The organism is Streptomyces sp. NPDC028928, from assembly GCF_055564915.1.
The window spans coordinates 258,417-347,280 of record NZ_JBVHVI010000006.1; the positions used below are offsets into that span (position 1 = coordinate 258,417).

Genomic DNA, 88,864 nt, shown 5'->3' on the forward strand with positions numbered 1-88,864 from the left:
GGTCTCTCTATACCTCTGTATAAGAGCTCCCTCTGCGTCTGTCTGGCGGGGGTTTGGTTTGTGGTGGTGGTGCCTGTGCTGCTGGCTCTCCCCCCCCCCCCCCCCCCCCCCGGCCGTCTGGTTCCTAGTCCGTCCCGCTCGCCAGCCGGGACTCCGCCGCGGCCAGGATCTCGGTGACCCGGAGGCCGAACCCGGCGTCGCAGGAGTGCGGGCGGCCCGTGCGGGCGGCCCGCGCCAGCGCGTCCGCGGCCCGGGTGAGCGCGGGGACCGCTCCCTCGGAGCTGCCCGGCAGGACCGTCACGCCCGCCTCGCCGCGCAGCTCCACATCGGCCCCGGCCGCCGCCGGCGGGGCCGTCAGGCTGAGCGTGAGGGTGCTCGACGCGCCGGTTGCGTGGTCGAGCACCAGGTGCACGGTGTCCGCCGGACCGTGTGCCGCCGCGACGACGTGCCGTACGTCGCCGAGCACCGGGAGCAGTACCGACAGGGCGTGCGGGCCGACGTCCCACAGCGCGCCCTTCTCCCGCCGCCACGGCGAGCCGGCGAACGGGCTGTCGGTGGTGAACACCGCCCCCAGCCACTGGGCCCGCGCCGTGAACCAGCCCGCCACGGCGGCCTGCTCCTCGATCCAGGCGTCCGGCTCCTTCTGGAAGCGGGCGGTGAAGAACACCACCGACGCCACCCCGGCCCGCTCCACCGCCTCCGCGACGGCCCGCCCGTCCTCGACCGACACCGCCAGCGGCTTGTCCAGCAGCAGATGCCGGCCCGCCCGGGCCGCCCGCACCGCCATCCCGGCCTGCACGGACGGGGGCAGGGCCACCGCCACCGCGTCCACGTCGGCCAGCAGCGCGTCCACGTCGGCGTACGCGGCGACGCCGTACTGCTCCGCCAGCTCGGTGGCCGCCCCCGGCCGGCGCCCCCACACCCCCGCGAACTCCAGGCCGGTGTGCCCGGCGAGGGCGGGTGCGTACGCCGCCCGTGCCCAGGGGCCCGTTCCCAGCAGTCCGATGCGCATGTCGCGTTCCCTTCTCCGAGCCGATCCCCGCACCCTCAAGATGCTGCGCTCCGGTCGCCCTCCGCACACCTGCGGCCCGCATCCCCCCGCCCGGCGAGCCAGTTGGCGATGGTGGCGGCGATCGGCTGGCCGGTGTCCATCTCCACGAAGCCGAACTGACCGGACTGGTTGCACTCAAGGAACCACCAGATCCCGTCGGCGTCCTCCGCGAAGTCGAAGGCGCCGTACGCCAGTTCCGCGCCGGCCATGTAACGCAGGACGCCCTCGGCGACACGCGGCGGCACGTCCGCGGGCAGCCAGGGGGAGACCGACGGGGCGAACCGGACGTCCACGTCGTCCGGATGGGCGTCCGGGTCGGCGGGTTTGCGCGCGGCCAGCAGCGTGTCGCCGACGACGGTCAGCCGGATGTCGGCGCGTTTGGCGATCCGCCGTTGCAGCAGGGTCGGGCCGAAGGCCACCGCGGTGAAGTCGGCGTCCGGTGCCACCCGGCTGGTCGGCACCGCCCGGGGCGGCTCCTGCGGATGCGCCCCGGAGACCGGTTTGACCACCAGGTCAGGGAAGCGTTCCGCGAACTCCCGCGCCGCCTGCGGGAACGTCGTGATGAGGGTGGCCGGCACCGGGAGGCCGCTGCGCTGGGCCAGATGCAGCTGCCAGGGCTTGTGCCGGGCCCGGCGCGCGGCGTCCGGATGGTTCATCCAGCGGGCGTCGCTGCACCGCAGCATGCCGTACAGCGCCTGCGACGACTCCTCGGTCAGCCAGGCGGACGGCTGGGCGGCGCGGGCGGCCGGGGCTCCCGGCCTGCGCACCCAGACGGAGCGCAGGCCGTTCATGCTCACCAGGCGCCCGCCGACGGACAGATGTCCATGGCGGGCGCCGTGTACGTACTCGCCCGACAGCGCCACCCCGTTGGTCAGATCGGCGGGATCGAGCCGGACGACGGGCACCCCGGCCTCGCCCAGCCGGAGGACCACCATGTCCGCCGTCACGTCCTCTTCACTGGTCAGGATGAGCACGGTCATCTCTCGACGTCCGCGGTTCAGTCGTCGAAGTGCGTCTTGGAACCGGCGGTCGACGTCGTGGTTCCGAGGGCTCTCAGGGTCGCGTGGTCGGTGGCGGCGATCCGCCCGTCCGGGAGGACGTTCAACTGCAGTCCGGAGTCGTACGCGTACGGAGCGGTGACCTCCAACTGCACTGCGGGCCGCGCGTAGTTGAGGGTGAACGGTTGCATGGTCTCTCCCTGATTAGGCTTTCACGTCCTTATACGAGTCGAACGGGTGATTGGTTTCCTTACGCTGAGTGAGCACGGCCGGAGGGGTTGCTTCCGGGGTCATCGGGCGAGCGCGCTGCGCGCAGCCGCCAGCGCCTGTTCCGCGTACCCCCGGCCGAACAGCACCGCGTGCACCAGCAGCGGGAAGAGCTGGTGTATTCCGACCCGGTCCCGCCAGCCGTCGGCCAGTGGTGCCGCCTCCCGGTAGCCGGCGAGCACCCGGTCCAGGTGGGGGCAGCCGAACAGCTGGAGCATCGCCAGGTCGGTCTCCCGGTGCCCGCCGTGCGCGGCCGGGTCGATGAGACGGACCTCACCGTCGGCGCCCCACAGCACGTTGCCGTTCCACAGGTCGCCGTGCAGCCGGGCGGGCGGCTCGGCCGGACCCGCCAGCTCCGGCAGCCGGGCGCAGACCCGCTCGAACACCTCCGCCTCGCCGGGCAGCAGCGTGCCGCGGTCGACCGCGCCGCGCACATAGGGCAGGACGCGGTGCTCGGCGTACCAGCCGGGCCAGTCGGTGCCCGGTGTGTTCCGCATGGGGGCGAGGCCGATGTAGGCGTCCTGCGGGCCGTCGGGCGGCGGCGCCCCGAAGTGGGGTGCGCCGGCCGCGTGCAGTGCGGCGAGAGCCTGGCCGAAACGCGTCGCCGCCGCGGGGTCGGGGGACCCGGTCGGCACCCGTTCGGTCACCATCCAGTGCTCGTCGTGCCCGAGCACCGCCGGCACCCTCACCGCACCCGCGGCGGCCAGCCAGCGCAGCCCCGCCACCTCGGCGCGCACCGCCCCCGGACCGTCACCGCGCTTGACCATCACCGGTGTCCCGCCGTCCAGCAGTACCTCGGCGGGCGAGCCCGACGCCCGCCGGGCCCCGCCGGCCGGGCGCCCGGTGAGCCGGGCCGCCACCTGCCCTGGATCCTCGTCCCGTTTGACCACGGCCCCAGAGTACGACCCGCAATCAAGGCCGCTCGCCGGGTACTTCAACGGTTGGTACGACTGTTTTCAGCCAAACCCCGGCGGTAACTACCCGTGGTGATCTCGTACCGCTAGCGTGATCCCGCCGCGTCGCCACACCGGGGGCACAGGGCCCCGCAGGGACTAGCGCGCGGCGGAGGATTTCCCCCGTGACCACAGCATCCGTGCTGATGGCCGACGTCTTCGAAGTCCAGCCGTACACCTCCCACTGCGAGGTCATCCTCGCTGAGGGGGCGCACGCCGTGATCGGTGTGTCCCCGGGCAACAGCTACTTCTCGGCCCGACGCCTGCACGACCTCGCCCGCTGGGGGCTGGACCACTTCGACCGGGTCGACTTCGTCTACACCGACCTGTACGTCGCCGAGATGTACGAGGCATCCGGCTACCCGCCCGACGAGGCCCGCCGCAAGGCCACGAAGAACCTCCGCGGGGTGCGGGCCAAGGTCCGTGACGCGGTGTCGGCGGCCGATCCCGACGGCGCCCGGCTGGACTGGCATCCGATGTCGGAGTTCCGCACCAACCCCGACTACCAGGAGATCCACCGGCAGCTGAAGGCGCGACTGGCTTCCGACGGTGCCTTCCGAGCCGTCTGCGAGGCCTTGGTGAATCGTTTCCTCGCAGCGCGTGGCGAGACACCGACCGAGCGGCAGCGCGCCGTGTGCCTGGAGTACGTGTGCGCCGAGGCCCCGCTGTTCCTGGACACCCCGGCCATCCTCAAGGTGCCCTCCTCCCTCAACTGCTACCACCAACTCCTGCCGATGGCCGAGCTGTTGTACTCCCGGGGCGCCGGCCTGCGTGCCTCCCGCAACCAGGGCCACGCCATCGTCACCCCCGCCGCCCTGGAAGGAACCCCGGCATGACCACCGCCCCCGACACCCGTACCGACCACCCAGCCCTGCCCGGCTTCCCGTTCTCCTGGGACGGTACCCGGGTGCCGCCCGAGGTCGCGGAACTGCGCTCCGCCACCCCCGTGCGGCGCGTGCGGACCATCGCCGGCGACGAGGCCTGGCTGGTCTCCTCGTACGAGCTGTGCGCGCAGGTGCTCAAGGACGACCGTTTCTCCCTCAAGGACACCTCCGCGCCCGGCGTGCCCCGGCAGTACGCCCTCACCATCCCGCCGGAGGTGGTGAACAACATGGGCAACATCACCGGGGCGGGGCTGCGGCGCGCGGTGATGAAGGCCCTCAACCCGAAGACGCCGGGGCTGACCGAGTGGCTGCGCACCGAGGCCCACCGCCTGGTGGACCTGATCGTCGCCGAGGGGCCGACGGCCGACCTGCGCGGCGCGTTCTGCGAGCCGTACTCGGCCGGCATGCACTGCCGCATCCTCGGCATCCCGCAGACCGAGGCCCCGGCCTTCCTGCGCAGCCTGGACATCGCCTTCATGAACTCCCCGTGCCCGATCACGGGCGCGCGGCTCAACTGGGACCGGGACATCGCCCGGATGGCGGCCCTGCTCGACGACCCGGCGACGTACGGCCTGATGGGTGAACTCGCCGCCCTGCGCGACGACCCCGACTACGCGCACCTCACCGACGAGATGCTGGCCACCGTCGGCGTCACCCTGTTCGGCGCCGGCGTCATCTCCACCTCCGGCTTCCTCACCATGGCCCTGGTCTACCTGCTCACCCACCCCATCGCCCGCGACCTGCTGCGGGACCGCCCCGACCTGATCGGCCCGGGCGTCGAGGAACTGCTGCGGGTGAACCTCTCCATCGGCGACGCCCTGCCCCGCCTCGCCCTGGAGGACGTGACGCTCGGCGACGTCGGCATCCGCGCGGGCGACCTCGTCCTGGTCCTGGTGGAGGGCGCCAACCTCGACCCGGAGAAGTTCCCCGACCCGCACCGCTTCGACGTCCACCGCGACAACACCGCCGACCACCTCTCCTTCGGCGGCGGCGCCCACTACTGCCCCGCGACCGCGCTCGGCCGCGCCCACGCCCGTATCGCCCTGGAGGTCCTGCTCGACCGGCTGCCGGACCTCGCCCTCGCCGTCCCGCCGGGCCAACTGGTGTGGCGCACCGGGTTCATGAAGCGGATCCCCGAACGGCTGCCGGTGACCTGGTAGCCCCCGGCCCCCGCTCTCCGTACGACGCCCCCGGCCCGGCACCCCGGGCGGGGGACGCCGGGCCGGAGCCTCCTCCAGCGGCCGCCGGGGCACGTTCCCCGGGCCGGCCCGGGGGGGGGGGGGGATTCCCGGTCGGCGGCAGTCCCGACTCCTGCGCCGTGCGGGTCGCCGGGCCGGTACGGGGTGTGTCCGTCGGGTGGGTCTCTGGGGTTCCCGGTGGGTGGCGATTCCGGCTTCTGCGTTGGGTGGGTCGCTGGGCCGGGGTCTGCTGTGGTGGCTGTCGGGGTGTGGCCGTCGGGTCGGTCCTACGGGGTTCCCGGTGGGCGGCAGTCCCGGCTTCAGCGTTGTGCGGGGCGCCGGGCCGGGCCTCCTTCAGCGGCCGCCGGGGTGCGTTCCCCGGGTCAGCCCCACCGGGTTCCCGGCCGGCAGCAGACCCGACCCCTCGACCGTGCGGGCCAGCGGCTCCAGCAGTGCGGCCAGCCGTCCGCTCCGCTCGGCGCCCAGCGCGGTCCACGGCCCTTCGGCCGCCGCGTCGGTGAGCGCCTCGGCCTCCGCGCGCAGCGCCGCCCCCGCGGGCGTGAGCGAGCCGTCCGCCGCGAGCCGGCCGTCCGCGCGCAACCGCGCCACGGCCGCCGCCCAGTCCTCCTCCGGCCACTTCCGTGTCTCGCGCAGGAAGGCCCCGTCGGACTCGCCGGCCGCCGCCTTGAGCACCATGGCCTCGACCGGCCCGATCCCCAGGCTCACCAGCACTGCCACATGGGAGTCGCCCCGGTGCTCGCGCAGGGTCGTCAGGGCCTGCCACAGGCGCGCGGCGGGCCGCTGCGGGCGCTCGGTCGCCTGGTTGGCGGCGCCCAGCACCCTGCCCGTGGTGTCCGCGGCGGCGGCGGCCTCCCAGGCGAGGTCCGCGGCCTCCGCGAAGTCGGCGGAGCCGACGGTGTCCGCCCCGAACAGCCGGGTCATCGCCGCGTCCATCGCCTCCTGGCGCGCCGCCAGCGCGTCCGCCGGAGCGGTGTACGCCCAGGCGTCGGGCAGCGCCCGTGCCACCCGGGCGGGGTGGAAGACGTAGAAGCAGCTCGTCACCACGGACGGGGGCACCGCGCCGAGCGGGGCGGCCCGCAGCGCGAAGTAGCCCATCCAGAACCCGCGCAGCCCGAGCCCGTCCGCCGCCCGGTGCGCCTCCGGCGCGAAGTACACGAGCCCGTGCACCGGTTCGTACCGCTCCCACAGGGCCCGTGCCATCCCGTCCGCCACTGCTTCCTCCCACCACGTCGGCCTGCCGTGCTGTCGGCACCAGCCTGCGTTATGACAGCGGTCATAACAAGAGGGCGGCGGTCACCGCGCAGAGGTGGCCCTCGTCACAGAGGGGCTGGGGCGATCACCCCGGCAGGTGTACGGCCGCTTCGGGGATTGACCCGGACGAGGGGTCCCGGGCCCGCCGCGCTGGGGCAGACGGGTGGCGTGGTGCCCCGGCTGGACGGCTCGGATGGTGGGAGACACAGGCCTCACTGACGGTGGTTCATGTCGAGGCCGGGTCCACCGAGCTGATGAGGTATCCGCTGCCCGGTCCCGGCGGAAGGACATCACTATGCGCTCTGCCCGCATGCTCCTGGCGACGGCGGCTGCCGCCGCCGCACTGGCCTTCGCCACGCCCGGCGCCGCGTTCGCCGGGCCGGCCGAGCACGACGGCGGCCGTGACGACTCCTCGTACAGCAAGGAGCACGACAGCGACTCCGACCGTGAGGACAAGGGATCGGACAGCGACCACGACAAGGACTACGGCAACAAGCGCGGCGGCGGAGGGGAACACGACGGGCCCCGCGGCGGAATGCACACGGGTGGCGGAGCGCTCGCCGCGGTGGGCAGCGACGACTGGGGTTCGGGCGGCGACAGCCGCTTCGACCCGGAGAGCTACCGGGACAAGGACCGCGACAGCGGCGAGGACAAGAGCGAGAGAGGCGGCAAGGGCGACAAGGGTGACAAGAGCGAGTGGGGTGACGACCACGAGAAGCCGCGCGGTGGCATGCACACCGGTGGCGGAGCGCTCGCCACGCCCGGTGTCACCGCGAGCGGACTCGCCGTACTGGGTGTAGGCGCCGCCGGCGCGTACGCGCTGCGCCGCCGGAAGGCCGCCGAGCCGGCGTCCTGACGGCCGGTGCGTCCCACAGGGGCTGCGGACGCCGTCGGCGCGCGCATCGTGTCGGCGGCCCGCGCCCCCTGCGCTCCGCACCGCCCCGGACGCCGGGACCGGCGCCGTCCCCTTCCCGCCCTGATCCCCGTGCTGCCGTGCCCGAGTGAGGTGGTGTCCGATGGCAGCAGATCCCTCCTCTTCGACCCCCTCAGGACCGGCGGCGGACGCCCCGCGTGCCGGCCGTGGCGGGCGGCTGACGCTGTGGGGCGTGGCGGCCGTCTTCCTCGCCGTCAGCCTGTTCGGCGGTCATCACACGCCACAGGACACGCCGCAGGCGCCCCGGGCCTCCGGCGGCGGCACCGCCGCACCGGCCGACCCGCGGCAGTCCGGCGAGCCGCTGCCCCGGTCGGAACCGACCCGCCTGCGCATCCCGAAGATCTCTGTGGACGCCTCCTTCACCTCCCTCGCCATCGGCGCCTCGGGCCAGTTGCAGCCGCCGCCCGCCGGTGACACCAATCTCGTCGGCTGGTACGCCGACGGCGCCTCGCCCGGCGAGGAGGGCACCGCGATCATCGCCGGGCACGTCGACACGGTGACCTCCCCGGCCGTCTTCGCGAACCTCGACGATCTGGAGCCCGGCGACCGGTTCTCCGTGGAGCGGGCCGACGGGCGCACGGCGGACTTCGTCGTGGACGACACCGAGACCTTCGCCAAGGACGACTTCCCGAGCACCCGGGTGTACGCGGACGCCTCGCGCCCCGAGGTCCGGCTCATCACCTGCGCCGGGGACTACGACCACACGGTGCGGGACTACACCGACAACCTGGTCGTCTTCGCCCACCTGGTGTGAGCCGCCGGGGCGTCCGGTCAGACGGCGCGGCCGGCGAAGGGGCCGCCCGCGGCGAACGCCAGCGCCGCGAACCGCTCGCCGATCCGGCGATGGCCCGCGGCGTCCGGGTGGAGACCGTCGGGCAGCGGCAGCTCGGCGGCGTCGGCCTCGCCGTACAGCTCCCGGCCGTCCAGGAAGTGCAGGCACGGGTCCTCGGCCGCCCGTTCGCGCACGATCCGGGCCAGTTCCTCCCGGACGACCCCCAGGGTGAGCTTCCCGGTCGCCCGCTGCGCCGGATCCCCGGTGGCCCGGTACCGCACCCGGCCCTCGCCCAGGGCCTCCAGGTCCATGGCGGTCGGGCCGGGCGTCTCCTCGTGCATCGGACACAGAACCGGCGAGACGACGAGCAGCGGGGTGTCGGGGTGGCCCTCGCGGATGGTGTCGAGGAACCCGTGCACGGCGGGGCCGAAGGCGCGCAGCCGCATCAGGTCGGTGTTGACCACGTTGATGCCGAGCTTGACGCTGATCAGATCGGCGGGCGTGTCACGCAGCGCGCGGGCGGTGAACGGGTCGAGCAGCGCGCTGCCGCCGAGCCCGAGGTTGATCAGCTCCACCGAGCCCAGGGACGCGGCGAGCGCCGGCCAGGTGGTGGTGGGGCTCGCCGCGTCGGAGCCGTGGCTGATCGAACTGCCGTGGTGCAGCCACACCCGGCGGCCCCGGTCCGGTACGGGCTCCACGGGCGCGTCGGTGCGCAGTGCGACGAGTTCGGTCGTCTCGTTGTGCGGCAGCCAGATCTCCACGTCCTTGACCATGTCCGGCAGTCCGGTGAAGCGGACGGTGCCGACCGGGCCGGGCCGGTGCTCGGCGGTGCCGGCGCCCAGGTCGATGGTGAGGGTGCTGCCCTCGGCGAGGGTGGCGCTGCCGGCCGGGCGTCCGTCGATGAGCAGGTCGTAGACGCCGTCGGGTCGGGGCGGTACGCCGGGGTAGACCCGCTTGGTCGGCAGGGTGTCCAGCTCGACGGCGGTGGCGCGGGTGCGGAAGACCAGCCGTACGCCGGAGGGCTGGGACTCCGCCAGGGCCAGCTGCGGGTCGGCGCACTGGGCGCGGGCCCGGGCGGGCAGCCGGTGCGGCAGCAGGCCGTGCGCGGTGCGCTCCAGATCGAGGGCGCCGCGTATCAGGCCGGCGGTGAGGGGGATGGTGTGCATCGTGTCTGCCTGCGTCTTCAGAGGGGTTCAGGGCTGGGTGGGCCAGTTGCGCAACAGGGAGTCGAGGGCGTCCAGGATCCGGGCCCACGACTCCTGCGAGTCGGGGGCGCTGTGGCTGAAGCCGCCGGCCGCCTCCAGGCTCACGTAGCCGTGGAAGACGCTGCCGAGGAGGCGCACCGCATGGGTCTGGTCCGGCTCGGCGAGGTCGTAGCCGCGCAGGATGGCCCGGGTCAGCTGGGCGATCCGGACTCCCGCGCTGCCGGCCGCCGTCGCGGAGTCCAGCGGGTGCCGGGCCGCCGTGTAGCGGCCGGGGTGTGCGCGGGCGTAGTCCCGGTAGACGTGCGCGAAGGCGGCGAGGGCGTCCTTCCCGGACCGGCCGGCCAGCGCCTCGGCGGCACGGTCGGCCAGCTCCTCCAGGGCGAGCAGCGCGATCCGCGTCTTCAGGTCCTGGGAGTTCTTCAGGTGCGAGTACAGGCTCGCCACCTTGACGTCGAACCGCCGGGCCAGCGCGGACACCGTCACCTGGTCGAAGCCGACCTCGTCGGCCAGCTCCGCACCGGCGTGGACCAGACGCTCGGTGGTCAGACCCGCACGCGCCATCCTCGCTCCTCCCGTCTGCCGCGAACGATTATGAAACTTCCTAAAGGCTTTAGGCAAATGGGATTACCGATTAGGTCCGGTGGAGCGACCAGCAGGGCCACCGCCCGCTCGGCCGTCAGGTCGTGGTCCGGATCCACCGTGGACAGCGAGGGCACGAGGAACGCGCTCTCGTCGACATTGTCGAACCCGATCACCCTGGATCACCACCGGGTGATCCACCTCCAGGGCCTCGACATCGGCCTGGCCCATGCCGACGGTGCTGAGGATCAGTCCGTCGTAGAGCCGGTTGCGGGACAGGGTGAGCGCCGCCAGCTCGTCCTCGCGGCGGGCGCCGGTCTGCTCGACGCCCACCCGCAGGCCTGCCGTCCGGCCGCCGTGATGATGGCGGCGGCCAGCCGGCCGTAGTACGGGAGGACGTTGGAGATCGTCATCGCCGACACACCGGCCGCCTTCGCCACGCCCTGGATCGTCGCCACACTCACTCCCGCCCGCTGTCCTTCGCGTCCTCCGCCTCCTCCGCGAGACGATAGAGGGCGGCGCCGTGGGCGGGCAGCCGGACGGTGAGGTGCCGGCCGTCGTGCGGGGCGTCGGTACGGGTCCACAGCTCGCGGATCCGGTCGGCGGGGCGGGCGCCGACTGAGCCGAGGGGCACCTCGAACCGGCGTGGTCCGTCGGCGAGGGAGAAGACGGCGGCGTAGCGGGTACGGCCGTCGGTGTCGCGGGCGGTCCACAGGACGAGGCCGTCCTCGCGGAGCACCTCGCGGTTGCCGGTGCTGTGCCACAGCACGGCCAGCGCCTCGTCGTTGGTGAGGAGGCCGATGGTCTCGGGCGGGCTGGTGGGCAGGTCCCCGCCCATCATCAGCGGCGATCGGGAGATCAGCCACAAGGTGAGCAGACTGGTCTGTTCGGGCCGGGTGAGGGAGCACAGCCGGTCGGTGCCGCGTTCGGCGCGGATGCCGATGCGGCCGAGGGGCAGCATGTCGGCGTCCGCCCAGCCGCCCTCGCCCTGCCAGGGGGCCCACCGGGCCATCCGGGCGAACTGCGCCTCGACGTCCGCCCACCGGTCCCACAGGTCGTCGCAGACGCGCCACATGGTGGCGTGCTGGCGCAGGTGGTCCAGGCGGGCGAGGGAGACGTCGGTGCCGGGGGACAGGCTCAGCTCGACCGGCCGCCCGCAGCGCTCGATCGCCCGTGCGTAGGCGGCGATCTCCCGCTCGTGGTACGGGAACAGCATGTCGTCGGCCTTGACGAAGTCCACGCCCCACGCGGCGAACTGGGCCACCTGGGAGTCGTAGTAGGCCTGGGCGCCCGGATGGTCGTGGTCCAGGCCGTAGTTGTCGGTGTTCCACGGGCAGACCGAGGAGGTGTCGGCGATCTCGTCGGCGGTGAACTCGGTGCCGTACACCGGCAGCCGGGCGGCGACGGCCCGGCGTGGGACGCCCCGCATGATGTGCAGGCCGAAGCGGAGCCCGAGGTCGTGGACCCGGCGGGCCAGCGGGGCGAAGCCCGCCCCGCCGGCGGCGGAGGGGAACCGGTTCGGTGCCGGGAGCTGGCGGCCGTACGCGTCCAGGACCAGGGGCGCGTCCGGGTTGTAGCCGTGGGCGCGGGCCGTCGGCTCGTACCACTGGATGTCCACCACCACGGTGTCCCAGCCGTGCGCGAGCAGGTGGTCCCGCATGAACTCCGCGTTGGCGAGCACCTCCTGCTCGGTGACGGTAGGGCCGTAGCAGTCCCAGCTGTTCCAGCCCATCGGCGGACGCAGGTGGCGGGCGGGGAGGGGGCGGTCCACGGTCGGTGTCCTCTCAGTCCGGCAGGGACATGGGGGCCTGGACGGTGACGAAGGAGTGCGGCGGGAGGGTGAGCGCGAGGCCCCGGCCGGTGACGGCCACGCCGCCGGGGGGACCGGAGCGGGGAGCCGGACACCCACTTTTTTGTGGGTACTTGGCAGCTCCCCTCCGCCCGGGAGAGGCTGTTTTCCGAGGTCAGGGGCTGCCGGGGAACGGACGGGAGGTGACGGCGGCAGCGCGTCAGGACGCGGCTTCCCGCTCGCGGAGCCGCTCCAGACGGCGGTGGCCCCACTCTGCCACCGGATCCAGCGCCGCGGCCAGGTCGCGGCCGAACCCGGTCAGCGAGTACACGGTCTTCGGCGGCAGCACGTCGTGCACCTCCCGGTGCACCAGGCCGTCGTCCGTCATCTCGCGCAGCGCCTGGGTCAGCACCTTCTCGCTCAACCCGGGCAGCCGGCGGCGCAGTTCGCCGGGCCGGTGCGGCCCGGACTCCAGCAGCCACAGCAGCGACGTCTTCCACTTGCCGTCGATCACGGCGATCGCGGCGGTCACCCCGCAGACGTTCGGGTCCTGGGCGCGGCTGCGCGTCATCGTCGTCCCTCTTCTGTTCTCCACCGGCCGTCCGGCCGACTTCTCCACCACCTACGGGAGTTGCAACATGTCCACGTCTCTGGATCTTCCTGCCGTCACCGTGCTCGGGCTCGGCCCGATGGGCCGCTCGCTGGCGGGCGCCTTCCTCGCCGCCGGCGTACCCACCACGGTCTGGAACCGCACGCCCGGGAAGGACCGGGAGCTGACCGAGCAGGGCGCGGCGACCGCGGAGACGGCCGAAGAAGCCGTCGCCGCAGCGCGGTTGGTCGTCCTCTGCGTGGTGAACTACGACGCCGCCGACGCGATCCTGCGCCGCGACGACGTCACCCGCGCACTGAAGGGCCGTACCGTCGTCAACCTCACCGCCGACACCCCGCACCGCGCCCGGGACACCGCGGACTGGGCGGAGGCGCACGGCATCGGTTACCTGGACGGTGCGATCATGACTCCGGCTCCCAGCATCGGCACACCGGAGGCGGTCTTCCTGCACAGCGGCCCGCGCGATCTCTTCGAACAGCACCGGCCGGTGCTGGAGGTACTGGGCGGGACACACACCCATCTGGGGGAGGACCCCGGGCGTGCCGCCACCTTCGACATCGCGCTGCTCGACCTCTTCTGGACCGCGATGGCGGGCTACGCGCACGCCGTGGCGATCGCCCGCGCGGAGGGCGTCACCGCCGGCGAACTCGCGCCCTTCGCCCAGGGCATCGGCGCGATCCTGCCGCCGCTCTTCCAGCAGTTCGCCGAGGACGCCGACAGCGGCACCTACTCCGGGGAGATCAACCCGATCACCTCGGCCGCCTCCACCATGGCCCATGTCGTCGAGGTCTCCGAGTCGCACGGCATCGACGCGGGCGTGATGCGGGCCGTGGAGGGCATGGCCCGCCGCGTGATCGGCCTCGGGCACGGCGGGGACGGGTTCATCCGGGTCGCCGAGATGCTGGGGCGCCGCTGAGGCCCGAAGCCCCCGGGGCGCCGACCGGGGGGATGTGACCAGGTGATGTGAGGTGATGTGACCGCCCGCACCCTGGCGGACCTGCGACTTGTGCCGTGGAGGAGGCCATGGAACGCTTCGGTCGGCCGGCCCCGACCACGGCCGGCGCGGGCGGCGGGCGCGGTCACGTACGGGGTGCGGGGGCACGGCGCCGGGCCGGCCGTGGGAACAAGCCGGGAGCGGACCGATGGAGCTGGAGCTGCGGCACCTGCGGGTGCTGTGCGCGATCGCCGACGCGGGCAGCGTGGGCCGCGCCGCCGCGCAGCTGGGCTACTCGCAGCCCGCCGTGAGCACCCAGCTCCGCCGCATCGAACGCCATCTGGGCGAACCGCTCTTCGAACGCGGGCCGAGCGGGGTCCGGCCGACCCGGTACGGCGCCGAGGTGGTCGAGCAGGCCCGGGACGTCCTCGTGCGGGCCGCCGCGATCGGGCACCGCCCGGCATCCGCCCGCCCCCGCCGGTCCCTGCGCGTGGCCGCCACCAACTCGCCGATGCTGTCCGGCACGGTCTCCCGCGTCCGCGCCCGGCTGCCCGAGCTGACCCTCTCGGTCACCAGCGTCTACGCGTCCTCGCGGATCGTGGAGCTGCTGGAGGAGGGCGCGGTGGACGCCGCCATCGCCGCCGACTACCCGGGCATGGAGCTACGGCACTCGACGGCCGTACGGCACCGCGGCATCGTCACCGAACCCACCTTCGTCGCCCTCCCCGCCCGGCACCGGCTCCGGCAGAGCACCCAGGTGCAGCTCGCCGACCTCGCCGAGGACGCCTGGTTCGTGACCCCGGACGACGGTGCCGGCTGGCCCGGAGTGTTCTACGACGCCTGTGCGGCGGCCGGGTTCACGCCGGTCACCGTCCACGAGTGGCTCGGCGACCAGACCCAGCTGCAGAGCATGATCGCCGACGGTCTCGGGGTGTCCCTGGTGCAGCCGACGCTGCGGCCGATCCCGCACGTCGTGGTCAAACCGCTGGCGGGCTCCCCGCTGTGGTGCCGCTATGTGCTGGCCTGGCGGCCCGACACCGTCGCCGACGACGTCGTGGAGACGGTGCTGCAGTCCGCCATGGGCGCGTACCGCGATCTCGTCGCCCAGGCACCGCACCTGCGCACCTGGGCCTCGCGCACCTGGAGCGCCGCCGGGGCGTAGGAGCGGGTCACGGGTGCGCCGCGATGTTATGAGCGGGCAGTGCCATGTGCTATGTCACACGCCATTGTTGGTCGGGGTGGTGCGCTGAGACAGTGCCTCACACGCCTCAACACCCCACAGAGGCGCATCCCTTCGTGGAGGAATCCCGATGCGCTATCGCTTCGCGCTGCCCGGACGCGCGCCGAGAGGCACGGCCGGCCGCATCGCCGGTGCCGCCGCCGTCTGCGTCACCCTGGCCGGCCTGCTGTCCACCCCGGCGCTGGCCGCACCCCGGCCGCACACCGCCCCGGCCGCCGCGCCCCGCCCGCACCTCCCCGTGCCCCCGCCCGCCGCCGCGTCCACCGCCGCGACCGAGCGCCCCGCGACCCAGGCCGAGCGGCTCAGCCCGGTCCAACTCCCGCCCATGCAACCGTCGTTCACCCGGCAGACCGGACCGCGCCCGGTGCAGGCGGGCTCCTGTACCCCGGCCGACTTCGGCAGCCGTACCGGCTCCGCCCTCGTCTCCTACGTCAAGGCCGCCACCGCGGACTGCGTCAACACCCTCTTCGCGGTCACCGGCACCGACGCGCGCGCCGTCTTCCGCGAGGCCCAGATGCTGACCGTCGCGAACGCGTTCACGCGCACCGCCGGGCAGTACCGCGGCGACAACTCCGGCAGCCTGCTGCAACTGGTGCTCTTCCTGCGCGCCGGCTACTACGTGCAGTTCAACCACCCCGGGGACGTGGGCCCGTACACCTCCCGCCTCACCACCGCTGTCACGAGCGGCATGGACACCTTCTTCGCCCGCGCCCACTCCCGTGACGTCACCGCGGCCAACGGCCAGATCCTCGGCGAGACCGTCATCCTCACCGACAGCGCCGACCAGCAGGGCCGCTACCTGTACGTCTACCGACGGCTGCTGAACGACTACGACAGCTCGTACGACGCGATCGACAGCATGATCAGGGCCGTCAACGACGTCTACACACCGCTGTGGCGCGGCAACTGGAACCCGCGGTACGTACGGGCGGTCGAGGCCGACCCGCGCATCGTCGACACCCTCTACGACTTCGCGCTGGCCAACACCGACCAGCTCGGCACCGACCTGGCCTTCCTGGACTCCAACGCCGGGATGAACCTCGCCCGCTACACCGAGCACCCCGGACTGCGGGACGACGTACGGCCGTTGGCCAAGGACCTGCTGGACCGGACCGGGATCACCGGTCCGACGGCCGCGCTGTGGGTGGCGGTGGCCACGCAGGCCGCCGCCTACGACAAGGCCGACTGCGCCTACTACGACGTCTGCGACCTGCCGGAGAAGCTCGACCAGGCCGTCCTGCCCGTCACGCACCACTGCGACGCGAACGTCACCGTCCGCGCCCAGGCGCTCACCGCCGCCGACCTCGACACCGCCTGCGCCAGCGTGCTCCGCCAGGACGCCTACTTCCGCTCGGTCGTGCGGGCCGACGGCGCGATACCCGGCCAGTACGCCTCCACACTCCGCCTGGTGGTGTTCACCAGCCGGGCCGACTACCAGACGTACGCCGGCGCGATGTACGGCATCAGCACCGACAACGGCGGCATGACGCTGGGCGGCGACCCGTCGGACCCCGCCAACCAGCCGATGTCGATCATGTACCAGAAGAACTACGACGACGGCTTCCCGGCCCGGATCTGGAACCTCAACCACGAGTACACGCACTTCCTGGACGCCCGCGACGACATGTCGGGCGACTTCGCCCGGCAGATCTCCGTGCCGGACGTGTGGTGGATCGAGGGCATCGCCGAGTACGTCTCCTACAGCTACCGCGGCCTCGCCGACGACCAGGCGATCCAGGAGGCCGGCAAGCACACGTACAAGCTCAGCACCCTGTTCGAGAACACCTACGACAACAGCGACGTGACCCGCACCTACCCGTGGGGCTACCTCGCCGCGCGCTACATGGTCGAGCGGCACCCCGACGACATCCAGCGCATGCTCGCCCGCTTCCGCGTCGGTGACTACGCCGGCGGATACGCCGTCTACCACGACGGCATCGGCACCCGCTACGACGCCGACTTCGACCAGTGGCTCACGGCGTGCGCCACGGGCGCGTGCAGCAGGCCGGCCGCGGCCTGACCGCACGCGCGCCCATGACGACGGCCGCCGACCGGAAAACCCGGTCGGCGGCCGTACGCGTCCTCGGTGCGGGGCGGATCAGACCGCCGTCGCCGGGTACGTCGGGTACTCCACGCCCGAGACGTGCTGGACGACGCGGACGACCTGGCAGGAGTAGCCGAACTCGTTGTCGTACCAGAGGTAGAGGATCGCGTTGTCGCCGTCGACCTTCAGGGCGCCGGCGTCCACGATCGAGGCGTGGCGCGAGCCGATGAAGTCGCTGGAGACCGCGTCGGGCGCCGTGATGAAGTCGATCTGGCGCTTCAGCGGGGAGGTCAGCGAGACCTCGCGGAGGTAGTCGTGGACCTCTTCGCGGGTGGCCTCGCGGGCCAGCTGGAGGTTGAGGATCGCGATCGAGACGTCCGGCACCGGGACGCGGATCGAACTGCCGCTGATCTTCGCCTTGAGGTCGGGCAGCGCCTTGGCGACGGCGGAGGCGGCACCGGTCTCGGTGATGACCATGTTGAGCGGCGCGCTGCGGCCGCGGCGCTCGGACTTGTGGTAGTTGTCCAGCAGGTTCTGGTCGTTGGTGAACGAGTGGACGGTCTCCACGTGGCCGCGCAGCACACCGTACTCGTCGTCCATCGCCTTCAGGGGCGGCACGATGGCGTTGGTGGTGCAGGAGGCGCAGGACAGGATCTGCTCGTCCGGCTTGATGGTGTCGTGGTTGACGCCGTGCACGATGTTCGGGACGTCGCCCTTGCCCGGCGCGGTGAGGACGACCTTCTCGATGCCGGGGCGCAGGTGCTTGGACAGGCCCTCGCGGTCGCGCCACTTGCCGGTGTTGTCGATGAGGATGGCGTCCCGGATGCCGTACTCGGTGTAGTCCACGTGCGACGGGTCGTCGGCGTAGATCACCTTGATCGCGTTGCCGTTGGCGACGATCGTGCTGCTGTCCTCGTCCACGGTGATCGTGCCCTGGAACTGGCCGTGGATGGAGTCGCGGCGCAGCAGCGAGGCGCGCTTGACGATGTCCTGGGCGCCGCCGCCGCGCACCACGATGGCGCGCAGCCTCAGGCCGTTGCCGGAGCCGGCCTTCTCGATCAGCAGGCGGGCGACGAGGCGGCCGATGCGGCCGAAGCCGTAGAGGACGACATCGCGCGGCTCCCGGCGCTCGATCTTGTTGGCGCCCGTCGCGCCGGCGACCGCCTCGGCGGTGAACTCCTCCACGCTCAGGCCGCGCTCGTCGGCCTTGTACATGGTGGCCAGCATGCCGAGGTCGATCTGGGACGGCCCGAGGTCGAGGGCGGTCAGAGCCTGGAGGAACGGCATGGTCTCGGTGACCGACAGCTCGGCACCGGCGATCTGCCGGGCGAAGCGGTGCGTCTTGAGGATGCTGACCACCGACTTGTTCACCAGGGAGCGGCTGTGCAGCAGGACGGTCACGTCCCGCTCGCGGTGCAGCTTCCCGATGAGCGGGATCATCGACTCCGCGATCTCCTCGCGGATCTTCCAGTTGGTGAACGAGTCGTCGTTGACAGTCACAGATCCATACTTTCGAGCTAGGCAGCGCTCATATGATAACCACACCCTTTCGGGGGCCTGTCGACGGCCCCGACCGGTTCCTGAATCAGGGTGGAACCGCGTAAGAAACCCGGGTCGCGCGTTGCGCCTCCGCACGGGCCCGCCCAAGGTCAGGACCGTGAGTACCTCCTCCGTGCCCCGGCCCGAGCCGGCCGCCCCCTCCGGCCCCCTGAGCCGCCCCCGGCTGCCACGGCCGGCCGGGGCCGGCTCGGGCCGGGGCTTCCTGCCGGCCCTCGCCCTGTTCGCGGGGATCCGGCTCGCCGGGATCCTCGCGGTGGTCCTCACCAACGAACTCCGGGGGCATCCGCTGGTCCGGAACCTGGCCCACTCCTGGGACTCCCGCTGGTACCTGCACATCGCCACGCACGGCTACGGCCACCTCATCTGGGTCACCCCGCAAGGAGCCGTCCAGACCGACTGGGCGTTCTTCCCCCTCTATCCCGCGCTCATCCGGGCGCTGACCGTCCCCCTGCCGCTCACCCCCGGCCAGTCCGCCCTTCTGGTCGCCTGGACGGCCGCGTGCGTGGCCGCGTACGGCGTCTACCTCGTCGGCCACCATCTGTACGGCCGGGGTGTCGCCACCGCGCTGGTCGCCCTGTGGGCCGCCCTGCCGCACTCGGTCGAACTCACCATCGCCTACACGGAGTCGCTGTTCGCGGCGCTCGCCGCGTGGTCCCTGTACTGCGTGCTGAGGGGGCGCTGGCTGTGGGCCGGAACCCTGGCCGCGCTCGCGGGCCTGTCCCGGCCCAGCGGCTTCGCGGTGGCGGTGGCCGTCTCCCTCGCCGCCGGGTACGAGGCGCTGCGGCAGCGCGGCCGTGCTCCGGCGGGGCTGTGGGCCGGCGCGCTGGTGGCCCCGCTCGGCTGGCTGGGCTATGTGCTGTGGGTGGGCAGCCGTACCGGAGACCTCCTCGGCGGCTACTTCACGGTCCAGAGCGCCTGGGACTCCCGCTTCGACTTCGGCGCCGGCTCGGTCCGCTTCCTCAAGGCCCTGCTCCTGCACGGCGGAGGCGTCGTCTACCCGGCCGCCCTCCTGATCGTCATGGCGGGCCTGCTGCTGTTCACACTGCTGTGCCTGGAGCGCGCCCCGCTGGCCCTGGTGGTCTTCTCCGGCGTCCTCGTCCTGCTCGTCGTCGGCGGCTCCGGCTCCTTCTCCTCCAAACCGCGCTTCCTGCTGCCGGCCTTCCCGCTGCTCATCCCGATGGCACAGGCACTCGCCCGGACCTGGTGGCTGCGCCGGTCCCCGGCGGTCGTGGTGTACGGCGCCCTCGCCCTGGTCTCCCTGCTGTCCGGCGCCTATGTGATGGCCGTGGCCCACTCCCCGCTGTGAGCCACCGCCTGCCCACACGGCCGGTGTCCCCGACGCGGGCGACCAGGCCCGCGACGGCCGCCGGCGGCACGCTGACCCCCACCGGAGAGCGGTGGCCGAGTCCCCGTCGAGCGCGGCGCCGCCCAGCACCGGACCGAGCGCGGCGCCCACGTCCAGCGCCGACGTAGCGAACGCACCCCCGGCGACGGCGGGTCCACCGCCTCGTACAGCACCCGCGTGACCGCGTCGAACCGACACCGAAGACCGGCAGGCCCAGGACCGGCAGCAGGGCGAGGCCACCGCCGGCCGCCCCGCGTGAGGGCGGCTCAGCCTGCGAGCAGCGCGGTTCCGGTGGCCGTCGGCACCGGCCGCGCGCCGTGGTGTGCCGGCCGGCCCGCCGCCGTCACCCCGGCGAACGCACCGGCACCGAACAGCGAAGGCAGGCAGGTCCAGGACCGGCCCCCGAACAGCGCCGGCACGGCCGGCGCCCGTCCGGCCCCGCGACAGGCGAGCGGGGTGCCGCCGACCAGGGCGGTGGCCCGGCCCCCGGCATCCGGTGCGACCATGCCGGTTGTCGCCGTCAGGACGACGGCCAGGAAACCGGCGTCGGCCAGGGCCGCGACCACGCGGTCAGCGGCGCCCCGCGATCATGCCGGCGGCGGAGGCGGAGCTGAGTGTCCCCGTCGGCACGCAGACCCCGAGGTCCCGGGCGATGTCCGGCGCCAGGCCGGCTGGCATGAACTCGGACGTGCGCTGGGAAGGCGTGAGACTCCATGCGCCGTGAGGCGGCCGGCGGCCGGCGGCCTCGGGGCCGGACATGTGCGGCACGCCGACGCGCGGACACGGGCGCGTGCCACCCGGTTTTCCGGCGCTCCGCGCGCGACGATGGACACCGGCCGACCGCCGTGAGTGGATCCGGCACCGGCCGCGGTGACATGATCAGCCGACCGGAACGGGGGGAGACACCGCCGATGATGCTGTACACGCACGAGTGGGGGAGCGGCGACCGGATCGCCGTCCTCGTCCATGGCCTCATGTCCGACCACCGCACCTGGCACCGGCTCGCACCCGTCCTCGCGGACAAGGGGTACCGGGTCATCGGCGTGGACCTGCGCGGGCACGGAGCGAGCGGGCGGGGCGAGTACAGCCCCGAGGCCTGGGCGGACGACCTCGTCGAAACCCTGCCCGAGCGGCCGGAGTTGGCGATCGGTCACTCGCTCGGGGCGATGGCGCTGGCCGATGCCGTCGAACGGCTGGCACCCGCGCGGGCCGTCTACTGCGACCCGGCCTGGGAACTGCGCCGCAGAGCGGTCGAGGCGTCGGCGTACTTCACGGTCTTCAAGAACGCCGGCCGAGCAATGATCAGCAGCCTCAACCCGCGCTGGGACGACACGGACGTGGACATCGAGCTGGCCACGCTCGCCGACTGGGACCCCGCCACGGCCGGCGTCCTGCCGGCCGTCTACTCGGTCAGCCGGACACCGGCGCGCCCGGTGGTGCCCTCGCTGGTGCTGCTGGCCGGCAGGAGCGACCTCCTGCGACCCGGCCTGGCCGAGGAACTGGTGCGACGGGGCTTCGAGGTCCGGACCGTCGAAGGGGCCGGGCACACCCTGTTCCGGGACGACTTCGACGGCTTCATGGGCGCGCTCGACGGGTGGATCTGAGGAGCACGACGGGGGGCGCGCGCCCCCCCGCGTCATCACACCCTGCGGTCAGCGCGGGTTGAAGATCACGCTGGCGAACCGGGTGCCGCTGGGCGCCGACCGGCCCGGCGCGAGCCGCAGCGCGGTCCCCTTGCACTTCTTCTGTGCGTAGACGACGAGCGGCTTCTTCGTGCCGTTGCGGGCCGAGCGCGCCTCCTGGCCCATGTCGAAGCACTTGTTGTCCGGCGGGTTGTCGATGGCGTACGCCTTGCCCTGGGGCCCGACCCACACGAACGTGCCGTCGGCGGCGAGCGCGGAACCCGTGGTGGTCAGAGCGAGGGCGAGACCGCCGAGTACGGCGGCGAGCGGACGGCACAGACGCATGGGCGTGTCCTTCGTGAACGGAGACGGGAGGGAACGGGAGCGGACGAGACCGCACGGGTAATCTCCCACTCCCGCCCCGCCCGGCCCCGGAGCCGACACGGTCACGTCCACCGTCCGGGGGACGGCGACGGGGACGCGTGACGGCGCTGCCCCCTCGCCCGCTGTGCGAAGCCCGCGAATCGGGGTAGTCGAGGGGACGCCCGAGGAAAGGACCGTCTCATGACGACCTACGTGATCAGCGTCCCCGGCACCTTCACCACCGGGATCGAGGCCGACACCCGCACCCGGCTGGCCCGGGCGCTCAAGCCCGCCGACCCGCACGGCACCCGCATGGGCAGCGCCGAGGACCTGGACGTGCTCAGCGTCAACGAGGACAACACCTTCACCCTGCGCCTGACCGTCGAGGCGGACACCGGCCGGCACGCCGAGGAGGAGGCACGCCGGCTCGCGGGCTCCGCGCTCCAGGACGCGGGACTGGACGAGCGCACGGCACCGCTCGGGCCCGCGGTGATCACCGGCATCGACTCCGAGGTCCGGTGACCGCCGGACAGGGACGGGGCCCGGTCCCCGGGGCCCGGGGCCCGGTTCATCCCCGGGGGTGAGATCATCCTCTTTCGGTAAAATCTAGGCGTTTGCCAGAAACGCAGGCGACCGGCCCGTCACGAGCCACCGCCCCGCCGGAAGTGATCGATGCCCCGCAAGCGCTCCACGGACGAAGGCGACGAGCTGCTGGCCAGACTCGGTTCGCTCACCGCCCAGGCGCGTCAGCGCGCGGAGGTGCAGCGCACCCAGGTCGAGCTGGCCCTCGCCCTGCAGCGCGGCATGCTCCCCCGGGACCTGCCGACCGCGCCCGGCCTGCACCTGGCGGTGCGCTACACCCCCGCCAACCTCGGTCTCAACGTGGGCGGCGACTGGTACGACGCCTTCGCGATGCCGGACGGCCGGATCGGGCTGTCCATCGGTGACGTACAGGGCCACAACATCGAGGCCGCGGCCTTCATGGGCCAGGTCAGAGCCGGGCTGCGGGCGCTCGCCTCGGTCACCGGCGAGCCCGGCGAGCTCCTGGCCCGCACCAACGACCTGCTGCTGTCCCTGGGCAGCGAGCTGTTCGCCACCTGCACCTTCATGCGGCTCGACCCGGCCACGGGAGTGCTGGAGAGCGCCCGGGCCGGTCACATCCCCTTCGTCTGGGCCACGGCCGACGGAAAGTCCGGCGTCGTCGACGACGAGGGGGGACCGCCGCTCGGTATCGAGAAGGGCGTCGAGTTCCCGGTCACCCGGCACCGGCTCACCACCGGCGGAGTGTTCGTCCTGCTCACCGACGGGGTCGTGGAGGGGCCGTCCCTGAACATCGAGGACGGCCTCGACCAGGTGGTGCGGCTCGCCGGCATCGCCGCCGTCGCCGGACTGGAAGCCCGCGCGCTCGCCGCGGCCGTGATCAAGGGCGCCGAGAGCGTGGGACACGAGGACGACGCCGCCGTCCTGGTCGTGGGCCTGGACAGGCCCGGCGGGCCCTGAACCGGCGCGTATTCAGCCGGAGAGCCGGACCGCGGCGCGCCTCGCCTCGCCGACCGACGCCCATCGGTGTGAGATGGCTGCTGTGGTGGGTATCGAGGAGTTGCGCAGGCCGGGCGGCTACGCCGTCCAGATCCTGGCCGTCGCCGCCTGCTACTACGCGGCGGCCCGGCTCGGCCTGCTGCGCGAGCTGACCGTCGAGGGCGCCACCGTCACCCCCATCTGGCCGCCGACCGGCGTCGCCGTCGCCGCGCTGCTCATCCTCGGCCTGGGCTGCTGGCCCGGCATCACGCTCGGCGCCTTGTTCTCCGTCCTGTCCCTCACCACACCCGGCCCCGACGTCCTCGTCATCCTCGTCGGCAACACCGCGGCACCCGTGTGCGCGGCCCTGCTGCTGCGCCGGGCCGGCTTCCGCACCGGTCTGAGCCGGCTGCGCGACGGCCTCGCCCTGGTGTTCCTGGCCGCGCTGGGCGCCATGCTGATCAGCGCGACCCTCGGCGTCGGCCTGCTCGTCCTCAACCACAGCCTGCCCGCGCACAGCTTCTGGCCCGTCTGGCTCGCCTGGTGGGTCGGCGACGCGATGGGCGTCCTGATCGTCACCCCGTTGCTGCTGTTGCTGCACGACGCCCGCGGGCCGCTGCCCCTGCGCCGCTGGAAGGAGGCGACCGCGCTGGCCGTCGTCGCCTGCGTGCTCGTACCGCTCGCCGTCTACAGCTCGCTCAGCATGCTCTTCCTCGTCTACCCGCTCATCATCTGGGCGGCCCTGCGCTTCCAGCTGGTGGGCAGCGTGCTCTGCGCGCTGCTGACCTCCGTGCTGGCCACCGTCGCCGCCACGGACGGCGTGGGCGCGTTCGCCGAGCTGAGCCGGATCGAGGTCATGCTGAAGCTCCAGGCGTTCAACGGAGCCATGGCCCTGACCGCGCTGCTGCTGTCCGCCGTGATCACCGAGCAGCGCAACACCCGGCGCTCGGTGGAGCAGGCCTGCCAGGAGCTGGTCGAGGTGCTGGAACACCTCACCGCGGGCGAGGCCCCGCCGCCCCGGCTGCAGTCGGACGCCGACGACGCCGACGGCCGGTCCCGGCCGACCGGAGCCCCGTGAGCGGTTCGACCCGCGCGGTCAGCGCTCCGACCGGTTCACCGGACCCTCGTCGTCACTGCCCGGCTCCGCCGCCGGCGTCCCCGCCGCCGTACCGCGCCGCTCGCGGTTCGGCGGGTGGGCTGCGCCGACGGCGCCGGGCTGGCCGCCGCCCGTCGTGCCGTACCCGCCGGGGATCCCCGGCGGTGTGTCCGCGGCGGCCGCCGCCTCGCTGATGTGACGCCGGGCCCGGACGCCCGCCCGGCGCTCCGGGTACGGGTAGTCGAACGGCTCCGCGGAGGCGCGCTCGCGGTCCGCCTCGCGCTGCCGGCGTGCCGCCCGCCCGGCCTCCGTCGTGCTGTCGTCCTGTCGCTTGCGCTCGTGGTCCTTCATGCGCCGCCGAGTACCCGGGCGGTGGCCGTCGCAACGTGAGTCCCGGCGTGTCGTCCGGGCCGCCGAGAGCACTGGGGGACGATGGGCCGAGCCGGCACGGGCACACGGCCGGACCGGGAGAGTCACGGGCCGGACCGGGAGGGACAGGGGCGGCATGGAGCAGCGGCCGGTACCAGGAAGGACGGGCGAGGCCACCACGCGGAGCACGCCCCGGCCCGCGGATCCGGCCGCCGGCCGGGACCCGGCCGACGGTCGCCGCCGCATCCCGCGCACCGACACCCTGCTGCGCGACCCCCGCCTGGCCGCGGCCGCGGACCGGCTCGGCGCCCACCGGGTGAAGTCCGCCGTACGGCAGGCGCAGGAGCGGGCCCGCGCGGGCGGCATCCCACCGGAGCAGGTCCCGCAGCACGCCCTGGACCTGCTGCCCGGCACCGCGAGCGGACTGCGCCCGGTGATCAACGCCACCGGGGTGCTCCTCCACACCAACCTCGGCCGGGCCCCGCTGTCCGCCGCGGCCCGGCAGGCGGTCCGGGAGGCGGCCGGTCCCACGGACGTCGAACTCGACCTGACCACCGGCGCACGGGCCCGCCGGGGACGCTCCGCGCTCGCCGCGCTGCACGCCGGGGTGCCGGCCGCCGGCGCCGCGCACGTCGTCAACAACGGCGCCGCCGCCCTGGTCCTGGCCGCCACCGCCCTCGCGGCCGGGAAGGAGATCGTGGTCAGCCGGGGCGAGATGGTGGAGATCGGCGACGGATTCCGCCTGCCCGACCTGCTGGTCTCGACCGGCGCCCGGCTCCGCGAGGTCGGTACGACCAACCGCACGACCCCCGCCGACTACGCGGCCGTGATCGGGCCGGACACCGGGTTCGTGCTGAAGGTCCACCCGTCCAACTTCCGGATCACCGGATTCACCCGGTCGGCCGAGGTCGCCGACCTCACCGGCCTCGGCGTCCCGGTCGTCGTCGACATCGGCTCCGGGCTGCTCGCCCCGCATCCGGCCCTGCCCGCCGAACCCGACGCCGACACCCAGCTGTGCGCCGGCGCGGCGCTCGTCACCGCGAGCGGCGACAAACTGCTCGGCGGACCCCAGTGCGGGCTGCTGCTCGGCCGGGACGACCTGGTCCGCACCCTCGCCCGGCACCCGCTGGCCCGCGCCCTGCGCGTCGACAAGCTCACCCTGGCCGCCCTGGAGGCCACCCTCACCGGCCCGCCCACCCCGACCGCCCTCGCCCTCACCGCCGGCCCGGCCGGGCTCAGGGCCCGCGCCGACCGGCTCGCCGCCGCGCTGGGCGCCGACGGGATCGACGTGACCGCCGTCGAGAGCGCCGCCACGGTCGGCGGCGGGGGCGCACCCGGCGTCACCCTGCCCAGCGCGGCGCTGTCCCTGCCCGAGCCGTACGCCGCCGCGCTGCGCACCGGCCCCGCCCCGGTCGTCGGACGCCTGGAGGCGGGGCGCTGCCTGCTGGACCTGCGGGCGGTGCCCGCGGAGGACGACGAACGGCTCGCCACGGCCGTGCGGACGGCCCGGACCACGGCGGAAGGGCCGGCGCGATGAGGGTCCTGGCCACCGCCGGCCATGTCGACCACGGCAAGTCCGCGCTGGTCCGCGCCCTCACCGGCATGGAGCCCGACCGCTACGAGGAGGAGCGCCGCCGGGGTCTCACCCTGGACCTGGGCTTCGTGTGGACCCGCCTCGGCGACGACCACCTCGCCTTCGTGGACGTACCCGGGCACGAGCGGTTCGTGCCGACCATGCTGGCCGGCGTGGGTCCCGTGCCCGCCGTGCTGTTCGTGGTCGCCGCCGACCAGGGCTGGCAGCCGCAGTCCGAGGAGCACCTGGCCGTCCTCGACGCGCTCGGCGTCCGGCACGCGGTCCTCGCGGTGACCCGCAGCGACCTCGCCGACCCGGAACCGGTGCGCGCCGACGCCGTCGAGCGCCTGGCCGGAACCTCCCTCGGCACGGTGCCCCAGGTCGCGGTCAGCGCGGTCACCGGCGCGGGACTGGACGATCTGCGCGTCGAACTGGCCCGGCTGGCGGCCGGGTTGCCCGCGCCCGACACCGGCGCCGACGTACGCCTGTGGCTCGACCGGGCGTTCACCGTCCGGGGCCACGGCACCGTGGTGACCGGCACCCTCGGTGCCGGCACCCTGCGCGTCGGCGACCGGCTGGTCACGGCCGACGGGCCGGCCGTCCTGCGGGTGCGCGGACTGCAGAGCCTGCACGACGAGCGCACGGCCGTCGGCGCGGTGGCCCGCGTCGCCGTCAACGTGCACGGTCAGGGAGACACCCCCCTGAGTCGCGGCCAGGTGCTGCTCACCCCGGACCGCTGGCTGTGCACCGAGGTCGCCGACGTACGGGTCACCGGGGAGCCGGTGGCCGGCCTGCCCCGGTGCGTCACCCTGCACATCGGGACGGCCGCCGTGCCGGTGACCGTCCGCCCGCTCGGCCGGGACACCGCCCGGCTCACCCTCCGCCGGGCGCTGCCCCTGCGGGCCGGCGACCGCGCGGTGCTCCGCGAACCCGGCGGCACCCGCACGCCCCGCGGGGTCACCATCCTCGACGTACGGCCGCCCCGGCTGACCCGGCGCGGCGCCGGCCGGGCGCGCGCGGCCGAGCTGGACACCATGACCGGCCGTCCGGACGGCGCCGCCGAGCTGCGCCGCCGCAAGCTCGTCCGCCGCGCCGACCTGCGGGCGATGGGCGTCCCGGCGGCCGCCGAGCCCGTCGCCGGGGACTGGCTCGCCGACCCGGAACACTGGAGCCTCCTGAAGGACCGGCTGGCCGGCCAGGTCACCGAACACGCCCGCGCCCACCCGCTGGACCCCGGCCTGCCCACGGAGGCGGCCCGCCGGCGGCTCGCACTGCCCGACCGCGCCCTGGTCGACGCGCTGGCCGCGGCCCAGCCCCGGATCCACGCCCGCCAGGGGCGGCTGTACCCCGCCGACAGCCCCCGCCCCGCCCTGCCGGCACCCGTCCACGCGGCCGTGGACGCCCTGCGCCGGGACCTCGTCCGCACCCCGTTCCGGGCCCCCGAGGCCGGACGCCTCGCCGAACTGGGGCTGGACCGCAAGGCGTTGGCGGCCGCGGCGGCCGCCGGGGCCCTGCTGCGGATCGCCGACGGGATCGTGCTGCTGCCCGGCGCGGACGCCGACGCCGCCGCCGTCCTGCGCGCGCTGCCCCAGCCGTTCACCCTCAGCGAGGCCCGGCGCGCGCTCGACACCACCCGCCGGGTGGCCGTACCGCTGCTGGAGTTCCTGGACGCCCGGGGACACACGGAGCGCGTCGACGAGCAGCACCGGCGCTGTCGTCCGGACGCGGTGGACGGAGGCGGACAGGAATCGAACCTGCCTGCCCGAGATCCTCGGGCACCTCGGTTTTGAAGACCGGGAGGGCCACCAGGCGCCCACACGCCTCCACCGCCCGTCAGGCTACTGCCCCAGGAGACCACCGGTATGACATCGACACCGACCCGTCGGACGCCCGTACGGCTCACCCAGTTCGCCCACGGCGGCGGCTGCGCCTGCAAGATCCCGCCCGGCGAGCTGGAGGAGGTGGTCGCGGGGCTGACCGCGCCGCCGCTCACCGGCGGCGACACCCCGCTGCTCGTCGGCCTCGCCACCGGCGACGACGCGGCCGTGGTCACGCACCGGGGAACCGCCGTGGTGTGCACGGCCGACTTCTTCACCCCGGTCGTGGACGACCCCTACGACTGGGGCCGGATCGCCGCCGCCAACGCCCTGTCCGACGTGTACGCCATGGGCGGGCGCCCCGTGCTCGCCGTCAACCTGCTCGCCTGGCCGCGCGACCGGCTGCCGTTCGACCTCGCCCGCGAGGTGCTGCGCGGCGGACTGGACATCGCCACCGAGGCGGGCTGCCATGTCGGCGGCGGGCACAGCGTGGACGACCCCGAGCCGAAGTACGGCATGGCCGTCACCGGCATCGCCGATCCCGCGCGGCTGCTGCGCAACGACGCCGGCCGCCCCGGGCTGCCGCTGTCCCTCACCAAGCCGCTGGGCACCGGCGTGCTGAACAACCGGCACAAGGCCACCGGCGAGCGGTTCGAGCACGCCGTCGCCACGATGGCGGCCCTCAATCGGGAGGCCTCCGAGGCTGCGCTGGCCGCCGGCGCCGAGTGCGCCACCGACGTCACCGGCTTCGGACTCCTCGGCCATCTGCACAAGCTGGCCCGCGCCTCCGGGGTGACCGCCGTGGTCGACACCACCGCCGTCCCGTACCTGGAGGGCGCCCGGGAGGCCGTACGGGACGGGTACGTCAGCGGCGGGACCCGGCGCAACCTGGAGTGGGTCACGCCGTACACCGACTTCGGGAGCACCGGCGCGGACACCCGGCTGCTGCTCGCCGACGCGCAGACCTCCGGCGGGCTGCTCGTCGCCGGGGAGGTGCCCGGGGCGCCGGTGGTGGGGGAGCTGGTGCCGCGCGGGACCTGCTCGATCATCCTCAGGTAGGAGCCGTCACGGCTCGGTTCCCGTGTGCTCGTCGATGCCCGCCCGGATCCGGTACGCCCGCACCAGCGCGGGCGCCGCCGGGCCCCGGGGCCGCCGGCCCGGGCGGATGTCGACGGCGAACGCCTTCGTCTCCTGGATGTGCGTGTTCGGGTCCAGGGACAGATGCAGCAGCTCGTTGGCCGCGTCCCCGGTGCTGTAGCCGTTCGGACCCCAGTGATACGGCAGCCCCACCTGGTGCAGCGTGCGCCCGTGCACGGTCAGCGGGGCCATCCGGTCGGTGACCAGGACCCGCGCCTCGACCACGCCCCGCGCGCTGACGATCGTCGCCCACCCGGTGTGCGCGAGGCCCCGCTCGGCGGCCAGCTCCGGGGACACCTCGCAGAAGAACTCCGGCTGGAGTTCCGCCAGGTACGGCTGCCAGCGGGACATGCCGCCCGCCGTGTGGTGCTCGGTGAGCCGGTAGGTGGTGGCCACGTACGGGAACACCCGGGAGCCGGGCTCGTCGCCGCTCGGCTGGTAGCGGTTGTCCGGGTGCGGCGGCAGCAACTGCCGTACCGGGTTGCGCTGCTGGTCGTAGAGCAGGTTCGGGAACGGGGAGTCCTGCGGCTCGTAGTGCGCCGGCAGGGGACCGTCGGTGAGCCCGGACGGCACGTACAGCCAGGCCTTGCCGTCGGCCTGCATGACGAACGGGTCCGTACCGGACAGGGCCTCCGGCCCGGTCGCGCCCTCGGGCGGCTCGTGGTCCGGAGCCTTGTCCTTCTTGAAGTCGGGCACGTCGTGCCCGGTCCACTCGCCCTGCTCACCCTTCTCCGGGTCCCACCACACCAGCGCCTTGCGCTCGCTCCACGGCCTGCCCTCGGGGTCGGCGGAGGCCCGGTTGTACAGGATCCGCCGGTTGGCGGGCCAGGCCCACGCCCACTCGGCCGCCACCCAGTCCTGCTCCCGGCCCGGCCTGCGGCGGGCCGCCTGGTTGACGCCGTCGGCGTACACCCCGCAGTAGATCCAGCAGCCGCAGGCCGTCGAGCCGTCGGGTCTCAGCTCCTCGTACGAGGAGAGCGGACGGCCCTCGGCGTCCCGGCCGTTGATCTCGGCGAGGACCGCCTCCGCGTCCGGTTCGGCGTGCCGGCCCTTCGTCGGGTACTCCCAGGCCAGGTCGAGCACCGGCCGGTCCATCTCGTCGCCCGACCCGGCGAGCTTCCGCCGGATGATCCGGCCCAGGTGGTAGGCGAACCACAGCTCGCTGCGCGCCTCCCCGGGCGGCTCGACCGCCTGGTGGTGCCACTGGAGCAGCCGTTGGGTGTTGGTGAAGCTGCCGTCCTTCTCGGTGTGCGCGGCGGCCGGCAGGAAGAACACCTCGGTGCGGATGTCCTCGGTGCGCAGCTCACCGGTCTCGATCTCGGGGCCGTCCTTCCACCAGGTCGCCGACTCGATGAGGGAGAAGTCGCGGACGACCAGCCAGTCCAGGTTGGCCATGCCGAGCCGCATCAGCTTGGAGTCGGCGTTGCCCACGGCCGGGTTCTCGCCGAGCAGGAAGTAGCCCTTGCAGACGCCGTCCAGCTGGGCCATCGTCGTCTCGTACGTCGAGTGGGAGCCGGTCAGCCGCGGCAGGTAGTCGAAGCAGAAGTCGTTCTCCGGCGTCGCCGCGTCGCCCCAGTACGCCTTGAGCAGACTCACCAGGTAGGCGCGCATGTTGCCCCAGTAGCCCTTGTGCGCGGCCTCGGCCGTGACGAAGGCGTCCAGGTCCTGGTTCTGGTGGGCGTGCGGCATCGGGATGTAGCCGGGCAGCAGGTTGAACAGGGTCGGGATGTCCGTGGAGCCCTGGATGGAGGCGTGCCCGCGCAGAGCGAGGATGCCGCCGCCGGGCCGGCCGATGTTGCCGAGCAGGGTCTGCAGGACGGAGGCCGCCCGGATGTTCTGCACCCCCACCGTGTGCTGCGTCCAGCCGACGGCGTAGGCGAAGGCCGTCGTCCGGTCGCGCCCGGAGTTCTCCGTGACCAGCTCGCACACCCGGCGGAAGAGGTCCTGCGGCACCCCGCAGACCTGCTCGACCAGTTCGGGCGTGTAGCGGGCGTAGTGCCGCCTCAGCACCTGGAACACACAGCGGGGGTGGGACAGCGTCTCGTCCCGTTCCGGCTCGCCCTCGCCGATGGCCGCGCCGCCGGAGCCATGGGCCTCGCCGCGCGCCGCCTCGCTCACCGAACTGCCGCCGCGGGTGCGCTCCTCGTACTCCTGGTCACGCTCGCCGGAGGCCGCCTGCACCTCGGTGCCCTCGTACTGCCAGCTGGCGTTGTCGTAGCCGCGGTTGCCGGCGTCCAGGCCGGAGAAGACGCCGGCCAGGTCCTCGGTGTCCCGGAAGTCCTCCCGCAGGATCACCGGCGCGTTGCTGTAGGCCACGACGTACTCGCGGAAGTACTTCTCGTGCTGGAGCACGTAGTTGACGATCCCGCCGAGGAAGGCGATGTCCGTGCCCGCGCGCAGCGGCACGTGCAGGTCGGCGAGGGCGCTGGTGCGGGTGAACCGGGGGTCGACGTGGATCACCTTCGCACCGCGGGCCTTGGCCTCCATCACCCACTGGAACCCGACCGGATGGCACTCGGCCATGTTCGAGCCCTGGATGACGACACAGTCCGCGTTCTGCAGGTCCTGCTGGAAGGTGGTCGCGCCGCCGCGGCCGAACGAGGTTCCCAGACCGGGAACCGTGGAGGAGTGTCAAACGCGCGCCTGGTTCTCGATCTGGATGGCGCCGAGCGCGGTGAACAGTTTCTTGAGGAGGTAGTTCTCCTCGTTGTCGAGGGTGGCTCCGCCCAGGCTCGCGATGCCCAGGGTGCGGCGGGTGCGGGTCTCGTCGACCTCCCACTGCCAGCCGGCCCGGCGGGCCTCGATCACCCGGTCGGCGATCATGTCCATCGCCGTGTCCAGGTCCAGCCGCTCCCACTCGGTGCCGTGCGGACGCCGGTGGAGGACCTGGTGCTCGCGGGCGTCGCCGGTGGTCAGCTGGAGGCTCGCCGCGCCCTTGGGGCACAGCCGCCCGCGTGAGATCGGGGAGTCCGGGTCGCCCTCGATCTGGGTGACCCGGCCGTCCTGGACGTACACGTTCTGGCCGCAGCCCACCGCGCAGTACGGGCAGACGGACTTCACCACCCGGTCGGCGGTGGCCACCCGCGGGGTCAGGCGCGCGCTGCGGCCGCTCTTGGCGGCGGCGCCCCGGCCGAGCGGGTCGGTACCGGTGAGCTGCCGGTAGACCGGCCAGGAGCCGATCCAGGTGCGTACGCCCACGAGGTGCTCCTCCCGCTCGCTGCCGGACTTCCCGTACCCGGATTGTCCCGTATCCGTACGATCACGGCATCTCCGGGGACTCCGCCGCCACGGTGTGTCGGCGCACGGACCGGACAGGGTGCCCGTAATGTCCGGGTGGTCACGGTCCCGAGCGAGTGACGGGAGCGATCGCATGGTGGTCAGGGGCGTCGGGGCGGAGGCGGCGGCGCGGTGAGGCAGCGTCACGTATTCGGCGCCGTGTTCACCCTGGAGGCCGTCGTCGCCGGCGCCGTGTTCCTCGCCGTACTCGCGGTGCTGGCCGTAGCGCTGGTGCGACGCCGGTCCGGAACCGGAGAGCGTCCCGAACGCCCCCGCCTGGAGGCGTATTACGTCGGTGCCCTCGCCGCCTTCGCGGTCTTCCTGGTGGCCTGGACCGCCTGGCAGAACCACCGGGAGCACCCCGCGGCCGGCCCCGAGCCGCTGCGCGTCGACGTCACCGGCTTCCAGTGGTGCTGGACCTTCCGCTACCCCCAGCCCCCGCGGCACCGCGACGTCACCAGCACGTGCAGGGGCGCGGACATCCCCACCCTCGTCGTGCCGACCGGCCGGACCGTGCAGCTCCGGCTCACCTCACGGGACGTCATCCACTCCCTCTGGGTGCCGGGTCTGCGCTACAAGATGGACGCCTTCCCGCACCACGTGAACACCTTCGCCCTCACCCTGGACCGGGCGGGCCGCTGGCGGGGCCGGTGCGCGGAGTTCTGCGGGCAGCGGCACTGGACGATGGACTTCTGGATCAAGGCCGTCCCGCCCGAGGAGTACGACCGCTGGGCGCACGGCGGGACGGCCGCGGCATGACGGTCGCGCCCTCCGCCGAAGCACAGCGTGACGACGCCGGCCGGCCCGTCCCGCCCGGCAGCTGGCTCGGCTGGGTCGCCACCACCGACCACAAGCGCATCGGCCTGCTCACCGCCGGCACCTCCCTGCTGCTCCTGCTGCTGATGGGCGTGTTCGCGCTGCTGATGCGCGCCCAGCTCGCCCAGCCCGAGGAGACCTTCCTCACCGCACCGGTCTACGACCAGCTCTTCACCGTCCACGGCTCCGGCATGATCTACCTGGTCATGACGCCGTTCGCGCTCGGCCTCGGCGTCTACCTGGTGCCCCTGCAGATCGGCGCCCCCGGCATCGCCCTGCCCCGGCTGACCCTCCTCGGCTACTGGCTCTACGCGCTGGGCTCGCTCACCCTGCTGGCCGGCTTCGCCACCCCGAACGGCGCCCATGCCGGCGGCTGGTTCTCCTACCCGCCGATGGCCGACAGCGAGCACTCGCCGGGCTCCGGCACCGACCTGTGGATCGCGGGCGTGCTCCTCGCCGTCACCGGGACCATCCTCCAGGGCTGGGCGGTGCTGTGGACGGTCCTGCGCCGGCGCACCCGCGGCATGACCATGCTGCGGCTGCCCGTGTTCTGCTGGGGGATGACCGCCACCTGTCTGATGGTGATCGGCGCCTTCCCGGCGCTGCTCGCGGCGCTCGCCCTGCTCGCCGTGGGCCGCGCCGACGCCTCGGTCTTCGCGTCCAACGTGTGGAACATCGGCTACCAGCACCTCTTCTGGTTCTACGGCCACCCCGTCGTGTACGTGATGTTCTTCCCGTACCTCGCCGCCGTCGCCGAGGTGCTCGCCGTGTTCTCCGGCCGCCGCTTCTTCGGCTACCGGGGCACCGTGCTGTCGCTGCTGGTGTTCGCCGCCCTGTCCATGAGCGTGTGGGGACACCACATGTTCGCCACCGGGCAGGCGGCCAACGACTACTACTCCCTCACCTCCATCGCCCTGCTCGTCCCGGCCGGCGTCGAGTACCTCGGCATGCTCGGCACGATCCTCGGCGCCCGGCTGCGGCTGCGCACCCCGATGCTGTTCGCGCTCGCGTTCGTCCCGCAGTTCCTGATCGGCGGCCTCACCGGGATCATGGTGGGCACCCCGGTGATCGACTACCACGTCACCGACAGCTACTTCGTCGTCGCCCACCTGCACTACGTGCTCTTCGCGGGCAGCGCCTTCGGTCTCTTCGCCGCGGTCTACTTCTGGTTCCCGAAGGTCACCGGCGCCCTGCTCGACGAACGCCTGGGCCGCCTGCACTTCTGGCTGCTGGTCGCCGGCACCAACCTGACGTTCCTGCCGATGTTCGCGCTCGGCTACCTCGGCATGCCGCGCCGGGTCGCGAGCTACGCGTCCTTCGACGGTTTCGGCCTGCTGAACCTGCTCGCGAGCATCGGCGCGGCCTTCCTCGCCGCCGCGATGACCGTCTTCGTGGTGAACGTGCTGGGGACCCTGCGCAGCCGCCGGCTCGGCCGCGCGGAGCCGGCCGGTGACGACCCCTGGGGCGCGCACACCCTGGAGTGGGCCGCGCCGTCCCCGCCGCCGCGCCTCAACTTCCCCGCCGACCGCCCGCTCCCGCCCGTCACCGGCTTCGCCCCGCTGCTCGACCTCGAACGCCGGGGGAGGAGCCGGACATGAGACGGCACCTGTCCGCCTTGGTGGTCGCCGGCTGGGGGCTGCTCAACGGCGTCCTGCTCGCCGTCCTCGCGGTCTACGGCGAGACCCCGATGGTGTACTGGCTGTGGGGCGGAGCCGTCTTCGTCCTCGAACTGGCCGCGCTGGCCGTGCTGTTGTCCTCCCGCACGGCTCCCGACCAGCACGTCCGCTACCGCGTCCCGGACCGGGGAGCGGGCGCGGTGCCGCCCGCCGCGGCCGGCCTGCTGCTGGTCACGCTGTGCTTCGTCTACGGCCGCTGGCTGCTGGTCGTCGCCGTGCCCCTGCTGGCGGTGGCGGCGGCCCTCGCGGTGCGGGGCACGACGGCCCGCGAGAGGTGAGGGGGGCCGTGGAGCACGCGGGACAGCCGTCCGTGGTACCGATGCTCTGGTCGGCGCTGCTGGTCGCCGCCGTGGTCCCGGCCGCCGTCCGGGCCGTACGGTCCTCCCCGCTGTGGGAGCGGATCAGCGTCCCCGCGCCGGTCGCCCTGCCCCTGCTCGTCCTGGCACACGCCTGGGCGGTCCTCGGCGACCTCACCGGACTGCGGCCCCCCGGCGGGGCGTCGGTCACGGAACCGCTGCTCGTGTGCGCCGCCGTACTGTTCTGGCTGCCGGTCGTCGCCCGCACCCGGCACCGCCTCGACGACGCCGGCCGCTGTCTGTACCTGTTCCTCGCCACCCCGCTCCTGGACCTGCCCGCCGTGGGCGTGGTCGCCGCGGGCCACGCGGCGGCCGGCCTCGCCATGATCACCGGCATGCTGCCGGTCGGCATCACCGCGGCGGCGGTCACCTGGTCCTGGGTCGACCGGGAGGAGCGGGAGGCGGTCCGAGCCGCGGAGGGCTGAGGTCAGCCGCCGTCCCCCGACAGCCGTTCCCGCTGCGGTACGACCGTGTACTTCGGGTCCTCGGCCGAGGCCACCCCCGCATGGAAGACGCCGAAGCGCAGCGCCGCCGAGCCGGTGAGCAGCGCGGCCCCGGCGGCCAGAGCGAGGCGCCGGTCCCGCCCGCGGCACAGGGCGAGGGCCGCACCGCCCGCCGTCAGCAGTTCCGCGGCGCGCACCAGCACACGCGGCCGGCCCTGCTCGAAGGGCTCGGCGGCCAGGCCCATGCGCCGCTTCATCGCCCGGAAGGCGGCCAGTTCCAGGGCGGCCCCGAGCACGGCCAGCCGGCGGGCCGGTCCCGCCTGGGCGGCCGGAGCGGCGGCCAGGGCCAGGCCGGACGCCGCGGTGGCGGCCGAGCCCGCGAAGACGAACGGCAGTTCGCGGTACCCCTCGTGCCACGAGGGCACCGCCGTGTCCGACAGCAGCACCGCGGTGTACGTCGCCACGGCCGGCCCGAGGACGGCGGAGGCCACCGTCGCGGCCGAGCCCAGCAGCCGGTACCGGCCCGCCACCTCGGTGGCCGCCGCGGTCAGCGTCAGCGGCGCGTACCCGGCCAGCAGCCACGAGCCCACGCTCATCGGGGAGGTCGGCTTGAGCACCCGGAGCATGTTCAAAAACCGGGCCGGCCGCCCCAGGTCGTGCACGAGCGCCGCCAGCGACAGCGAGATCGCCCCGGCCGCGCCCAGCTTCGCCGGTGCCGCGAGCCCGGGCCGGCCGGTCAGCTGCCCCCCGGCCGCCAGCAGCGAGGACGCCCCGGCCAGCCCGCCGAGGAACAGATATCCGGCGATGTCCAGCGGCTTCCACGGCGGCTTGTTGAGCACAGCGGTGCCGTAGTACGAGGAGAACCCGGCGTCCGGCACCACCGGCCGCTCCCCCCGGCCGCTCCGCCCCCGGCGGCGTCCCGCGTCCGTGCCGGTCACCGCCTCCCGGCCCGGCCGCGCGCCCCGCACGCCGTCCCGGGTCACGTCCGACTCGCTCATCGCGTCCTCCTCACGAAGCCGCCGGCCGCGAGCGCGGCCAGCGAGACGGCGGCCAGGGCCGCCTGCCGCCACATGGCGGGCAGGTCCCGGGTGGTGACCACCGGGTCCGGGGGCAGGCCGTACACCTCGGGCTCGTCCAGCAGCAGGAAGAACGCGCCGGCGCCGCCGACCCCGTCGTCCGGGCTCTCGCCGTAGAGGCGGGCCTCGGTCACCCCGGCCGCGTGCAGCTGCGCCGTCCGGGCCCGCGCCCGCTCCCGCAACTCCTCCAGCGGGCCGAACTGGATGGAGTCCGTCGGGCAGGACTTGGCGCAGGCGGGCTCCAGGCCGACGCCGAGCCGGTCGTAGCACAGGGTGCACTTCCACACCCGGCCGTCGTCCCGGCGCCGGTCGATGACGCCGTACGGGCAGGCCGGGACGCAGTAGCCGCAGCCGTTGCAGATGTCCTCCTGGACGACGACCGTGCCGTACTCGGTGCGGAACAGCGACCCCGTGGGGCACACGTCCAGGCAGGCCGCGTGGGTGCAGTGCTTGCACACGTCCGAGGCCATCAGCCAGCGCAGCTCGGTCCGGCCGTCGGGGGAGACCGGGGAGATCTGCCCGGCGGCGGCGAAGACGTCGACGTCCTCGGCGCCGGCGTGGGCGGCCGCCGGTTCCTGCCCGCCGCACGGCACCTGCTGCTCCACGAAGGCCACGTGCCGCCAGCTGTCGGCGCCGAGGCCCTGCGTGTTGTCGTAGGACATGCCGGTCAGCGCCAGGCCGTCCTCGGGGATCGCGTTCCACTCCTTGCAGGCCACCTCGCAGGCCTTGCAGCCGATGCACACGGAGGTGTCGGTGAAGAAGCCCACCCGGGGCGGCGCGTCCGGATAGCCCGACGCACCGGCCACGTCCGGCTGCGGGCCGTACAGCGCGTTCCCCTGGTCCCCGGCGCCGTCGCTCATGCCGTCCTCCTCGCTCATGACCCGTCGCCCTCCTGCGCCGCCTCGCCCGGCGCGGCCCGCACGTGCTCCACCCGGCGCCGCTCCCAGGCGGTGGCCGGCATCTCCACGCTCCGGCCGAAGTACCAGCGGCTGAGGGCGTTGCGCAGCCGGTGCCGGTGGAACCAGCGCCAGGCCTCCGTGCCCTCGGCCCGCGGCCGGGGCGTGTCACGGACGAGTACCCGGTAGGCCTCCTCGCGGGAGACCAGGGTGTACGCCTCCTCGTAGCCGCCGCCCGCCGTGCGCCGCACCTCGCCGGTCGTCTCCCCGTCCAGCAGCCGGCGCCGGTCGGCCGCCTGCAGGCCCAGGCACGCCCGTTTCGTGGCGTGGTAGGTCAGGAACGGCACCACGAACAGCGCGGTGCGGAAGGTGCGGGTGAGCAGCTCCACCGGCAGGCCGAACAGATAGGCCAGCACGTCCTGCCCGCCGGACACCAGCAGCACCCCGTACGCCGAGACGGCCGCAGCGCCCAGTGCGGTCCGGGTGGGCTGGTTGCGCGGCCGGTCGCACAGGTGCTGCTCCGGGCCGGGGCCGGTGATCCAGCGTTCGAGGAACGGATAGCCGTAGAGGATCCCGAAGAGCACCGCGGGCAGCACGACGCCGGGCAGGAACACGTCCCAGGCGACCGTGTGCCCGGCGACGTCCGTCTCCGCCGCCGGCATCAGCCGCAACGCGCCCTCCAGATAGCCCACGTACCAGTCGGGCTGCGAGTCCAGGGACACCTGGTCGGCGCGATACGGCCCGAACGCCCACACCGGGTTGATCTGGAACAGCGCGCTCATCAGCGTCAGTACGCCCGCCAGGACGAGGAACAGGCCCGCGGACTTCGCCGTGTACTGCGGGACCAGCGGCTTGCCGATCGCGTTCCGGTTGGTGTGCCCGGGCCGCGGCCACTGGGTGTGCTTGTGCACCACGATGTACGTCAGGTGCACCCCGACGAGCGCCAGCAGCAGGCCGGGCACCAGCAGGATGTGCACCACGTACAGCCGGGGGATGATGTCGTGCCCCGGGAACTCGCCGCCGAAGAGGAAGAACGACAGATAGGTGCCGACGACCGGGACCGACAGCACGATGCCCTGCGCGGTGCGCAGACCGGTGCCGGACAGCAGGTCGTCGGGGAGCGAGTAGCCGCAGAAGCCCTCCAGCAGGGCCAGCAGGAACAGGGTCACCCCGACCGTCCAGTTGACCTCCCGGGGCCGCCGGAACGCCCCGGTGAAGAAGATCCGCAGCAGATGGATGCCGATCGCCGCGACGAACACCAGGGACGCCCAGTGGTGCAGCTGCCGGACCAGCAGGCCGCCGCGCACCTCGAAACTGATGTCCAGGACGGACGCGTACGCCTCGGTGGTCATCGTCCCGCGCAGCGGCGCGTACGAGCCGGTGTACGGCGCCTCCGCCATGTCCGGGTGGAAGAAGAACGTCAGGTACACACCCGTCAGCACCAGCACGAGCAGGCTGTACAGCGCCAGCTCGCCCAGCAGGAACGACCAGTGGTCGGGAAAGGACTTGCGCAGGAACTCGCGGCCCGCCGAGGCGACCGGGAGCCGCTGGTCCAGCGCCGTCACCAGGCGTTCACCGCGACCCTCGCGCCGCGACGACCGCCGCTCCTCCGACACCGCCACCGCGTGCTCGCCTCCCGCCCGTCACGGGTCCCTCACTCCCGGTGCTCCGCTTCGAGCCTGGCACGGCCGGCCCCGGTCCGCGCGCCCGGGACGCCCGGCCGGTCCGCGAGGGCCCGTTTGCGCGGGGTGGCGCGCGGCTACCCGGTGGCCCGGACGACTGACTGCCGGGCGCGAGGAGGTCGCCGTGGTGAACGTGTCCGAGGCGGTCGCTGCCCGGCTGCGGGACGGCGGGGTGGAACGGGTGTACGGGGTGCCGGGACTGGCCGTGGACCCGCTCGTCCGCGCCCTTCACGGCGGCGCGCACGCACCGGAGTTCGTGCAGGCGCGCGGTGCGGAGTCCGCCGCGCTCATGGCCTGCGCCGAGGCCAAGCTCACCGGCCGCCCCGGCTGCTGTCTCGCCCCGCCGGGCGCGGACCTGCTGCGGCTGCTGGCCGGCCTGTACGACGCGGCGGCCGACCGCGCCCCGCTGCTGGCCCTCGTGGGCGCGGACCCGGCGGCACGGCGCGACGGCGGCCGGGGCGTGCGCCATCTGGCGGAGGTCTGCGTGTACTGCGAGGAGGTGTCCGGGCCGGAGCTGATGGACGACGCCCTGCACCGGGCGGTACGGGCCGCGCGCACCGACCGGGGAGTGGCGAGCCTGCTCGTGCCCCGCCGCCTCCTCGCCGCCCCGGCACCCGCGGGGCTGCCCGGGACCTGGCCCGACCCTCCGCCGGTACCGCCGCCGGCCGAGGCGGACGTGCGCCGTGCGGCCGACGTGCTCGACGGCGCCGGGAAGACCGTCGTCGTCGTGGGCAACGCGGGCCGCCCGGCGTCCGGCCCGGTGACCGGCGTCGCCCGGCTGCTCGGCGCGGGCGTCGTCACCACGGCCCTGGCCCGGGACGTGCTGCCCGACGACCTGCCGTACCTGGCCGGTGTCGCGGGCCCGCTCGGCAGCGAGGCCGCCGCGGCCCTCCTGCGGGAGTGCGACACGCTGCTGCTCGCCGGCGCCGAGGACCTGGACCCCGCCCTGCTGCCCGACCCCGGCCGGTGCCGGATCGTCACCGTGGACCCGGACCCGGAAGACTGCCCGCTGGACAGCGGGGTTCCGGCCGTCCGGGTGACCGGCGACGTCACGGCCGCCCTCACCGCGCTCGTCCCGCTCCTGCACCGCGTCACCGACGGCGGCCGGCGCACCCGGGTCGAGCAGACGGTACGGGCCTGGCGGGCCGAGGGCGTCACCAGGGCCCACCGCTACTTCGGTACGTCCGTGAACCCCCGGTCGGTCGTCGCCGAGCTGTCGGAACGGCTGCCCGACCGGGCCGTGGTCGTCACCGACTCCGGCACCGCCCTCGACTGGTGGACCCGCCACCTCCGGCTCCGGGGCGGCATGCGCTCCCTGCTCTCGGGCCACCTCGGCCTGCCGGGCGCGGCCGTCCCCTACGCCGTGGCCGCCCGGTTCGCCGCCCCCGACCGGCCGGTGATCGCCCTCGTAGGCGACGGTGCGCTCCAGGGCGGCGGCATGAACGAACTGATCACCGTCCGCCGCCATCTCGACCGGCTGGCCGGGCTGCCCCCGCTGGTGTTCTGCGTCCTCAACAACGGCGATCTCAACCGCTTGACCTGGCAGCGCCGGGCCGCGGCCGGCGATCCGCTGATCCCGCTCTCCGCCGAGGTCCCCGCCCTGCCGTACGCCGAGTGGGCGCGCCTCGCCGGGCTGCCCGCCGTCCGCTGCGACCGGCCGCGGCATGTCGCCTCCGTCTGGGCCGACGTGCTCAGCGGCCGCGGGCCGCTGCTGCTGGAGTTCGTGGTGGACGGCGAGACACCACCGGACTGGGCGAGCATGTTCGGCGAGGCCCGCCCGGCCCCGCCGCGCACACCCCTGGCCAAGCTGCTGCGGGCACCCGGCTGACCCTCCCGGCCGGCGAGCACGGGGTACGGGGCCGGGTCAGCCGGCCGGCGCGGGATCGAGCGGCACGGTCGCGGTGACCCGCTTTCCGTGGGACAGCCAGGTCACCTCCAGGCCGCGGGAGAGCATCGCCACGAGATGCAGGCCGTGGCCGCCGACCCGCCGGGGATCGGGAGGGCGCCGCCGCGGTGGCTCCGGAGAGGTGTCCGTGACGGTGATGCGCAGCGCGGTGGCGTCGGGCAGCAGCTCCAGTCCGAGCGCGCACGGGCCGGGCGCGTGCTTGGCCGCGTTGGTGATCAGTTCGCTGACGACGAGCTGGGCATCCTGCAGCGGCCGCCGCCCGGGTACCGGCCGTGCCCGGGCCAGCAGGGCGGCGACGGCGTCTCTGGCCTCGCCGATGCTGGATACGCCGGTGCCCCAGGTGCGGCTGTAGCGCAGGGCCGCGGGGCGGTCCTGCGTCGTCGCGTGGGTCCTGAGCGGGATGTCCATACCTCGTCGCCCTTGTCCTCTGGGGTCTGGGGCCCTTCCTGCGCACAGGGGGTCATTGCCGTCCCTGCTCGGTTACCCCCTGCCGCGCCGGTCAAGGGGACGTCCGCGAGGAATCCTCCGGATGCGCGGAACCGCGGACACACGCGGGACGGGTCCGGAGACCCGCTTCCGCTGGATCTCCGGACCCGTCGCACAGCCGGATCGGGGCACACTCAGTGCTTGAAGGTGTCCTTGGCCTTTTCCTTGGCCTGCCGGGCGTCCCCGCGGGCGCCTTCCAAGCGGCCCTCGGCCTCTTTGCTCTCGTTCCCGACGGCGCGGGCCGCGGCCTCCTTGACCTTGCCCTTGGCCTGCTCCGCCTTGGCCTTCGCCTTCTGGTTGCCGGCCATCGCGTGTCACATCCCCACATCGACGTGGTGTTCGGTCGACATCCGGATTGCCGCTTGGCCGACGTCCAAACCAGAAATGCGGACCCGCCTACTCCGCGAAGGCCCGCAGCGGGTAGTGGTCCGAGAGGTTCGTGTACGTGTACGACGTTCCCCAGCTCGTCACCGTCCAGGGCGCCGACCGCTCCTGGACGACCTCGTCCCGCCACCCGGCGGGCCGGGCGTGGCCGGCACGGGCGAGGACGTAGTCCAGGTCCTCGCGCGGATCGTCCGGGTAGCGGTCGTGGGCGACGGAGTTCTCCAGGGTGTCGAAGGAGTACGGGTGCCCGGTGCGCGCGTCGGCCCCGGCCAGGTCCGCGTCGGCGAGCATGCTCGCGTACTCGGCGCTGCGCGAGTCGACGTTCAGGTCACCGGCGACCAGCACCTCCTCGTGCGCGGGGATGTTCCTGGCGTCGAGGAAGGCGTCGATCGCCCGGAACTGAAGTGCCCTCGTCCGTGCCGCCTCGCCCGCGCCGCACCCCGGGTCCGTGGACTGCGTGTGCGTGCCGACGACGTGCACCTTCGTGCCGTTGACGTCCAGCACCACGTACGCGAAGCCCTTGTTCGACCACCAGTCGGCGCCGCAGGCGTCCCGGTAGACGTACTGCTCCTTGCGCAGGACGGGCCACTTGCTCAGCACGGTGACCCCGCCGTCCTCGGGCGTGGTGGCGGAGTAGGCCCCGCCGGTCGCGTCCCAGCCGTCCCGGCCGCGCCCCACCACCGGCGTCTGGTAGGGATACCGGTCCGCCGCCGCGCGCTTCAGGGCGTCCGACGCGGAGTTGTCGAACGCCTCCTGCAGCACCACCACGTCGTTGCCCTGGAAGAAGGACGCCTTCGGTATCTCCGCGGCCCGGTGGTCCTGGCCCCAGTTGGGGTACAGGTTCCTGCTCATGAGGAAGACGTTGTACGTGAGGACCCGCAGTGCCGGCGCCGGTTCGGCGGCGGATGCCGGTGCCGGAGCGGCGAGCGCGGCGGCGGGCAGGGCGAGGGCGAGCACGGCCGCGGCGAGCGCGCGGCGCGGTGCGAAGGGCGTCACTGGATCTCCCTGTCGATGAAGGGGCTGAGTGGCGCCGCACATCCAACCATCTGGGATTACCCGTAGGTAACACCCAGGCGTGCAACAGATGCCGGGAGATCAGCGCTCGCCGCGCCGGCGGACGACGTGCCGTACGACGAGGCCCGCGACGGCGACGGCGGCGGCGAGGAGGACGTACAGCTGGTAGCGCTTGACCTCGTCGTACACCGTGGTGATGTGGTGGCCCGCCAGGTAGGCCAGGGTGGCCCACAGGCCGACCCACAGGGCCGCGCCCAGGGCGTTGAAGGCCAGGAAACGGCGCCAGCGCATACCGGTCGTGCCCGCGATGATGCCGTTGGCCTGGCGCAGACCCTCGACGAACCGGGCCACCGTGACGATCTTGCCGCCGTGCCGGGCGAAGAACGCCTCGGCGGCCTCGAACCGCTTCGGAGTCAGGAGGACGTACCGCCCCCAGCGGTGCACGAAGGCCCGACCGCCGGCCCGGCCGATCAGGTAGCCGACGTTGTCCCCGGCGACGGCCGCGACGAACGCGACGACCGCGACGGCCACCACGTTCAGCCGCCCCGCGCCCGCGTACACCCCCGCCGCCAGGAGGATGGTCTCGCCGGGCGCGGGGACGCCGAAGTCCTCCACGAAGACCACGGCCCCCACGGCCCAGTAGCCGTAGTGGCCGAGCAGCGGCGCCAGCGCCGCCAGCGGTCCCGGCAGGGGTGGCGACATTCCTCCACGGTACGACGGTCACGAGCGGGTGACCGCCGTGTCTTGCTAGGAGTCGGAGGCCGCGGGGCCCTCGTCGGTGGCGGGGTCGGGCTGGCACAGGTGGCACAGTTCGTGGTCCCCGTCGCGGGTCACGACGGTTCCCCAGCCGAGGCACTGCTCGCAGTCGCGGGCGAGGCCCAGGTCGGGATGGGGAGGCAGGAGGGGGCTGCGGTGGGCTCCGTACGCCATGCGGTGAGCGGCTCCTTGCGGTGCGGGAGGGTCACGAGGAAAGGGATGACAACGGTGTCCGAATGAATCCCATTATGTCCTACTTTTCCCTTATGTCTGTGACCCAGGTCACATTCCTCAGAGCTTCCCCAGCCGGGCGTCCCGCCAGAGGTCCACGCCGCCGTCGGTCGCGTACCGGTCGATCTCGGCCAGCTCCTCCTCGCTGAACGCGAGGTTCTCCAGCGCGGCGACGTTCTGCTCCAGCTGCTCGACCCGGGAGGCGCCGATGACCAGTGAGGTCACCCGCTCGTCCCGCAGCGCCCAGGCCAGCGCCAGCTGGGCCAGGGTCTGCCCGCGCCGGGCCGCGATGCCGTTCAGGGCGCGCAGCCGGTCCCGCAGGTCGTCCGTCAGCCAGGAGGCGTCCAGGGACGTCCCCCGCGCCGCCCGCGAGTCCTGCGGGACGCCGTCCAGGTAGCGGCCGGTGAGCAGGCCCTGGGCGAGTGCCGTGAAGCCGATGACCCCGAAGCCCTCCTCCTGGGCCGCGTCCAGCAGGCCGTCGGTCTCGATCCAGCGGTTGAGCATGCTGTACGACGGCTGGTGGATCAGCAGCGGGGTGCCGAGGTCGCGCAGGATGGCGGCGGCCTGCCGGGTGCGCTCGGCGTCGTAGGAGGAGATGCCGACGTACAGCGCCTTGCCCTGGCGGACGGCGGTGTCGAGCGCGCCCATGGTCTCCTCCAGCGGCGTGCTCGCGTCCAGCCGGTGGGAGTAGAAGATGTCGACGTAGTCCACGCCCATCCGGCTGAGCGACTGGTCCAGCGAGGCCAGCAGGTACTTGCGGGAGCCGCCGCCCTGCCCGTAGGGGCCGGGCCACATGTCCCAGCCGGCCTTGGTGGAGATCACCAGCTCGTCGCGGTGCGGCGCCAGGTCCCGCTTCAGCAGCCGTCCGAAGTTCAGCTCCGCCGCGCCGTAGGGCGGGCCGTAGTTGTTGGCCAGGTCGTGGTGGGTGATCCCGAGGTCGAAGGCGCGCAGGGCGATCTCGCGCTGGGTCTCGAACGGGCGGTCGTCGCCGAAGTTGTGCCAGTAGCCCAGGGACAGGAGCGGGAGGTCCAGTCCGGAACGGCCGGTGCGCCGGTAGCGCATGGTGCCGTCGTAGCGAGCGGGGTCCGCGACGTACGTCATCGGGTCTTCTCCGAGTGGTGCTGTAGGGGGTGCCCCTGCGTGTGCGCACGGGCCCGTCCACCCTGCTCGCCGGAGCCGCGCAAGTCCAACCGCCGTCCCGGATGGGATTGAGCGGTTCCGTTTCTTAATCGGCCACAGGGGCAGGCGGTGATCTACGGAGCGAGGGAAGGAGGCGCCCGTGAGCGGTGCGATGTCCGGTGGGGGAGAGCAGGCCCGCGGCAGGCGGCGGGCACCGGGGTCCGCGGCCCGGCTGCCGCGCCAGGTCCGGGAGGAGCTGACCCGCAGACTGCGCAGCAACCGGCGGGCCTTCCGTGCCGACGACGTCCAGGTCGTCGAGCCTCCGCTGCTCCGGCGCGCCGTCGGCGCCTCCGCGCTCGGCAACTGCATGGAGTGGTTCGACTTCGGCGTCTACAGCTACCTCGCCGCCACCATCGGCAAGGTGTTCTTCCCGGGCGCCTCCCCGGCCGCCCAGGTCATCTCCTCGTTCGCGACCTTCGCCGCCGCCTTCGTCGTACGGCCCCTCGGCGGGCTGGTCTTCGGGCCGCTCGGCGACCGGATCGGCCGGCAGAAGGTGCTCGCCACCACCATGATCATGATGGCGGCGGGCACCTTCGCCATCGGCGTCATCCCCGGCTACGCCACCATCGGCATCGCCGCGCCCGTGCTGCTCCTGCTGGCCCGCATGGTCCAGGGCTTCTCCACCGGCGGCGAGTACGGCGGCGCCACCACCTTCGTCGCCGAGTACTCCCCGGACCGCCGGCGCGGATTCCTCTCCAGCTGGCTCGACTTCGGCACTTTCACCGGCTACGCCCTCGGCTCGGCCCTGGTCACCGCCCTGAACCTGGCCCTGACGGACGACCAGATGCTGTCCTGGGGCTGGCGCGTGCCGTTCCTGATCGCCGGACCGCTCGGCGTGATCGGCCTGTACATGCGGCTGAAGCTGGAGGAGTCCCCGGCCTTCCAGCAGCAACTGGACGAACACGAGAAGGCGCTGGCGCAGGACTCGGCGGGCAGTGAGTTCAAGGACATCGTCAGGAACCACTGGCGGCCCCTGCTCGTCTGCATGGGCCTGGTGCTGCTCTACAACGTCACCAACTACATGGTCACCGGCTATCTGCCGACCTATCAGACCGAGACCCTGCACCGCTCCAGCGGCTCCGCGGACCTGCTGGTGCTCGTCGGCATGCTGTGGATCGTCGTGCTGATCACCTTCCTCGGGCGGCTCAGCGACCGGGTGGGCCGGCGGCCGCTCTACGTCGTCGCCGCCGCCGCGATGATCGTGCTCGCCGTGCCCGCCTTCCTGCTGATCAAGGCGCACGGCACCTGGCCGCCGATCCTCGGGGTGCTGCTCCTGGCCACGCTGCTGGCCTGCTTCGCCGCGCCCAGCGCGGCCACCCTGCCCGCCCTGTTCCCGACCGCCGTCCGCTACGCGGCCATGGGCATCGGTTTCAACTTCGCCGTCGCCGCGTTCGGCGGCACCACCCCGCTGGTCACCGCCGCCCTGGTCGGCCTCACCGGCGACGACCTCATGCCCGCGTACTACCTGATGCTGGCCGGCGCCATCGGCCTGCTCACCGTCCGCTTCCTGCCCGAGAGTGCCCAGGTCCCGCTCAAGGGCTCGCAGCCGATGGTCGGTTCGCGTGAGGAGCAGCGCGAACTCATCAGCACCTCGAACGAGCTGTACGCTTTCGCGCGGGAGCGGGAGCGGGAGCGGGAGCGGGAGCGGGAGCGGGAGCGGGAGCGGGAGCGGGAGCGGGAGCGGGAGCGGGAGCGGGAGCAGCAGCGGGCGCGGCGGGGCTGAGCCGCCGGCTCCCCGGGGGCTTGTCCGATCCTACGAACTTCTCACCGGCCGGTTACCGGCTCGCGCATCTGATAGGAAACTTTCCTATCAGTGAGCAACTCCCCGCCCCCCACTGCCCCTTGGAGTTTTGTGGTGAACAGAGACCGTCTTCCCCGCCGGGCCGTCGTCGCCGCGCTCGGTGCCGTCACCGCCGGCGTCCTGGTCGGCGTCTCCCGCGCCCGTACGGCCTCGGCCGCCGCGCCGGGCCTGGACGACCCGGCGAAGAAGGAGATCGCCATGAAGCTGGTGTCGAGCGCGGAGAACTCCTCGCTCGACTGGAAGGCCCAGTACAAGTACATCGAGGACATAGGCGACGGCCGCGGCTACACCGCCGGCATCATCGGCTTCTGCTCCGGCACCGGCGACATGCTCGACCTCGTCCAGCTCTACACCGACCGCAAGCCCGGCAACGTCCTCGCCGCGTACCTGCCCGCCCTGCGCAGGGTCGACGGCACCGACTCGCACGACGGCCTCGACCCGGACTACCCCGGGGACTGGCGCAGGGCCGCCCAGGACACCGCCTTCCAGCAGGCGCAGAACGACGAACGCGACCGGGTCTACTTCAACCCCGCCGTCGCCCGGGGCAAGGCCGACGGACTGCGCGCCCTGGGCCAGTTCATCTACTACGACGCCCTCGTCATGCACGGCGACGGCGACGACCCCACCAGCTTCCGCAACATCCGGGCGCGCGCCCTGCGCAGCGCCGAACCGCCGGCCCGGGGCGGCGACGAGACGACCTACCTCGACGCCTTCCTGGACGCCCGGGTCCGGGCCATGAAGCAGGAGGAGGCGCACAGCGACACCAGCCGCGTCGACACCGCACAGCGGGTCTTCCTGCGCGAGGGCAACCTCGACCTGGACACCCCGCTCGACTGGAAGGTGTACGGGGACAGCTACCACCTCGGCTGACCTCCGTGGGGGCGTACTCGCACGGTGCGCCCCTGACGAGGAAAGATGGGCGGTGAGCGAACGACCCACCGATGCGGAGGAACGGACTCATGGCGCACGAGCGCGCCGGCCGGCCGGCCGGTCCCGAGGACCTTGTCGACGTGGCCCGGCTGGTCACGGCGTACCACACGCTGCACCCCGACCCCGCCGACCCGGGACAGCGGGTGGCGTTCGGCACCTCGGGGCACCGCGGTTCGTCCCTGGCGAGCGCCTTCAACGAGGACCACATCGCCGCCACCAGCCAGGCCATCTGCGAGTACCGCGCCGCCCAGGGCACCGACGGCCCCCTCTTCCTGGGCGCCGACACCCACGCCCTGTCGGAGCCCGCGAAGGCCACCGCGCTGGAGGTGTTCGCCGCCAACGAGGTGACCGTCCTCATCGACAGCGCGGACGGCTACACCCCCACCCCCGCCGTCTCCCACGCGATCCTGACCCACAACCGGGGCCGCACCGCCGGCCTCGCCGACGGCGTGGTCGTCACCCCCTCGCACAACCCGCCCGCCGACGGCGGCTTCAAGTACAACCCGCCGAGCGGCGGCCCGGCGGCCTCCGACGCCACCTCCTGGATCCAGGACCGCGCCAACCAGATCATCACGGGCGGCCTCAAGGACGTCCGCCGGCTGCCGTACGCCCGCGCGCTCGCCGCGGACACCACCCAGCGGTACGACTTCCTCGGCACGTACGTCACCGACCTGCCCAGCGTCCTGGACCTGGACGCCGTCCGCGCGTCCGGCGTGCGGATCGGCGCCGACCCGCTCGGCGGCGCCTCCGTCGCCTACTGGGGCCGGATCGCCGAACAGCACGGCATCGACCTGACGGTGGTCAACCCGCACACCGATCCCACCTGGCGGTTCATGACGCTGGACTGGGACGGCCAGATCCGCATGGACTGCTCCTCGCCGTACGCGATGGCCTCCCTCATCGAGCAGCGCGACCGCTTCCGCATCGCCACCGGCAACGACGCCGACGCCGACCGGCACGGCATCGTCACCCCGGACGCGGGCCTGATGAACCCCAACCACTACCTCGCCGTCGCCATCTCCTACCTCTACCGGCACCGCGCGCAGTGGCCGGCCGCCGCGGGCGTCGGCAAGACCCTCGTCTCCTCCACGATGATCGACCGGGTCGCCGCCGACCTCGGCCGCCGGCTCGTCGAGGTGCCGGTCGGCTTCAAGTGGTTCGTGGACGGACTGGCCGGCGGCGACCTCGGGTTCGGCGGCGAGGAGTCGGCCGGCGCCTCCTTCCTGCGCCGGGACGGCTCGGTGTGGACCACCGACAAGGACGGCATCATCCTCGCCCTGCTCGCCTCCGAGATCACCGCCGTCACCGACAGGACCCCCTCGGAGCACTACGCCGAGCTGACCGCCCGCTTCGGCGCACCCGCCTACGCCCGCATCGACGCTCCCGCGACCCGCGAACAGAAGGCGCTGCTCGGCAAGTTGTCGCCGGCCCAGGTCACTGCGGACACGCTGGCCGGGGAGGCGGTCACGGCCGTCCTCACCGAGGCGCCCGGCAACGGCGCCGCGATCGGCGGCATCAAGGTCACCACGGAGAACGCCTGGTTCGCCGCCCGGCCCTCGGGCACCGAGGACGTGTACAAGGTGTACGCCGAGTCCTTCCTCGGCGCGGACCACCTCGCCCGGGTGCAGGAGGAGGCCCAGGCGGTGGTGCTGGGGGCGCTCGGCGGCTGAGCGGGTGCGGCAGGGCGGCCTTCCGGGGTGGAGGCCGCCCGCGGCTCAGTGCCGTCCGCGGCCCCGGTCCAGCCGGTCCAGCACCGCCTGCGCCATGGCGGCTTCCCCCGCGGCGTTCGGATGCGCCGGGGCGGTGGGCGCGGCCGGCCGCAGCGGCTCGATCCAGCGGTCGGCGGGCGCCTTGCACATGTCGTGGCCGACCGTGGGGCCGTAGGTGTCCGCGTAGTCGGCCCGGTTCACGCCGGCCACCAGCCGCAGCATCAGGTTCAGCCGCTTCTCGGTGTCCCGCAGGTAGGGGAAGTCCCCCTGGGCGAACGGGACCTGCGGGAAGCAGCCGCTGCCGTCGTCGGGCAGCAGGTCCGGGTAGCCGACCACGACCACCCGGGCGTGCGGCGCCCGCGCGCGCACGGCGCGCAGCACCCGGTCGACCTTCGGCGCGGTCCGCGCGATGGTGAGGGTCAACTCGTCGTGGCCGGAGGCCTGGTACGAGCGCTCGCAGGGGTTGCCCGCCGGGTCCTGGGCGGCGAGCCGGGCGCAGGTGCCGATGATGGTGCCGAAGCCGATGTCGTTGCCGCCGATCTGCAGCGTCACCAGGTCCGTGTGCCGGTCCAGGGCGTCGAGCTGGGGCGGGTTGGTGCCCTGCGCCTGCCACATCTCGGCGGTCGTGGCACCGCCGCAGCTCACGTCCGTGAACGCGGGGATGTGCCGCCGGGCGGCCACGAGCGAGGGGTAGTTGTGGTCCGAGCGTCCGCAGGTGGCGTCCACCTGCGCCGGGATGCCGGGGCCCGAGGTGTAGGAGTCGCCGAGCGCCACATAGGCGGTCGTGCGGCCCGGGCCGCCGGGGTGCGCCGTGGCCGGTGCCGTGCCGGCGGCCACGAGGGCGCAGCCGCCCAGTGCCGCCCCGAGCACGGCGGTCCGCCGCCGGCCTCTCGCCCCGCCCGCCGGACGCGTGTCGTGCGCCATGCATCCTCCCCCTGCTCCCGCGCGGCCCTCGCGCGGTCGACGGGGCCTGTATACCGTCCGGCAGGCCGCGCCGACCAGAAGCGGGAAGCGACGGGTTCAGGGGGAGGGTGCTGGTTGACTGCCGCCGGGGTGGGGCGGGTTCACGCCCCGGACGCCTGGAGCAGCGAGTCGTCCTCCGGACGGGCCCCGGAGAGACGGTGGCGGGCGGCGATCAGCGCCATGTCGACATCCCGCGTCCCGGTGGCCACGCACAGCGTGTACGACACGTCCGCGAGCCGCTGCCGGGCCTGGGGCGTGCTCTCCTCCGCCCCGAGCAGCACGAGGGCCTCGTACTGGGCGATGAGGTCCTGCAGTACCGCGGGGTGTGCCATGAGCATGCGTTCCGCCTCCTTGATGGTCGCCGATGCACGAAGTCGCAGGGCGGATACCCGGAGAGCAGCCGCGCATGCGTCCGGGGTCAGCGGTGCGGGCGGGAGCGGAGGTGCCCGGGGGCATGGGCGTCGGAGGCGGTGCCGGGGCTCGTGGCGGTGAGGGGGGCTTTCGGCGGTGGCCGGGGCTGGGGGGGGGCGGGACTCGCGGCCGCGCCGGGGCAGTTGGCGGTGCCGTGGCGGCAGTGGGGAGCGGCGGTGCGCGCCGGGGCGTCACCCGGTCGGGTGCTCTCCGGCCGGGATCCGCCCGATCAGGGGCCGCCGCCGTGATCCTTCCGTGATCATGCCCCTGTGAGTCTGCAACCTCGAAGTGCCGTGCGCCGCCGGGCCGTTCCCGCCGCGCTCGGCGCCCTCAGTGTTCTGTCCCTGCTGTCCGCCCTGCCCGCCGCCGCCCAGCCGGCGCAGCGCGAGCACCGGCCCGCCGCGCCGCCGCCCCGGCCGGTCACGGAGGCGGAGGCGCGTACGGACGCCCGTCTCCGCTCCCTGCGCGACCGGCCCGCGGCCCTGCGCGCGTTCTTCCGGCAGCTCCCCAAGGGCGGAGACCTGCACAACCACCTCTCCGGGGCGGTGTCCACGGAGTACCTGATCGAGCTGGCCGCCGAGGACGGGCTGTGCGTCGACACCGCGACGCTGACCGCGCTCGCCCCGCCCTGCGGCCCGGGCACCCGGCCGGCCGCCGACGCGCGCAGCGACCGCGCGTTCCGCAAGGCGCTGATCCGCGCCTGGTCCATGGAGGACTTCCCGCCCGGCGAGAACGGGCACGACCATTTCTTCGACACCTTCGTCAAGTTCGGCGAGGTCACCTGGCGGCACCGGGGCAAGCTGCTCGCGGAGGCCGCCGACACCGTCGTACGCGACAACCAGTTCTACCTGGAGACGATGGTCACCCCCGCCTCCGACGGCGCGAAGAAGCTCGCCGCCCAGGTGGGCTGGGACGACGACCTCGCCGCACTGCACCGCAGGCTGGTCGCGGACGGCAAGCTGGACAAGCTGGTCGCCGAGGCCCGCGAGGAGGCCGACGACGGCGACGCCGAGTTCCGCGCCACCGGGCGCTGCGGCACCCCGCAGGCCCGGCCCGGCTGCGGGCTCACCGTCCGCTGGATCTCCCAGGCGTCCCGGAGCAGTGCGCCGGAGCGGGTCTTCACCCAGCTCGCCCTCGGGATGCGGCTGGCCGAGGCCGACCCGCGGTTCGTCGCCGTCAACCTCGTCCAGCCCGAGGACTGGGACAGCTCCCTGCGCGACTACAGTCTGCAGATGCGCATGGTCGGTTACCTGCGCACGCAGTACCCGAAGGCCCATGTCACGCTGCACGCGGGGGAGTTGTGGCCCGGGCTGGTCAAGCCCGAGGACTTGAAGTTCCACATCAGGGAGGCCGTGGACGTCGCCCGCACCGAGCGGGTCGGACACGGCGTCGACCTCGTCCACGAGGACGGCTGGCGGCGCACCGCCCGCACCATGGCGGACCGCGAGGTGGCCGTGGAGGTGCCCTTCTCCAGCAACGCCCAGATCCTCGGCGTCAAGGGCGCCGACCACCCCTTCACCACCTACCGCCGCTACGGCGTCCCGGTCGTCCTCGCCACGGACGACCCCGGGGTGTCCCGGATCGACATCAGCCACGAGTACCAGTACGCGGCCGCCACCTACGGCCTGCGCTACCCCGAGCTGAAGGACCTGGCCCGCGCCTCCCTGGAGTACGGCTTCCTGCCCGGCGCGAGCCTGTGGCAGGGCAACCCGACCGCCAGGGGCTACCAGCGGGTCGCGGCCTGCCGCTTGGAACACCCCGGCCTGCCCGTGCGCGGCGCGGCCTGCCGCCACCTGCTCACCCAGAGCGCGAAGGCCCGCCTGGAATGGCGTCAGGAGGCCGCGTTCCTCGCCTTCGAGCGCACCCACACGAGCTGACGCCCCCTGCCGGCGCCGGGACAACCCCCTACTGGCCGGTCCCGGCGTCCGGCCGCCGGTCCGCGCCGACGCGAACCACCGAATCGATGGGCGGAGTTGAGCCAGGCGCTGACCGGCCCAGACGGTGTGGAAGGCTGAGCGGGGTCCGCATCCGCAGCACGGGAGGCACCCACCGGCATGGCCGTCATCCACCACACCACCCTCAAGCCCACCAAGCTCGAACTGCTCACCGACTGGCTGCCCGCCCGCCCCTGGTACCGCGGCGGCCCGGACGCGCCCGTGCTGGAGAAGTCCGGCGGGTTCCGGCTGGACGACCCCGAGGGCGAGGTCGGCATCGAGTTCATGGTGGCCACCGACACGTCGACCCCGCAGCGTACGGCCTACCTGGCGCCGCTCACCTACCGCGGGGCGCCGCTGGAGGGCGCCGAGCACGCCCTCGTCGGCACGATGGAGCACGGGGTGCTGGGCAAGCGCTGGGTCTACGACGGCTGCCACGACCCGGTGCTGGTCGCCGAGTTGCTGGCGCTGATCGAGGGCAGGGCGCAGGCGATGGCCCAGAGCGTCTCCGACACCCCCGACCACGAGGTGACCCGCTCCTACGGCGGTGCCCCGCTCGTACCGGCCGGCTTCACGCCCGAGCCGGCCCACGACCGCGACGGCACCCGCCTCCCCGTGCCCCGGGGCGCGGTCCTGCACGTCCACCGGGTGCTCACGCCCGTCACCGAGAACCCGCCGCTGCCGCCGCGGGACGCCCTCGGGCATGTCGCGACCGGCTGGCCGGGCCCGGACGGCACCCGGCTGCGGGCCGTCTTCATGACCCTGCGCGCCGCCTGACCGCCCGACGCCCGTCCGCCACGCCTGACGTCCGCCCGACGCCTGACGTCCGCCCGACGCCCGTCCGCCCGTCCGCCCGCCGCCCGTTGGCCGGCGGGCGGTGCCGACGGCAGTGCCCCGGGAGGCACCACCTTCTTCGGGCCTGGCATGCACCGGTCAAATCTGTCACTCTTTCGGCAGTCGCAGCCCTGACCCCATGAGGGCGCGACGGGCATCCCCGTACAGAGATCGCGGGGCCCCGTCCGCGGCCGCCCCGGCGCACCCCAGCCGGACCGGCGGCCTTCGAGCAGGCCGCAATCCCGGCCGCCACGAAGGAGTAGCGTGTGAGACCGACCCCCCACAAGGCCCTCGGCGCCGGCGCGCTGACCGTCGCCGCAGTGGCCGCCCTGGTGCTCCCCGGCACCCCCGCCACCGCCGGGCCGGCCACGGCCCCCGCCGCCTGCACTCCGGCCCAGGTGGTCACCAACGGTGGCTTCGAAAGCGGAACCTCACCCTGGACCGCGTCCTCGTCCACCGTGATCACCAGCCGCTCCGGGCAGACCGCCCACAGCGGCAGCTCCTACGCCTGGCTGGACGGCGCCGGCACCACCCGCACCGACACCCTCGGCCAGAGCGTGACCATCCCCTCCGGCTGCGGCACCGCCACCCTCACCTTCTGGCTGCACATCGACACCGCCGAGACGACCTCGTCCATCGCCTACGACAAGCTCACGGCGAAGATCGGCAGCACCACACTGGCCACCTACTCGAACCTGGACGAGAACACCGGCTACGTCCAGAAGTCGATCGACGTCTCCTCCTTCGCCGGCCAGACGGTGAACCTGTCCTTCACCGGCACCGAGGACTCCAGCCTCCAGACCAGCTTCGTCCTGGACGACATCGCCCTCGACACCTCCGACGGCTCCACCCCGCCCGCCACGGACGCCACGCGCACCCCGGCCGCGCCCGCGTACACCGTGAACCTGAGCAGCGACACGAGCGGCACCGTCTGGACCGGGCGCGAGAGCGTGACCTTCACCAACGCCTCCGCCACCGCGCTCGGCGAGGTGTACCTGCGGCTGTGGGACAACTACCACGGCAGCTGCGACGCGATGCCGATCAAGGTCAGCAACGTCACCGGGGGCACCGCCGGCGCCCTGTCCGTCGCCTGCACCGCCCTGAAGATCGACCTGCCGAGCCCGCTCGCCCAGGGCCAGAGCGCCACCCTCGGCTTCGACCTCGGCATCACCGTGCCCAGCGGCGCCGACCGCTTCGGACACGACGGCGCGTTCAGCTTCCTCGGCAACGCCCTGCCCGTCCTCGCCGTCCGCGACGGCGCCGGCTGGCACCTGGACCCGTACACGAACAACGGCGAGTCCTTCTACTCCCTCGCCGCCGACTTCAAGGTCACCCTCGACCACCCCAGCACCCTGCTGGTCCCGGCCACCGGCACCTCCACCGACACCCCCGGCTCCAGCGGCCGTACCGTCACCACGGCCACCGCCGGCAAGGTCCGTGACTTCGCCTGGGCCGCGGGCCCCTTCAGCAAGATCTCCGGAACCTCGGCCGCCGGCGTCCCGGTGAACGTCTACTCCGTCTCGGGCATCAGCTCCTCCAGCGCCCAGTCGATGCTCAGCACCGCCAAGACCGCGGTCGACGCCCACGCCTCCCGGTTCGGCGCCTACCCGTACGGCGAACTGGACGCCGTCATCGACAACAACTACTGGTTCGGCGGCATGGAGTACCCCGGCTTCGTCCTCGACCTGGTCAGCACCACCGCGCTCACCCACGAGATCGGCCACCAGTGGTGGTACGGCATCGTCGGCGACGACGAGTACACCAGCCCCTGGCTGGACGAGTCGTTCACCGACTACGCCACCGACCTCGCCCTCGGCAAGACCGGAACCAACTGCTGGAGCAGCGTGTCCTGGGCCTCCAGCGCCGAGAAGATCAGCAACTCGATGGCGTACTGGGACACGCACTCCTCCCGGTACTCCACCGTGGTCTACGGCTACGGCAAGTGCGCCCTGCACGACCTCAGGCGCGTCCTCGGGGACACCGCCATGGCCAAGCTGCTGAAGGACTACGCGAGCGCCCACTGGTACGGCGTGTCCACCACGGCCGAGTTCAAGGCGGCCGCCCAGGCCGCCACGAGCACGGACCTGACCGCCTTCTGGACGCAGCACCGCATCGAGGGCTGAGCGGCACCCACATGGCCCAACCACCGGCCGCGTAAGGCTCCGTTGGGCGGTACCCGGGGTGCGGGACGACCCGGCCCCGGGTCAGATGGAGTCGTGCGAATCCCCATATCCCGTTTCCGCGGCCGGTCCCGCCTCTGTCTCACCGGCGTCCTGACCGGCCTGCTCCTGTTCCTGTCGAGCCCCCCGGCCGTGCCCGAGCCGGCCGGGGGCGCACCCGAGCGCGGCAGCGCCTACATGGGCATCGGTGTCCTCGCCCACGACGGCGACACCGGCACCCGGCCCCCGGCCGCCCGCGCCTCCCAGACCGAGGGCGTCGACGTCTCCAGCCACCAGGGCGACGTCGACTGGCAGACGTTGTGGGACAGCGGCACCAAGTGGGCGTACACCAAGGCCACGGAGGGGACGTACTACACCAACCCCTACTTCACCCAGCAGTACGACGACTCGTACGGCATCGGCATGGTCCGCGGCGCCTACCACTTCGCCACCCCGGACACGACCGGCGGCGCCGCCCAGGCCGACTGGTTCGTGGACCACGGCGGCGGCTGGTCGGACGACGCCAAGACCCTCCCCGGCGCCCTCGACATCGAGTGGAACCCGTACGGCGACGCCTGCTACGGCAAGTCGCAGAGCGGCATGGTCAGTTGGATCCGTGACTTCCTGGACCGCTACAAGGAGCGCACCGGCCGGGACGCGGTCATCTACACGGCCACCAACTGGTGGACCCAGTGCACCGGCGACCACGCCGGCTTCGCCGCGGACAACCCGCTGTGGATCGCGCGCTACGCCTCCACCGTCGGGCCGCTGCCGTCGGGCTGGACGTCGTACACCATGTGGCAGTACACCTCCAGCGGCCCGACGGTCGGCGACCACGACCGCTTCAACGGCTCCCAGGACGGCCTGCGGGACTTCGCCACCGACTCCCTCGCGGTAGCGGGTGGGTGACGCAGCGCCGCGTGGGTCCGCCCGGCCCGGCCGGTTCAGGCGGACAGACGGCACCGCAGGAAGTCGACAGCTCTCCGCGACGATGGCGGGCACCTCCGAGGAGCCGAGGAAGATGTGGTCGGCCCCCTCCACGGGGCGCGGGGCGCAGGGTGACATCCCCGCCCGCGGCCGTCAGCGCCCGGGCCGGCGCCTCGCTCTGGCTGTACGGGACGACCTGGTCCGCGCGGCCGTGGATCAGCAGGAACGGGGGCGGGGTGATGCCCGCCGCGTACGTCACGGGGCTGGCCGCGCGGGCCCGGTCCCGCCGCTCGGCCGCGGGGCCGCCGAGCAGGGCCTCGAACGGATCCGGGTACGGCGGCGCGTCCGGCGGGCCGGGCAGGGCCGGCAGGGACTGCCCGAGCAGCGGTTCGATGTCGGAGACGCCGTACCAGTCGACCACGGCCCGCACCGAGCTGTCCCCGTCCGGCACCCTCCCGGCCTTCGAGCCCGGATCCGTGGACGTCGGCGCGGACCAGGCCGGCCAGTGCGGCGAGGTGGCCGCAGGCCGACTCGCCCCAGGCGCCGATCCGTTCCGGGCCGACGCCGAGGACGTCGGCGTGCCGCCGTACGTACCGGACGGCGGCCTTGACGTCGTGCGGCTGGGCCGGGAACGGCGCTTCCAGGCTGTGCCGGTAGTCCACCGCGACCAGGGCCAGGCCGGCACCGAGGACGGCTCCGTGCAGCAGCTCCACCGGCACGGTCGGCGGCGGGTGCCGCCGGTCGCCCTCCAGCCAGCCGCCGCCGTGGATCCATACGACGGCCGGTACGGGCCGCCGGCCCGGCGGCAGGTGGACGTCGAGCAGGCGCGGCCGGTAGCCGGGCGAGGTGGCGTAACCCAGGCCGTGGAAGCGGCGCACCCCGTCGGCGCCGGTCACGGCGGGCAGCGGGGCCCAAAACGGCGGCGGGGGCCAGCCGGCGTCGCGGTGGGCGGGGGCTGCTGAGGTCATGTCGGGGCCTTCCGTCACTTCCGTCATCGGCCGGGGCGGAGCCTGCGGTGCGCGGACCAGCGGCACAGCGCGGACGTGAGGAAGTTACACGTGTAACCTCCCGTGGGGGAGACTCCGCGTCCCTGGCGCCTTCGGCGGGTCGCGCGGCAGCGGGAAACCGCGCCGCGCGCCCGGTCGTCGGTGGGCGGGGTGGGGGAACGGCGGTCGGGCGGCGGCACGGGGCGGCCGCATCCGGGTCGCTGCGGACGCGGCCCGGCCGGCCCGTGCGGGTGCGTCCGGACTGCGCGGTGCGGGGCGGGCGGGGAGACTGCCAGGAAGACGATGGGTGGTGATGGTCAGGTGACCGCAGAGCCGAGCGGGGCGCCGCTGGAGGAGTTCCTCGCCGATCCCGCCAACTGCATCCTGGACCTGGCGACCGCCGTGGCCCACTGCGCGAAGTCACTGGGCCTGCCGCACGCCGTGGTCTACCTCTCCGACCTCCAGCAGCGTCATCTCATCCCGCTCACCGACGTGGCCGCCAGCATGCCCATCGACGACTCGCTCGCCGGGTGGTGCTACCGCACCCAGTCCCTGCGCGTGGAGGAGTCCGACCGGGACGGCATGACAGCCTGGTTCCCGCTGCTGGACGGCGCCGAACGGCTCGGCGTGCTCGCCGTCCACGCACAGGCGATCACCGCGACCTCCCTGCGGCAGGGCCGGGCCCTCGCCGCCCTCCTGGCGATGATGATCACCTCGAAGCGGGCCTACAAGGACTCCTTCGTACGGCGCACCCGCACCGAGGCCATGCGCCTGCCCGCCGAGATGCTGCGGGCCTTCCTGCCGCCGCGCACCATCGGCAACGGCCAGGTCGTCTCCACCGCCGTCCTGGAACCGGCCTACGACATCGGCGGCGACGCCTTCGACCACTCCCTCACCACCAGCTCCCTGCACGCCGTCGTCCTGGACGCCATGGGACACAACCTCCTGTCGGGGCTGACCAGCGCGGTGGCCCTCGCGGCCTGCCGCAACGCCCGGCGCACCGACGCCGACCTGCGCTCGCTCGTCGACGGGGTGGACGAGGCGCTCAGCCGCTGGCTGCCGGACCAGTTCTGCACCGGGATCCTCGCCCAGCTCGACTTCACCAGCGGGGTGCTGCAATGGAGCAACTGCGGGCATCCCGCCCCGCTCCTGATCCGCGACCAGCGGCTGATCGCCGACGCGCTGGTCCGCGAGGCCGACCCGCCCATGGGCCTGCGCTCCCTGCTGTCCGCGCGGGACCGCCGGGTGCACGAGACGCGGCTCCAGCCCGGCGACCGGGTGCTGCTCTACACCGACGGGGTCACCGAGGCCCGCACGGCCGACGGCCGGATGCTCGGCCTGGAGCGTTTCGCGGACCACGTCATCCGGGCCAGCACCACCGGCGAGATCGCGCCCGAGACGCTCCGACGCCTGATCCACTCGCTGCTGGACTCCCAGGACAGCCGGCTGCGCGACGACGCCACGATCCTGATGTTCGAGTGGCAGCCGGACCGCTGAACCGCCTCCGGGGGGTGACGCTGCCCCCCCCCGAGTTCGGGGAGCTTTCCGCCGTCGGCGGGCCGGGGAGAGCGGCCGCCTCCTGGCGCGGGCCGGCACCGGCGGCGAGGCGGTGGGGAGTGCCGGTTAGGCTCGACGCGTGCCGCACGTCGAGATCCTCCAGCTGCTGGTGTCGCCGGTGCACCGGCTCGTCGGCCGGCCGGGTGACGGCCTGCCCGAGCTGCCGCCCGGTGAACGGGTGACGACGGCCGAGGTGCGGGCGGGCCTCGGCATCGTCGGCGACCGGTACTTCAACCACCCCGCCCACCGCAACGCCTCGATCACCCTGATGGCGGCCGAGCGGCTGCCGCAGCCGGGACCGTACCCGGCCGACCTGCTGCGGACCCGGCGCAACGTCCTGCTGCGCGGGGTCGACATCGACGCCTGCATCGGCCGGACGGTGTTCCTCGACTGCGGAAGCGGACCGGTGGACCTGGAGGTCCGCAGCGCCGCCCGGCCCTGCGCCTGGATGGACACCACCCTCGGTCCCGGCGCCCAGCGTGCCCTGCGCGGCGGCGGGGGAGTGCGCTGCCGGCCGCTGACCGACGGCGTCCTGGCCGTGGGCCCCGCCCTGTTCGGCGTGCGGGAACCCGGGGACACGGCGCCCGGAGCATGAGTACGCCGCATGAGTACGACGACTCAGGCGCCGCCCCCCGAAGATCGTGTTGGCTGGGGGCATGACCACGCCGACGCCCTCCCCGACGCCGTACCCCTCCCACCCGTACCCCGGCCCGGTGCCGCGGCCCGCCCGTGCCCGGTCCCGGCGGCGGGTGGTGGCCGGGGTGACCGCGCTGCTGCTGGTCGTCGTGGGCGTGGCGGCGGCCGTGTGGTGGGTGCGCGGCGGGGAGGACGGACCGCTCGCCGGCCGGCCCCGGGTCACGGACACCCGCGCCGGCCTCTCCTACGGCGTCCCCGACGGCTGGAAGCACGACGCGGCAAAGGACAAGAAGCTGATCGGCGCGTTCTCCTCGCAGATCAGCACCGCCCCCACCACGGAGGACAGCAAGACCGGCGGCACCGTCCTCGCGGGCCGCGCCGGGCAGACCGTGCCCCGTGCCGACCTGGAGCGGATGACGGAGTCCGCCGCCCGCTCCAACGCCGAGTTCTTCTTCCCCGACCGGCCCGCCACCCTGGAGGAGTCGCACGCGACCACCGTGGACGGCCAGCCGGCGCACACGGCCGTCCTGCGGATCGAGGGCGAGGACGGTACCGCCCGCCTGGAGATGACCGTGGTCACCATCCACGGCGAGCGCACCTCCTTCCTGCTCGGGCTCACCACCGGCGCGGGGGACCCGTCGCTCGCCCAGGACGTCGACACGGTCCTCGCCGGCGCCACGGTCGACTGACCCGGGACGCGCTCACGCACCCGAGACGGCCAGCTGGTCGGCCAGCCGGTGGGCCTGGGTGAGCAGCGCGCCGTAGGTGGCGACCTCGTCGGGATCGTCCGTCGTGGAGCGCACCAGGTCCCGGCGCAGCTCCGTGAGCGCGCCGCGCAGTTCCGCCACGGCCTCGCGCAGCTCGTCCTCGCACTCGTCGCCGAACCGGCTGTGGCTGTACAGCCGCAGCGCGCGGGCGGTCCGGCACAGGAACTTTGCGTACCGGCGGGCGAGTCGGGGGTGCGGCCGGGGCGCGGGGCGGTCCTCGGCGGCGGCCTCCAGCACGGTGCGGGTCACCTCGGCGGTGTGCACGGCCGCGTAGTCCAGCACCAGGAGGGCGTCGTCGTACCCCTTGCCGGGCAGCGGCGCGGCGCCGGTACGGCGGCGGCGCGGGTTGGCGCGCAGGCTCTCCCGGCCCCACTCGACCGCCGAGCGGGCCTGCTCCACCAGCCGGTGCAGCCGCAGGGCGCGCTCGTGCCAGGCGCCGGCCTCCTCGGCGTCCCAGTGTCCCGCGGCCAGCCCGTCGGCCACGGCCCGCAGGATGTCGTGGGTCTCCTCGGTCGCGTCCCGCAGCACGGCACGGGTGTCGCGCAGGTACAGCGGCGGCCGGACCAGGGCGTTCACGGCGATGCCGACGACCGCTCCGAACGCGGCCTCGGCGAGCCGGGCCGCGGAGGTGGCGACGGTGACGGACCCGTTGGTCAGGACGAACAGGGCGCCGGTGGCCGCGTAGATGCCCTGGCTGCCCAGGCGCCGCCACTGGCCCAGCAGCATCACGAGGGGGAGGACCACCGCCATCGCGGCCACCGTGCTGTGCAGCAGCAGCCCGACCGCGGTGGCCGCGACGGTGCCGGCCGCGATCGCGGCGAGCTGCTGCAGGCCGTGCGCGATCGACCGGTACACGGTCGACTCCACCAGGACGACCGCCACCCACGGCGCGACGAACGCCACCGGCGCCCGCAGCCACCAGCCGGCCACCGCCCAGGCCACCCACGCGGCCAGCGCCGCCTTCACCGCCTGGACGGCCATGTCCCGCTCCCGGCCCGGTCCGGCCCGGGCCCGCCGCGCCGCGCCCACCGCGGCCGACAGATCTCGCCGTACTCCCTGCCAGGTCCGTCGTATCCCACGCACGGCGACCCGGGTGCCACCTCCGGCACCGGTCCATGCCTGCTCGGCCCGGGTACCTTGCCCCGCGCCTTCACACGGTACATATGAAGAAGCGTTCAAGTGTCGTCTGTATGATGACTGCCATGGGTCATGGAGCAACTCCCGCGCGGACAGCGGTTCCTCGCACGCGCCTGGACGCGGACAGCGCCACCCGGGTGGCGACCACCCTCCAGGCCCTCGCCACCCCGTCCCGGCTCCTGATCCTGGCCCGGCTGCGCGAGGGCCCGTGCGCGGCCACCGAACTCGCCGCCGAGGTCGGCATGGAGCAGTCCGCGTGCTCGCACCAGTTGCGGCTGCTGCGCAACCTCGGCCTGGTCGTCGGCCGCCGCCAGGGCCGTTCGGTGATCTACGCCCTCTACGACGGCCATGTCGCCGAACTCCTCGACCAGGCCGTCTACCACGTCGAGCACCTGCGCCTCGGCCTCAGCGACGGCGCGGACGCCGGTCTCCCGGAGGAGACGTCGTCCGGCACGGCCCCCTAGCCGGGGGGTGCGTGGTGCGAGCGGAGCTGACCCCAGCCCTTCTGACCTGGGGCGAAGCGGACCCCGCCCGGCATGCCTGCGACAGCGCGTCGGTGCCGCGGGTGGTGCGGTCGCTCGGGCCGGCCCGGCGGGTGCCGCGCCGCCCGGACGTTCCCGAGGGCGACCCGGCGCTGGGCGACTGGAGCCGGCGCGAGGCCGGACCCTGGGCCCACGCCATGTCGCAGGCCCTCGTGGACCGCTACGGCCGCTGGACCGTCGGCTGGCGCTGGGCGCGCGACGAAGGGGACTTCGACGGCGGGCCGGTCGGTGGCTGGTGCTGCCCCGAGGACTCGGTCACCACCCCGGAGGAGACACTCGACCGGGTCGTGGCGGCGCTGTGCGAGTGGCGGGAGTGGCTGGAGGGCCTGGCCGCCCGGTTCGACGCCCACCCGTTGCACCCGAGGGGCGCCGAGGAGCAGCGGACCCTGTGGGAGCGCGCCGCCCGCGGCCTGATCCTGCACGTCGCCGACCGCACCGGCTGCGGCAGCGGCTGGTACCGGCACTGCCGTCAGGTGCTCACCTGGTTCCTCGCCCGCTGGGGCGTCGCACCCGAGGTCGCCGGGGAACTGGTGGAAGAGGCGATCGGCGGCCGGTTCGCCAGCTGGACCGCGCCCGAGCCGGAACTGGTCGACGACGTCGCGGAGCGGCTCGCCCGCTCACTGCCGCCGGACGGCGCAGGGGCACCGGCCGCCGGGCCGCCGCCGGACCACCTGCGGCGCTGGCTCGCGGTGCGCGCGGCCGTGCCGTGGCACGAGGCGCCGGACGGCGGTGGCGACGGGCCGGTGACCCCGGTCCGGGACGGAGCGGCGGAGGACATCCGCGCCTTCGACGGCGCCCTCGATCCCGCCCGCGCCCAGGGCCTGCTCACCGCCCTGGAGCGGCTGCGGGCCGACGCGGCGCGCGGCGCCCCGCTCGACTTCGCTCTGGTCCAGGGCTGGCAGCAGCACGTCCTGGGCACCCCGCAGCCGCCGCCGTTCCGCACCCTGCCCGCCTTCGCCAAGCGCGGCCGGGAACGCTACGGCATCGGGCCGGACACCCGCGCCCGCCTCGACGCCTGCCTGGCCGAGAGCGCCCGGGACGCCGGACGGCCCCTCCCGCTGACCGCCCGGGCCGCCTGTGCCTGCCTGGACGTCTGCTTCTTCCATCCCTTCGACGACGGCAACGCCCGGTCCGCCTTCCTCACCCTCGTCTTCGTCCTCGCCCGGGAGGGCGTCGCGCTCGACGACGCCGGTCTGCTCCGGCGCGTCACCTTCCAGGCCGACGAGCCCCAGGACGGGCCGACCCTCGCCCGGCACCTCGACCTCCACCTCGCCCAGACCCGCCGCAACGCCGCCGCGGCCTGATCCGGCCTGATCCGAACGAAACCGCCTGGCGGCCGGTCATGCCAGGCTCGGCGGCGTCCAGTCGGCGTGCCGCAGGATCGCCCGCAGCGTCGCCCGGGACGGGGCGAGGCGCATCCCGGTGTCGCGCAGGGCGACGGCCAGCGGGTGGGACAGCTGCTGGCCCATCCGGCCGGCCTGGCGTGCGGCGCGGGCGACCGACTGGGCCCGGGGGCGGCGCTCGGCGTCGTACCGGGCCAGTGCCGCGTCGACCGACGGCTCCCCGGCGAGCGCGCCGGCCAGGGTGGCGGCGTCCTCCAGGGCCTGGCAGGCGCCCTGGCCGAGGTGCGGTGTCATGGCGTGCGCCGCGTCACCGAGGAGCGCGACCCGGCCCGCCGCGAACGCCGGCAGGGGCGTGACCAGTTCATGGATGTCGTGGTGCAGCACGGCCTCGGGGCGGGTGGCGGCCAGCAGCGCGGGGATCGGCTCGTGCCAGTCGCGGAACCGCTCGCGCAGCACGCCGAGCGGGTCGGCGTGGCGCACCCCGGGCGGCGCGTTGAGCACCGCGTGCCACTCGGCGCGGCCGTCGGTGAATCCGATGTGCCCGAACTCCGCGCCCGGCCCCCAGGTCAGCTCGAAGTCGGTCCGCACCTCCACCGGGCCTTCGGTGATGGCCCGCAGTACCGTCGAACCGCCGTACACCGGGCCGGGGTGGTCCGGGAACAGCAGCCCGCGCAGCCGGCTGTGCACGCCGTCCGCCGCGACGACCAGGTCCGCGTCCAGGACGCCGTCGCCGACGGGCACGCCCACCCGGTCCGGGGCCGACAGGTCGAGCGTGTGCACGGTCTCGCCGACGAGCAGGCACTCGGCGGGCAGCGCCGCGCGCAGCAGGCGGTGCAGCACCGCGCGCGGGATGCCGACGATGGGCGAGCCCAGCTCGCGTTCCAGCAGCGTGCCGTCCATGCGCGCCAGCCAGCGCCCGTTCGGGGTGCGGGTACCGCCGGTGTACTGCGGCCGTGCCGCCGCCCGGACCTCGGCGCCCACTCCCACGGCGTCCAGCGCGCGCAGCCCGTTGGCGTGCAGGGAGATGCCCGCGCCCGCGTCGGCCAGGACGGCGGCCCGCTCCACCACCCGGACCTCCCAGCCGATCCGGCGCAGCCCCAGGGCCGCGGCCAGCCCGCCGATACCGCCTCCGACCACCACCGCCGTACCGCCCATGCCGGTCCCCCTTCGTCCGTCCGTGTCTTCTACACCTGTAGAAGCACCCTAGCGCGGCGTTCTACAGACGTAGAAGCCGGGTGTAGAAAGAGGAGGTGGCCACAGACCGACGTACTCTCCTCGCCGACACGGCGATCGCCGTGCTCGCCGACACCGGCATGCGGGGGCTGACGCATCGCGCCGTGGACCGGGCGGCGCAGCTGCCGCCCGGCACCACCTCCGCCTACTACCGCACCCGGCAGGCCCTGCTGACCGCGCTGGTCCGGCGGCTGGTGGCGCTCGACCAGGCGGAGCTGGAGGAGACCGGCGCCCGCACCCCGGTGCCGCGCACCGCCGACGAGCTCACGGCGGGCATCGCCGCGCTGGTCCGGACGCGGCTCACCGGGGAAGGCCGCCGGCGGTCCCTCGCCCGCTACGCCTGCGCCGTCGAGAGCGCCCACCACCCCGAACTGCGCGAGATCCTGGTGCCGCGCGAGAACCAGGGGCGGCGGGTGGTGCGCGCCTTCCTCGCCGCACAGGGGGTGGCGGACCCGGAGGACCGCACGGTGACCTTGCTGACCTGTGTGGACGGGCTGGTCTTCGACCGCCTGGTGCACGGCGGAAGCGTCCGGGAGGAGGAGATCCGCGGGCTCGTCGCCGCCGCGCTGCGCTGAGCCGTACGTCGCCGCGCCGAGCGGTGCGTCGCTGTGCCGAGCGGTGCGTCGCCGCGCCGAGCCGTACGTCCGGGGGCCGGGTGCTCACGGTGGCAACGCGCGCAGCGCGCTCAGCACCGCCCAGACGACCGAGACCAGCGGGACTGCCACGACGGCACCGATCACGCCCGCGACGATACTGCCCGCGATGACCGACACGGCCACCACCAGCGGGTGCAGCCGTACCGCCCAGCTCATCACCAGCGGGTGCAGCACATGCCCCTCCAGCTGGCCGATCACCACGATCAGCACCAGCACGGCCGCGGCCGTCAGCGGACCCCGCCCGGCCAGCGCGACGACCGTGGCCACCCCGAGCGCGACCGGTGACCCCACCAGCGGGACGAACGCGGCGAAGAACTCCAGCAGGGTCAGCGGCAGCGCGAGCGGTACCCGCAGCACCAGCAGGGCCGCACCCACCAGCACGGCGTTGGTGCCGGCCACGATGATGATGCCGCGCGTGTACCCCGCGAAGGTCCGCCAGGCCGCCCGTCCCGCCCGCTCCCACACCGGGCGGGCCCCGCTCGGCAGCAGCCGCTCGCTCACCCAGCCCCACAGACGCTCGCCCGAATGCAGGAAGAACACCGAGGCGAACAGGGCCAGCGCGCCGCCCGTGACCAGCTCCACCACCCGGCCCAGCTGGCTGACCGCGCTGCTCAGCAGCGACGCCCGGTGCGCGGAGACGTACTGCGTCACCTGGCGTTGCAGTTCGGAGAGCGCACCGGGCCCGAGCCGGAACGGCGGCCCTTGGAGCCACTCCTCGATGCGGTGCACACCGCCGCGGAACTCACCGGCCAGCCGGGCCGACTCTCCCGCCACCGCGCTGCCGACCAGCGCGAGCAGGCCGAGCAGCAGCACCAGGCTGCCCACCAGGGCCACCGCCACGCTCAGCGGCCGCGGCAGGAACCGGGCGAGCAGATCGGTCGGCGGGCGCAGCACCGAGGTCACGACCAGCGCGAGGAACAGGGCGACGGCGACGAGCTGGAAGCTGCCGAGGAGGCTGAAGACGCCGTAGACGCCGACGCCGACGAGAATCAGCCGCCAGGCGTAGGCGGCGGCGATCCGCAGCCACGGCACCGTCCGCTCGGCCGGCGCCACCGGCCCCGGGCGGGGCGGGGGCGGCAGTCGCACGGAGTAGGCCGGCCGGCTGCCCAGCACCACACCCGCGGCCCGGCGCCGACCGCCCCGCCCGGCCGCCCGCCGACGCGCGTCGCCCACCACCGCCCCGCCTCCTCTGCACCCTGCGCGCCGACCGCGGACGGCCGGTCACCTCCACAGCACCGTAAGCACGCGACGCGAAAGCGGCGCGCCCGGCACACCCGCGTGGCAGCGCCGCCCCGCGCGTGTCCGGTGCCGGCGCGGAGCACCGTCCGCCAACGGCGGGCGCCCGCGGGGGGCTACGGTCCGAGTGCCGGCGGTGGGCGCGGCGGGGAAGTCCTCGCCGCCGGCCGGGACCGCACGGGTGACGACCGGGCCGCGGGCGGGCCGGGTCCCGGCGGGCCGCGGTGGCGTCATCCGCTCCGCTCACAGGACCTTCACACGCGGCGCGGGTCGGCTCACCGGGTGAGGGCACTCGGCGGGTGTCGTCGGCAGGGAGGGGGAACCTCCAGTGATCACCGTCGCGGTACTGCTGCTCCCGGTGCTCAGTCTGCTGCTGTACGGGCTGGACCAGGTCGAGGACCGGTGGCTGCTGCGGCGGCCGACGGCCCGTCGCTCCCGGCACCGCCGCCCGGCGCGGGCACGCCGTCACGCAATGCCGTGGGTGTCTCGCCGCACCGGCGGTAGCGGGTGATCGCCTTCCCGAGCTCGATCCGCTCGGGCTCGGGAAGCGTGCCGCCCTGTGCGTAGTCCAGGATGTGCTCGGCGACGGTCCGCAGCTTGACGTTGGTGCGCTGGGAGACGTCCCGCAGCGCCCGCCAGGCCTCCTCCGGGGCTATCCGTCCCAGGACGACGACGGCGCCGATGGCCTGGTCGATCACGGCGTGCGAGGTCACGGCGCGCTGCAGCTGCTGGTTCTCTTCCTGCAACCGGTGGTACTCCGACGCCAGGTCGGTGGCCGAGAGCAGGACCAGCGGCTGGTGCCGGGAGAGGGCGAAGAAGGCCATGGAGCACCTTTTCCATGCGGGGGGCGTCACTGTCACGCCTGCCCCCGGTGAGCGCGTGCACACGAATTGAATCAGCATCACGGACCCCGGTCACGCTGTGGGGTCCGCGTCGCGGTGCGGCGCACCCCGCCTCCCGCCCCGTCTCCCGGGTCTCAGCCCTCGATGTCCTGCGTCGCCCGTTCCACCGGCAGCAGCTCGCGGATGTCCGCGGGCAGCGCGTGGGCCATCCGCTCGGTCAGTTCCGGGGCGAGGGCGGCGTCCAGTACCTCCATCACGGCCGCGGCCTCCCGCAGCGCCGTGTCCTCGTCGGTGCCCGCCCGGACGGCGATGCGTCCGGCGAAGGCGGTGAGCCCGAACCGCTCACCGGCCGTACCGGAGTCCGGAGCGGCGGACGCGTCGGCGGCCTCCCGCATGGCCGCCGCCATGTCCGGCGGCAGCTGGGCGGCCACATGCCGGGCCAGCCCGGACGGCAGCCGTTCCGACAGCGTGCTCACGACCGCGTGCGCGGCCCGTTCGGCCGTCCCCCGGTCGGGCAGCTGGGCCAGCGCCTGCACCTTTCCGATCATCTCGTCGTGCCGCATGAGACCGGTCCCTTCCGCACGAAGTGCTGACGGTACGCCCGTCACCCGGGCGTAGCGGCACTCGCCGAGTACCCCGCACCCGCACCCGGTCACGGGCGAAGAGGACACCGGCCCGCCGCGTCGGCGGCCCGTCGCCGGGTACGCGTCGGCAGCGGAACACCGGCCGACGTGACGAGCGAGGTGCGCATGGCGGACGCGGCACTGCCGGCACCCCTGTGGGACGTCCACAACGGCAGCCCCGTCACGGTGGGACGCCGTACGGGGCCTGACCACCGCGGCCACGGTCTGGCTGACCTGTGCGGTCGGCATGGCCTGCGGCGGACAGCGACGAACAGCCGGAGGGCGAAGAGCCCTCGGCGGCGGGCCCGCGGTCCGGCCTGCTCAGTCCTCGGCCGTCCGCTGGGTCCAGGTCCAGGCGTACTGGAGCCAGTCCGCCACGGTCAGCGCGCCGAGGCCGCCGCACACCAGCCGGGTGAGCCGGGGCGCAGCCGTGTAGGAGCACACCAGGGCGCCGGTGGTCCAGGCGGAGGTGCAGAACGGGCAGGCCAGCAGGTCGCCGACGGCCCGGCGCAGCCCGCTGCCCCGGGGTTCGTCGATGACCTCGTTGCCCTGTCCCTGGCCCGCGCGGCGGGTGAACGGCGCCCGGAGAAAGCTGGTGACCTTGTCCTTGGTCAGCAGCCGCGACGTCTTGTACGCCGCCGTGCCGAGCAGCGCCACGTCCCAGGGCGGCACCTGCTGCGGCAGCTGTACGCCCCGGCGCCGGGCCGCCAGCGCGAAGGTGCCGACGCCCGCCGCGAACACGGAGGCGAGGGCGGCGTACCCGCCCAGGGGGACGTCGTCCTGGTCGTCGTAGCGTGCGGCGTCCGTGCTCATGAGACTTCCCCGGCCTCCCCGGTGCGTGTCCGTACCTGTCACGGGCGCAACGAGTTCCCCCCGGCGCGGAGACGACACGTGACCTTCCGGTCCGCACCGGGGTATAGTATTCATCAGATGATGAATTTCCGCTGAACGCTGCTCCCGAGAAGGGCAGGACCGCAATGGAAAAGACCACCTGCTGTGTCGTGGGAGGCGGTCCGGCGGGCATGGTGCTCGCCCTGCTGCTGGCACGGGCCGGGATCGAGGTCACGGTCCTGGAGAAACACTCCGACTTCCTGCGCGACTTCCGCGGCGACACGGTCCACCCCTCGACCCTGGCCCTGCTGGACGACCTGGGGCTGGCCGAGCGCTTCGCCCGGCTGCCGCAGCGCCGCGTCCGCACCGTCCAGCTGCCCGTGGGCCCCGGCCGCTCGGCGGTCACCGTGGCGGACCTCTCGGTCCTGAACGGCCCCCACAACTATGTGGCGATGGTCCCCCAGTGGGACCTGCTGGACCTCCTCGCCGACGAGGCCCGGCGCGAGCCGGCCTTCCGGCTGCGGATGAACACGGAGGCGACCTCCTTCCTGACCGAGTCCGGGCGGGTCACCGGGGTCCGCTACCGCACCTCCGACGGCCGCACCGGCGAGCTGCGCGCCGTCCTCACCGTCGCCTGCGACGGCCGCGGATCGCTCGCCCGCACCCTGCCGGAACTGCGCCTGCGCCGCTTCGGCTGCCCCATGGACGCCTGGTGGTTCCGCCTGCCCCGGCAGGACGGCGACCCGAGCGGACTCGTCGGCGGCGCCGGAGAGGGCTTCCTCACCGCGATGATCGACCGGGGCGACTACTGGCAGTGCGCCGCCCTCATCCCCAAGGGCACCGACGCCGAGCGCCGCGCCGCCGGCCTCGACCGGTTCCTCGCCGGCTACGCCGCCGCCGTCCCCTGGATCGCCGATCGCACGCACGCCCTGCGCTCGTGGGACGACGTCAAACTCCTCGACGTCCACCTGGACCGGCTGCGCCGCTGGCACCGCCCCGGCCTGCTGTGCATCGGCGACGCCGCGCACGCCATGTCCCCGGTCTTCGGCATCGGCATCAACCTCGCCGTGCAGGACGCCGTGGCCGCCGCCCGCCTCCTGGCCGAGCCCCTGCGCCGCGGGACCGTGGGCCTGCCCGACGTACGCGCGGTGCAGCGCCGCCGCCGGCCCACCACGGTCGCCACCCAGGCGCTGCAGCGCGCCGCCCACGCCCGCTTCATCGCCCCGGTCCTGCGCGGCCGGCCGCCCCTGGGCAGCGCCGAGCGGGCCCGGCGTGTCGCGGGCCTGGTCGCCGGCTCGCCCTGGCTGCGCCGCCTGCCCGCGTACTTCGTCGCGTACGGCGCCCTCCGGGAACGTCCTCCCGCCGAGGCGGTCCGCCGGCCGGCACCGGATGCGGAAGCCGCCAGGGGGGCACCGCACCCGTGACCTCAGCCGCTGCCGGCCACCCGCCTCATCCGGTGTCCCCCAGCTCCCGCAGCCGCTTCCGCGCCTGACGTGCCTGCTCCGGCGCGTCGGCGCGGTCATAGGCGTCCAGGGCCTCCTCCCAGGCCGCACGGGCCTCGGACACGCTGCCGAGCCCGGCGTACAGCGCGCCGAGGTTGCTCGACGCCACCCCCACGCCGTACCAGTCGCCGAGATCCCGGCAGATCGCCAGCGTCGCCCCATGGGCAGCGACGGCCTCCTCCACACGGCCCGCCTCGGCCAGCGTGAGGCCGAGGTTGTTCCAGGCGACTCCTTCAGCCGTGCGCTGTCCGGTCTCCCGCTGGATGTCCCGGGCGCGGACAAAAGCGTCGATCGCCTCCTCCAGCCGCCCTGTTTCGGCGAGGGCCAGGCCCAGGTCGTTCCAGGCGGCCCCTTCGCCGGTGCGGTGTCCCGTTTCCTGGTGCATGTCGCGGGCGCGGGTGAGCGCGTCGACCGACTCTTCGAGGCGGCCTGCCGCCCTCAGGGCGTGGCCGTAGTCGTGCCAGCCGGCCGCTTCCGCGTCCCGGGGGCCGATCATCACCAACAGCGCCAGTGCTCGCGCGGCGGCATCGACCGCCTCGGCCGGCCGCTGGTCCTCCTCCAGCGCACGGCTCAGCGAACCGAGGACGAAGGCCTCGGCCTCCCGGTTGCCGACGTGCCGGGCGGCCAGGGCGGCCCACTCGCTCACTCTGATCCAGTCGTCCACGAAACCACGCCAGCTCAAGTACTCGGTCAGCGCCAGGGCGAGCCGGACCGCGACCGGGGCGCGTTCGGTCTCCGCGGCCCAGAGGACGGCCCTCACCAGATTGACACGCTCGGCGTCCATCCAGGCGACAGCGGCGGACCGGCTGTCGAACCGGACCGGCAGCGACTCGCCGGGCTGCGCCCGCAACCGGACGTCGGCCTCCTCCGCCCACTGCGCGTAGAAGGCGAGCACCCGTGAGCGCGCCGCGTCGATCTCCTCGGCCGTCTCGCCGGTCGCCACCCCCAGCGCGTACGCACGCACCAGGTCGTGCATGCTCCACCGGGACCGATTGCTGCCCCGCGTGACCAGGTGGGCCCGCTCCAGGCCGGCGAGTACGCGGAAGGGCGGTGCGTCCTCGCCCAGCAGAGCCGTGAGCGCCTCCGTACTGAGGTCCGGACTCGGGGCGGCGGCCAGCACCCGCAGGACGCGGGCCTCTTCGTACGTCAGACGGCGGTAGGACGAGTCGAAGACGGAGCGCACACTGCGGGTGCCGTCGTCGAGGCTGTCCAGTCTGTCGTGGGACGTCGCCAGCTCGTCCGCCAGCTCGGCGACCGTCATGTGCGGGTCGGCGGCCAGCCGGGCGGCGGCGATCTGCAGGGCCAGGGGCAGCCGGCCGCACAGCCGCGCGAGGGCGCCGGCGTCCTCGGGATGGCGTGCCACGCGGTCGTCGGACGGGTTGGCGATGCGCAGCGCGTTGTCGAGGAGGGCTGTCGAAGCCTGGAGGGACAGCTCATCGAGGACCAGTGAGCGTGCCGCGAGGCGCGGCATCCTGCTCCGTGAGACCACCACGAGACGGTGCCGTTCGTAGGGCGGGACCAGCGGGGTGACCTGCTCGGCCGAGGAGGCGTTGTCCGCGACGATCAGGACGGGCCGGGTCTGCTGGGCGAGCAGCGTCCGGTAGAGCGAGAGCCGGGCCGGGGCCGTGCTCGGCAGGTGGTCGGCCCGCACTCCCAGGGCCTCCAGGAGGAGGGTCACGGCCTGATCGGCGGTGACCGGATCGTCGCCGTACCCGCGCAGGTCCAGGAACAGGGTGCCCCCGGGGAACCAGCCGTTGGCGCGGGCCGTGTGCGCCGCCTGCACGGCCAGCGCCGTCTTGCCGATGCCCCCCAGCCCCGCGACGGAGGTGACGACCACCGTGTCATGGGGCGCAACCGTGGGAGCCAGAGCGTCGAGCAGCGCGGCCATGGCATCGTCCCGCCCGGTGAAACCGCTCGTGGGAGGGGGGAGGGTGGCGGGAACGCCCACGGGGAAGGTCACCTGGCGACCGATCACCGCACCCGAGAACAGTCCGCCGCGGAAGTCGATGTGGTCGCCGCCGAAGACGGCCGGTACGGGCTCTTCCGCCTCCTGAGCCGCGGGGGCGGGCGGGGCCGCGGACGCCGCGGTGCCGGACCCGGTGTCGGAGACCGCCAGCCGGCCGAGCACCGCTACGGCGGCCCGGGCGGCGGCACGGGCAGCCTGCTGCCGGACGGTGGCCGCGTCGTCGACGCGCCGGCCGTCGGCCGTGTCGCTGATGCCGCGGACGGTGAGGGCCGGAAGCGCGGTGGTGGCGGCGTAGGAGATCCCGGTGGACTCCATCTCGACGGCCACGGCGTCGTCGTACCGCCGCAGCAGTTGGTGCAGCAGGCTGGACGCCGGGTGGTTGAGCACCACTTCGGTGGCCGCGACGGGTTTGAAGTGCACCCGCCCGGCGGGCCGCCAGTCCCGCAGAGCCGCCCGCGCGACCTGCATCAGACGCTGCGAGGCGTGCCACACCGAGGGCCGGGACCGGAATCCCTCGGGTGTCGAGACCACCCCCTGGAAGGCGTACACCCTGCTGGCGACGACGACATCGCCCAGCCCGACGTCGTCGGCGACGCTGCCGGCCAGACCGACGAAGAGCAGGACATCGGGCCGTAACCAGCTCTGGGCGCTTTCGATGAGGGCGGCGGGGGCCTGGTTGCCCGCGCCGGCCTCCGCCAGCGCGACCTTCCAGGGGGTGTGGGGCAGGGAACCCTGTTCGAGCACGGTTCCGTTCGGATGGACGAGCAGCTCCAGGTCCACGAGGTGCTGCCGTACCGCCTCGTACTCGACCGGGAGACCGGTGACGACGAGCGCGGTGCCCGTCGGCGTGTCCCCGGGCGGCGGCGCGGGCGCGTCGGCCGGGGCCGGGTGCTCGGGTCCGGGGACCGGCTCCACCGATGGTTGCGGAACCCGCTCCACACCCTGCCGGCTGCCCAGGGCCAGCGACTGCCTGATCCGCTGTGCGGCGGCGCCGTGGATGCCGCCCGCGCTCTCCAGGACGGTGAGCGCGACCCTGGCGAACGGGACGCTCTCGCGCGGCAGGGGGGAGTCCCACTCGGCCGTGGCCGCTGCCGGTGAGGCGAGCGAGGCGAGGGCACGGAAGCCGGACGCGCCGCCGAAGACCCGGGACACGTTCTCCGACACCCTGGCCAGCACGTCCCCGAGCACCGTCAGGGAGTCCTGTGTCGTCACACAGCCCAGGAGTTCCTCGCGCACCCCGTGGTGGAAGTCGTACAGGACTTCGTCGGGGTTCTCGCCGGGACGCGGCGGGTGGACCCGGCGGATCACGCCGGACAGGAAGATCTCCGCCAGTTCCGTGGGGGTGGACCGGGGCAGCATCGCCCGCTGGACGAGCTGCATGATCGGCAGCGTGAGCGGGGCGGCCGCGAGGTAGCAGGCGAGCTGGAACGCCCCGGGTGACACGCTCATCCGGAGGTGGTGCACGCCTTCGACCGGGTCCTCGGCGGGCGTGGGGCTGGACGGCGGAGCGGCCGGCCAGTCGACGGTGGTGAGGGGAGTGGCCAGCAGGGGTGTCCAGCCCGAGGCGTGGCCGGAGAGGAGATGGGCCCAGGGGGCGAGCCAGTTGGGACGGATCTCCATGACCGGCAGCCACGTGATCTTCTTGCGGTCCGGTGCGTCGGCGGGAAGACCCGGCAGCGGCGCCGTGCAGCGGAAGGAGGGCACGGGAAGCGCCTGGCCGTTCTGCTTCGCGGAGACCGGGACGGTGGGCAGCGCGGTGCGGTGCCACAGCCTGCGCGGCAGTACCTGGAGCACGGCCACGGGCTGCCGCCGCGCCCATTCGGCGAGGGTCGACTTGAAGTCCGTGTCGTGCCAGACGCGCCCCACCCCGTCCGTCAGGAGGACGATCAGGCGCCGCCCGTCGGGACTGGCCAGTTGCCGGAGGCGGTGCGCGGGGCCGGTCTCCTTGTCCGGCCGTGCCCTGCCGCGACGGAACGGGAAGAGCACCGGGGTGGCCGCGTCGGTGTCCAGGGCCCAGGTCCGTACGTCGCGGAAGGCGCCGTGCCGTTCGAACAGGGCCCGGAGTTCGGCACCGGTGCGGTGCCACACGGCCATGGTCGGGCCCACGTCCACCACCAGGTCGACGGAGAACCGCCGCTCCGTGGGCTGCCGCCACATGGGCAGGAGCATGCCCGACTCGCCGACCGCGTGTGCGGTGCCGTGCTCGTCGAGCGCGGGCCGGCCGGGCCTGACGACGTCCTGTCTGAGCGGGCGCAGCGACCGGGCCAGGGAGAGTTCGTCGGGAAGCAGCGGAAGGAGCGGTGTCTCCAGAGGGATGCCGCTCCGCCCGGACCCCCCTTCCGGTACCCCGCGGCCGGTGTTCCCGGCCGATGGATGGAGTTCGGCCTCCTCCTCGTCCGACGCGTCCTCCACCCGGGCGGAAGGACCGTCCGAACGGCCGTCGGCGGGGTGCGGGGGCTGGAGCGGCGAGGCCTCGTCGGCGCGGTCAGCGGGCGGGGCGGGAGGTTCCAGACCGGCCACCGAGGCCATCCAGAGCACGTCCGCCATGAGTTCGGCGTCCGGGCCGGACGCGCAGCCCTCCTTGAGCATCCTCCCGAGATGGTCGCGCAGGCCCTCGCCCATGGTCAGCCCTCGTTGAGAGGATGCAGCACGTCGTTCTCGATCACCTGGCGGCTCCTCGGGTCCGACCACAGCCCGTGGGAGGCCATCAGCAGTGCGTTCAGCAGCTGGTCGCTGGCGAGTTCCGCGCCCTGCCGGCGCTGCTTGGCGACGAACCGCGCGATGACGTCCGCCCGTACGGCCTCGGGAAGGTTCTCCAGGCGGTCCGAGCCGGAGAAGTGGGCGGTCACCATGCCGGCGATCTTCTCGTCACTGGGGGCCGCGATCTCCAGGCGCAGACAGCGCCGCAGGAACGCCGGCGGGAACTCCCTCTCCGAGTTGCTGGTGAGCACCATCAGCGGGAACTGCGCACAGCGCACCACACCGCCGCGCACGGTGACCCAGGCTCCGCTGTCGGCGGACATGATGCTCGTCGGCGTCTCGCCCAGCCGGGACAGTTCGGGAATGGTGAACTCGCCTTCCTCGAACACGTTCAGCAGATCGTTCGGCAGGTCGATGTCGCTCTTGTCGATCTCGTCCACGAGCAGCACCCGCGGGAACCGCCACGGCAGCAGCGCGGTGCCGAGCGGACCGAGACGCAGGTACGGCCCGATGTCCGGGGGCGCGGCCGCCTCCGTCTCGCCGGCGGACCGGAACCGGAGCCCGGCTTCCTGAAGCCGCCCGATCGCGTCGTAGTGGTAGAGGCCGTCCTGCAGGGTCGAGCGGCTGGTGATCGGCCAGCGCAGGACCGGACCCAGCCCCAGCTCCCGCGCGATGCTGTACGCCAGTGTCGACTTGCCGACTCCCGGCCGTCCGGTGACCAGCAGCGGCCGGCGCAGGTACAGCGCCAGGTTGACCAGGTGGATCTCCCGCTCGTCGGCCCGGTAGGCGGCCGCCTGGCGGACCCGGCCGAGCTTGCGCTCGGACAGCGCGTCGCCGTGACGGGGAGGCCGCGGCAGTTCCGCGTCGCTGTCGAGCGCGTCGAACGCGCGCCAGGGTGGGGGATCGGGCAGCCTGCGGATGCCGTCGTGCGGCTGCCCCGTGCCCTGGTAGATCCACCAGGGCGCCGGTGTCAGATCGCCGGCCGCGGACGTCGTCCCGGCGGAGTCGTCCGGATTCCCGCGCTCGTCACTGCTCATCCGACCCCCTGATACATCCTGTGCTGGAGTTCCGCCACGCAGTTCGGGTCGTCCCACAGCAGCGTGATGTGACGCCCGAGGTCGTTCGGAGTACCGGTCTCGGCCGCCTCGCGCAGGCTCTGGGTGCCCACGGGGAGTTCGTCGAGCCGGCTCAGTTCACGGCCCCGCAGCGCCGTGTCGAGTTCACAGGGGTCCCCGTCGTCCCGCCGCCACACCAGCACGGGGATGCCCTTCGCCACGGCCTCCTCGATGGCCTGTCGCGCAAGGGCGTCCGGATGGCCGTAGGCGAAGCCGACACCTACGCACGCCAGCGAGGAGTGCGCCTTCAGCCACCGGGTGACCTCACCCACGCTGCTGAACTGGAGCGACGGGAAGCGGCGGGCACCCCCCGCCGGCAGGGGCCGGTCCTCGAGGTGGGTCATCCAGCCGATGTGGTCGGTGGCGCTCGCGGGCGGCGGACCGCCCTGCGCGGCGAGTTCGTCCCAGCGCCTGCGCCACATCGCGTGCATCCAGAAGTTCTTGTGCCGGTCCAGCGAGCGCACGACCACCGGGTACTGGTGCCCGAGCACGTACGGGGCCACCGTCCACAGGTCGACGGCGTGATCCAGCAGCGACCAGGGGAGGAGGAACTCGAAGCGCACCCGGGTGCGGTAGTCCCGTATCTCGTAGGCCAGGTCTCCCCAGCCGGTCAGGAGGCGGCTGCCGTGCCGGAGCAACTCCTCCTCGGTCACCTTCCGGGGGTCCACCCAGGCGTCCAGCTCTCTGAGGGAACCCTCCTCGTGGCTGTAGAAGGCTCCGTGCACCTGGTAGCGAGGCGTCTCGGACGGCGCGGCCTCCACCTCCTCCAGCCGGAGCTGGACGACGATCTCCGCCGGGCGCAGCCGCGGTACGGCGGCCGGCGGGGGCCCGCCCGCCACTTCCAGCAGCGCGGAGGCCGCCGGCTCGGGCACATCCTGGGCGAGGAGCCGCAGGAAGCGGTGGATCGCCGGCCGCGTACCCGGCCCCCGCTGGGCGTCGTTCAGCCGCTCCAGCGCCCGGAAGAGATCGGTGGGACCGGCCAGCGGGACGTTCAGCCGGGCGGCGCGGCACGCGTCCGCGTACCGCGCGACCTCCAGTGACTCCGGCAGCCTCTCGGTCTTCCGCAACGCCGTGAAGATCCGGTGCATCCTCTCCGTGCCGAGGATGCCGGGCGAGACGACGGCGCGGACGCACAGGCCGAACCAGGCGACCGCGCGTTCGTTGCCCCGCCGGTCCTGGAGGAAGGCGTCGACGGCGGCCAGCGCCGTGCGCGGCTCACGGTACGTGCGGCAGGCGTGCACCAGCTCCGCGATGTCGTCCTCACCGCGAGGTCCGTGCGCGGGCGACTTCCAGTCGGGCAGGTCGGCCCGGTGATGCAGCGACCGCAGCAGCTCGCGCCGGAAATCGGCGTTGCCGCGCATGTCGTCGACGTCCGTCAGGGCCGTCCGCAGGACCTGGGAGACGGTGTCGTCCCAGGCGCCCGCCGGGCGGGTCCGCCCTCCGTCGTCGACCGGTGCGCACTGTTCCACGTCTGTTCCCCGTAGCTCCACCATCAGGACCCGGCCGCCTCAGAGCCCCAGCACCTCACGCAACCGCACGAGCGCCTGCTCGTTCGGGCGCAGATCCGCCATCACCTCGTACAGCGCCCGGAGCGCGGAGGACGGTTCGCGGCTCTGCCGCAGGCCGCGCGCGATCAGCATCAGGTGGTCCCGGGCCATGGTCTGCTCCGGGATGCCGAGGGGGTGCTCCAGGGCCAGCCTGTCCTGCACCATGGCGAGGACGGTGCGGCGGAACTCCAGCCCCGCCATGCCGGTGAACGCCTCCAGCGCGTCGGCGACCCGCACATCGCAGGACGGATCACGGGCGGGAGCGGCCGGTGCGGAGCGGGGCGCGGCGGGCCGGTGCCGTACGAACTCCGTGATCACGGCCATGACGGCCGCCGCGGCATGGGCGGCGGCCCGCTCCTGGTACCCCTGCCGGTCGGTGTCGTACTTGCTGCCGTCGGCACGGTCGCTGATGCCGCGGATCGCCAGGTGCGGGCAGTCCGCCAGGTGCGCGGCGTGCGCGAAACCGGCGCTCTCCATCTCGATGGCGACCGCGTCGTTGTAGGTGTGGTGGAGCTGCTCGCGCAGCGCGCACTCGGCCGAGTTCAGCAGCACGTCCCCCGAGGCCAGGGGTCTGAAGTGCACCTTCGGCGCGGCCGGGGGAGCGGGGAGACCGGTGATCACCCGGTCGGTCCAGCGTGACGTGCCGCGGCGCAGCGCGGACCGGGCGGCCTGTTCGAGAGCGTGCGCCGGCCGCAGGCTGTCGGGCCGGGCCAGGAAGCCGTCGGACACCACCTTGCCGCCGCCGTAGGCGTGCACCTTGGGCGCCACGACGACGTCGCCCAGGGCGAGTTCGTCCTTGAGGCCGCCCGCGATGCCGACGAAGAACAGTGCCTCGGGCTCCAGCCAGGTCGCGATCCGCTCGGTCAGCGCGGCCGCGGTGCGCCCGCCCTCGCCGCACTCCGCGATCGCCACGGGCCACGGGCACCCGGGTAACCCGCCGACCTCGATCAGGGTGCCGAGCCTGTGGGCGCGGGTCTCGGGCCGTACCAGATGAGCGCGGACGGCCTCGTACTCCTCCGGGAGCGCCGTCAGCACCGCCGCCATGCGTTCCGCGTCCGCCACCACGCCCCCCGGGTCTCGGTCCGGAGGCTCAACCTAGTGCATACGGCGAGGCCACACCCCGACTTGTCACCAGATCACCGCCGATCCGGGACCGCCCGGGGCCGCCCCCGGCGGCCGCCTGGCGTGGGTCAGGTCACATATGACCTGATTCGCACACCCTCCCGACCGTGCCCGGCGCCGGGCTACCGTTGCGTCGAGCCCCTGTACCCCTTCGCATCGGACGGCCCGGCTGTGCTCACTGACCTGTCTCCCCTGATCGCCGCGACGGCACGCTGGCTGACGGTGGCCTACCCGCCGTCCGGCGGCGCGCTGGCCTCCGCGCTGTGCGAGGCGCAGGCCCGGCAGGCGGTGACGGTCGCCGCCTGGCTGCGCTATCCCACCGAGATCGACGCCGGCCTGGTCACCATGGCGGGCCCCGGCGGCACGGCCCGCCTCGACTGGATCACCGGGGCCGAGCCGGCCGGCGACCACCCGGCCGAGGAGTGGGCCTGGCGGACCTGGGTGGACGAGGTCGTGGCCAGCTGGGCCGCCGCGCTGCTCACCGACGCCGAACTGGCCGGGCTGGCCGTCGCCGGACTGGCCGGGAGCGAGCACACCACGGGGCCGGCCGAGTTCCGCCGGCTGCTCACCCCGGACGACGCCGACCGCCGCGCCGCGGCCCTGCTCCGCCACCCCGACCTGCTGGCCCCGGTCGCCGGACTGCACCGCGCCCAGCTCCTCACCCGCCTGGACCCCGGCCGCTCCCTCGCGGCCTGAACGCCGACGCGGCCGGGGGCCTTCGGGGGCGGGCCCCTTCGCGTGTCCGCTGGGCCCCTTCGCGTGTCCGCTGGGGCGTCGCGGAGACGCCGACTGCCCGGTCTAGAAGGCCGTTCCCCGTCCCGGCCGGCACGGTGTCGCACGCCCCCGCACGGGTACTGCGGACCTGACGCGCGAGCCGGCCGCCGGAGCGGTGCGACCCTGCGGCCCGGCCGCCCCGGATCCGTGCCGCACCCGCTCGGGTACAGGCGGCCGGCATCCGCTCGCCGTGGGGAAAGGCTCGGCCATGACCTTCAAGAATCCCGTTCACCGCGGCGGCCCGCGTCGCAGCCGGTTCGACCAGTTCGCTGAGTACGCGTCGAACTTCACCAGCTCGCCGCTGTTCTTCCTGTTCTGCCTGCTGCTGGTCGGCTTCTTCATCGCCGCCCACATCGCCCATCTGCGGTCCCAGCTGCTGCTGCTCGCGGGCGAGTCCATGACGGCGGTCACCCTGCTGCTCCTGGCACTGCTGAAGAACGCCGAGATGCGCGCCGAGCACGCGATCCAGCGCAAGCTCGACGCGATCGCCGCCGCCCTGCTGGAGGCGCACCGGGACGACGGGGGCCAGGCGTTCGAGGACCTGCGGAATGCGATCCGGATGGAGGAAGAGACCTGAGCGGGACCGGCGAAACGCCGCGGCGGTCCTTCCCGGCACCCCCGCGAGCGACGACCATGCCGTGTCATGAACATTCTGCTCGTCGCCAGCGCGTTCAACAGCCTCTCCCAGCGCCTGTACGCCGAACTGTCGGACCACGGGCACCAGGTGGACGTCGTCCTCGCCGCGCACGGCCCCGACCCGGTCCGGGCCGCCGTGCACGAACTGCGCCCGGACCTCGTCGTCGCGCCGATGCTTCGGACGGCCCTGCCCGAGGACGTGTGGCGGGAGCGGACCTGCCTGATCGTGCACCCCGGCCCGCCCGGTGACCGCGGCCCGTCCTCCCTGGACTGGGCCATCGACGGCCGGGCGGAGCAGTGGGGCGTGACCGTCCTGCAGGCCGAGGCCGGGATGGACGCGGGCCCCGTCTGGGCGGCCGAGCCGTTCCCCGTGCCCCCCGTCGGCAAGAGCGACCTCTACCGCAACGAGGCCTCCGACGCGGCCGTCACCGCCGTCCTGACGGCCGTACGGCGCTACGCCGAAGGCGCCTACAAGCCGCTCCCGCAGACCGACGCGTCGGTCACCGTCGTCTGGCGCGACTTCTTCCGGCAGGAGCGGCGCCGGATCGACTGGGAACACGACGACACCGAGACGGTGCTGCGGCGGCTCCGCGGCGCCGACTCGCAGCCGGGCGTCCTGGACGAACTCCTCGGCCGCGAGGTGTTCCTGCACGGCGGGCACGGCGAGGACCGGCTGCGCGGCCGTCCCGGCGCCCTGCTGGCCCAGCGCGCGGGCGCCGTCTGCCGGGCCACCCGCGACGGCGCCGTCTGGATTCCGGAACTGCGCCCCCGCAGGAACTCCGGCGACCCGGCGCCCTTCCGCCGGCCGGCCGCATCGGTCATCGCCGCGTACGAACCCGGTCTCCGCCTCCCGGAGGACCCCGCTCCGCTGGAGCTGCCGCCCGGCCGGCGCACCTGGACGGACATCCGCTACCAACAGCGCGGCGACGTCGGCTTCCTCACCTTCTCCTTCCCGGGCGGCGCGATGAGCACCGACCAGTGCCGCAGACTGCTCGCCGCCTACCAGCACGCGCTCACCCGGCCCACCCGCGTCCTCGTCCTGGGCGGCACCCGCGACTTCTTCTCCAACGGCATCCACCTCAACGTGGTCGAGGCCGCCCCCGACCCGGCCCAGGAGTCCTGGACCAACCTCAACGCCATGGACGACCTGGTGGAGGCCGTGCTGCGCACCACCGACCGGCTGGTGGTGGCCGCCCTCGGCGGCAACGCGGCGGCCGGCGGCGCCATGCTGGCCCTCGCCGCCGACCAGGTGTGGTGCCGCACCGGCGTCGTCCTCAACCCGCACTACCGCCGCATGGGCCTGTACGGCTCCGAGTTCTGGACGTACACCCTGCCGCGCCGCGTCGGACCGGAGCAGGCCCGCCGGCTGACCACCGAGGCGCTGCCGGTCAGTGCCGCGTCCGCCGAGCGGCTCGGCCTCGTGGACCGCCTCGTACCGGCCGCACCCGGGGAGTTCCCGGCCGAGGTGGAGCGGCTGGCGGCCGGCCTCGCCGCCGCCCCGGACCTGGACCGGCGGCTCGCCGCCAAGGCCGCGGCCCGCGCCGCGGACGAGCGGACATGGCCCCTCGCCTGCTACCGGGAGGACGAACTGGCCCGCATGCACGCCATCTTCTTCGACCCCGAGGCCCCGTACCACGCCCTGCGCTCGGCCTTCGTCCGCAAGACCCCGGGCGGCTCACCCCGGCCCCTCGCCCCGGTCGCCCTCGCCCCGGCCGGCGGAGACCTCCGTTGACGCCGCGGCTCCTGGTGGCCGGCGTCGGCAACATCTTCCTCGCCGACGACGCCTTCGGCCCCGAGGTGATCCGCGCCCTGGAACACCGTCCGCTGCCGCCCGGGGCACGGGTCCACGACTACGGCATCCGCGGCCTGGACCTCGCCTACGACCTGCTGTCCGGCTACGCCACCGCCGTCCTGGTCGACGCGGCCCCGCGCGGGCACCGCCCCGGCACCCTCTCCCTCGTCGAGGCCGAGCCCCCGGACGGCACCGTCCCGCCCGAGGCCCACGGCATGGACCCGGCGAAGGTGCTGGCCCTGGCCGCCCACCTGGGCGACGAGCCGCTGCCCCGGGTCCTCGTCCTGGCCTGCGAACCCGCGGTGCTGCCCAGCGACGACGACCTCCTGCCGGGGCTCAGCACCCCGGTGCGGGACGCCGTCGACCGGGCCGTGGACGCGCTGCACACGCTCGTCCCCGCCCTGCTCGCCGACCCCGACGGGCCCCTGCCCCCGTTGGGCCGCCCGATGGAATCCGGGACCGCGCACGCGGCTGCGCTGCCCGGCACGGCGCCCCCCACGGCCGAAGATCGGTGAGACCCCGGGCCGCACCCGATGCGGCCCGGGCCCCGTCACCGCATCCGAGGAGCAGCGCCCATGTGCCGGTCCGACCTCAGACAGGCCGTCCTGGCCAAGAACGACGGCCTGGCCGAGAGCCTGCGCGACGACCTCGCCCGGCAGGGCGTGACCCTCGTCAACCTGCTGTCCAGCCCGGGCAGCGGCAAGACCGAACTCCTCGCCCGGGTGCTGGCCCGGGCGGGGGAGCGGGGCGTACCGGTGGCCGCGCTCACCGCGGACCTGGCGACCGAGAACGACGCCACCCGGCTGGCCCGCTCCGGCGCGCCCGTCCGGCAGCTGCTCACCGACGGACTGTGCCACCTGGAGGCCCGCCAGGTCCGCGCCCGGCTCGCGGACTGGCTGCCGGCGGACACCTCCGTGCTCTTCGTGGAGAACGTCGGCAACCTGGTCTGCCCGGCCGCGTACGACCTCGGGGAGACCCTGCGGATCGTGCTGATGGCGGTCACCGAGGGCGAGGACAAGCCGCTGAAGTACCCGACCGCGTTCGGCTCCGCCCATCTCGTCGTGATCACCAAGACCGACCTGGCCGGACCGGCCGGCTTCGACGAGAGCCTCTTCCACGAGAACGTGCACCAGGTCAACCCCGGCGTCGAGATCATCCGGTCCTGCGCCCGCACCGGCACCGGCGTCGGCACCCTCCTCGACCGAGCCCTCGCCGCCCGCGACGGCGCCCCACCGCACCGCCCCCCGCTCGCCCCCCACCCACACCACCACCCGGCGTCCGCCCCCGCGCCGGACTCACACCACCACCCGGCGCCCGATGCCGTAGCGGACTCGCACCCCCATCCGGCGTCCGCTCCGGTCCCCGACTCGCACCCGCACCCCCGCCCGGCGTCCGCCCCCGCCTCGTGACCGCGTCCGCCGCCGGTCCGGTCCGTCGTCGGATCACCGTGCGTGGCACGGTGCAGGGCGTCGGCTTCCGGCCCTACGTCCACCGCCTCGCCGCCGGGTTCGCGCTCGCCGGGTTCGTGAGCAACACCGCGGAGGGCGTGCTCATCGAGGTCGAGGGTCCGCCGGAGGAGGTGGACCGGTTCGCGGGCCGGCTCACCGAGCAGCCGCCCCCACTCGCGACCGTGACCGGCGTCGGCAGCGAGGACGTCCCCGCCACCGGTGCCACCGGCCCCTTCGCCATCCGCCCCACCGAGCGGTCACCGGGCCGCACCCAGCTCCCGCCCGACACCGCGACCTGCGCCGACTGCCTGCGCGAACTGGCCGACCCCGGCGACCGCCGGCACCGCCACCCCTTCGTCACCTGCACCCACTGCGGCCCCCGTTTCACTATTGCCACCGGGATGCCGTACGACCGCCCGGCCACCACCATGGCCGGCTTCCCGATGTGTCCCGCCTGCGCCCGCGAGTACGGTGACCCGGCCGACCGCCGCTTCCACGCCCAGCCCGTCGCCTGCCCCGACTGCGGCCCGCGGCTCGCCCTCGTCCCGGCCGCCGGTTTGGGAGTCCGCCCGGCCCGGGACGCCGAGGCCCTCGCCACGGCGCGGGCGCTGCTCGCCGCCGGGCGGATCGTCGCCGTGAAGGGCGTCGGCGGCTACCACCTGGCCTGCGACGCCACCGACGCCCGGGCCGTCGACACCCTGCGCGCCCGCAAGGAACGGGGCGGCAAGGCCTTCGCGGTGATGTGCGCCGATCCGGAGACGGCGGAGCGGATCGCGGTGGTGTCCGCCGCCGAGCGGGCCGCGCTCACCAGCGCCCGGCGCCCCATCGTCCTGCTGCGCAGACGCACCTCCGGCGACGGACCCCGCCTGGCCGCCGGGGTCTGCCCGGGCAGCCCGCACGTCGGTCTGCTGCTGCCCTACACCCCCGTACACACCCTGCTTTTCGGGCTGCCCGGCGATCCGCCCGGCCCCCGGGCGCTGGTCATGACCAGCGGCAACCGCTCCGGCGAGCCCATCGTCACCGACGACACCGAGGCACTGACCCGGCTGGCGGGACTCGCCGACGCCTGGCTCACCCACGACCGGCCCATCGCCTGCCCGTGCGACGACTCCCTGCTGCGCGTCCGCCCCGACGGCACCGCACAGGTCCTGCGGCGCTCCCGCGGTCACGTGCCCCGCCCGCTGCGCCTCCCGCTCCCGGTCCGGCCCACGCTCGCGGTCGGCGGCGACCTGAAGAACGCCCCCTGCCTGGGCGAGGGCGACCACGCCTGGTTCGGCCCGCACATCGGGGACATGGGAGAGCTGGCCGCCCTGGACGCCGCCGACCGGGCCGTACGGCACCTCAGCCGCCTCACCGGAGTCACGCCCGGGCGGGTCGCCGCCGACCGCCACCCCGGGTACCACTCGACCCGCCGGGCCGCCCGGCTCGGCCTCGGCGAACCGGTGCGGGTCCAGCACCACCACGCTCACATCGCCTCGGCGATGGCCGAACACGGCCTCGACGGCACCACCCCCGTGATCGGCGTCGCCTTCGACGGCACCGGATACGGCGACGACGGCACGGTGTGGGGCGGCGAGATCCTCCTCGCCGACTACACCGGCTACCGGCGCCTCGCCCGCCTGACCCCCGCCCCCCTGCCCGGCGGCGACGCCGGCGTGGCCAACCCCTGCCGGCTGGCCCTGGCCCGGCTGTGGGCTGCGGGACTGCCCTGGACGCCGGGCCTGCCCAGCGTCGACGCCTGCACGGAGACCGAACTCACCGTACTGAAGCGGCAGTTGAGCCGTCAGCTGGCCTGTGTGCCGACCTCCAGCATGGGCCGGCTCTTCGACGCGGTGTCCTCCCTGGTGGGGCTGTGCCAGCGCGCCGGATACGAGGCGCAGGCGGCGCTGGAGCTGGAGGCGGCGGCGCTGGAGGCGAGGGACGCGGACGCGGGGGCGTACCCGTTCGGGTTCCCCGCCGGCGGACGGGACATGGACCCGGCCCCCACCCTCCGCGCGCTGCTGGACGACCAGGCCCGCCACACCCCCGTACCCGTCATGGCCGCCCGCTTCCACCGGGGCGTGGCCCGCGCCGTGGCCCATGTCTGCCGCCGGGCCCGTGCGGAGACCGGCCTCACCACCGTCGCCCTCACCGGCGGTGTCTTCGCCAACGCCCTGCTGGAGGAGGAGGCCGCCGTGCTGCTCACGACGGCCGGCTTCACCGTCCTCCGGCACGGCGAGGTCCCCCCGAACGACGGCGGTCTGGCACTCGGCCAGCTGATGGTCGCGGGAACAGCAGCCCACCACGAGACGGAGTGACCCATGTGTCTGGCAGTGCCCGGCAAGGTCGTGTCCATCGACCACCGTGCCGACCCGCTCACCGGCCTGATCGACTTCGGCGGCGTACGCAAACAGGCGTGCCTGGAGTACCTGCCCGACGTCCGGGTGGGGGAGTACGTCATCGTCCACGTCGGCTTCGCGCTGCAGCGCCTGGACGAGGAGTCCGCCCGGGCGTCCCTGGAGCTGTTCGGGCAACTGGGGCTCCTCGAGGAGGAGTTCGGCGACGCCTGGGAGCAAGCGGCGCGGCAGGAGAGCGGAAGTGAGACCCGGTGAAGTACATCGACGAGTTCAACGACCCGGAACTGGCGCGCCGGCTGCTGGACGAGATCCGGGCCACGGTCACCCGGCCCTGGGCCCTGATGGAGGTCTGCGGCGGCCAGACCCACTCCATCATCCGCCACGGCATCGACCAACTCCTGCCGGACGAGGTGGAGCTGATCCACGGCCCGGGCTGCCCGGTCTGTGTGACCCCGCTCGATGTCATCGACAAGGCGCTGGAGATCGCCGCGCGCCCCGGGGTGATCTTCTGCTCCTTCGGCGACATGCTGCGCGTGCCCGGCACCGGCCGGGACCTGTTCCGGGTCAAGGGCGAGGGCGGTGACGTACGCGTCGTCTACTCGCCGCTGGACGCCGTGGACCTGGCCCGCAAACACCCCGACCGGCAGGTGGTGTTCTTCGCCATCGGCTTCGAGACGACCGCCCCCGCCAACGCGATGGCCGTCCACCAGGCCCGCCGGCTGGGCCTCGCCAACTTCAGCCTGCTGGTGTCCCACGTCCGGGTCCCCCCGGCGATCGAGGCCATCATGACCGCCCCCGCCTGCCGGGTGCGGGGCTTCCTCGCCGCCGGGCACGTGTGCAGCGTGATGGGCACCGCCGAGTACCCGGACCTCGCCGAACGGCACCGCGTCCCGATCGTCGTCACCGGCTTCGAGCCGCTGGACATCCTCGAAGGCATCCGCCGCGCCGTCCACCAGCTGGAGCGCGGCGAGCACCGGGTGGAGAACGCCTACCCCCGCGCCGTACGCGAGCGGGGCAACCCGGCGGCCGTCCGCATGATCGAGGAGGTCTTCGAAGTCACCGACCGCAACTGGCGGGGCATCGGCCGCATCCCGGACAGCGGCTGGCGGCTCGCCGACGCCTTCCGCGCCTACGACGCCGAGCACCGCTTCGACGTCACCGGCATCCGCACCGAGGAACCCGCCGAGTGCCGCGCGGGCGAGGTCCTGCAGGGCCTGATCAAGCCCACCGACTGCGCGGCGTTCGGCACGACCTGCACCCCGCGCACCCCGCTCGGCGCCACCATGGTCTCCAGCGAGGGCGCCTGCGCCGCCTACTACCTGTACCGCAGGATGACCGACAGCCCGGCACCAGTGAGTTCCGCACAGGAGATGAACCCCGTTGGCTGACCTCGCCACCGAATCCCCCGAAGCGGCCGTCGACCCCGCGAACTGGACCTGCCCCGCCCCCCTGCGTGACCAGCCGGTCGTCGTCATGGGCCACGGCGGAGGCGGCGCCCTGTCGGCCGAGCTGATCCAGCAGGTCTTCGCCCCCGCGTACGGCAACCCCACCCTCGAAGCCCTGACCGACTCGGCCGTCCTCGACCTGGCCGGTGCCCGGCTGGCCTTCTCCACCGACTCCTACGTCGTACGCCCGCTGTTCTTCCCCGGCGGCAGCCTCGGCGACCTCGCCGTCAACGGCACCGTCAACGACCTGGCGATGAGCGGAGCCCGGCCCACCCATCTGTCCGCGGCCTTCATCCTGGAGGAGGGCGTGGAACTGGCCGTGCTCGCCCGCGTCGCCCGCGCCATGGGGGCCGCCGCCGAGGCCGCCGGTGTCACCATCGCCACCGGCGACACCAAGGTGGTCGAATCCGGGCACGGCGACGGCGTCTACGTCACCACCGCCGGCGTCGGCCTCGTCCCCGCGGGTGTCGACATCCGCCCGCAGCGCGCCCGGCCGGGCGACGCCGTCCTCGTCAGCGGCCCGATCGGCCTGCACGGGGTGGCCGTGATGAGCGTCCGGGAGGGCCTGGAGTTCGGTGTCGAGATCACCTCCGACACGGCACCGCTCGCGGACCTCGTGGCGGCCATGCTCGCGGTCACCCGGGACATCCACGTCCTGCGCGACCCGACCCGGGGTGGCCTCGGCGCCTCCCTGAACGAGATCGCCCGCGCCTCCGGCACCGGAGTCCGGTTGCGCGAGCGCGCCGTCCCGGTCCCGGAGGAGGTCGCGAACGCCTGCGGTTTCCTCGGCCTGGACCCGCTGTACGTCGCCAACGAGGGCCGGCTCGTCGCCTTCGTCCCCGCGGAGCACGCCGAGGCCGTCCTCGCGGCTATGCGCGCACATCCGCAGGGCACCGGCGCGGCCCTGATCGGCGAGTGCGTGGCCGACCACCCGGGGATGGTGGTCGTCGCCACCGCTCTGGGCGGCACCCGGGTGCTGGACCTGCCGCTGGGCGAGCAGCTTCCCCGGATCTGCTGAACCGCCCCCGGGCCCCCCCTCCAAGCGGGGACGGGAAAGGGCCTACGCCCCTTATCTCCCCCCCCCCTCCCCCCCGCCCCTCCTCTTCAGGTCCGTCGCCGCGCGGGCAACAACAAAAA

Annotated in this window: 79 protein-coding genes, 1 tRNA gene and 3 pseudogenes; 45 read left to right on the top strand and 38 right to left on the bottom strand. The window is 74.0% G+C overall.

All coding sequences use genetic code 11. The features are described from left to right. Positions 1 to 124 precede the first annotated feature (124 nt). The 4 genes from ACZ4U1_RS16940 to ACZ4U1_RS16955 all read right to left on the bottom strand — a co-directional run bounded on the left by ACZ4U1_RS16940 (position 125) and on the right by ACZ4U1_RS16955 (position 3,176). Entirely contained in the window at positions 125 to 1,012 is an 888-nt protein-coding gene (locus ACZ4U1_RS16940; protein ID WP_467903916.1) for a Gfo/Idh/MocA family protein, read from the bottom strand. A gap of 35 nt (positions 1,013 to 1,047) precedes the next feature. Then, positions 1,048 to 2,031 carry an ATP-grasp ribosomal peptide maturase gene (gene tgmB, locus ACZ4U1_RS16945; protein WP_467903917.1) on the bottom strand — a complete coding sequence of 328 codons (984 nt, stop codon included), beginning with the start codon at positions 2,029 to 2,031 and terminating at the stop codon, positions 1,048 to 1,050. Positions 2,032 to 2,048: 17 nt separating this feature from the next. Beyond that, positions 2,049 to 2,240: a putative ATP-grasp-modified RiPP gene (gene tgmA, locus ACZ4U1_RS16950; protein WP_356860965.1), complete on the bottom strand. Its 192-nt coding sequence runs from the start codon at positions 2,238 to 2,240 to the stop codon at positions 2,049 to 2,051. Positions 2,241 to 2,339: 99 nt separating this feature from the next. Next, positions 2,340 to 3,176, bottom strand: a complete 837-nt coding sequence (locus tag ACZ4U1_RS16955; RefSeq protein WP_467904199.1) for a fructosamine kinase family protein — start codon at positions 3,174 to 3,176, stop codon at positions 2,340 to 2,342. 218 nt (positions 3,177 to 3,394) lie between these two features. Between ACZ4U1_RS16955 and ACZ4U1_RS16960 the strand changes: the two genes are divergently transcribed. Together ACZ4U1_RS16960 and ACZ4U1_RS16965 are read left to right on the top strand one after the other, a co-directional pair. Beyond that, positions 3,395 to 4,105, top strand: coding sequence for a cyclodityrosine synthase (locus ACZ4U1_RS16960; RefSeq protein WP_467903919.1), 711 nt, complete (start codon positions 3,395 to 3,397; stop codon positions 4,103 to 4,105). Further along, positions 4,102 to 5,313 (top strand): cytochrome P450, encoded by a 1,212-nt coding sequence (locus ACZ4U1_RS16965; protein ID WP_467903921.1) that lies wholly within the window; start codon positions 4,102 to 4,104, stop codon positions 5,311 to 5,313. The genes ACZ4U1_RS16960 and ACZ4U1_RS16965 overlap by 4 nt, the downstream gene beginning before the upstream one ends. Positions 5,314 to 5,685: 372 nt before the next feature. Here the strand turns inward: ACZ4U1_RS16965 and ACZ4U1_RS16970 are convergent, their stop codons facing one another. Further along, positions 5,686 to 6,552 (bottom strand): SCO6745 family protein, encoded by an 867-nt coding sequence (locus ACZ4U1_RS16970; RefSeq protein ID WP_467903923.1) that lies wholly within the window; start codon positions 6,550 to 6,552, stop codon positions 5,686 to 5,688. 346 nt (positions 6,553 to 6,898) lie between these two features. Here ACZ4U1_RS16970 and ACZ4U1_RS16975 point away from each other — a divergent pair, with 346 nt between their 5' ends. Both ACZ4U1_RS16975 and ACZ4U1_RS16980 read left to right on the top strand, forming a co-directional pair. Continuing rightward, on the top strand, positions 6,899 to 7,459 hold the full coding sequence (locus ACZ4U1_RS16975; RefSeq protein WP_467903925.1) for a hypothetical protein: 561 nt from the start codon (positions 6,899 to 6,901) through the stop codon (positions 7,457 to 7,459). Between the two features lie 160 nt (positions 7,460 to 7,619). Beyond that, positions 7,620 to 8,291 carry a class F sortase gene (locus tag ACZ4U1_RS16980; RefSeq protein WP_467903927.1) on the top strand — a complete coding sequence of 224 codons (672 nt, stop codon included), beginning with the start codon at positions 7,620 to 7,622 and terminating at the stop codon, positions 8,289 to 8,291. 17 nt (positions 8,292 to 8,308) lie between these two features. On the opposite strand, the gene ACZ4U1_RS16985 is transcribed toward ACZ4U1_RS16980, so the two are convergent. Together ACZ4U1_RS16985 and ACZ4U1_RS16990 are read right to left on the bottom strand one after the other, a co-directional pair. Continuing rightward, entirely contained in the window at positions 8,309 to 9,475 is a 1,167-nt protein-coding gene (locus ACZ4U1_RS16985; protein WP_467903929.1) for a GDSL-type esterase/lipase family protein, read from the bottom strand. A 27-nt stretch (positions 9,476 to 9,502) separates the two neighbouring features. Further along, on the bottom strand, positions 9,503 to 10,075 hold the full coding sequence (locus ACZ4U1_RS16990; protein WP_467903930.1) for a TetR/AcrR family transcriptional regulator: 573 nt from the start codon (positions 10,073 to 10,075) through the stop codon (positions 9,503 to 9,505). 138 nt (positions 10,076 to 10,213) lie between these two features. Between ACZ4U1_RS16990 and ACZ4U1_RS16995 the strand changes: the two genes are divergently transcribed. Beyond that, the gene (locus tag ACZ4U1_RS16995) at positions 10,214 to 10,480 is read left to right on the top strand and encodes a hypothetical protein (protein WP_467903932.1); all 267 of its coding nucleotides are present in this window, start codon (positions 10,214 to 10,216) and stop codon (positions 10,478 to 10,480) included. Positions 10,481 to 10,553: 73 nt separating this feature from the next. Here the strand turns inward: ACZ4U1_RS16995 and ACZ4U1_RS17000 are convergent, their stop codons facing one another. Together ACZ4U1_RS17000 and ACZ4U1_RS17005 are read right to left on the bottom strand one after the other, a co-directional pair. Beyond that, positions 10,554 to 11,864, bottom strand: a complete 1,311-nt coding sequence (locus ACZ4U1_RS17000) for a glycoside hydrolase family 27 protein (protein WP_467903934.1) — start codon at positions 11,862 to 11,864, stop codon at positions 10,554 to 10,556. Between the two features lie 238 nt (positions 11,865 to 12,102). Beyond that, entirely contained in the window at positions 12,103 to 12,453 is a 351-nt protein-coding gene (locus ACZ4U1_RS17005) for a winged helix-turn-helix transcriptional regulator (RefSeq protein ID WP_398055286.1), read from the bottom strand. Positions 12,454 to 12,520: 67 nt separating this feature from the next. Here ACZ4U1_RS17005 and ACZ4U1_RS17010 point away from each other — a divergent pair, with 67 nt between their 5' ends. From ACZ4U1_RS17010 to ACZ4U1_RS17020, 3 genes are all read left to right on the top strand, one after another. Further along, the gene (locus ACZ4U1_RS17010) at positions 12,521 to 13,408 is read left to right on the top strand and encodes an NAD(P)-dependent oxidoreductase (RefSeq protein WP_467903936.1); all 888 of its coding nucleotides are present in this window, start codon (positions 12,521 to 12,523) and stop codon (positions 13,406 to 13,408) included. Between the two features lie 226 nt (positions 13,409 to 13,634). Beyond that, positions 13,635 to 14,588, top strand: coding sequence for a LysR family transcriptional regulator (locus ACZ4U1_RS17015; protein ID WP_467903937.1), 954 nt, complete (start codon positions 13,635 to 13,637; stop codon positions 14,586 to 14,588). 148 nt (positions 14,589 to 14,736) lie between these two features. After that, the gene (locus ACZ4U1_RS17020) at positions 14,737 to 16,686 is read left to right on the top strand and encodes a collagenase (RefSeq protein WP_467903939.1); all 1,950 of its coding nucleotides are present in this window, start codon (positions 14,737 to 14,739) and stop codon (positions 16,684 to 16,686) included. Positions 16,687 to 16,764: 78 nt separating this feature from the next. Here the strand turns inward: ACZ4U1_RS17020 and ACZ4U1_RS17025 are convergent, their stop codons facing one another. Beyond that, positions 16,765 to 18,210, bottom strand: coding sequence for a glyceraldehyde-3-phosphate dehydrogenase (locus tag ACZ4U1_RS17025; RefSeq protein WP_467903941.1), 1,446 nt, complete (start codon positions 18,208 to 18,210; stop codon positions 16,765 to 16,767). 157 nt (positions 18,211 to 18,367) lie between these two features. Here ACZ4U1_RS17025 and ACZ4U1_RS17030 point away from each other — a divergent pair, with 157 nt between their 5' ends. Next, positions 18,368 to 19,576 carry a hypothetical protein gene (locus ACZ4U1_RS17030; protein WP_467903943.1) on the top strand — a complete coding sequence of 403 codons (1,209 nt, stop codon included), beginning with the start codon at positions 18,368 to 18,370 and terminating at the stop codon, positions 19,574 to 19,576. Positions 19,577 to 19,881: 305 nt separating this feature from the next. Here the strand turns inward: ACZ4U1_RS17030 and ACZ4U1_RS17035 are convergent, their stop codons facing one another. Continuing rightward, positions 19,882 to 20,181 (bottom strand): hypothetical protein, encoded by a 300-nt coding sequence (locus ACZ4U1_RS17035; RefSeq protein ID WP_467903944.1) that lies wholly within the window; start codon positions 20,179 to 20,181, stop codon positions 19,882 to 19,884. 345 nt (positions 20,182 to 20,526) lie between these two features. On the opposite strand from ACZ4U1_RS17035, the gene ACZ4U1_RS17040 reads away from it, so the two are divergent. Beyond that, positions 20,527 to 21,219 carry an alpha/beta fold hydrolase gene (locus ACZ4U1_RS17040; protein ID WP_467903946.1) on the top strand — a complete coding sequence of 231 codons (693 nt, stop codon included), beginning with the start codon at positions 20,527 to 20,529 and terminating at the stop codon, positions 21,217 to 21,219. A 48-nt stretch (positions 21,220 to 21,267) separates the two neighbouring features. On the opposite strand, the gene ACZ4U1_RS17045 is transcribed toward ACZ4U1_RS17040, so the two are convergent. Beyond that, a complete protein-coding gene (locus ACZ4U1_RS17045; protein ID WP_467903947.1) occupies positions 21,268 to 21,582 on the bottom strand; it encodes a hypothetical protein in 315 nt (104 codons plus the stop codon). 219 nt (positions 21,583 to 21,801) lie between these two features. On the opposite strand from ACZ4U1_RS17045, the gene ACZ4U1_RS17050 reads away from it, so the two are divergent. The 3 genes from ACZ4U1_RS17050 (at position 21,802) to ACZ4U1_RS17060 (ending at position 24,196) form a co-directional block, all read left to right on the top strand. Then, positions 21,802 to 22,122: a hypothetical protein gene (locus ACZ4U1_RS17050; protein WP_467903949.1), complete on the top strand. Its 321-nt coding sequence runs from the start codon at positions 21,802 to 21,804 to the stop codon at positions 22,120 to 22,122. Between the two features lie 150 nt (positions 22,123 to 22,272). Beyond that, positions 22,273 to 23,100 (top strand): PP2C family protein-serine/threonine phosphatase, encoded by an 828-nt coding sequence (locus ACZ4U1_RS17055; protein WP_467903950.1) that lies wholly within the window; start codon positions 22,273 to 22,275, stop codon positions 23,098 to 23,100. Between the two features lie 82 nt (positions 23,101 to 23,182). Further along, positions 23,183 to 24,196 carry an MASE1 domain-containing protein gene (locus tag ACZ4U1_RS17060; RefSeq protein WP_467904201.1) on the top strand — a complete coding sequence of 338 codons (1,014 nt, stop codon included), beginning with the start codon at positions 23,183 to 23,185 and terminating at the stop codon, positions 24,194 to 24,196. An 18-nt stretch (positions 24,197 to 24,214) separates the two neighbouring features. Here the strand turns inward: ACZ4U1_RS17060 and ACZ4U1_RS17065 are convergent, their stop codons facing one another. Next, a complete protein-coding gene (locus ACZ4U1_RS17065) occupies positions 24,215 to 24,565 on the bottom strand; it encodes a hypothetical protein (RefSeq protein ID WP_467903952.1) in 351 nt (116 codons plus the stop codon). 154 nt (positions 24,566 to 24,719) lie between these two features. On the opposite strand from ACZ4U1_RS17065, the gene selA reads away from it, so the two are divergent. Both selA and ACZ4U1_RS17075 read left to right on the top strand, forming a co-directional pair. Then, positions 24,720 to 26,120 carry an L-seryl-tRNA(Sec) selenium transferase gene (selA, locus tag ACZ4U1_RS17070; RefSeq protein WP_467903954.1) on the top strand — a complete coding sequence of 467 codons (1,401 nt, stop codon included), beginning with the start codon at positions 24,720 to 24,722 and terminating at the stop codon, positions 26,118 to 26,120. After that, positions 26,117 to 27,880, top strand: a pseudogene (locus tag ACZ4U1_RS17075) (SelB domain-containing protein); the annotation flags it as partial. The gene selA and the pseudogene ACZ4U1_RS17075, both read left to right, overlap by 4 nt. A 4-nt stretch (positions 27,881 to 27,884) precedes the next feature. On the opposite strand, the gene ACZ4U1_RS17080 reads toward ACZ4U1_RS17075, so the two are convergent. After that, a tRNA-Sec gene (locus tag ACZ4U1_RS17080) sits at positions 27,885 to 27,981 on the bottom strand. 37 nt (positions 27,982 to 28,018) lie between these two features. On the opposite strand from ACZ4U1_RS17080, the gene selD reads away from it, so the two are divergent. Further along, entirely contained in the window at positions 28,019 to 29,032 is a 1,014-nt protein-coding gene (gene selD / locus ACZ4U1_RS17085; RefSeq protein WP_467903955.1) for a selenide, water dikinase SelD, read from the top strand. A 6-nt stretch (positions 29,033 to 29,038) separates the two neighbouring features. Here the strand turns inward: selD and fdh are convergent, their stop codons facing one another. Further along, positions 29,039 to 32,308 (bottom strand): formate dehydrogenase, encoded by a 3,270-nt coding sequence (gene fdh, locus ACZ4U1_RS17090; RefSeq protein ID WP_467903957.1) that lies wholly within the window; start codon positions 32,306 to 32,308, stop codon positions 29,039 to 29,041. Positions 32,309 to 32,518: 210 nt separating this feature from the next. On the opposite strand from fdh, the gene ACZ4U1_RS17095 reads away from it, so the two are divergent. From ACZ4U1_RS17095 to ACZ4U1_RS17110, 4 genes are read left to right on the top strand one after another with little or no spacing between them, the layout of a single operon-like run. Then, the gene (locus ACZ4U1_RS17095; protein ID WP_467903959.1) at positions 32,519 to 33,145 is read left to right on the top strand and encodes a cytochrome c oxidase subunit II; all 627 of its coding nucleotides are present in this window, start codon (positions 32,519 to 32,521) and stop codon (positions 33,143 to 33,145) included. Beyond that, positions 33,142 to 34,800, top strand: coding sequence for a cytochrome c oxidase subunit I (locus ACZ4U1_RS17100; RefSeq protein ID WP_467903960.1), 1,659 nt, complete (start codon positions 33,142 to 33,144; stop codon positions 34,798 to 34,800). The genes ACZ4U1_RS17095 and ACZ4U1_RS17100 overlap by 4 nt, the downstream gene beginning before the upstream one ends. After that, positions 34,797 to 35,156: a hypothetical protein gene (locus ACZ4U1_RS17105; RefSeq protein ID WP_467903962.1), complete on the top strand. Its 360-nt coding sequence runs from the start codon at positions 34,797 to 34,799 to the stop codon at positions 35,154 to 35,156. The genes ACZ4U1_RS17100 and ACZ4U1_RS17105 overlap by 4 nt, the downstream gene beginning before the upstream one ends. Positions 35,157 to 35,164: 8 nt before the next feature. Further along, positions 35,165 to 35,659, top strand: a complete 495-nt coding sequence (locus ACZ4U1_RS17110; RefSeq protein WP_467903964.1) for a hypothetical protein — start codon at positions 35,165 to 35,167, stop codon at positions 35,657 to 35,659. A 2-nt stretch (positions 35,660 to 35,661) separates the two neighbouring features. Here the strand turns inward: ACZ4U1_RS17110 and nrfD are convergent, their stop codons facing one another. Genes nrfD through qcrB form a run of 3 tightly spaced genes read right to left on the bottom strand, consistent with a single transcriptional unit; the run spans position 35,662 to position 39,265 of the window. Continuing rightward, a complete protein-coding gene (gene nrfD / locus ACZ4U1_RS17115; RefSeq protein WP_467903965.1) occupies positions 35,662 to 36,675 on the bottom strand; it encodes an NrfD/PsrC family molybdoenzyme membrane anchor subunit in 1,014 nt (337 codons plus the stop codon). Beyond that, positions 36,672 to 37,613: a 4Fe-4S dicluster domain-containing protein gene (locus ACZ4U1_RS17120; RefSeq protein ID WP_467904203.1), complete on the bottom strand. Its 942-nt coding sequence runs from the start codon at positions 37,611 to 37,613 to the stop codon at positions 36,672 to 36,674. Before ACZ4U1_RS17120 ends, nrfD begins: the two co-directional genes overlap by 4 nt. Positions 37,614 to 37,627: 14 nt before the next feature. Then, entirely contained in the window at positions 37,628 to 39,265 is a 1,638-nt protein-coding gene (qcrB, locus tag ACZ4U1_RS17125; RefSeq protein WP_467904205.1) for a cytochrome bc1 complex cytochrome b subunit, read from the bottom strand. A 190-nt stretch (positions 39,266 to 39,455) separates the two neighbouring features. Here qcrB and ACZ4U1_RS17130 point away from each other — a divergent pair, with 190 nt between their 5' ends. Further along, complete coding sequence (locus ACZ4U1_RS17130; RefSeq protein ID WP_467903967.1) at positions 39,456 to 41,159, top strand: thiamine pyrophosphate-binding protein; 1,704 nt, start codon at positions 39,456 to 39,458, stop codon at positions 41,157 to 41,159. A gap of 36 nt (positions 41,160 to 41,195) precedes the next feature. Here the strand turns inward: ACZ4U1_RS17130 and ACZ4U1_RS17135 are convergent, their stop codons facing one another. The 6 genes from ACZ4U1_RS17135 to mgrA form a co-directional block, all read right to left on the bottom strand. After that, positions 41,196 to 41,645: an ATP-binding protein gene (locus ACZ4U1_RS17135; RefSeq protein WP_467903969.1), complete on the bottom strand. Its 450-nt coding sequence runs from the start codon at positions 41,643 to 41,645 to the stop codon at positions 41,196 to 41,198. 212 nt (positions 41,646 to 41,857) lie between these two features. Then, positions 41,858 to 42,031 (bottom strand): CsbD family protein, encoded by a 174-nt coding sequence (locus tag ACZ4U1_RS17140; RefSeq protein ID WP_467903970.1) that lies wholly within the window; start codon positions 42,029 to 42,031, stop codon positions 41,858 to 41,860. A gap of 88 nt (positions 42,032 to 42,119) precedes the next feature. Next, positions 42,120 to 43,145 (bottom strand): sphingomyelin phosphodiesterase, encoded by a 1,026-nt coding sequence (sph, locus tag ACZ4U1_RS17145; RefSeq protein WP_467903973.1) that lies wholly within the window; start codon positions 43,143 to 43,145, stop codon positions 42,120 to 42,122. Between the two features lie 57 nt (positions 43,146 to 43,202). Continuing rightward, a complete protein-coding gene (locus ACZ4U1_RS17150; protein ID WP_467903974.1) occupies positions 43,203 to 43,823 on the bottom strand; it encodes a DedA family protein in 621 nt (206 codons plus the stop codon). A 45-nt stretch (positions 43,824 to 43,868) separates the two neighbouring features. Then, positions 43,869 to 44,051: a hypothetical protein gene (locus ACZ4U1_RS17155; protein ID WP_467903975.1), complete on the bottom strand. Its 183-nt coding sequence runs from the start codon at positions 44,049 to 44,051 to the stop codon at positions 43,869 to 43,871. A gap of 117 nt (positions 44,052 to 44,168) precedes the next feature. Continuing rightward, the gene (gene mgrA / locus ACZ4U1_RS17160) at positions 44,169 to 45,209 is read right to left on the bottom strand and encodes an L-glyceraldehyde 3-phosphate reductase (RefSeq protein ID WP_467903976.1); all 1,041 of its coding nucleotides are present in this window, start codon (positions 45,207 to 45,209) and stop codon (positions 44,169 to 44,171) included. A gap of 190 nt (positions 45,210 to 45,399) precedes the next feature. Here mgrA and proP point away from each other — a divergent pair, with 190 nt between their 5' ends. From proP to pgm, 3 genes are all read left to right on the top strand, one after another. Further along, positions 45,400 to 47,010, top strand: a complete 1,611-nt coding sequence (proP, locus tag ACZ4U1_RS17165) for a glycine betaine/L-proline transporter ProP (protein ID WP_467904207.1) — start codon at positions 45,400 to 45,402, stop codon at positions 47,008 to 47,010. Between the two features lie 132 nt (positions 47,011 to 47,142). Beyond that, positions 47,143 to 47,958 (top strand): chitosanase, encoded by an 816-nt coding sequence (locus tag ACZ4U1_RS17170; protein ID WP_467903978.1) that lies wholly within the window; start codon positions 47,143 to 47,145, stop codon positions 47,956 to 47,958. A gap of 89 nt (positions 47,959 to 48,047) precedes the next feature. Next, positions 48,048 to 49,688, top strand: coding sequence for a phosphoglucomutase (alpha-D-glucose-1,6-bisphosphate-dependent) (pgm, locus tag ACZ4U1_RS17175; RefSeq protein ID WP_467903980.1), 1,641 nt, complete (start codon positions 48,048 to 48,050; stop codon positions 49,686 to 49,688). A 45-nt stretch (positions 49,689 to 49,733) separates the two neighbouring features. On the opposite strand, the gene ACZ4U1_RS17180 is transcribed toward pgm, so the two are convergent. Together ACZ4U1_RS17180 and ACZ4U1_RS17185 are read right to left on the bottom strand one after the other, a co-directional pair. Further along, positions 49,734 to 50,651: an SGNH/GDSL hydrolase family protein gene (locus ACZ4U1_RS17180; RefSeq protein ID WP_467903982.1), complete on the bottom strand. Its 918-nt coding sequence runs from the start codon at positions 50,649 to 50,651 to the stop codon at positions 49,734 to 49,736. A gap of 140 nt (positions 50,652 to 50,791) precedes the next feature. Beyond that, positions 50,792 to 51,028 (bottom strand): DUF5133 domain-containing protein, encoded by a 237-nt coding sequence (locus ACZ4U1_RS17185; protein WP_467903984.1) that lies wholly within the window; start codon positions 51,026 to 51,028, stop codon positions 50,792 to 50,794. Positions 51,029 to 51,370: 342 nt separating this feature from the next. Here ACZ4U1_RS17185 and ACZ4U1_RS17190 point away from each other — a divergent pair, with 342 nt between their 5' ends. From ACZ4U1_RS17190 to ACZ4U1_RS17205, 4 genes are all read left to right on the top strand, one after another. Next, positions 51,371 to 52,978: an adenosine deaminase family protein gene (locus ACZ4U1_RS17190; protein WP_467903985.1), complete on the top strand. Its 1,608-nt coding sequence runs from the start codon at positions 51,371 to 51,373 to the stop codon at positions 52,976 to 52,978. Positions 52,979 to 53,155: 177 nt separating this feature from the next. Further along, positions 53,156 to 53,812, top strand: a complete 657-nt coding sequence (locus ACZ4U1_RS17195) for a maltokinase N-terminal cap-like domain-containing protein (RefSeq protein ID WP_467903987.1) — start codon at positions 53,156 to 53,158, stop codon at positions 53,810 to 53,812. A gap of 323 nt (positions 53,813 to 54,135) precedes the next feature. Continuing rightward, positions 54,136 to 55,992, top strand: a complete 1,857-nt coding sequence (locus ACZ4U1_RS17200) for a M1 family metallopeptidase (protein ID WP_467903989.1) — start codon at positions 54,136 to 54,138, stop codon at positions 55,990 to 55,992. Between the two features lie 93 nt (positions 55,993 to 56,085). Then, entirely contained in the window at positions 56,086 to 56,937 is an 852-nt protein-coding gene (locus ACZ4U1_RS17205; RefSeq protein WP_467903991.1) for a lysozyme, read from the top strand. Here the strand turns inward: ACZ4U1_RS17205 and ACZ4U1_RS17210 are convergent. Both ACZ4U1_RS17210 and ACZ4U1_RS17215 read right to left on the bottom strand, forming a co-directional pair. Then, on the bottom strand, positions 56,873 to 57,406 hold the full coding sequence (locus ACZ4U1_RS17210) for a prolyl oligopeptidase family serine peptidase (RefSeq protein ID WP_467903993.1): 534 nt from the start codon (positions 57,404 to 57,406) through the stop codon (positions 56,873 to 56,875). The two genes, ACZ4U1_RS17205 and ACZ4U1_RS17210, sit on opposite strands and share 65 nt — an antisense overlap. 94 nt (positions 57,407 to 57,500) lie before the next feature. Further along, positions 57,501 to 57,950: pseudogene (locus tag ACZ4U1_RS17215) on the bottom strand (alpha/beta hydrolase fold domain-containing protein); the annotation flags it as partial. A gap of 294 nt (positions 57,951 to 58,244) precedes the next feature. Here ACZ4U1_RS17215 and ACZ4U1_RS17220 point away from each other — a divergent pair. The 3 genes from ACZ4U1_RS17220 (at position 58,245) to ACZ4U1_RS17230 (ending at position 60,823) form a co-directional block, all read left to right on the top strand. After that, positions 58,245 to 59,438 (top strand): PP2C family protein-serine/threonine phosphatase, encoded by a 1,194-nt coding sequence (locus ACZ4U1_RS17220; RefSeq protein WP_467903995.1) that lies wholly within the window; start codon positions 58,245 to 58,247, stop codon positions 59,436 to 59,438. 139 nt (positions 59,439 to 59,577) lie between these two features. Next, a complete protein-coding gene (locus ACZ4U1_RS17225) occupies positions 59,578 to 60,093 on the top strand; it encodes a molybdenum cofactor biosysynthesis protein (RefSeq protein ID WP_467903997.1) in 516 nt (171 codons plus the stop codon). Positions 60,094 to 60,154: 61 nt separating this feature from the next. Beyond that, complete coding sequence (locus ACZ4U1_RS17230) at positions 60,155 to 60,823, top strand: hypothetical protein (RefSeq protein WP_467903999.1); 669 nt, start codon at positions 60,155 to 60,157, stop codon at positions 60,821 to 60,823. Positions 60,824 to 60,835: 12 nt separating this feature from the next. Here the strand turns inward: ACZ4U1_RS17230 and ACZ4U1_RS17235 are convergent, their stop codons facing one another. Further along, positions 60,836 to 61,942 (bottom strand): FUSC family protein, encoded by a 1,107-nt coding sequence (locus ACZ4U1_RS17235; RefSeq protein ID WP_467904209.1) that lies wholly within the window; start codon positions 61,940 to 61,942, stop codon positions 60,836 to 60,838. A 161-nt stretch (positions 61,943 to 62,103) separates the two neighbouring features. Between ACZ4U1_RS17235 and ACZ4U1_RS17240 the strand changes: the two genes are divergently transcribed. Together ACZ4U1_RS17240 and ACZ4U1_RS17245 are read left to right on the top strand one after the other, a co-directional pair. Beyond that, positions 62,104 to 62,502 carry an ArsR/SmtB family transcription factor gene (locus tag ACZ4U1_RS17240; RefSeq protein ID WP_467904000.1) on the top strand — a complete coding sequence of 133 codons (399 nt, stop codon included), beginning with the start codon at positions 62,104 to 62,106 and terminating at the stop codon, positions 62,500 to 62,502. Positions 62,503 to 62,516: 14 nt separating this feature from the next. After that, positions 62,517 to 63,884 (top strand): Fic family protein, encoded by a 1,368-nt coding sequence (locus ACZ4U1_RS17245; RefSeq protein WP_467904002.1) that lies wholly within the window; start codon positions 62,517 to 62,519, stop codon positions 63,882 to 63,884. Positions 63,885 to 63,920: 36 nt separating this feature from the next. Here ACZ4U1_RS17245 and ACZ4U1_RS17250 read toward each other — a convergent pair whose 3' ends face one another. Continuing rightward, positions 63,921 to 65,078 carry an FAD-dependent monooxygenase gene (locus ACZ4U1_RS17250; RefSeq protein ID WP_467904004.1) on the bottom strand — a complete coding sequence of 386 codons (1,158 nt, stop codon included), beginning with the start codon at positions 65,076 to 65,078 and terminating at the stop codon, positions 63,921 to 63,923. Positions 65,079 to 65,173: 95 nt separating this feature from the next. On the opposite strand from ACZ4U1_RS17250, the gene ACZ4U1_RS17255 reads away from it, so the two are divergent. Beyond that, positions 65,174 to 65,731 carry a TetR/AcrR family transcriptional regulator gene (locus ACZ4U1_RS17255; RefSeq protein ID WP_467904006.1) on the top strand — a complete coding sequence of 186 codons (558 nt, stop codon included), beginning with the start codon at positions 65,174 to 65,176 and terminating at the stop codon, positions 65,729 to 65,731. An 84-nt stretch (positions 65,732 to 65,815) separates the two neighbouring features. Here the strand turns inward: ACZ4U1_RS17255 and ACZ4U1_RS17260 are convergent, their stop codons facing one another. From ACZ4U1_RS17260 to ACZ4U1_RS17270, 3 genes are all read right to left on the bottom strand, one after another. Then, the gene (locus ACZ4U1_RS17260) at positions 65,816 to 66,988 is read right to left on the bottom strand and encodes an AI-2E family transporter (RefSeq protein ID WP_467904008.1); all 1,173 of its coding nucleotides are present in this window, start codon (positions 66,986 to 66,988) and stop codon (positions 65,816 to 65,818) included. Between the two features lie 422 nt (positions 66,989 to 67,410). Next, positions 67,411 to 67,872 (bottom strand): ANTAR domain-containing protein, encoded by a 462-nt coding sequence (locus tag ACZ4U1_RS17265; RefSeq protein WP_467904010.1) that lies wholly within the window; start codon positions 67,870 to 67,872, stop codon positions 67,411 to 67,413. 152 nt (positions 67,873 to 68,024) lie between these two features. Then, complete coding sequence (locus tag ACZ4U1_RS17270) at positions 68,025 to 68,453, bottom strand: DUF2267 domain-containing protein (protein WP_467904012.1); 429 nt, start codon at positions 68,451 to 68,453, stop codon at positions 68,025 to 68,027. Positions 68,454 to 68,697: 244 nt separating this feature from the next. Here ACZ4U1_RS17270 and ACZ4U1_RS17275 point away from each other — a divergent pair. Next, a pseudogene (locus ACZ4U1_RS17275) lies at positions 68,698 to 68,775 on the top strand (MgtC/SapB family protein); the annotation flags it as partial. Positions 68,776 to 68,834: 59 nt separating this feature from the next. On the opposite strand, the gene ACZ4U1_RS17280 reads toward ACZ4U1_RS17275, so the two are convergent. After that, positions 68,835 to 69,326 (bottom strand): DUF1360 domain-containing protein, encoded by a 492-nt coding sequence (locus ACZ4U1_RS17280; RefSeq protein WP_467904014.1) that lies wholly within the window; start codon positions 69,324 to 69,326, stop codon positions 68,835 to 68,837. A 164-nt stretch (positions 69,327 to 69,490) separates the two neighbouring features. Between ACZ4U1_RS17280 and ACZ4U1_RS17285 the strand changes: the two genes are divergently transcribed. Then, positions 69,491 to 70,768, top strand: a complete 1,278-nt coding sequence (locus tag ACZ4U1_RS17285) for an FAD-dependent oxidoreductase (RefSeq protein WP_467904016.1) — start codon at positions 69,491 to 69,493, stop codon at positions 70,766 to 70,768. Positions 70,769 to 70,793: 25 nt separating this feature from the next. Here the strand turns inward: ACZ4U1_RS17285 and ACZ4U1_RS17290 are convergent, their stop codons facing one another. From ACZ4U1_RS17290 to ACZ4U1_RS17305, 4 genes are read right to left on the bottom strand one after another with little or no spacing between them, the layout of a single operon-like run. Next, positions 70,794 to 75,434, bottom strand: a complete 4,641-nt coding sequence (locus tag ACZ4U1_RS17290) for an SAV_2336 N-terminal domain-related protein (protein WP_467904018.1) — start codon at positions 75,432 to 75,434, stop codon at positions 70,794 to 70,796. A 2-nt stretch (positions 75,435 to 75,436) separates the two neighbouring features. Further along, on the bottom strand, positions 75,437 to 76,549 hold the full coding sequence (locus ACZ4U1_RS17295; protein ID WP_467904020.1) for an AAA family ATPase: 1,113 nt from the start codon (positions 76,547 to 76,549) through the stop codon (positions 75,437 to 75,439). Continuing rightward, positions 76,546 to 78,096 (bottom strand): VMAP-C domain-containing protein, encoded by a 1,551-nt coding sequence (locus ACZ4U1_RS17300; RefSeq protein WP_467904022.1) that lies wholly within the window; start codon positions 78,094 to 78,096, stop codon positions 76,546 to 76,548. Before ACZ4U1_RS17300 ends, ACZ4U1_RS17295 begins: the two co-directional genes overlap by 4 nt. A gap of 39 nt (positions 78,097 to 78,135) precedes the next feature. Then, positions 78,136 to 79,236 (bottom strand): 5'-methylthioadenosine/S-adenosylhomocysteine nucleosidase, encoded by a 1,101-nt coding sequence (locus ACZ4U1_RS17305; protein ID WP_467904023.1) that lies wholly within the window; start codon positions 79,234 to 79,236, stop codon positions 78,136 to 78,138. A 231-nt stretch (positions 79,237 to 79,467) separates the two neighbouring features. Here ACZ4U1_RS17305 and ACZ4U1_RS17310 point away from each other — a divergent pair, with 231 nt between their 5' ends. From ACZ4U1_RS17310 to hypE, 9 genes are all read left to right on the top strand, one after another. After that, positions 79,468 to 79,992 carry a hypothetical protein gene (locus ACZ4U1_RS17310; protein WP_467904024.1) on the top strand — a complete coding sequence of 175 codons (525 nt, stop codon included), beginning with the start codon at positions 79,468 to 79,470 and terminating at the stop codon, positions 79,990 to 79,992. A 286-nt stretch (positions 79,993 to 80,278) separates the two neighbouring features. Next, on the top strand, positions 80,279 to 80,647 hold the full coding sequence (locus tag ACZ4U1_RS17315) for a low affinity iron permease family protein (RefSeq protein WP_467904025.1): 369 nt from the start codon (positions 80,279 to 80,281) through the stop codon (positions 80,645 to 80,647). A gap of 66 nt (positions 80,648 to 80,713) precedes the next feature. Beyond that, the gene (locus tag ACZ4U1_RS17320) at positions 80,714 to 82,438 is read left to right on the top strand and encodes a hydrogenase maturation protein (protein ID WP_467904027.1); all 1,725 of its coding nucleotides are present in this window, start codon (positions 80,714 to 80,716) and stop codon (positions 82,436 to 82,438) included. Further along, on the top strand, positions 82,435 to 83,013 hold the full coding sequence (locus ACZ4U1_RS17325) for a hydrogenase maturation protease (protein ID WP_467904029.1): 579 nt from the start codon (positions 82,435 to 82,437) through the stop codon (positions 83,011 to 83,013). Before ACZ4U1_RS17320 ends, ACZ4U1_RS17325 begins: the two co-directional genes overlap by 4 nt. Positions 83,014 to 83,073: 60 nt before the next feature. Further along, the gene (hypB, locus tag ACZ4U1_RS17330) at positions 83,074 to 83,907 is read left to right on the top strand and encodes a hydrogenase nickel incorporation protein HypB (RefSeq protein WP_467904030.1); all 834 of its coding nucleotides are present in this window, start codon (positions 83,074 to 83,076) and stop codon (positions 83,905 to 83,907) included. Beyond that, positions 83,904 to 86,243 carry a carbamoyltransferase HypF gene (hypF, locus tag ACZ4U1_RS17335; protein WP_467904032.1) on the top strand — a complete coding sequence of 780 codons (2,340 nt, stop codon included), beginning with the start codon at positions 83,904 to 83,906 and terminating at the stop codon, positions 86,241 to 86,243. The genes hypB and hypF overlap by 4 nt, the downstream gene beginning before the upstream one ends. Before the next feature lie 3 nt (positions 86,244 to 86,246). Further along, on the top strand, positions 86,247 to 86,537 hold the full coding sequence (locus ACZ4U1_RS17340) for a HypC/HybG/HupF family hydrogenase formation chaperone (protein ID WP_059247216.1): 291 nt from the start codon (positions 86,247 to 86,249) through the stop codon (positions 86,535 to 86,537). Further along, positions 86,534 to 87,670: a hydrogenase formation protein HypD gene (hypD, locus tag ACZ4U1_RS17345; RefSeq protein ID WP_467904033.1), complete on the top strand. Its 1,137-nt coding sequence runs from the start codon at positions 86,534 to 86,536 to the stop codon at positions 87,668 to 87,670. Before ACZ4U1_RS17340 ends, hypD begins: the two co-directional genes overlap by 4 nt. Next, on the top strand, positions 87,663 to 88,745 hold the full coding sequence (hypE, locus tag ACZ4U1_RS17350) for a hydrogenase expression/formation protein HypE (protein WP_467904034.1): 1,083 nt from the start codon (positions 87,663 to 87,665) through the stop codon (positions 88,743 to 88,745). The genes hypD and hypE overlap by 8 nt, the downstream gene beginning before the upstream one ends. Positions 88,746 to 88,864 lie beyond the last annotated feature (119 nt).

Excerpts from the sequence above, each read along its gene's own strand:
- ACZ4U1_RS17185 (WP_467903984.1), bottom strand. The coding sequence starts at position 51,028 with ATGCTCATGGCACACCCCGCGGTACTGCAGGACCTCATCGCCCAGTAC.
- ACZ4U1_RS17005 (WP_398055286.1), bottom strand. The coding sequence starts at position 12,453 with ATGACGCGCAGCCGCGCCCAGGACCCGAACGTCTGCGGGGTGACCGCC.
- ACZ4U1_RS17270 (WP_467904012.1), bottom strand. The coding sequence starts at position 68,453 with ATGCGGCACGACGAGATGATCGGAAAGGTGCAGGCGCTGGCCCAGCTG.
- ACZ4U1_RS17015 (WP_467903937.1), top strand. The coding sequence starts at position 13,635 with ATGGAGCTGGAGCTGCGGCACCTGCGGGTGCTGTGCGCGATCGCCGAC.
- ACZ4U1_RS17150 (WP_467903974.1), bottom strand. The coding sequence starts at position 43,823 with ATGTCGCCACCCCTGCCGGGACCGCTGGCGGCGCTGGCGCCGCTGCTC.
- ACZ4U1_RS17265 (WP_467904010.1), bottom strand. The coding sequence starts at position 67,872 with ATGGCCTTCTTCGCCCTCTCCCGGCACCAGCCGCTGGTCCTGCTCTCG.
- ACZ4U1_RS17020 (WP_467903939.1), top strand. The coding sequence starts at position 14,737 with ATGCGCTATCGCTTCGCGCTGCCCGGACGCGCGCCGAGAGGCACGGCC.
- ACZ4U1_RS17010 (WP_467903936.1), top strand. The coding sequence starts at position 12,521 with ATGTCCACGTCTCTGGATCTTCCTGCCGTCACCGTGCTCGGGCTCGGC.
- ACZ4U1_RS17055 (WP_467903950.1), top strand. The coding sequence starts at position 22,273 with ATGCCCCGCAAGCGCTCCACGGACGAAGGCGACGAGCTGCTGGCCAGA.
- ACZ4U1_RS17050 (WP_467903949.1), top strand. The coding sequence starts at position 21,802 with ATGACGACCTACGTGATCAGCGTCCCCGGCACCTTCACCACCGGGATC.
- ACZ4U1_RS17320 (WP_467904027.1), top strand. The coding sequence starts at position 80,714 with ATGAACATTCTGCTCGTCGCCAGCGCGTTCAACAGCCTCTCCCAGCGC.
- selA (WP_467903954.1), top strand. The coding sequence starts at position 24,720 with ATGGAGCAGCGGCCGGTACCAGGAAGGACGGGCGAGGCCACCACGCGG.
- ACZ4U1_RS17340 (WP_059247216.1), top strand. The coding sequence starts at position 86,247 with ATGTGTCTGGCAGTGCCCGGCAAGGTCGTGTCCATCGACCACCGTGCC.
- ACZ4U1_RS17040 (WP_467903946.1), top strand. The coding sequence starts at position 20,527 with ATGATGCTGTACACGCACGAGTGGGGGAGCGGCGACCGGATCGCCGTC.
- hypB (WP_467904030.1), top strand. The coding sequence starts at position 83,074 with ATGTGCCGGTCCGACCTCAGACAGGCCGTCCTGGCCAAGAACGACGGC.
- ACZ4U1_RS16975 (WP_467903925.1), top strand. The coding sequence starts at position 6,899 with ATGCGCTCTGCCCGCATGCTCCTGGCGACGGCGGCTGCCGCCGCCGCA.
- ACZ4U1_RS17240 (WP_467904000.1), top strand. The coding sequence starts at position 62,104 with ATGGGTCATGGAGCAACTCCCGCGCGGACAGCGGTTCCTCGCACGCGC.
- ACZ4U1_RS17180 (WP_467903982.1), bottom strand. The coding sequence starts at position 50,651 with ATGGCGCACGACACGCGTCCGGCGGGCGGGGCGAGAGGCCGGCGGCGG.
- ACZ4U1_RS17295 (WP_467904020.1), bottom strand. The coding sequence starts at position 76,549 with ATGAGCAGTGACGAGCGCGGGAATCCGGACGACTCCGCCGGGACGACG.
- selD (WP_467903955.1), top strand. The coding sequence starts at position 28,019 with ATGACATCGACACCGACCCGTCGGACGCCCGTACGGCTCACCCAGTTC.
- ACZ4U1_RS17120 (WP_467904203.1), bottom strand. The coding sequence starts at position 37,613 with ATGAGCGACGGCGCCGGGGACCAGGGGAACGCGCTGTACGGCCCGCAG.
- tgmA (WP_356860965.1), bottom strand. The coding sequence starts at position 2,240 with ATGCAACCGTTCACCCTCAACTACGCGCGGCCCGCAGTGCAGTTGGAG.
- ACZ4U1_RS17315 (WP_467904025.1), top strand. The coding sequence starts at position 80,279 with ATGACCTTCAAGAATCCCGTTCACCGCGGCGGCCCGCGTCGCAGCCGG.
- ACZ4U1_RS17220 (WP_467903995.1), top strand. The coding sequence starts at position 58,245 with ATGGGTGGTGATGGTCAGGTGACCGCAGAGCCGAGCGGGGCGCCGCTG.
- ACZ4U1_RS16990 (WP_467903930.1), bottom strand. The coding sequence starts at position 10,075 with ATGGCGCGTGCGGGTCTGACCACCGAGCGTCTGGTCCACGCCGGTGCG.
- pgm (WP_467903980.1), top strand. The coding sequence starts at position 48,048 with ATGGCGCACGAGCGCGCCGGCCGGCCGGCCGGTCCCGAGGACCTTGTC.
- ACZ4U1_RS17105 (WP_467903962.1), top strand. The coding sequence starts at position 34,797 with ATGAGACGGCACCTGTCCGCCTTGGTGGTCGCCGGCTGGGGGCTGCTC.
- tgmB (WP_467903917.1), bottom strand. The coding sequence starts at position 2,031 with ATGACCGTGCTCATCCTGACCAGTGAAGAGGACGTGACGGCGGACATG.
- ACZ4U1_RS17155 (WP_467903975.1), bottom strand. The coding sequence starts at position 44,051 with ATGGCGTACGGAGCCCACCGCAGCCCCCTCCTGCCTCCCCATCCCGAC.
- ACZ4U1_RS16985 (WP_467903929.1), bottom strand. The coding sequence starts at position 9,475 with ATGCACACCATCCCCCTCACCGCCGGCCTGATACGCGGCGCCCTCGAT.
- ACZ4U1_RS17230 (WP_467903999.1), top strand. The coding sequence starts at position 60,155 with ATGACCACGCCGACGCCCTCCCCGACGCCGTACCCCTCCCACCCGTAC.
- mgrA (WP_467903976.1), bottom strand. The coding sequence starts at position 45,209 with ATGACGTACGTCGCGGACCCCGCTCGCTACGACGGCACCATGCGCTAC.
- sph (WP_467903973.1), bottom strand. The coding sequence starts at position 43,145 with ATGTGCGGCGCCACTCAGCCCCTTCATCGACAGGGAGATCCAGTGACG.
- ACZ4U1_RS17250 (WP_467904004.1), bottom strand. The coding sequence starts at position 65,078 with ATGGGCGGTACGGCGGTGGTGGTCGGAGGCGGTATCGGCGGGCTGGCC.
- ACZ4U1_RS17065 (WP_467903952.1), bottom strand. The coding sequence starts at position 24,565 with ATGAAGGACCACGAGCGCAAGCGACAGGACGACAGCACGACGGAGGCC.
- ACZ4U1_RS16940 (WP_467903916.1), bottom strand. The coding sequence starts at position 1,012 with ATGCGCATCGGACTGCTGGGAACGGGCCCCTGGGCACGGGCGGCGTAC.
- ACZ4U1_RS17290 (WP_467904018.1), bottom strand. The coding sequence starts at position 75,434 with ATGGGCGAGGGCCTGCGCGACCATCTCGGGAGGATGCTCAAGGAGGGC.
- ACZ4U1_RS16965 (WP_467903921.1), top strand. The coding sequence starts at position 4,102 with ATGACCACCGCCCCCGACACCCGTACCGACCACCCAGCCCTGCCCGGC.
- ACZ4U1_RS17135 (WP_467903969.1), bottom strand. The coding sequence starts at position 41,645 with ATGGACATCCCGCTCAGGACCCACGCGACGACGCAGGACCGCCCCGCG.
- ACZ4U1_RS17195 (WP_467903987.1), top strand. The coding sequence starts at position 53,156 with ATGGCCGTCATCCACCACACCACCCTCAAGCCCACCAAGCTCGAACTG.
- nrfD (WP_467903965.1), bottom strand. The coding sequence starts at position 36,675 with ATGAGCGAGTCGGACGTGACCCGGGACGGCGTGCGGGGCGCGCGGCCG.
- ACZ4U1_RS17280 (WP_467904014.1), bottom strand. The coding sequence starts at position 69,326 with ATGAGCACGGACGCCGCACGCTACGACGACCAGGACGACGTCCCCCTG.
- ACZ4U1_RS16970 (WP_467903923.1), bottom strand. The coding sequence starts at position 6,552 with ATGGCACGGGCCCTGTGGGAGCGGTACGAACCGGTGCACGGGCTCGTG.
- proP (WP_467904207.1), top strand. The coding sequence starts at position 45,400 with ATGTCCGGTGGGGGAGAGCAGGCCCGCGGCAGGCGGCGGGCACCGGGG.
- ACZ4U1_RS17140 (WP_467903970.1), bottom strand. The coding sequence starts at position 42,031 with ATGGCCGGCAACCAGAAGGCGAAGGCCAAGGCGGAGCAGGCCAAGGGC.
- ACZ4U1_RS17100 (WP_467903960.1), top strand. The coding sequence starts at position 33,142 with ATGACGGTCGCGCCCTCCGCCGAAGCACAGCGTGACGACGCCGGCCGG.
- ACZ4U1_RS16980 (WP_467903927.1), top strand. The coding sequence starts at position 7,620 with ATGGCAGCAGATCCCTCCTCTTCGACCCCCTCAGGACCGGCGGCGGAC.
- ACZ4U1_RS17045 (WP_467903947.1), bottom strand. The coding sequence starts at position 21,582 with ATGCGTCTGTGCCGTCCGCTCGCCGCCGTACTCGGCGGTCTCGCCCTC.
- ACZ4U1_RS17285 (WP_467904016.1), top strand. The coding sequence starts at position 69,491 with ATGGAAAAGACCACCTGCTGTGTCGTGGGAGGCGGTCCGGCGGGCATG.